This window comes from Polaromonas sp. P4_F9 (assembly GCF_056401235.1).
Genome location: NZ_JBFUJT010000007.1, coordinates 55204 through 170546, shown reverse-complemented (window position 1 = coordinate 170546; position 115343 = coordinate 55204). Strand labels below are relative to the sequence as shown.

Genomic DNA, 115343 nt, shown 5'->3' with positions numbered 1-115343 from the left:
GTGGTTCCCCTGCTGAGTCACTTCCTCGCACCTGGGCAGCGCTCAGCCGTTGCGGAACAGAAAGCTGTAGGCATTGAGCGCAGGCACACCACCCAGGTGGGCATACAGCACCCGGGACCCCTCGGGGAATTCACCGCGGCGCACCATATCGATCATGCCGTGCATGGACTTGCCCTCGTAGACCGGGTCGGTCAACATGCCCTCCTGCCGGGCGCACAGGCGAATCGCTTCCAGCGTGCCTTCGTTCGGCAGGCCGTACTCGGGCCCGCCATAACGGGTGTCGAGCACCACGTCTTTCGCGGTGATGTCACGATTCAGTTCGACCAGCCCGGCGGTGTTCTGCGCGATGCGCAGGATTTGCGCCTTGGTCTGCGCGGGCTTGGCAGAGGCGTCGATGCCGATCACCCGGTCGGCACGGCCGTCGGCGGCAAAACCCACCACCATGCCGGCCTGCGTGCTGCCGGTGACCGAGCAGACCACGATGTAGTCGAACTTGAAGCCGAGTTCAGCTTCCTGCGCCCGCACTTCTTCGGCAAAGCCGACAAAGCCCAGGCCGCCATAAGGATGCTCGGAGCAGCCGGCCGGAATGGGGAAGGGCTTGCCGCCGGCTTTGCGCACGTCGTCCATGGCCTGCTCCCAGCTCGGACGGATGCCGATGTCAAAACCGGCCGCATCCAGTCGCACGTCGGCGCCCAGGATGCGCGACATCTCAATGTTGCCGACGCGGTCGTACACGGCGTCGGAATAGTTCACCCAGTTTTCCTGCACCAGCACGCACTTCATGCCCAGGTGCGCGGCCACGGCCGCCACCTGGCGCGTCTGGTTGGACTGGATGCCGCCGATGGAGACCAGCGTGTCGCAGCCCTGCGCCAGCGCTTCGGGAATCAGGTACTCCAGCTTGCGGGTTTTGTTGCCGCCAAAGGCCAGGCCGCTATTGCAGTCCTCGCGTTTGGCGTAAAGCTCGACCTTGCCGCCCAGGTGGGCGCTCAGGCGCTTGAGCGGCTGGATGGGCGTGGGGCCGAAGGTCAGCGAATGTCTGGGAAACTTTTTGAGGTTGAGCGTGAGTTCCATGGTCGTGGCTCCGGTGAAAGCCCCCATTGCGTGGACTGTGATGGCCGCAAATGGAGGGCATGGTTGGCTGAAATATCTTGCGCAGTCGTGATTAAATCGTAGCCAAGAGCACCAGAAATTAATTGCAAATTCCAAGAATTGCACATTCTTTTAAAATCTATTTTTCCACTCACTAGGAAATTAATTTCGATTTTTATAAAATTAACGCAATATTTAGCCAATACACCCATGGAAATCACCCTCGACCGGATTGACCGCAAATTGCTGAAGCTGTTGCAGCAGGACGCGTCCCTGCCCAACATAGACCTGGCCGAAAAAACCAACCTCAGCCCGCCCGCGTGCTCGCGCCGCATTGCCAAGCTCAAGGAGCTCGGGTTGATCCGAAAAACCGTGGCGCTGGTGAACCCGCGTGCGCTGGGCTACAACGGCCTGGTCATCATTGGCGTGGTGCTGGACCGCTCGACCACCGACTCCTTTGCCGCCTTTGAGAAAGCTGTTGCCGGCCTGACGGGCTGCCTGGAAGTGCAACTGGTGACCGGCGAGTTTGATTACTTCGTCAAGCTGCGCATCCAGAGCATCGACTCTTTCAACGAACTGCATGCGGCGCAGTTGATAGGTCTGCCGGGGGTGAGGCAGATTCGCACGTTTGTGTGTTTGAAAGAGGTGTTCGAGACTACGGCGATTCCTGTTTAGTTTCGAGATTGGGCTGCGACGGCTGACGGCTATTGAGCTGATGGCGACTGTTGGTGTTGGCGCTGAGGGTCTTCTTGAGGCTTGCTGGCCGGGGGTAGCCCGGCGGCTACTCACTTTTCTTTTGCTTCGCCAAAATAAAAGTAAGCAAAAGTTCACGCAGTGGGGATTCGCTCATTTCGCAAGGCGAAGTGACGCGAATACCAAAAGGCGACCCTGCTGTCTGCGTCCCTTCGCTGCGCTACGGGCAGCCTGCGGTGCTCGGGCCAGGCGGGGTCTCGCTCAACTCGCCTGCGGCTCAGACAATCGCGATCCCTGATCCGCCTGGCCCTGTGCTCCTCGGCGCAGACAGAAGGGGGGTGGAGAAAGAAATACCGACAGCCAAATACCGAATACCTAAATCCACAAGGACACGCCAAGGCGTGTCCTTGTTTGTATTCGTTTTCTTTGTTTTGGTATTTTTCTTTGGGTATTCGGTATTGCTATCCGCTCCCCACCCGTGTGGCTGGGCCGAGCAGCGCAGATGGAGGCGGGATCAGGGCCGCAGTTGTTTGAGCCGAAGGCGAGTTCTGCGGACCCCCGCCGGAGTCGAGCAGCACAGGTTGCCCGTAGCGCAGCGCAGGGACCCAGACTTCGGGTCGCCTTTCTTTTCCTTAGGTTTCTTTGGCGAAGCAAAGAAAAGTAAGTCGCCCGCCGGGGCGAGTCCCGGCCAGCCACCCTAAACAAAACCAACAACCGCAAAATCCACAACAAACTACACCGTCCGCGGCAAAGGCAATGCCGTCTTGTAGCGCACCTGTTTGAGCGCAAAACTGGAGCGGATTTTTTCGATGCCGGGAATCGGCGTGAGCTGCTCCAAAATGAATTTCTCCAGCGCCCCGATGTCGGCGACCGCCACGCGGATCAGGTAGTCGCTGTCGCCGGTCATCAAATAGCACTCCATCACTTCGTCATGCTCGGCAATGCGCCGCTCAAACTCGCCCAGCGCCTCCTTGTTTTGCGAACGCAGACTGATGGAGATGAACACACTCAGCCCCAGGCCCAGCGCCTGCGCATTGGCAATGGCCACGTAGCGGTCAATGACCCGGGCGGCTTCCAGTGCCTTGACACGGGCCAGACACGGCGACGGACTTAAATGCACGCGCCGGGCCAGCTCTACATTGGACAGAGAGCCATCGCGCTGAAGCTCGTCAAGAATCTTCAAATCAAGGTTATCAAGCTGCATAGTCTGTAAATTTAATCAATTGCAGAATTTTATGCCGCAAGTTACGCATTTATCCCGATATTTAGGCAACACCTTTTGCGGGAAGATGCGTACAGTGGATTTGCCATGAACGATTCCACACCCCACCATCTCCTGATGCAAACCACCGACGCTTTCACGCCAGACCCTGACCCGCAGGAAACCGCGGAGTGGCGCGAGGCGTTTGAAGCCCTGGCAGCCACGCAGGGCCCGGCCCGCGCGCGGCACATGCTGGACGAGCTGAGCCGCGTTGCCCGCAACCGCCGCATCGGTTGGCAGCCCGAGCTGTCCACGCCCTACATGAACACCGTCGGCGTGAACGAGCAGCCGGTCTTTCCCGGCGATCTGGCGCTGGAGGAGCGGCTGGCCTCACTGATGCGCTGGAACGCGCTGGCCATGGTGGTGCGCGCCAACCAGGCCGAGCTGGGCGGCTCCAGCGAACTGGGTGGCCACATTGCCAGCTATGCCAGCGCCGCCGACCTGTTTGAAACCGGCTTCAACCACTTCTTTCATGCGCGCGAGGGCCTGGGTGAAGGCCAGCACCGCGGCGACCTGGTCTTCTTCCAGCCGCACAGCGCGCCCGGTGTGTATGCGCGCGCCTACCTCGAGGGCCGGCTGACTGAAAAGGACTTGAGCTTTTACCGCCAGGAACTCACCGCGCCCGGTCAGGGTGCGCAAGGCCTGTCCAGCTACCCCCACCCCTACCTGATGCCCGGGTTCTGGCAGTTCCCGACCGGCTCCATGGGCATAGGCCCGATCAGCTCGATCTACCACGCGCGCTTCATGCGCTATCTCACGCACCGGCGGCTGCTCGACTGCAGCGGCCGCAAGGTCTGGGGCGTGTTCGGCGACGGCGAGATGGACGAGCCCGAGTCCATGAGCGCCCTCACCCTGGCGGCGCGCGAAGGGCTGGACAACCTGGTCTGGGTCGTCAACTGCAACCTGCAGCGGCTCGACGGCCCGGTGCGCGGCAACGGCCGCATCATCGACGAGCTGGAAAAGCTCTTTGCCGGCGCCGGCTGGAACGTCATCAAGCTGGTCTGGGGCAGCGACTGGGACGGCCTGTTTGCGCGCGACCTGACCGGCGCGCTGACGCAGGCCTTTGCCCACACGGTCGATGGCCAGATGCAGACCTTTGCCGCCAAGGACGGCCGCTTTAACCGCGACAACTTCTTCGGACAAAACGAGGAACTGGCGCGACTGGCCCAGGGCATGACCGACGAGCAGATCGACCGCCTCAAGCGCGGCGGCCACGACCTGGTGAAAATCCATGCGGCCTATGCTGCGGCGGCCAACCACAAAGGCCAGCCCACGGTGATCCTGGCGCACACCAAAAAAGGCTATGGCATGGGCAGCGCCGGCCAGGGCAAGATGACCACGCATTCGCAAAAGAAATTTGACGAGACCGATCTTCTGGAGTTTCGCAACCGCTTCAATTTGCCCTTGACCGACGAGCAGGCCAAACACATCGCGTTTTACAAGCCCGCCGATGACAGCCCCGAGATGCGCTACATGCACGCGCAGCGTGCGGCCCTGGGTGGCTACCTGCCCAAACGCGACACCACGGCCGAGGTGATTCCGGTACCGGCCTTGCCAAGTTACGCCCAGTTTGCCCTGGGTGCTGCAGCCAAGGAGATGAGCACCACCATGGCCTTTGTGCGCATGCTGGGCAGCCTGCTGAAGGACCCGGCCCTGGGCCCGAAGATCGTGCCCATCGTGGCGGACGAAGCGCGTACCTTCGGCATGGCCAACCTGTTCAAGCAGGTGGGCATTTACTCCAGTGTGGGCCAGCGCTACGCACCCGAAGACATCGGCTCGGTGCTGAGCTACCGCGAAGCGCTCGACGGGCAGATTCTGGAAGAAGGCATCAGCGAAGCCGGCGCCATGGCCAGCTGGACGGCCGCGGCCACCAGCTACAGCGTCCATGGCCTGGCCATGCTGCCGTTTTATATCTATTACTCGATGTTCGGCTTCCAGCGCGTCGGCGACCAAATCTGGGCGGCGGCCGACCAACGGGCGCGCGGCTTCCTGCTGGGCGCCACTTCAGGCCGCACCACGCTGGGTGGTGAGGGGTTGCAGCACCAGGACGGCTCCAGTCACCTGATCGCCGCCACCATTCCCAACTGCAAGGCCTATGACCCGGCCTTTGCCTGCGAGCTGGCCGTCATCATCGACCAGGGCATGCGCGAAATGATGGTGGAACAAAAAGACGTGTTCTATTACGTCACGATGATGAACGAGAACTACGCCCAGCCCGACCTGCGGCCAGGCTCGGAGGCGGACATCATCCGCGGATGCTATCAATTCAATAGCTATCAAGGTCCGGCAAGCGAAGGAAAATCAGCCAGGAAGCCACAACAGGTGACGCTGATGGGTTCAGGGGCCATCCTGACCGAGGTGATCAAGGCGGCGCAACAACTGGCAGACCAGGGCATTCATGCCACCGTTTACAGCGTGACCAGCTGGAGCGAGCTGGCACGCGATGGTGCGGCTTGCCAGCAGCGGATGCTCAACGGCGACACCACGCCCAAAGACGCGCAGAGTGAAGCATTCATTACCCGGCAACTGCACGCCAGCCAGGGGCCCATCATTGCCGCCACCGACTACGTGCGCGCCGTGCCCGAGAGCATTCGCGCTTTCCTGCCCGAAGGCCGCGCCTACCTGACACTGGGCACCGACGGCTTCGGTCGCAGCGACACGCGGGCCGCCTTGCGCGAATTTTTTGGCGTCAATGCGCAAAGCATCGTCAATGCGGCGCGGCATCTGCTGAAGGCTTGAACCCGTACCCAGCGTGAGGGGTTCGGCAAGGCGGCGCTGGCCGCCCGCCGGGTTCAATTGACCTCAACCCAGCATTCACGGCCGGCATTGGCGCCCGTTTGAAGTCATGCAATGTGGACGTGGCGCTAGTGCAGTGTTGCATGCTCGATGGAACAAATAAAAGCGATGGATTTTGGGTCAGGGCAAGGCGCAAACCACAGCGATACCCGCGGGTATCGCGCGGATTTGCAACGCCGCCATGGCACAAAAGACGCGGTTTTATGTTTCAGATAGCGTGCAACACTGCACTAAACCCGTTCGTAGAGCGTGACGACACAGGCGCCGCCAAGTCCGAGGTTGTGCTGCAGCGCCAGGCGGACGCCGGCGACCTGCCGTTTGTCGGCATTGCCGCGCAGCTGCTGGACCAGTTCGGTGCACTGGGCCAGGCCCGTCGCGCCGAGCGGATGCCCCTTGGAGAGCAAACCACCGGAGGGGTTGGTGACAAAGCGTCCGCCATAGGTGTTGTCGCCATCCAGCACAAACTTCTCCGCACCGCCATCGGCGCACAGGTCCAGCGCCTCATACGTCAGCAGTTCGTTGTGGGCAAAGCAGTCATGCAACTCAACCACCTGGATGTCCTGCGGGCCGACACCCGCCTGCGCATAGACCTGGCGCGCCGCATCCCGCGTCATGTCCACGCCGACCAGCTGGCGCATGTCGTGCGCATCAAACGTGGAAGAGCGGTCAGTGGTCATGGCCTGGGCCCTGATACGCACCGACCGGTCCAGGCCATGGCGCTGCGCGAACGCGTCACTGCACACGACAGCCGCGGCGCCGCCACAGGTGGGCGGGCAGGCCATCAGGCGGGTCATCACACCCGGCCACATCACCGGCGCATTGAGCACATCCTCTTCGGTCAGGACCTGCCTGAACAGCGCGAGCGGGTTGTTGGCCGCGTGACGGCTGGCCTTGGCGCGAATTTTGGCGAAGGTGCTCAGCTTCGTGCCGTATTGCTGCATGTGCGCCAGGCCGGCACCGCCAAAATAACGCAGCGCCAGCGGCACGCCCTCGACCTGCAGCAGCGCATCAGCCTCTGCCTCGAAGCGGTCAAAAGGCGTGGGCCGGTCGTCGTACACCGAGCCCAGGGCGCCGGGCTTCATCTGCTCGAAACCGACCGCCAGCGCGCAATCCACGCTGCCCGAGGCCACCGCCTGGCGTGCCAGAAAGAGCGCGGTCGAGCCGGTCGAGCAATTGTTGTTGACGTTGAACACCGGCACGCCCGACATGCCGACCGCATACGCCGCGCGCTGCCCGGAACACGAGTCGCCGTAGACATAACCAGCGTACACCTGCTGCACCTGGTCGTAGTCGAGGTGGGCGTCCTGCAGTGCGGCGCGAATGGCCTGCGCGCCCATCACGTCATAGGAGGGGCTTGCGCCCGGCTTGGCGAAGGGAATCATGCCGACCCCCGCTACAAAAACATCGCGTGTCATTTATTTCTCCTTGAAATTGCCTGGCAGCAATTCAGTGGTTCGGGTCTTCATCAGTTTGCCTTCAACGGTTGAAAAATGCAGGTTGGCTACCTGCTACCTCCTGCTGCCTGCTGCCGGTAGCGGAGTCCCTTTGACTCAAGTCCCTTTGAAAACGGCCGGCCGCTTGGCAAAGAAGGCCTCGAGCCCTTCCTGGAAGTCGCCGGTCTGCGTGCTGGCCTTGAAATTTTCGCGCTCGGCATCGAGCTGCGTCGCCAAGCCGGTCTCGAAGGACTGGCGCATCAGCCGTTTCATGCGGCCATAGGCCAGCGTGGGCCCCACTGCCAGCCGCCGGGCCAAGGCCAGGGTTTCTTCCTGCAGCCTGTCGGCCGGCACCACGCGGTTGACCAGGCCCAGATGGAGCGCTTCGGCCGCGTCAAAGGTGTCGGACAGCAGCGCAATCTGCATGGCGCGGCGCAGCCCCACCAGTCGCGGCAGGCTCCAGGAGCCCGACACATCACAACTGGTGGCGACGTTCGCATAGGCGAGGTTAAAACGCGTCCCCTCGGCGGCAATCACCAGGTCGCAGGCCATGGAAAGGCTCAGCGAGCCACCCGCCACCACGCCGTGCAGGCTGGCAATCACCGGCGCGTTGAGCCCGGCCAGCAGCAGGACCGCCTCGTGCAGAGGACCAATCAGGGCCTGCGCCGTGGCGGCAGAGTCGTGCCGCAGGGCGGCCAGGTCGCCGCCCACGCCAAAGGTACGGCCTTCGCCGCGGATGACGACCACCCGTACCTGCGAGTCGTCTGCCAGCGACTGGCAGGCCGCCAGAAAGGCACTCGCCGTCGGCCCGTCAAGCGCATTCATGGCCGAGGGGCGGTTAAAGGTCAGCGTCGCCATGCCACCTTCGCGTGTCAGGATCACCGGGTTTGAATTTGAAGAACTCATCGGGTACTTTCTGTTGAACTGCTCGCGCGAAAAAGCTTCTCGGGATTCGGGTGTTGCGTTCACCCAGTGCGCCGCCGGGCGCAGCACGTCTTGCGCAAATTCACGAACCTCGGCCCGGATCCAGCGCGTCTCATCGGGCAACCATACGGCGTGAACAGGGTTTCGGCTCTGCGGGCTGGATGGGTCATGACGGTTTCCCGGGTGCGTTCAGATCACCTGGAATCACCGGGCTTTGCACGGGCTGGCGCGCGTCGGGCTGCGGTGGCAGGTGCTGGCTCAAGGGATGCGGGCAATGCCGGAGCCTGTTCTGCGGGGCGCTTGCGCAAAAGGGGTTTGGGTTGGGCTTTGCCGCTGCACAAGCCATTGGTCAGCAAAGCGATGCATTGCCGCGCGATGTCATCGGGGCGCAAGGTCCCGTCGGGCCGATACCAGCGCCCGATCCAGCTCAAGGCACCTGCCAGTGTGAAGGCGGCGATCTTGGGATCACATGGGGCGATGGAGCCTTCCTCGATGCCAAGCCGGATCAGTTCACGGAATTCTTTGTCGATGGCGGCCTTCATACGCCTCAGCTTGCGTCGGCTTTCCGGTGGCAGAGGGTCTTCGCCCACGCGAATCAGGCACATGCCAAAGTCCATGGTGACGATCTCGGTGTATTTGTGCATGGCGGCCACCAGCTTGTCCATCGCGCTGCCGCCGGAGGCACCCACCTCCGTGATGGCGTCCTGCAGCATCGTCAGGCCAATGCGCACGCATTCGTAGAGGATTTCGTCCTTGCTCTTGACGTAGTAGTACAGCGTCGGCTTGGTGACATTCAGCCGCTCGGCGACCTCGTCCAGCGTGCTGGCCTGGTAACCCTTTTCGTTGAACACTTGCGCCGCCATATGCAGCACCGCTTCGCGCTTGTCTGTGCGAACCTTCTCGCGTTCGGTGGTGGGGGCCCAGGGTGAGACGAGCTTTCGAGCAGTCAAGATACTTCAATTCCTGTGAAATGGATGGGTTGCAGTGGTAGTGGTGTGGTTGAGTTTGCGCGGAAGTCCATCGTAAGGCTAGTACTTCGACACAGAGGTATCGGAACACAATGAAAGCGATGGATTCGGGCCCAGGCCTAGGCGCAAACCGCAGACATAGCCGTAGCTATGGCGAGGATTTGCAACGACGGCATGGGTTCGAAGGCGCGCTTTCATGTTTCGATATTTCTGGGTCGGAGTACTAACGGTACAGCGCCTCGATCTCGGCCGCGTAGCTTTTGTAGATGCTGGCCCGGCGCACCTTCATGGTCGCCGTCACTTCGCCGTCGTCGTGGTCCAGTTCCCTGGTCAACAAATGAAACCTCCGGATGCGTGACACCTCGGCCAGCCGGGCGTTGCCTTTGTCCACTTCCGACTGGACCAGCTCGCGCACCTCCGCGGCTTCCACCAGCGAACGGAAGTGCGTGAAGGTCACGTTGCGCGCCTCCGCCCACTGGGCCACCGCGGCGTAGTCGATCTGGATCAGCGCTGCGACGAACCTGCGCGCGTCGGCCACGATCACGCATTCCTTGATGAAGGGGCTGGCCTTCATCGTATTCTCGATCTCCGACGGTGTCAGGTTCTTGCCACCGGCCGTGATCATGATGTCCTTGAGCCGGTCCACGATGCGCAGCACGCCGCCCGTCTCCTCCACCACATCACCGGTGTGCAGCCAGCCGTCCACAATACTGGACGCGGTGGCTTCCGGATTCTTGTAGTAGCCCTTGAACACGACACCGCCGCGAATCTGCAGTTCGCCCTGGCTGGAGAGCCGGTGCTCGACACCCAGCGTGGGGACTCCGACCGTGCCAAAAACCACCTGGTCCGTCCGCTGGCCCAGCACCATGCCGCTGGATTCCGTCATGCCATAAATCTCGACCAGCGGCACGCCCAGCGTGCGAAAAAACTGCACGATGGCCGGCGAGATCGGTGCCGCACCGGTCAGCGCGATGCGGGCCCGGCGCAGGCCGATGAAATTCTGCAGCGCCCGGAAGATCAGGCCGTAGTAAAAAGCAAAGCACAGTGTCTCGCGCAAGGAGCGCTGGTGCGCCGCCTTGTGCGCAAAGGGCGCACAGGCGCGCAGGCCCGACTCGAACAGGCGCTGGCGCAGCCCGCCCGACTCATGCATCTTGATGGAGATGGCCGAGTGCAGCTTTTCCCAGATGCGGGGCACGCCCAGAAACATGGTGGGCGCCACCTCGCGCAGGTCTTCCTGCACCGTGCGTATCGACTCGCCAAAATCCACGCGCGAGCCAAGGTACAGCGGCACAAAGGCCGTGAGCATCTGCTCGGCCACGTGGCACAGCGGCAAATACGACAGGTGCGAGGTCCGGGGCGTCAGGCCCAGCCGTTCAATCACGCCAGGCGCCATGGCGGCGATATTGCCGTAACTGATCATCGCGCCCTTGGGCTTGCCAGTGGACCCCGAGGTGTAGATGACGAGTGCGGTGTCTTCCAGCCGCTGGCGCACCAATACCGCGTCTATGCACGCCGCCTCTTGCGAGGCCGCACCCAGCGCTTCGAGCTCTTCAAAGCCCATGACCAGCTCCGGTGCATGCACCCGCGTATCGGCCAGCCCTTTTCGTTCCATCACGACAATTTTTTTCAGCCGGGGCAATTGCCCGCGCGCTTCAAGCACCTTGTCAGACTGCTCCTGGTCCTCGCAAATCACCACTTCGGCATCGGCATGGGCCAGTACGTAGGCGATTTCATTGGTGGGGCTCGTCGGGTAGACGCCGACGGTGACGCCGCCGACCAGGCCGGCGCCCAGCTGGGTCAGCACCCATTCGACCCGGTTCTCGGACAGCACACCCACATGGCCGCCGTCCGAAAGACCGGCGGCGCGCAAACCCAGGCCCACATGGCGGGCGCGCTGGAAGTACTGGCCCCAGGTCAGCGGCTTCCAGATGCCGTGCTCCTTCTGGCGGATCGCGACCCGGGCGCTGCGGTGCTGCGCCTGCTCGCGCAGCATTTGCGGCAGTGTCAGCGTGTAGCTCATCTCGTTCATGGCGTTGCTCGGTTGCTTGCGGCTTCGGGGGTTTAAGAGAGCCAGCGCTTGCGGCGCTTGTAGTGCTTGAGATCCTTGAAGCTCCGGGCCCCGCCTTCGCTGCCGATGCCGAGGTAGAACTCCCGCACATCGGGGTCGGCCGCCAGTTTCTCTGCGGTGTTGTCAATCACCACCTTGCCGGTTTCCATGATGTAGCCGTAGTGCGCCACCGCCAGCGCAATGGAAGCGTTCTGCTCTACCAACAGCATGGACACGCCGCGCTCGGCATTGATGCGGGCAATGATCTCGAAGATGGTTTCCACCAGCACCGGCGACAGGCCCAGTGAAGGCTCATCCAGCAGCATCAGCTTGGGCTCGGCAATCAACGCCCTGCCGATGGCCAGCATCTGCTGCTCGCCGCCGGACAGGTAGCCGGCCAGGCCGCGCCGCCGCTCATGCAGGCGCGGAAAATACTCGTACACCCGGTCGAAGTCGGCCTTGCCGGCACGCCGGCCTGTCAGGGCATAAGTGGCCGCCACCAGGTTTTCCTCGATGGTGAGGTCTTCGAACACATGCCGGCCTTCCATCACGTGGAAGACACCGGCACGAACCAGCGCATGCGGCGCCAGGCCGCGCGTGTCCTGCCCGTCAAAGCGGACATCGCCACGCGTCATTTCCCCGTCCTGCAAGGCCAGCAGATTGGAAATGGCCTTGAGCGTGGTCGACTTGCCCGCACCATTGCTGCCGAGCAAGGCCACGATCTGGCCTCGTGGAATGGCCAGCGACAGGCCACGCAACACCTGGATCGCCTTGTTGTAGACAACCTCGATGTTGCTGACCTCCAGAATCATTTCAGGTGCCATGGCTCGTCCTGTCTGCTGCCTTCGCGCGGCCGCCACGGAACCGGCTTTGCCGGGCCGCCAGCGGCGCCCCCTTGAGAGGGAGGTGGCCGCAGGCCGCGTCGGGGGTGTTCCATCATTGCTGCAGGCTGATCCACTCGGAGGCCGGCACCATCTTCTGCTGCTTGAAGTCAGCACGGTAGATGCGGCCCACGGGAATGGAGTTGCCCTTGATCGACAGCGGCACACCCATGATGCCGCCGGTGTCGAAGTTGCGTATGGAGCTGAGCGCGGTTTTCATGTTTTTCCCGGTCAGCTCGTTACCCGCCTCCAGCGTGCGCCGGACCGCCTCCGTCAGCAGCATGGCGCTCAGGAATCCCTGCATGTATCCGGTGCTCTGGTACTCCGGGCGCATCTTGCGGATGCGCTCCAGCATGGGCGATTTGCCTTCGGCATCGTAGTAATAGCGGTACGGCATCACGCCAAGAAAGCCATCCACGTTGGCGCCCATGCGCATGACGGTCGTGTTGTCCATGCTCCAGAAGGTGCCCAGGAAGGCCGTCTTGAGGTTCAGGGCCTTGGCCTGGTTGATGAATTCGGGAATCGGCGCCGAGACGTAGCCATGAAAGATGGTGTAGTCCGGATCGGCGCGGCGCAGCTTGACGACCTCGGCCGACACGTCCACGCTGCCCGGCGGTGTGACGATTTCCGTCGCCAGGTTCAGGCCCAGTTTTTTGGCTTCGGCACGCGCCGCGTCGACCGGGTCGCGGCCGAACTCGGTATCGGAATACACCAGCGCAATTTTGGCGCCGGGTTTGGTCTTGGCGATGTACTGCAGCAGGATGCCAACCATCTCGCTGTAATTGGGGCCGACCATGAATTGCAGCGGGTACTTTTGCGCATCACTGATTTCCTTGGCAAACGAGGCGCCCGTCGTCAGGATGTTCTGGTTGCGCTCCAGTTCGGGGTTGACCGTTTTCACGAAGCCGGTGGAGTCGGCGTAATACAGGCTGACCTTGTTCTGGCTGGTGATTTTCTTGAAGGCCGCCATCGATTGGTCAACCTTGTAGCCGGTGTCCTCCGGCACGTAGCGCACCTTGCGGCCCTTGATGCCTCCGCTCTCGTTGAGGATGCTCAGGTAGTCCTTGATCCCCTGGTCAATCGCGATGCCCGCGAAGGCGAACACGCCGGTCAACGGGATCGAACCGCCCAAAACGATGTCTTCTTTTGACTCGGCTTTTGCCGGTGCCTTTTGCGCGAAGACAGCGGGCGCGGCTGTCAGGGCGGCAGCGGCCAGCGTCGCCAGGCAAAGGGTTCTGCGGAAGCTTTTCATGGTTGTCTCCTGGTTGAAAGTTTTCAGGTACGGAAGGGCCACAGGTGAAACAGCCGGCGTATGCGTCGCCACACCTCCGCCAGGCCATGCGGCTCGAAGATCAGGAACAGCACAATCATCGAACCGAACACGATGGTGCGGATGGGCGACAGGATGAGCGCCACATTGCCGCCAAAAACCGACACGGGAAGCCAGCCCACCATCAGCTTGAGCAGCTCCGGCACCAGCGTCATGAACACCGCTCCCAGAATGGAGCCCAGAATGCTGCCCATGCCGCCCACAATGACGGCAGCCAGGAAAAAAATCGACATCAGCAGCGGAAAACTCTCCGGCGTCACCGCGCGGAAAAAGTAGGCAAACAGCCCCCCGGCCACGCCGGCGTAAAACGAGGAGATCGCAAACGACAGCAGTTTGTAGTGCAGCAGCGAAATACCCAGCACCTCGGCCGAGATGTCGCGGTCGCGGATGGCAATGAAGGCGCGGCCGATGCGGGTGCGGAACAGGTTGACCGCGCCCAGCAGCATCAGCACGGTGACCGGCACGATCACCCAGTACAACTTGAAGGAGTCGTCCAGTTCGATGCCAAATAAGCGCGCAGGGGGTACCGTCAACCCGCTGCCGCCGCCGGTCAGGCTGCTGAAATGCGAAAACATGAAATGCGCAATGACGCCGGCGGCAATCGTGGCAATCGCCAGGTACAAACCCTTCACGCGCAGCGACGGCAGGCCCACCAGCACGCCGGCCAGCATGGCCACCGCGCCACCCGCCAGCAGATTGACGACAAAGGGCGAGCCCAGGCGAGTCTGCAGGATCGCCACCGTGTAGGCGCCCAGCCCCATGAAAGCGGCCTGCCCCAGGCTCACCAGGCCGGTGTAGCCCGTCAGGAGATTGAGACCGGTGGTGCTGGCAATGTTGATCGCCACCAGGCAGGCGAGGTAGAGCCAGTATTCGCTGGCCATGAAGGGAAAGGCACACAGCGCCACGGCCAGCAGGCCTATCCAGACACGCTGGGTGGTGCTGTCGAACAGCGCGGTATCAGCCGCGTAGCTTTCCTTGGCAGAACCAATACGCATCAGAGTCTCTCAATCTCGTGGGTGCCGAACAGTCCGTAGGGGCGCAGCATCAGAATCAGCACCAGCAGGCTGAAGGTGGCGAGGATCTTGTATTCGCCGCCAATGTAGAAACCGGTCAGCGCCTCGATGAGCCCGACCAGCAGGCCTCCCACCAGGGCGCCGAGCACACTGTCAAGCCCGCCGAAGATCACCACCACCAGCACCGAGAGGCCAAACACACCCATGGTGGACGAGATGCCGCCAATCGAGCCGACCACGATGCCGGCCACGCCCGCAATCATGGCCGCCGCGACCCAAGCCAGGGAAAACACGCGCGGCACGTTGATGCCCACGGAGTACGCCGCCGCCTGATCCGAGGCGGTGGCACGCAGCGCCACGCCACCGCGCCAGAAACGGAACACCAGCAGCACCACCACGATCAACAGCACGGCAATCCAGAAGCCGTAAAAGATCTTGGGCGATACAAAGGCCTCACCGATCTCGATGGGCCTGGATGGCAAAAACTCCGGCAGGCGCTGCTGGTCGGCGGTCCAGATCAGTTCGACCAGCCCCACCAGAATCGACGACAGGCCGACCGTGACCATGAAGGAGGAAATCGGCGACTCCCCCAGCATCGGCCGGATCATGGTGCGCTCGACCAGCGCGCCAAACGCACCCGACACCAGCAGCGCCCCGGGAATCGCCAGCCAGATCGGCAAACCCATGCCCGCCGAGAACGCAAAGAAAACATAGGCGCTGATCATCAGCATCTCGCCGATGGCGATGTTCACCACGCGGGTGGCCTTGTAGATCATCACGAAGGCCAGCCCGGTTAACGCGTACAGGCCGCCGGTACCGAGGCCGGCGAGGCTGATTTCAAACAGCAGCCACCAGTCGATGGTCATTGGGTAACCTCCGCGCTACGCGCTGCGGTGCTATTCGCCTTGGGAGCGGCCCGGCGGCTCATTGGGTAACCTCCGCGCTGGCCCGCCTGCCCGCCTGTGCCGCCTGCTGGAAGCGGGTGCGCAGCGCTTCGATGTTGCCGGAGCCCAGGTAAGCCTTGATGACCTCCGGATTGGCCTGCACCTGGGCGGGCGTGCCATTGGCAATCACCTGGCCGAAGTTCAGCACCACCACATGGTCCGACAGGTCCATCACCATGCCCATGTCATGCTCCACCATCAGCACCGTCACGCCCCACTCGCGCCGCACTTCCAGGATGAAGCGCGCCATGTCTTCGGTTTCCTCGCGGTTCATGCCGGCCACCGGCTCGTCGAGCAGCAGCAGCCTGGGCTTCATGGCCAGCGCGCGCGCAAGCTCAACGCGCTTTTGCAGGCCGTAAGACAGGGCCGATACCGGGGCGTTGCGGATGTGGTCGATCTCGAGAAAATCAATAATCCGCTCCTCGATTTCACACCGGAGCATCTCCTCCTCACGGCGTGCGGCGGGTGTATAGAACAGCGCCTGCAGCGGCCCCGTCTTGAGATGGCAGTGGCGGCCGAGCTTGATGTTGTCCAGCACCGTCATGCCGCGGAACAGGGCAATGTTCTGGAAGCTGCGCGCCAGGCCCAAGGCGGCGCGTTTTGGCGGCGCCATTCCTTCCAGTGACTGCCCGTCGAAGCGGATGCTGCCGGCAGCCGGACGGTAAAAACCTGAAATCGTGTTGAAGACGGAGGTCTTGCCGGCACCGTTCGGCCCTATCACCGAGGTGATGGAGTCCGCCTCGACGGTGAATCCGACGCCCTGCAAAGCCTTGACGCCCCCGAATGTCAACGTGAGATCAACAACCTCCAGCAAAGGCGGAACTGCGGCAACTTTCACCCGGTCTCCTGGCTGCAACGGCAGCGTGCTTCAGCAGCGTTAAAAAAACCTACTATTAAGTAACATGAAGAATAGTAAGTAGCTTTGCACGCCAGTACAAGCGGGTTTGAACAGTGTTTACCCTGAAGCAAGGGGCCACATGGCGAGATGGGTCGGCAAATTTGGACGGCACACCGCAGGCGGCGATCCGCCGGACAGGACGAGAACGCCACACCGGGTCCATGGCGCGGTGCCGGGTCAGCGGTCAGCGGTCAGCGGTCAGCGATCAGTGGTCAGTGGTCAGCGACCATCAGCCAGCGGCCTGCTCCAGCAACGCGCGGATTGCCCGCGGGTAGATCAGGTGCTCCTGGCTCAGCACACGGGCGGACAGCGTGTTCGCGCTGTCTCCCGCAAGAATGGGCACCACCGCCTGGGCCAGGATGGGGCCGTGGTCAAGATCGGCCGTGACCAGGTGCACCGTGGCACCGGCCACCTTGCAGCCCGCATCGATGGCCCGTTGATGGGTGTTGAGGCCGGTGAAGGCGGGCAGCAGGGACGGATGAATATTGACCAGCCGACCGGCGTAGTGCGCGACAAAAGCGGGCGTCAATATGCGCATGAAGCCGGCCAGCACCACCAGTGCGGGCTGGTAGCTGTCGATGGCGCGCTGCAGCGCCGCATCAAACGCATCGCGTGAGTCAAATTCCTTGTGATCAATCACCTGCGTCGCAATGCCCAGCCCGGCCGCAGTGGCCAGCCCCCCGGCAGCCGGCTTGTTGCTGATGACGCAGGCCACGTGGGCATGCAGTGTTTCCTGCCACCGCTCTTTTTGCGCTGCATTCGCGATGGCCACCATGTTGGAGCCCGTGCCAGAGATCAAAATAACGATGTTCTTTGGACTGCTTCCCATATTGTTTCTTATCACCTTCTGGTGCCTCTTTCAAATATCACCCTAGTTTATGACCATCAGAACCCTGACCCCAATTGAAGCCCGCGTGCTGGGCACACTCATGGAAAAAGCCCGCACCGTGCCCGACAGTTACCCCCTGAGCCTGAACGCACTCGTGTCGGGCTGCAACCAGAAAACCAGCCGCGACCCCTTGATGGAGGTGAATGACGATGAAGCGCGTGCCGCCATTGACAGCCTGAAAGCACAGAGCCTGGTCTTTGAGGGCAGCTCCAGCCGCGTGCCTCGCTTTGAACACAATTTTCAGCGCGCCGCAGGGGTCAACGAGCCCCAGGCCATGGTGATGGGCCTGCTGATGCTGCGCGGCCCGCAAACCGCCGCCGAGCTGCGCACCAATGGCGAGCGCTGGTACCGGTTTGCCGACTCGGCAGCGGTGGAAACGGTGTTGCTTGAGCTACAACAGCGCGGCGAGGACGGTGGCCAGGCCACGGTGCAAAAACTGCCCCGCGCAGCAGGCGCCCGCGAACAACGCTGGGTTCACCTGCTGTGCGGCGAGCCCGACATCCAGGCCCTGATGGCCAGCGCACCCACGACCGCCGAGGCCGAAGGCCTTCTGGCCCGCGTGACCGCCCTTGAAAACACGCTGGCCCGGCTCAAGGCAGACAACGCGCAACTGCGCAGCCATGTCCTGAACATCAGCGAGCAACTGGGCATTGCACTGCCTGAAACACCGGATGACGCCCACGATCATTCGCCAAATTAGGCCGGTTTGTCCCCGTTTTGACAGGTCAAAAAGCACATTCGTGCTAAAACCGTGGAAATCGACGGAGACATGTATGGATTTAGCTTTCACCCCTGAAGAGCAGACATTTCGCGAAGAAATACGCGCCTGGGTTCATGCCAGCCTGCCGGCTGATATTTCGCACAAGGTGCACAACGCCCTGCGCCTGTCACGTGACGACATGCAGCGCTGGGCCAAAATCCTGGGCAAAAAAGGCTGGCTCGGCCATGGCTGGCCCAAGGAATTTGGCGGCCCGGGCTGGAACGCCGTGCAAAAACACCTGTTTGAAGAAGAATGTGCACTGGCCGGCGCGCCACGTGTCGTGCCATTCGGCCCGGTGATGGTCGCTCCCGTCATCATGGCCTTCGGCAGTGCCGAGCAGCAAAAGCGCTTTCTGCCGGGCATCGCCAGCGGCGACGTCTGGTGGAGCCAGGGCTACAGCGAGCCAGGCTCCGGCTCCGACCTTGCATCGGTCAAATGCCGGGCCGAACGACAGGGCGACAAATACGTTGTCAATGGCCAGAAAACCTGGACCACGCTGGGCCAGTACGGCGAGTGGATTTTCTGCCTGGTGCGCACCTCTACCTCCGGCAAACCGCAAACCGGCATCTCTTTTTTGCTGATCGACATGAAGTCGCCCGGCGTCACGGTGCGCCCCATCAAGCTGCTCGATGGCGAAAGCGAAGTCAACGAGGTCTGGTTTGACAACGTGGAAGTGCCCGCGGAAAACCTGATCGGCGAGGAAAACAAGGGCTGGACCTACGCCAAGCACCTGCTCAGCCATGAGCGCACCAACATTGCCGACGTCAACCGCGCCAAGCGCGAACTGGAACGACTCAAGCGCATCGCCAAAGCGGAAAACGTTTATGGCGACATGCGGTTTCGCGACGAGATCGCCAAGCTCGAAGTGGATGTGGTGGCGCTGGAAATGCTGGTGCTGCGCGTGCTGTCCGCTGAAAAATCCGGCAAGAACTCGCTGGACATCGCCGGGCTGCTCAAGATCCGGGGCAGCGAGATCCAGCAGCGCTACAGCGAACTGATGATGCTGGCCGCCGGCCCGTTCAGCCTGCCTCTCATCGAGGAGGCCATGGAAGCCGGCTGGCAGGGCAACTTCCCGGGCGGCGTACTGGCCAATGCGCCGCTGGCGTCCACCTATTTCAACATGCGCAAAACCACGATTTACGGCGGCTCCAACGAGGTCCAGCGAAATATCGTTTCACAAGTCGTTTTGGGTTAATGCTGGTTTAAAGGCTGGCTTAAAGGAAAGCACTATGGATTTCGATTTCACCGATGACCAGGAACAACTGCGCGACGCGGTTCGCAAATGGGTGGACAAGGGCTACGACTTCGAACGCCGGCGCAGCATTGAAAAAGCCGGCGGTTTCTCACGCGAGGCCTATGGCCAACTGGCCGAACTGGGTCTGACAGGCCTGTACATCCCCGAGAACGACGGCGGCATGGGCATGGGGCCGGTGGAGGGCATGGTAGTCATGGAAGAGCTGGGGCGCGGCATGGTGCTGGAGCCCTTGGCCCAGACCCTGGTCACCAGCGCTGTGCTCTCCGGCTACGCACCCGATGCCGTCAAGGCCGCCTGGCTGCCGAACATTGCCTCGGGCGACAGCCTGGTGGTGCTGGCCTATCAGGAGCGGGCTGCCCGCTACCGGTTGGAACAATGCGAAGCAACAGCAGTTGCAAGCGGCGATGCCTGGTCGCTGACAGCCGTCAAAAGCATAGTGCCCGCGGGTGACCAGGCCGACGCCTTCCTCGTGCCGGCCATGGCCAGCGGCAAGCTGGCGCTGTTTCTGGTGGAACGCACCGCAACGGGGGTTGCCACCCGCGGCTACAGTACCCAGGACGGCGCGCGCGCCGCGGAGGTGACGCTCACGAATGCACCGTCCAGCCTGGTCACGCTGGACGGCCTCACCGCGCTCTGCCACGCCGTCGACATCGGCATTGCCGCCACCTGCGCCGAAGCGGTCGGCGTGATGGACAAAACGCTCGCTGTCACGGTCGAGTACATGAACACGCGCAAGCAGTTTGGCGTGGCCATCAGCAGCTTCCAGGCACTGCGCCACCGCGTGGCCGACATGAAGATGCAGCTGGAGCTGGCGCGTTCCATGAGCTACTACGCCTCGCTCAAGCTCAACGCGCCAGCGGATGAGCGCCGCCGGGCATTGGCCCGTGCCAAGTACCAGTTGGGCGTTTCCATGCGTTTTGTCGGCCAGCAGGCCGTGCAGCTGCATGGCGGTATCGGCGTGACCGACGAGTACATCGTCAGCCACTATTTCAAGAAGCTGACCCAGCTGGAGATGACGTTTGGCGACACGTTGCACCACCTGGGCGAGGTGTCAAGCCGGATGCAGGAGACGGCCGGCGTGTTTGCCTGAAGGATGAAAGAACAGGCGTGAACGGCCTGGAGCGTCACGCGTGCAGGTGTGCAGGCGTGAAGGCATCAGATCGTCACGCGTGCAGGCGTGACGTTTTGGGAATGTGCGCCATCAGGAATTCCATCTGGTCCGCCAGGATGCGGCGGTTGCGCAGGATGAAATCTTCCCAGAGGCTGGGCACGTAGGGGGTGTAGATCAGCGGCATATGGGCCTGCTCGGGTGTGCGGCTGCTTTTGCGGTGGTTGCAGGCGCGGCAGGCCGTCACCACATTCATCCAGGTGTCGATGCCGTTCTGGGCGAAAGGAATGATGTGCTCGCGCGTCAGGTCTTCTTCGTGGAAATGCCCGCCGCAGTAGGCGCACACATTGCGGTCCCGCGCGAACAGCTTGCTGTTGGTCAGCCCAGGCTTGAGGTCAAACGGGTTGATGTTGGGCACGCCCTTGGTGCCGATGATGCTGTTGATGGAGATGACCGACTGAATTCCGGTGATGGCGTTGTGGCCGCCATGAAAGGTGGCGACCCGCGCGCCCATCTCCCAGCGCACTTCGTCCGCCGCGTAGTGCAACACGGCTTCCTCAAGGCTGATCCACGACTGTGGCAACCCCTGGGCTGAGAGCTTCAAGACCTTCAAAACGAACCTCCATGAACATGGAAACACGAAATCAGACCGACCGTGTATCAATATACAGTGAAATCATGACAAAGAGGTTCAAATCCCCCATTAACCACGTTCAAGCCACGTCCAACCGGGCTCCGGCGCTATGGAAACGATAATCACCCCATGAAAGTCTTCCGTGGTTACCACCATCCCGAACTGGCGCCCGGCTGCGCCCTGACCATCGGCAATTTCGATGGCGTGCACCGGGGCCACCAGGCCATGCTGGCATTGCTCAAAAATGAGGCCCAGCACCGCGGCGTGCCCAGTTGCGTCATGAGTTTTGAGCCCCATCCCCGCGACTATTTCGCCGCGGTCGCCCGCAAACCCGAGCTGGCGCCCGCGCGCATTGCCACGCTGCGCGACAAGCTCACCGAGCTGGCGCGCTGCGGCATTGACCAGTGCGTAGTGCTGCCTTTCAATGCCCGGCTGTCCTCGCAGGCCCCCGAAGCCTTTATCCAGGACGTGCTGGTGCAGGGCCTGGGGACAAAATACGTACTGGTGGGCGACGATTTCCGCTTTGGCGCCAAACGCGCGGGCGACTACGCCATGCTGGACGCGGCGGGCGAGCGCCTGGGTTTTGACGTGGCCCGCATGAACAGCTATGAGGTGCATGGCACCCGGGTGTCCAGTTCTGCCGTGCGGGAAGCACTCGGAGAAGGCCGGATGGACCGGGTAGCCAGCCTGCTGGGCCGGCCGTACAGCATCTCGGGCCATGTGGTGCACGGCCGAAAACTGGGCCGCGACCTGGGTTTTCGCACGCTCAACCTGCGGTTTTCCCACTGGAAACCGGCCGCCAGCGGGATTTTTGCGGTGCATGTGCATGGGCTGGCCGCCGAGCCATTGCCGGGGGTCGCCAACCTGGGCATACGCCCTTCGCTGGACCCGCGCGACGCCAATGGCGGACGCGTCCTGCTCGAAACCTATTGCCTCGAATGGCCGGCGAACCTGGGCGCGGAGGGGGCATACGGTAAAATCATCCGCGTGGAACTGCTACACAAACTGCACGACGAACTGAAATACGACGGTCTGGTCAGCCTGAAAGCGGGCATTGCCAGGGACTGCGAAGACGCACGGGCGTATTTTTCCCAGGCATCTTTGGCCCAGGCTTTTTCGGCATCCATGCACACGGAAACCAGCCGCCAGACCACGCGAGACCGAATTTAGACGACCTCGTCGCCCCGGTCGCAGCCCTTCGACAGGCTCAGGGCGAGCGGCCTTTTACTCTTTCCCTTCCCCCAACACAGCCGTTCGGGCTGAGCCTGTCGAAGCCTTTTCGAGCGACACCCATGCCTGACAACAAAACCGATTACCGCAGCACCCTGAACCTGCCCGACACCCCGTTTCCGATGCGCGGCGACCTGCCCAAGCGCGAGGCCGGCTGGGTGAAGGAATGGGACGACAAAGGCATTTACAAGAAACTGCGCGATGCACGCTGCGGTGCGCCCAAGTTCGTGCTGCATGACGGCCCGCCGTACGCCAACGGCAAGATCCACATCGGCCACGCTGTCAACAAGGTCCTGAAAGACATGATTGTCAAGGCGCGCCAGCTCAAGGGACTGGACGCCATCTATGTGCCGGGCTGGGACTGCCACGGCCTGCCGATCGAAAACGCGATTGAAAAACTGCACGGCCGAAAACTGGCCCCCACGCTCCCCGCTGCGCGTGGCTCGCTGCCCCCCGAGGGGGCCGCCCAGGGGCTAGGGAGCGGCCCGTCGCCCCTGGATATCCGCGCCGAGTTCCAGGCCAAGTGCCGCGCCTTTGCCACCGAGCAGATCGCCGGCCAGATGGCCGACTTCAAGCGCCTGGGCGTGCTGGGTGAATGGGACAACCCCTACCGCACAATGGACCATGCCAACGAGGCCAACGAGATCCGTGCGCTCAAGCGCATCATGGAGCGCGGCTTTGTCTACCGCGGCCTGAAGCCGGTGTACTGGTGTTTCGACTGCGGCTCCTCGCTGGCTGAATTTGAAATCGAATACGCCGACAAAAAGTCGCAGACGCTGGACGTGGGCTTCAAAAGCGCCGAGCCCGACAAACTCGCCGCCGCCTTCGGCCTGCCAAGCCTGGCCAAGGACGCCTTTGCGGTGATCTGGACCACCACCGCCTGGACCATCCCCGCCAACCAGGCGCTCAACCTCAACCCCGAGCTGGAATACGCGCTGGTCGATACCCCGCGCGGCATCCTGCTGCTGGCCGCGTCGCTGGTCGACAAATGCCTGGAGCGCTACCAGCTCACCGGCACCGTGCTGGCCACCACGCAGGGCAAAAACCTGGCGCTGCTGAAGTTCATGCATCCGCTGTATGACGTGAAAGATGACAACGGGAACCAGGGCTACCAGCGCTTCAGCCCGGTGTTTCTGGCCGACTACGCAACGGCGGACGACGGCACGGGTATCGTGCACTCCTCGCCTGCCTATGGCGTGGAAGACTTTAACTCCTGCGTGGCCAATGGCATTGCCTACGACGACATCCTCAACCCGGTGCAGGGCAACGGCCGCTATGTCGACGAATTACCGCTCTTCGGCGGCCTCAACATCTGGAAGGCCGCGCCACTGATCATCGACAAGCTGCGCGAGCATGGCCGCCTGTTTGACTCGCACAACATCGTTCACAGCTACCCCCACTGCTGGCGCCACAAGACCCCGGTGATCTACCGCGCCGCGGCCCAATGGTTTGTGCGCATGGATGAAGGCGTGGGTGTCTTCACCAAGGACAAGGCCGGAAAAACCCTGCGTGAACTGGCCCTGACCGCCATCGAAGAAACCAGCTTCTACCCGGAAAACGGCAAAACCCGCCTGCACGACATGATTGCCGGCCGGCCCGACTGGTGCATCAGCCGCCAGCGCAACTGGGGCGTGCCGCTGCCCTTCTTCATCCACACCGCCACCGGCGAGTTGCACCCCCGCACCATGGAGATCATGGACCAGGCGGCCCGCATGGTGGAGGCCGGCGGCATCGAGGCCTGGAGCAAGGCGAGCGCCGAATCCATCATCGGCGCCGATGCGCCGGATTACATCAAGAGCACCGACATCCTCGATGTCTGGTTTGACTCGGGCACCACGCACGACCACGTGCTCAGGCACAGCCACGCGGCGCAATCAACCTGGCCGGCCGATTTGTACCTGGAAGGCCATGACCAGCACCGCGGCTGGTTCCATTCATCGCTGCTCACGGCCTGCGCGATGTACGACCACGCGCCCTACAAGGGCCTGCTGACCCACGGCTTCACCGTGGACGGCAAGGGCCGCAAGATGAGCAAGAGCGAAGGCAATGTGGTGGTGCCCCAGGAAGTCAGCGACAAGCTGGGCGCCGAGATCATCCGGCTCTGGTGTGCCTCCACCGATTACTCGGGCGACCTGGGCATCGACGACAAGATCCTGGCCCGCGTGGTCGACGCCTACCGCCGCATCCGCAACACGCTGCGCTTTTTGATGGCCAACGTCAGCGACTTCGACCCGACCAAAGACGCCGTGCCGTTTGACCAGATGCTGGAAATCGACCGCTATGCGCTGAGCCGCGCGGCGCAGCTGCAGGCCGACATCCTGGCGCACTACGAGGTCTATGAATTCCATCCCGTCGTCTCCAAGCTGCAGATCTACTGCAGCGAAGACCTGGGCTCTTTTTACCTCGACATCCTGAAAGACCGGCTGTACACGACCAGTCCCAAATCGCTGGCCCGCCGCAGCGCGCAAACGGCACTGCACCAGATCACCCATGCCATGCTGCGCTGGATGGCGCCCTTCCTGAGTTTCACAGCCGAGGAAGCCTGGAAGGTGTTCGGCCAATCCGAGTCCATCTTCCTGGAGACCTATGCGGAGTTCAAGCCGCAGGACGACGCGCTGCTGGCCAAATGGTCACGCATCCGTGAAATTCGCGATGCTGTGAACAAGGACATTGAGGCTTTGCGCGCCGACGGCAAGGTGGGGTCGTCCTTGCAGGCCAATGTGGCCCTGGAGCTGGCGGCCGACGACCACGCACTGCTGGCCTCTTTGGGCGATGACCTGAAGTTTGTCTTCATCACGTCTACTATTGATTTAGTAGCATCATCCTCAATCAAAACCCTGGTTACCGCCAGTTCCGATACCAAATGCGAGCGCTGCTGGCACTACCGCAAAGACGTCGGCCATGACCCGGCGCACCCGACCATTTGCGGCCGTTGCACGAGCAACCTGTATGGCGCCGGTGAAGACCGGAAGTACGCCTGATGGCCAAGGCGTTCGGAAAAACCTCGGGTTCCATGCTGCCCTGGCTGGGGCTGGCACTGATTCTGTTAATTGCCGACCAGTTCACCAAGGTCCTCATCCTGGGCTATTACCGCCTGGGCGACGCCACCTACGTGACCGGCTTCTTCAATGTCGTGCGGGTTCATAACGCGGGCGCGGCGTTCTCCTTCCTGGCCTCCGCGTCCGGATGGCAGCGCTGGTTTTTCACCGCCATCGGCATTGCGGCTGCGCTGTTGATCGTGTGGCTGCTCAGGTCTCATGCCGGCCAGAAGCTGTTCTCGTTTGCGCTGGCCTGCATTCTGGGCGGGGCGGTCGGCAACGTGATAGACCGCAGCCTGCACGGCTACGTGGTGGATTTCCTGGATTTTCACTATCGCAACTGGCATTTCCCCGCCTTCAACATTGCCGACAGCGCCATCACCATCGGCGCGATCTGCCTGGTGCTGGACGAATTGCGCCGCGTGCGCAGAAGCTGACCCGGCCCCGCGCTCGCGCCTGCCCGGCGTGTGGCTTTGGCGTGCGGCTTCAGAGTGTGGCTTTAACTTCACAGTGCCGGGGTCAGGCCACTGGCGCCTCAACCCGCTGGCGTATAGTGGCTTCTGACCTTATGAAGCATCTGTTGAATTTATTGGCGGCCATTGCGCTGCTTGTCTGGGGCACCCATCTTGTACGAACCGGCATCCTGCGGGTGTTCGGTGCCAGTCTGCGCCAGGTGTTGGCGCGCAGCATCAGCAACCGCTTCACCGCCGCCTTGTCGGGCATCGGCGTGACCGCGCTGGTGCAATCCGGCACCGCCACCGCGCTGATTGTCTCTTCGTTCGTCGGCCAGGGGCTGATCGCGCTTCCGCTGGCGCTGGCCGTGATGCTGGGCGCCGACATCGGCACCAGCCTGATGGCGGTGGTGTTTTCCTTTGATTTGTCCTGGTTGTCGCCCCTCTTCATTTTTCTGGGTGTGGTGCTGTTCATCTCGCGCCAGGACAGCAATGCAGGCCGCCTGGGCCGCGTCCTGATTGGCCTGGGCCTGATGCTGCTGGCCTTGCGGCTGGTCACGGACTCCACCGAGGTGCTGACCCGGGCTCCGGCCGTCAAGGCGCTGCTGGCATCGCTCAGCAGTGACCTGCTGCTGGAAATCACCACCGGTGCAGTGTTGTCCCTGGTGTCTTATTCCAGCCTGGCGATCGTACTGCTCACCGCCGCGCTGGCCAGCACCAACGTCATTCCGCTGGACGTCGCCCTGGGCCTGGTGCTGGGCGCCAACCTGGGCAGCGGCCTGCTGGCCGTACTGACCACGGCAAGGTCCTCCATCGAAACGCGGCAGGTACCGATGGGCAACCTGGTGTTCAAGGTGCTGGGCATTGTCATGGCCGCCCCGCTGATCGGCCTGTGGCTGCGGCATGTGCGCCCGCTGCTGGGTGAGCCGGCCACAGCGGTGGTACTGTTCCACTTCGGCTTCAATGTCATCATCGGTGCGGTCTTCATTGGCCTGACCCATACGGTGGCGCGCTGGATCGGAGTCTGGCTGCCCAAGGCCGGGAAAAAGACCGACGCCAGCACGCGCCACCACCATCTGGACCCTTCCGCACTGGCCACGCCATCGCTGGCGATTTCGTGTGCAGCGCGTGAGGCCATGTACCAGGCCGATGTGGTGGAGACCATGCTGCGCGGCGTGCTTGAAGTCATCAAAAAAGATGACATCAAGCTGGCTGAAGACCTGCGAAAACTCGACGATACGGTGGATACGCTGTATTCAGCGATCAAGTATTACCTGACCAAAATCTCCCGCGAAGCCCTGAGTGATGAAGAAAGTCGCCGCTGGACCGACATCATCAGCTTCACCATCAACATGGAGCAGATCGGCGACATCATCGAGCGGGTGCTGATTGATATTGAAGACAAAAAAATCAAACCCGCCCGCAGCTTCTCGGAAGCCGGCATGGCCGAAATCGCGGAGTTGCATGAGCGGCTGATTGATAACCTGCGCCTGGGCATGAGCGTGTTTTTGAACGGCACGGTGCGTGACGCCCAGAAGCTGCTGGAAGAAAAAGCCCGCTTTCGCGACCTGGAGCGCGCCTATGCCACCACCCACCTGGGCCGGCTGTCGGCCAACACGCTGCAAAGCCTGGAAACCAGCTCCCTACACATCGACCTGATCAGCGAGTTGAAGCGCATCAACTCGCATATCTGCTCCATCGCCTACCCGATTCTTGACTCGGCCGGCGCCCTGGCGCCCAACCGCCTGCGGCCCATGGCGCTGACCGACCAACCCTGAAGCCCGGCCCTGCCCTCTCCTGACCTGCCTGCGGGCTGCAAATCAGGGCAGCTTGAGCACATCGCAGAGAATCAGCGCGGCTTCCGTGGTGAACTCACCTCGCTGCAGGGCGTTCAGCAGTTGCTCCGCGTCCATCAGGCAAAACTGCTCAACCTCGCCGTCCTGGTTGTTCGGGACCAGCCGCTCGGGCACGGTGCAGCAATACCAGTCGATGTTTTCGCTGACATAACCCGCCCCCTTGCCATCGCTGCAGGGGCGGCAGGTGCTCAGGCGTCCGCCGTAACGCATGTCCTGCAGGTCGACGGCATGCAGCCCGGCCTCTTCCCAGGTTTCACGCACCAGCGCGGTCTCCACCGTGTCCGCCGCCGACACCATGCCACCCATCAGGGTGTCCCACTGGCCCGGGTCATTGGCCTTGTCGAAAGCGCGTTGCTGCACCCAGAAGCGGCCGTCCGGCGCCTGCCCCACCAGGTGCACGGCCAGCGTGGTGATGCCCAGCGGCCGGACAGCGGCGCGTTCTACCGTCCCCTTGCGATGGCCCAGCTGGTCAGGCACCGCCAGCTGTTCATTGCGCCAGGCGCCCGCCAGGCCGGCCTCGAGCAAGGCAACGGCCACGTGGTTCAGGCTGGTCGTCACGTCGCCCATCAGGCGCCAGCCGAGTTGCTCGGGGTGTTCTTCCTTGAGCAGCGGATGGTGGCCGTCCGTCATGGTATGCAGGGCCAGCTGGCGCAGGAAACCGGGCTCCACCGAGCCGATGATGGACTCACCCGCCCACAGCGGCACACGCCGGCGCAGGGGCGGCACGGTGGCGCGGGCACGCAGGTCGCGCAACCATTGCGGGTCAAAAGAAGCGGGCGGGTTCATGGCTCGCGCCAGTTTACCTTCGCGGCCGTCGTCCAGCGATGACCGCAAGGCCGCGAAAATCCCGCGGAAAGAACTCAGGCCCTGGTGAACAGGCCGTCCAGACGCTGGTCCCAGCTGGCGCCCGGCAACACCGCGGCCAGCTGCGCATCGCCCAGGGCGAAGGTGCCGCGCAGCACCTGGGCCAGCACCGCGCGGTAGTCGTGGTGAGCCGGCAGGTCGCGGCCTTCGTTGAGGTTGCTTTGCGCCAGCCCCGTCCACTGGCCATGCCAGCGCCCGCCGGCGATGCGGCTGCCCATGAGCCACATGGCATTGCCAAAGCCGTGGTCGGTGCCGCGTGTGCCGTTTTCGGCGCTGGTGCGCCCGAATTCGCTCATCGCCACAACCACGTCGCCGGGCTCGGAAAAGTCCTGGCGCAGCTGCGCGATGCCACGCGCCAGGTTGCCCAGGTTGTTGGTCAGCTGACCAGTGGCAGCGCCCTGGTTGGCATGCGTATCCCAGCCGCCCGCCGACAAAAACCCGAGGCGCAGCTTGCGGTCGTTGCGCATCAGCGTGCCCAGGTGCTGCGCATCAAGCTGCAGGCCCACCGGGTCGGCCGCGCCGTTGCTGGCCGCCAGCATTTGCGCCGCCTGGGCCTGAACGTTGGCGGGCGTGCCGTCGCGGTCCAGACGCTTGTCGGCCATGCGCCTGTCGTCTTGCGCCATTTTTTCGGCCTTCGCGGCCTTTTCGGCTCTTTGCTCCGTGAGCTCCTGCGCGCTCTGCATGCGGCTGCCCACGCCCTGGCGGAAGGCCTCGCTGACCTTGTCGTCGCCCGCGTACAGGTCCATCAGCGCCTGGCGGGTTCTGTCGTTGGCCAGCACGCCGGTGCGCTCGGCCGACTGGCCACGCGGGATCAGCCGGACGGCGGCGGCCTGCCCGCCCAGGATGGCGGGATTGGCCTCCCCCACACCGAGCGCGGCCGCGCCCGGCGCGGCGGCTTTGCCAAGGCCTGCCGTAGCGTTGAGCCATCCCGGCGCGCCGCTGGTTTTGCCGCTTCGCGCAATTTCCATCTGGTACTGCGCATCGAAGTGCGAACGGTTGGGCGCGGGCAGGCCGGCCGCGGGTACGAAGCCCAGAACGCCTTGCTGCCACAAGGGCAACAGCGGAGTCAGCGCGGGGTGCAGGGCGAAGGTTTTGTCGAGCCGGATGGCAGTTTGCGCCGTGCCGTCGGGCGCCGCGATCGCGATGTTGGGGCGAATGGCGTAGTAGTCCTTGTCCGCATAGGGCACGAAGGCCGACAGGCCGTCATACGCGCCGCGCAGGAAGACGACGATCAGGCGCCCGCCGTCCAGACCTGATCGGCCCGCCAGGCCCACAGGCAAGGGTTGTGCCCACACGCCGGGCACGCTCAGCGACAGCGTGGACAGCGCCCCCAGGCCCAGCACCCTGCGGCGCTGCAGCGGATACGCCGATGAAGAAGGGCTGGAATTCATGGGACTCCTCGGTGCCGGTTATTTACGCATGAAGTCGGGGCTGGCCAGCATCAGGCCGGTGCGCATCTGCGCGGGTTCCTGCGCGATGCGCTCACGTGTGGCGCTGCTGAAAAAAGTGTTGAGGTAGGAAGGCTCCGCCATGCGCTGGGCCAGGCTCATGGCGTAGTCGGCGCGACGGGTCAGAGCCTCGGGCGCGAGCCAGGTGCCGGCATCGGTCTTGTAGCCGTCGGGCGTTTGCCAGCCGTGCATGGGCTGGCCGGCCTGCGCAAGAAAGCCCAGGGTCTGCACGATGTCGCGGCGCTCCTTCACGCCGCCGGCCGCTGTGAGCGCGGAGCAGGCAAAGTCCAGCGGTGTCTTGAAGAGCTGGTTGTCCCGCGCCCAGAACTCCGGCGACTCGATCAAGGTGTGCATCACCGCGCGGATGTCGCCTTGCGTGGCGGTGAAGGTGCTTGCCAACCGGTCGACCAACGCGGGTGGGGGCTTGTCGGCCACAAAGAAACTCGCCAGCCGCGTGGAGACCCGCCGCGCCGTCTCGGGCCGCCGTGCCAGGTAGCGGATGGCCTCCTCGCCTTCCGAAAGGCTCTCGTTGCCGAAGGTGCGGCCCAGCAGGACCTTGCCTTCCTTGTCGTGCAGGCGCTCGGCAAAGCGAAAGCCCTCGCCGTCCTTGAGGTTGACCGTCCAGCCGGTGAGGATGCGGGCCAGTTCACGCACGTCTTTTTGCGTGTAGCCGCTGTTCACGCCCAACGTGTGCAGCTCCATCAATTCGCGAGCGTAGTTTTCATTGAGGCCGCGGTTGTTGCTCTGCGCCTGGTCCAGGTAAAACAGCATGGCCGGGTGCTTGGCACTGGCCAGCAGCAGGTCCTCAAAACGGCCCAGGGCGTTGGCACGGATAACATTGACCTCGTAGTGGCCGACAAACGGGCGCACCGCCCCCTTGCCGACGAACACATTGAGGTGGTTGAACCAGAATTCAGTCATGCGCGCCAGCAGCGGGTTTTCCAGTGCCGGATCGCTGCAGGACATCAAGCGCCATGCGGCGGCGCCCTGGGCCATGTCGCGGCTGAATTTTTCCGCGCCTGCGCCCGTCTCCGCTGTGGCGGCCGTGCCGGTCCTGGCCGTTTCACGCAAGGTCCTGCGCGCCTCCCGCTCGGCCTGGAAGCTACGCGCGATCTCGTTGAGCGGCGCATTGATGCCGGCCAGCTCGGCGGGAAGGGCGGGAGGGCGGCGGCTCGCGGCGTAGGCCGCGTCCAGTTGTTGCAGCGCCCAGGCTTTGGGTGACGCCTCCACGGCCTGCGCCGAGGCCGGTGTGGGCGCATAGCCCAGGCGCGAGGCGACGCGCCAAGCGGCGGCGACGTTGGCCGGGGACGGCGCGGCATCGGTCTGCGCATACGCCGCGGGACCGGCAAGGCAAGCCAGGAAGGCCGCCAGCACGCCAGCCTGGGTGATCGCTATGGGCATGTTTTTCTCCTGCTGCCCGTTGTAACGCATTCGCCGCGCCTTGCGTTGAATGCGGCCCGTGGCTTTACACAGGTTTACCGCAGAGCCCCGCCTGCCTTACAGCGTCAGGATGGTGCAGCCCGTGGTCTTGCGTGCCTCGAGCGACCGATGCGCCTCGGCCACATCGGCCAGGGGGAAATGCTGATCAATGGCGATCCTGATCTTGCCGCTGGTCACCATGGCAAACAGGTCGTCGGCCATTTCCTGCGTGGTCTCGCGGGTGGCGATGTGGGTGAACAAGGTCGGGCGTGACACATACAGCGAGCCCTTGGCGGCCAGCACACCAATATCCAGCGGCTCGACCTTGCCCGAGGCATTGCCGAAGTTGGCCAGCAAGCCAAAGGGGCGCAGGCAGTCCAGCGATTTGAGAAAGGTGTCCTTGCCGACCGAGTCGTAGACCGCCTTCACACCCTTGCCGCCGGTGATTTCCTTCACGCAGGCAACGAAATCCTCCTTCGCGTAATTGATGACGAAGGCCGCGCCATTCGCCTTGGCCAGTGCACATTTTTCATCCGAGCCCGCCGTGCCAATCAGCTGCAGACCCATGGCCTTGGCCCACTGGCAGGCAATCAGGCCGACGCCGCCGGCCGCCGCATGAAACAGCACAAAATCACCTGCGTTGAGCCCGCCCTGCGGCTGCGTGCGGCGCAGCAAATACTGCGCTGTCAGGCCCTTGAGCATCATCGCCGCGCCCGTCTCGAACGAAATCGCATCCGGTAGCTTGCATACGCATTTGGCGGGCATCACCCGCAGCTCGCAGTAGCTGCCCGGTGGCTGGCTGGCATAGGCCGCGCGGTCGCCAACCTGAAGGTGCGTCACGCCCTCGCCCACCGCCTCCACCACGCCGGAAGCCTCCATGCCCAACTGCAGCGGCATGGGCAGCTTGTACAGGCCGCTGCGTTGGTACACATCGATGAAGTTCAGGCCCACGGCCTTGTGGCGGATGCGGATTTCGCCAGGGCCGGGCTCCCCGACAGCCACCTCGACCAGTTTCAGTTCTTCGGGCCCGCCGTTCTGTTCAATCCGGACGGCTCTGGACGTGGTTTGTGTGGTTTGGCTCATGTCTTTTCTCCTGCGGAATTTTGAAAAATTTAATGTCAGGCGGCATCGTGCCATGAATCGAAATATGCTGCTCTCCCGAGGGGCTGAAGGACGGTTTGCGGGGCGGACATATGCACGGCTTGGTACAGTTCCCGGCATGAATCAACGCGTGACCCCCGCCACTGCCCTGCTGCTGGTGCTTCCTCCTTTACTCTGGGCCGGCAATGCGGTGGTCGGCCGGCTGGTCACCACGCTGGTGCCGCCCATGACGCTGAACTTTTTGCGCTGGGCGCTGGCCTTTGTGATTCTGTTGCCGCTGGCCCACCACCTGCTCAGGCCAGGCAGCACCCTCTGGCCGCACTGGAAACGCTTTGCGTTGCTGGGTCTGCTGGGTGTGGGCTGCTACAACGCCCTGCAATACCTGGCGCTGAAAACCTCGACACCGCTCAACGTCACGCTGGTCGCGTCCAGCGTGCCGATCTGGATGTTGGCTGTGGGCGCGCTGTGCTTTGGCCAGCGCGTCTCGCACCGGCAAATCACCGGCGCGGTCCTGTCGATTGCCGGCGTGCTGGTGGTGCTGTCACGTGGTGATTGGGCCCTGCTGGCGCAGGTGCACCTCGTGCCCGGCGATCTGTATGTGTTGCTGGCCACTCTGGCCTGGGCGTTTTACAGCTGGCTGTTGTCGCAGCCCAAAGAGCCCGCAGAAATCCGCGATGACTGGGCTGCTTTCCTGATGGCGCAGATTGTCTTCGGCCTGGGCTGGTCCGGTTTTTTTGCGGCCAGTGAATGGACCCTGACCGACGCCCACATCAGTTGGGGCTGGCCCCTGGCAACGGCCCTGCTCTACGTGGCCGTCGGTCCGGCCGTGATCGCCTACCGCTGTTGGGGCGTGGGCGTGCAGCGTGTCGGCCCTGCGATTGCCGGCTTTTTCTCCAACCTCACGCCACTGTTTGCCGCGCTGCTGTCAGCCGCTTTTCTGGGCGAGTTGCCGCAGCTTTATCACGCGCTGGCGTTTGTGCTGATCGTGGGCGGGATTGTGGTGTCGTCGCGGCGATAGGAAAGCAGGAAGCCGAACACTGGAAGCGGGCTGACCCATCACGGCACCAGAAGATTCGCTCGGTACAGGTGATGAAGCGGCAGTTGTGGAAGGCGCCCTACCAGTCACTGGGTGAAGCGATTACGCTGGCCAACGCCGAGATGTTGAGCAGCCTGCGCAGTGAGGATTTCCAGGAGGGCGTGCGTCAAGAGCGGTGTAGATCGTTTATTTATCAACGACTTATGCTCGCCTTCGCTTGCCATCAACCGCGGCAGGCAGCGGGCAAAAACTTGGCAGGAATGTCTGTTCCGTCGGTCGGCGAGCCACAGCGCCAACCGAAGATGGGCTTCCCCACGTCGGTAGCAAATACTGCGACAACGCTGGCGCTTGCCATGGGGGCAAGCGTGACGACGTGACTATCTATCTGACTGTCATTGAATCCTTGCATCGTCACCTTGACCACGCCATCGGCTGATGTGGTCACCGCGGCCACATACCTGGATGATGCACTGGGGTTGGAGGTGCCCGCCCCAGCCTCGCAGCCCCATCCATTTGCCCCCGGAGGACCCGAGGCTCTGCCGAACTGGTACACCTCAGCAATTGATGTGCGGCAGGAAGAAGCCGCCAAAACACCCTCGGACAGTTTGGCCCGCTTGGTGTAGTCCTGATAAGCGGGCAACGCCAATGCAGCCAGGATGCCGATGATCGCCACGACGATCATCAATTCGATGAGCGTGAAGCCCTTCTGCATGGACCTATTCATAAGGAAATCCTTCGTGAATACCGCCTGAAACAGTGAGGAGTCTATGCAAGGCGTACCAGGTTGCAGCTTGCCAACTTCTAAATGCAGTGTGCCGTCCCGGGAGATCTACCGAGCGATGACAGTATCGCGCTCATCCAGAACTGTCAAGTTTTCAACGACTCAATGAGCACGGCCAACAGCCAGCATCACGCCACCTCCGCGTCGGAATCCAGCACACCGCATGCACCGGGTCCGATCTCAAGGCCGAGATAGCCAGGCGACCGCTACGGCGCGAGACGGCGCGACGTCCACCGTCCGCGACAGATCGAGGCAGGGACTACTACGGATCGATCAATGCCCGAGGGAGCCCTGGGGCGCGGCGCCCGTTTCCTCGAACTGCTGCGCAGCGTGCGTCCGCCGCTCACCCCATTGAGTGACGACGTCAGCAGCAGCGTGCTGAGCCAATTGCGCAATGCAGGATTTGAAATGGCCACTTATCCCGCTTATCCGTACGCTGATGCCGGGACATTTCTGACGCGCCTGCGCGGCTAAAGCCGCGTGGCCCGGCCGCTCATCCAACAGCCTGCATGCGCACCCGCCGCGCCGCTTCCTCGGCACGCGCATCGTCAATCTCGCGCATCACGCCGCCCACATCCACCGCTCCGGCCTTGCGCTCAAACCGGCCGGTGAGAACCACCTCAGGGTCCAGCACGCCGCGTTCATACAAGGCCCAGATCTCCAGGCCAAAGTCGGTGTGCAGCAACTCGGGTGCAAAGCGGCCGAAAAAACCGCGCAGGTTGTCCACATCGCGCAGCAGCATGCGTTTGGCGTGGTTGTTGCCGGCGGCGTCCACGGCCTGGGGCAGGTCGATGATCACCGGGCCGTCCACGCCCTGTTCGCTGCCCAGCAGGATGTTGAACTCCGACAGGTCGCCATGCACGACGCCGGCGCACAGCATGCGTACCACCTCGATCAACAGCGTCCCGTGGTGCGTGCGCGCCTGCTCGAGTGTGAACTCCACGTCATTGAGCCGCGGGGCGGCGTCGCCGTGCTCGTCGGTCACCAGCTCCATCAACAGCACGCCGTCGCAGAAGTTGTGGGGCCGGGGCACACGCACGCCAGCGGCGGCCAGGCGATACAGTGCATCGACCTCGGCGCTTTGCCAGGCGGCTTCTTGCGCCTGCCGGCCAAAGCGGGTGCCCTTGGCCATGGCGCGGGCCTGGCGGGTGTTTTTGACCTTGCGGTTTTCGGTGTAGTCAACCGCCTGCCGGAAGCTGCGCTCCGTGGCCTCTTTGTAGACCTTGGCGCAGCGGGTTTCGCCGCCACAGCGCACCACGTAAACCATGGCCTCCTTGCCGCTCATGAGCTGACGCACGACTGTGTCGATCAGGCCTTCCTCGATCAATGACTGCAGTCGCTTGGGTGGTTTCATGGGAGCCATTTTGCACTGTGGGCGCAGCCGCCTCGCCGTTCATCCCGGATCCGCCCGACCGGTCGGCTGCTCACTCGGGCTTGATGCCCTTGTCCCTGATCAGTTTGCTCCAGCGATTCGACTCGGCCGACACAAAATCTCCAAAGGCCTTGGCGTCGCCACCGCCCACCACATTGCCGGGCGCGGTGATGCGCTGCACCAGGTCGGGCTCCTGCAGGGCGCGGTTGATCGCCTGATTGAGTTTGTCCACGATCGGCTTGGGCGTGCCCTTGGGCGCCACGATGCCGAACCAGTTGGAAATTTCCATCTCCTTCACGCCCAGCTCCGCGAAGGTGGGCACGTCGGGCAGGGAGGGCAGGCGCTTGTCATTGGCCACCGCCAGGGGCCGCAACTTGGGCGGCGAGGACTTCAGGTAACCCAGCGCCGCAGGGACCATGTCGAACATGTAGTCCACCTGACCGGCCAGCAGGTCGTTGGTCGCAGGGCCGCCGCCGCGGTAAGGGATGTGAACCGCAGACGCACCGACCGAGGACTTGAACATCTCGCCCGCCAGGTGGAACGAGCCACCCGAGCCCGCCGAGGCATAGCTCATCTTGCCCGGCGCGGCCTTGAGGGCGCTGACCAGGTCCGCGAGGCTCTTGTAAGGTGATTTGTCCGCATTGACGACCAGGACCAGCGGGCCTTTCTCCAGCAGGATGACGGGTACCAGATCGGTGGCTGGATCAAACGGCGTGTTGGGCAGCAAGGTCTTGTTGACCGCCAGTGGCGCCAGATTGCCCAAACCGATGGTGTAACCGTCCGGCACGGCCTTGGCAATCGCATTAGTGCCGATATTGCCGTTCGCCCCCGGCTTGTTGTCCACGATCACGGACTGGCCGAAATAGACAGCCAATTTCTGGGCGATCTGGCGGGCGCGCACATCCGAACTTCCACCGGCGGCATAGGGAACGATCAGGGTGATCGTTTTACTGGGGTAGTCCCTGGCCGCATCCTGCGCGTGGGCCAGGACAGGCAGCAAGAGCAGGCTGGCAGCCACCAGGAAGGAGCGCCTGGGCGCAAAGGGACGGGCAGCGGGGTGTTGATCGGGCATGAATTGTCTCCTGTTGATTGGTGCCATCGGCTGGCGGGTGCGGCGATGTACCACCGCACGCGGCGATACACTATTAATTGTACCAATAAATTTTATAGTACAATTAATTCTACTAAATCAAGCTTAAATCGAATAATGATTGAACTAAAAATATCATTAATACATGGAACATCGCTTGCCCTGCAGCCGGTGGCAGACGCTTTTGATCGCCTCTGGCCGCAGGTGCAGCGCATGAACCTGCTGGATGACCGGCTGTCGCAGGACCTCGCCGGCGCGGGCTCGCTGACGGAGGGCATGGTCGCGCGCATGGTGAGCCTGGCGCACTACGCCAGGAATTGGGGCGCCCACGGCATCCTGTTCACCTGCTCTGCGTTTGGCCCCGCCATTGACGAAGCGGGGCGCGTGGTCGGTCTGCCAACGCTCAAGCCCAATGAAGCGATGTTCGATGAGGCCCTGGCGATCTGCGCCGGGCTCGGCAGGGAGGGCCGCATTGGCCTGTTGACCACGTTTGCACCGGCCGCGCGCGCCCTGCGCGAAGAACTGCTGGCTGTTGCATGCCAGCGCAACCTGCCCGTCCAGGTGGAGAGCGCCTGCGCACCGGACGCCATGGAGGCCCTGAATGCCGGCGATGTCGCGACCCACGACCGGCTGGTTGTGGAGCAGGCCAGGGCACTGGCGACTTGCGACGTGCTGATGATGGGGCAGTTCTCCATGGCCCGGGCCCGGAGCCTGGTGGCCGCCACGACGGACCGGCCCGTTCTCACCAGCCCCGACAGCGCCGTGCGCCGCCTCAAGGCTAGGCTGTCCGGCTCGCATTGAAACTACCGCCCCACTTCCTACTTCCTTCCTTCTTCCTACCCCCACCCCAACCAACTGGAGACTTACATTGAAATTCATCGTATTGCCGTGTGACGGTATTGGCCCCGAAATCGTTGCCGCCTCGGTCGGGGTCCTGGAAGCGGCCGCTGCACGCTTCAAGCTGTCCTTGACCTTTGACCATGAAAGCGTGGGCTTCGACAGCCTGAAGGCCCATGGCACCACGCTGCGCCAGGAGGTCCTGGACAAAGCCAGAACCTGCGACGGCATCATCCTGGGCACGCAATCGCACGCCGACTACCCGGCGCCTGAGCAGGGCGGCCGAAACGTGTCGGCGGGTTTTCGCGTCGGGCTGGACCTCTACGCCAACGTGCGCCCTGCCCGCACCCGCCCCTACCTGCCCTCCAACCTGCGCGAGGGCCGGTCCATGGACCTGGTGATCATGCGCGAGGCGACGGAAGGCTTTTACCCGGACCGCAACATGAGCCGTGGCTGGGGCGAGGTCATGCCCAGCCCCGACATGGCGCTGTCCACCCGCAAGATCACCCGCCATTGCAGCGAACGCATTGCACGCCGCGCCTTCGAGCTGGCCATGACCCGCCGCAAGAAAGTCACGGCCATCCACAAGGCCAACAGCTTTCACATGACCGATGGGCTCTTCCTGGAGGCGGTGCGCCACGTGGCCAGGGACTTCCCCGAAGTGCAGCTCGATGACCTGCTGGTCGATGCCTCGACGGCCCACTTGGTGCGCGAGCCCGAGCGCTTTGACGTGCTGGTGGCCACCAACTTTTATGGCGACATCCTGTCGGATCTGGCCAGTGAACTCTCCGGCAGCCTCGGGCTCGCCGGCTCGGTGATGGCCAGCGACGACCTGTGCTGCGCGCAGGCGCAGCACGGCTCGGCACCCACCATTGCAGGCCAGGACATCGCCAACCCCACCTCCATGATTCTTTCGGTGGCCATGATGGTGCGCTGGACAGGGGACAAGCGTGGCCATGCCGCCCTGCAGCAGGCAGGCGATGCGATGGCCGCCGCGGTGGACCAGGTGCTGGCCAACCCGGCGACGCGAACCCGTGACATCGGCGGCACCATGGGCTGCCAGGCCTTCGGCCGGGCGGTCGCCCAGGCCGTCGCGTCAGATTAAAGGTGGTCTGGCCCGGCTGACGCCCTGCCCTGCGGCACGCAGGGCAGGAATCAGCCAGCCATGTACAGTCTGGCGTGTCACACGACCATTTTTCTTCCGCACATGCTCTCCGAACCCCCCTCCAGCAAAGTCAGTCCGCTCATTCCGGCCCTGGCCACCCACATCGTGGAGATCATTCGGCGCGAACAGCATGCCGTCGGCCATCGGTTGACCGAACAGGCCCTGTGTGACGCGTTGGGCGTGTCCCGGTCGCCGGTACGCAAGGCGCTGCAATACCTGCAGGCCAGCGGCGTCGTTCAGTCGGCGCCCCACCGCGGCTTCCAAGTCGCCAAGATGCCCTCGGAACTGCACGACCTGGCACTGCCGGCCGAGCGGGCATCCGAGGAGGAGATCTACCTCAAAATCGCCAATGACCGCATCAGCGGCCTGCTGAAAGACGAGATCGCCGAGGCCGACCTGATGTCCCGCTACGGGCTGGCGCGCCTGCAGGTGCAGCGCATCCTGAACCGCATGGCGCGCGAAAGCATGATTGACCGCAAGCCTGGGCGCGGCTGGATTTTCCGGCCCTTGCTGAGCAGCGCCGAGTCACACCGCGAGAGCTACCGCTTTCGCATGATCATCGAGCCGGCGGCGCTGCTGGAGCCGGGCTACCAGGTGGACCTGGCCGAGCTGGAGAAATGCCGGCGCGAACAAATCGACCTCCTGCAAGGCGGCATTGAACGCTGCACGCCGACCGAACTCTTTCGCGCGGGCGTGCACTTTCACGAGACCATGATCGCCGGCGCGAACAACCAGTTCCTCACCGATTCGCTGCGCACCGTCAACCAGATGCGCCGGGTGGTCGAGTACGGCACGCGACTGGACCGTTCGCGCCTGCACCGCCAGTGCGAGGAGCATCTGGTGCTGATTGACCTGCTGGTCCGGGGCGAGCGCATGGAGGCCTCGCAGTTTCTGCGCCAGCATCTCAACACCGCACGCATCACCAAGCTCGGTGTGGGCACAAATGAGGCTGACCCAGGTCAACTAAAGCCTACTAAAGCCTACTGAAGCCGACTGAGTCGATGAAGCCACGTTGCAGGCGCCATGCCTCCGTCAACAAGCCCGCCTACTCCAGCTTGATGCCGGCCACCTTCACGAGCGCCGCCCAGCGCTTGTTCTCGGCCGCTATAAACGCCGCAAACTCTTCAGGCGTGCCGCCACCGACCACGTTGCCGGGGCCTGCGATTTTTTCCCGGATATCGGGCAAGGCCAGCGCACTGTTGTAGGCCTCGTTGAGTTTGCGGACCACGGCGGGCGACAGCCCCTTGGGCCCGATCAGGCCGAGCCAGTTTGAAACCGTGGCCTGCGGGTAGCCAAGCTCGGCCATGGTCGGCACATCGGGCAGGCTGGGCAGACGCTTGTCGCTGGTGACAGCGAGCGGGCGCGTCTTGCCGGCCTGGATCGAGGGCAGGGCCGCATAGGTTTGCTCGAACATCAGGTCCACCTCGCCCGCCAGCAGGGCGCTGGCGGCCGGGCCACCCCCCTTGTACGGCACGGACAACATGAAGATGCCCGCCGTCTGCTTGAACAACTCGGCGCTCAGATGGTGCGCGCCGCCCGCGCCGGCGTTGCCGATAGTCAGCAAGCCTGGTTTGGCCTTCGCCGCCATGACGACGTCTTTCACCGACTTGAAGGGCTTGTCGGTGCGGGTGACGAGCACCAGCGGCGCCTTTTCGATCAGGACGATGGGCGTGAAGTCCTTGACCGCGTCGAACGGCACCTTGGGGTAGATAGCCGCATTCACCGCCATCGGGCCCATCGCGCCTATGCCCAGCGTGTAGCCATCCGTGGCGGCGCGCGCGACGAAGTCGTGGCCGATGTTGCCGCTGGCGCCGGGTTTGTTCTCAATGATGATGCTCTTGCCCAAGGTTTTGGCAACCTCCACGCCCAGCATGCGGGCGCGGATGTCGTTGTTGCCGCCAGCGGCATAAGCCACGACCACGGTCACGGGCTTGGCTGGATAGTCTTGCGACAGCGCGGGCAAAGCGGCCAGGCAGCCCAGCAGGAGGCCGGAAATTTTCAGAAAGGTCTTGCGATGCATGAAGGTCTCCTGGTTGAAGGTCATGTGAAGGGGAAAAGAAAAAAGAAGGAAATGAAGGGAAAAGGGCAGGTGCGGCCTATTCCGCCGTGATGTTGGCCGTTCTGACAATGCGTTCGAACTGCACGGCCTCGGTCTTGATGAAGTCACGAAACTCCTGCGCCGTCATGGGAGCAGGCTCTCCGCCCTGCTCCCGGAGTTTTTTTGCCAGCTCCGGATCACGCAAGGCCTGCGTGACCGCCGCATTGAGCTTTTGCTGTACGGCGTCTGGCGTGCCTGCCGGCGCAAACAGGCCAAACCAGTTTTCCAGCTGGTATCTGGCCAGCGGCTTGTACTCGGCGATGGCAGGGATCTCCGGCGCAAAGCTGGCGCGCCTGGCCGAGGTCACGGCGATGGCCTTGACCTTGCCGCTCTGGATGAAGCCCTTGGCCGCGGCGTAGCTGACAAAGGTCATGTCGACCGTGCCCGAGGTGACGTCAATCAATTGACCTGCCGCGCCCCGGTAGGGAATGTGAACCATGTGGATACCGGCAAGCTCCTCCAGCAGTTCGCCATTGAGGTGCTGGGGGTTGCCGACACCGCTGGTCGAATAAGACAGCTTGCCGGGGTTCTTTTTGGCGTGCGCTATCAACTCCTCCATGTTCTTGACCGGAAGCGTCGGGCTGGTGACCAGCACATTGGGAATGCGCGTCACCAGCGTGATCGGCGCCAGGTCTTTCGCCGGCGTGTACTGCATCCGGCCCTTGTAGACAAAGGGATTGATGGCGGTCTCGCCCGCTGAACCCAACAAAAGCGTGTAGCCGTCGGGCGCAGCCCTCACCACGGCTTGCGCGCCAATCATGCCGCTGCCGCCGGCCTTGTTGTCCACCACGATGGACTGCTTCAGCGACACACGAAGCTTTTCGGCAAGCAGGCGCGCGATCGTGTCGACGCCCCCGCCCGCCGAAAAGGGCACCACGAGGGTGATGGGCTTGACGGGATAGTCCTGGGCCAGCACCCCGACCGGGCTGGCCAGGCCTGCAGCCATCAACAGACTGGGGAGGAAGAAATGACGACGCGAAAGTTGCACGGAAAAACTCCTGGAGTGAGGCTGAAACTGGGGTTTAGGGTTTACGCTTAATTGCATTTTATTGCGTTAATATGCAAAATGCGTATTATGGAAAACACCTACAAATTCCCCGATGGACAACTTTGGGGGCAACTTTTCGTCAATGGCCAGAGCCATGCGCTGGTCGACTTGCCCGCGCTGTTTGGTGCGCGTCTGAAGCGCCTGCCCGTGGTGCTGCGCCTGTTGCTGGAAAACGCCGTTCGCAACATGCAGGGCGATGAGCGGCAAGCCGCGGTGGATGCAGTCTTTGGATGGCTGGAGCACGGCACCAGCGAGGCCGAACTGGCCTTTCAGCCCGGCCGTGTCCTGATGCACGACACCACCAGCACGCCTGCGCTGGTCGACATTGCGGCCATGCGCAACGCGCTGGACGAGGCGGGCGTGGACCCGTCGGTACTCAACCCCGGCCTGCCCGTCGATGTCTCCATCGATCATTCGCTGGCGGTGGAGGTGTATGCCCGGCGCGACGCGGTCACGCTGAATCTGCAGCACGAGATCCGCCGCAACGGCGAGCGCTACCGCTTTTTGCGCTGGGCGTCCCGCGTGCTCAGCGGCGTCCGCATCCACCCGCCAGGCACCGGCATCATGCACACCATCAACCTGGAGCAACTCGCGACGGTGGTGACGACCGAAGAGCGCGGTGGCAGGCTGTGGGCCGTGCCCGACATGATGATAGGCACCGACAGCCACACGCCGATGATCAATGGCATTGGCGTGCTGGGCTGGGGCGTGGGCGGGCTGGAGGCCCAGACGGTGATGTTTGGCATGCCAACCATGCTGCGCATTCCGGATGTAGTTGGCGTACGGCTCATCGGCAGGCTGCCACCGGCCGCGCAGTCCACCGACCTGGCGCTGACGGTGACGCAGCGGCTGCGCCAGATCGGTGTCTCGGGCGACTTCGTGGAGTTTTACGGCCCCGGTGTCGCGACGCTGAGCGCGGGCGACCGCTCCGTGGTGGCCAACATGGCGCCCGAGTATGGCGCGACGACAGGCTTTTTTGCCGTGGACCAGCGCACGCTGGACTACCTGCGCAGCACCGGACGCAGCGAAGACGCCATCACGCTGGTGGAGGCCTACACGCGGCGCACCGGACTGTGGTTCGACCCCGAAGCCGAGCCGCGTTACACCCGCACGATCGAGATCGACCTCCAGGCGATTGGCATGCACGTAGCCGGCCCCCGCCGACCGCAGGACCTGCTCGACTATTCAGAAACACCCAAAGCGCTGGCGGCAGTGGGATTTGTGCCGCCGGCGCCCAGTGCAGACATACCGCGGCATCCCGTGGCGATCGCCGCCATCACCAGCTGCACCAACACTTCTGACCCACGCCTGCTGATTGCCGCCGGGCTGCTCGCACGCAAGGCGCGCGCGTTCGGTCTCAAGGCGCCGCCGTGGGTCAAGACTTCCCTCGCGCCCGGGTCACCCGCTGCCGCGTCCTACCTGGAACGGGCCGGACTGGCCGACGACCTGTCTGCGGTCGGTTTCGACATCGTGGGCTACGGCTGCACCACCTGCATCGGCAATCCGGGCCCGCTCACGGAGGCGATCCGCCAGGCGCAGGCGGCAGGCCACAGCAAGGCGGTGGCCGTGCTGTCGGGCAATCGCAACTTTCCGGGGCGCGTGCATCCCGACCTCGAACTGAGCTTCATCATGTCGCCGCCGCTGGTCGTGGCCTTCGGCCTCGCGGGTGACGGCGAACGAAACCTCCGGACCGACCCAGTGCAGACCATGCCGGACGGCCGGCATGTTTTCCTCCAGGACTTGTGGCCCACGCGCGAGGAAATCGATGCGCACCTGGCGCTGGCCGGCGACCCGACCGACTACCGGCGCGACTTCGAGATGGCCAGCCGCCATCCGCTCTGGCACGCCCTGAAGGCGCCCGACACGCCGCTGTTCCCCTGGGATGCGCAGTCCACCACGCTGCGCCGCCCGCCCTTTGCGGCGGTCACGGAGGGCAGCCTACTGGGCCGCTACAGCGCCTATCCCCTGCTGGTGCTGGGCGACGACATCACCACCGATCACATTTCGCCGGCCAGTGCCATTCCACCGGACAGTCTGGTGGCGGACTTTCTGGTCGAACGCGGCGACGACCGCAGGGACCTGAATGTCTTTGCCTCCCGGCGCGGCAACTGGGAAGTGATGGTGCGCGCAGCCTTCCACAACAAGACACTGGTCAACCTGTTGAAGCCGGACGTGCCGCTGGCCCACACCCTGCACGTGCCCAGCGGTGACGTGCAGCCGATATGGGAGGTCGCGCAGCGCTATCGGAACGACGGTGACCCGGTCGTACTCGTCGCCGGTGAGCGTTATGGCACAGGCTCCTCGCGCGACTGGGCGGCCAAGGGCCAGCGCCTGCTGGGGATCCGGGCGGTGCTGGCGGCGAGCTTTGAACGCATCCACCGTTCCAACCTGATCGGCATGGGCATTCTGCCGCTGCGGCTTGCGCCGGGCGTCAATCCGCACACGCTGCAACTCCAGCCCGGCGACCGGCTCGAGATTGATGCCGACCCGCAGAGCCTGGCTCCGCGCTGCAGTGTGGCGGTGCGCGTCCGTCGTCTCAACGGAAGCACCCAGGCCCTGCCGGCCACGGCCGCCGTGGAAACACAGCTTGAGGTGCAGTTGCTGCGCGACGGAGGGGTCATACCTTCGATTTTGGGCAAGACCATTGCGGCGCAAGATGCTCGGGCCAGGCCAGCGGCCGTCAACCCATGAAGGACATGCGCGATCAGGGGCAGAATACCGGCTCTATGAAGGCTGAAAAATCCATCCCTGTCCAGATCATCGAGTTCGTCCAGGCCGAGGGGCTGGCGGTTGGCGGTCATCTGCCGGCGCAACTGCTGGCCGATCGTTTGCGCGTCTCCCGCTCCCCCATCAATGAGGCCTTGTGCCTGCTGCATGAAAAAGGCGTGTTGAGCCGCGAGCGCAACCGGGGCTACTTTCTGGCGAAATCGGTCGCACAGCCCGTGGCCGACCTGGCCGAGCAGTGGGGGCTGGACGAATCGGATGTCGTGACCAGCGTCTACTTCCAGATAGCCGACGACCGGCTCAAGGGCCTGCTGTCCGATGAATTCTCGGAGGTTCTGATCAAGAACCGTTATGGATTGACCTCGGCACAGCTGCAGGCCGTGCTGAGCCGCATTTCGCAGGAGGGCTGGGCGAATAGAAAACCCGGCTACGGCTGGGTTTTCTCGTCAATGCTCACCACGCCGGACAGCCTGCTGCAGTCCTACCGCCTCCGGCTGGCACTGGAGCCGGCAGCCCTGCTGGAACCGGGCTACCGCCTCGATCCACAGGTACTAGCGCGTTGCCGCGCCGCAGAAATGCATTTGCTGCACGGTGGCATCGAGACAGACACGGCGGACCAGCTTCATGAGCGCGGGGTCCGTTTCCATGAATCGCTGGTAGAGGCCTCGGGCAACCCTTTTTTCATCGACACGATACGCCGCGTCAACCGCGTGCGACGTTTGCTATCTTATCGCTCGATGCAGAACCGCAAACGCTATAAAGAACACTGCCTTCAGCATCTGGGCGTGCTTGACCTTCTGGAAAAAGACCGCAACGAAGAAGCCTCCGAAGCTTTGCGCAATCATTTGTCCAGCACCCTGAAAAATCTCGGAGACATCAGTGACCTCCTCAAATCCTGAGGTCGCTTTTCATTGTCTGCAGCTCATTTTCGCGTTACCCCTTTTGACTTTTGAACGTATCAGGAACTCGCCATGAACATTCCATCGCAGGTCATCAAAGCCTTCACGCCCACCGGCAAGCTGCGGGCCTCCATCAACCTGGGCAACCCCATCCTCGCCAACCGTGATGCCGCAACGGGTGAGCCCGTCGGCGTGTCGATCGACCTGGCGCGGGCTTTCGCCGAACGGCTTGGCGTCGGGATCGAATTGGTGGTGTTCGACACCGCGGGAAAATCCGTGGATGCCGTGACCCAGGAGCAGGCTGATATCGGGTTCTTTGCGATTGATCCGCTGCGTGGCGAGGGAATATCCTTCACAGCCCCCTACGTGCTGATTGAAGGCAGCTACATGGTGCCCCAGGACTCACCGATTCAGTCCAATGAAGAGGTCGATCGCCCGGGCCGTCGGGTCACGGTCGGCAAAGGCAGTGCTTACGACCTGTACCTGAGCCGGGAACTTCACGAGGCGCAAATCGTACGGGCACCGACATCTCCGACCGTCGTGGATGTGTTCGTGGCACAGGGCCTGGAGGTGGCGGCAGGCGTCAGGCAGCAACTGGAAGCAGATGCCAAACGCTTTCCCGGCCTGCGTCTCCTGCCCGGCCGCTTCATGGTGATCCAGCAGGCCATGGGCACACCGAAAGGTCGTGGGACTGAAGCGGCGGAGCTCTTGCGCCAATACGTCGAGGAGATGAAAGCCAGCGGCTTTGTGGCCGAGGCATTGGTTCGCCACGGCATCCAGGGTGCCTCGGTCGCCCCATCCTCTGTCGCTGCCGCTGCGCAGTGACCCGTCCCGGGTTCGCAAAGACAACACCATGTACGCCTATGTCGGCTCCCGCACCACGCGCGAGCGCAATGCCCGGGGCGAAGGGATCAGCGTCTTCAAGCTTGCCCCCGGCACCGGGCAACTGGAACGGGTACAAGTGGTCGCAGACCTGGTCAACCCGTCGTTCCTGGCCCGCAATCGCCAGGGTGACGTGCTCTATGTGATTCATGGAGACCAGCAGGAGGTGAGCGCGTTCCGGATCGATGCGAGCGACGGAACACTGCGCTTCCTGAATCGCCAGAGTTGTCGGGGAAAAAACCCTGTTCATCTGGCCCTGGACCCGACCGAACGATTTCTGGTCGTTTCCAATCATTTGAGCGGAAGCCTCGCGGTGCAGCCCGTAGCCCTTGATGGTTCGCTGGGCGAGGTGAGCCAGATCGTCCAGCTGGAAGGCACGCCAGGTCCCCACAAAACCGAGCAGCCCTTTTCCAAGCCTCACTTCAACCCTTTCGACCCGAGCGGCCGTTTTGTTGTCGTACCCGACAAAGGACTGGACCGCATTTTCTGCTTCCGGTTTGCCAACGGCCGGCTTCAGCCGGCCGACCGGGCGTCAGTCGCGACGCGTGAAAACGCCGGCCCCCGCCACCTCGCCTTTCATCCGACGGAGCCCTTCGCCTATGTGGTGAACGAGCTGGACTCCAGCGTGACCGCATACCGTTTCAGCGCTGAAACGGGTGATCTGGAACCCCTGCAGGTTCTGTCGGCCTTGCCCGATCATTTCACCGGCAACAGCCGCGCTTCGGGCATCGTCGTGGACCCTGCGGGGCGCACGCTCTACGCCTCCAACCGGGGCTACGACAGCATCGCGATATTCCAGATTGAGCCGGGCTCGGGGCGCCTGAAGTTCATGGGCGCCGAAACCTCCATGGGCCGCACGCCACGGTTTTTCACCTTAAGCCCCGATGGGCGCATGCTCTTTGTACTCAACGAAGACAGCGACTGCATCGTGCCCTTCACTGTGCATGAGAACTCTGGCCTGCTGTCGCCCACAGGCCTGTCGATCTACTGCGGCAGCCCGGTCTGCATGGTGTTTTCGCCGTCATAGCAAAAAACCCCACGGGCGCCGGCTGGCTCCCATGGGGTTTTCATGTGTGATGGAAGCCGCTCCGTCACTGCGACCAGCGCAGGTGCGACGGCCAGCACGGGGGCCGGGTCGACGCCGAACCCCGCGCAGCGGTCATCACATCGAACCGAGATCCTGGATGGCATCGACCACCATGCTGGTGCCCACGGCGATCAGCAGGATGTCGCTCGCGACCCGAACATACTTGTAGCCGGAAGGAGGAACGCCAAGGCGTATCGTCACGGCTTGAGGCACGGGGTAGAAAACGACGTCTCGCGGCAAAGGCTGGCCCATTGCCCATTTTTTTGCCTGGCCGGGTGGCATGCAGCCGTTGTTTTTCTTGGCCAGCCCTGGTGGGCACCGACCGGTTTTGGCTTGCCCGACGTAGTATTCACGCACCGCCACGCGCTGCTGGTCCGCAAAAAACCCACCGACCCGAATCTCTGCTCGGGTGACCTGGTTTTTCTGCCCTGATCCCTGCACTGTTCCTTCAACTACTCCCGACCCTTTTCCCTCTTTTTGATTTTTTTTCTCGTGCTTTTGGCCTTTACCGCCACCTTCTCCTGCCCATTCCGGCTTTTCGGCCCATGCGCCACCGCACAGCAGGGAAGTTGCAACAAGTAGCGTCAGGGAAAGTTTGAGGGATTTCATGGGATCTCCATTTTTAAGAATTAGACATGCCGTCCGGCGACGCTCCGCCTCCGTTGCGAAACGCCTGTATTGCCTAACGAGCAAGCATAGGCGGCAGTTGACACAGGCCCGCGTAGGACGAGTTCGCCAAGCCCGGCCTCAGGCATGCCAAGGGCCTCAGTTGCACCTTTTTGTAGTACTTTCCAGTGCGTTTTTATTCAGTACGTTCCCGGATAAGCACCGCCGTCGGCCAGCACGTTCTGACCCGTCATGTAGCCCGCGTGCACGCTGCACAGGAATGCGCAAATGGCCCCAAACTCTTCGGATGTTCCAAAACGCTGGGCTGGAATGCTCTTGCGACGCGAGTCCATGATGGCTTCCAGCGGCTGGCCGGTCTTCTGCGCCGCGCCGCTCATGTTTCCCCGCAGCCGGTCCGTATCAAACGAGCCGGGCAGCAGGTTGTTGATGGTCACGCCCTGCCCTGCCAGCTTGCTGCGCGCCACGCCGGCGACAAAGCCAGTCAGGCCGCTGCGGGCGCCGTTGGACAAGCCCAGGATATCAATGGGCGACTTGACAGCGCTGGAGGTGATGTTGACGATGCGGCCAAAACCGCGCGCCGCCATGCCGTCCACCGTGGCCTTGATCAATTCGATCGGGGTCAGCATGTTGGCATCCACCGCCTTGATCCAGGCGTCGCGGTCCCAGTCGCGGAAGTCGCCCGGTGGCGGACCGCCGGCATTGGTGACCACGATATCGAAATCCTTGCGCACCGCAAAAACCGCGGCGCGGCCTTCGGGCGTGGTGATATCCGCGGCAATAAATTGCACATCAGGGCTGTCGTGGCGGGTGTTGTCGGCTATTAATTTGTCAGCAGCAGCTTCCAGCGCCTCGGCGCCGCGCGCCACGATGAGCACGTTCACGCCCTCATGCACCAGCGCTTGCGCACAGCCGAAGCCCAGACCCTTGCTGGCGCCGCACACCAGCGCCCATTTGCCTGCAATACCCAAATCCATAGTCGTTCCTTGCTTAGAAAGTTACTGGCAAAACAGAGTGGCCCATGATACTGAGTTACGTCGAATATCGCGGACGCAGGGAGATCAGGTCCTGGCCGCCCGGGAAAAGACAAAGATGCCGGCAATCACCAGCACCGTGCCCGCCGCCACCCAGGCGGTGAAGGGCTCGCCCAAAATCAGCACGCCCATCAGGATGGTGGACATGGGCCCCACCATGCCGGTCTGCGCCGCCATGCTGGCGCCAATGCGTTCTATCGCCATCATCACCATCAGCACCGGCACGGCCGTGCACAGCGTGGCGTTGAGCAGCGACAGCCAGATCACCTCGGGCGCCACCACGGCAGCGCTCATCGGCCTGAGCACCGCAAACTGCAGCAGGCATAACAGGCAGGCCACCGTGGTCGCCAGCCCGACCAGCCGCAACGCGCCCAGGCGCCTGACCAGCTCGCCGCTGTAAACCAGGTACACCGCGTAGCTGACGGCGCTCAGGAAAACCAGCAGCGCGCCCCAGGCGGCGTCCGCACCCTGCAAGGTGATCTCGTGGCCAAACACCAGCACCACGCCGCTGTAGCTGATGGCCATGCCGATGAGCTGCCCGGCCGCCACGCGGCGCTGGTACATGACCAGGCCCAGCAGCAGGACCAGGGTGGGATTGAGGTAAAGAATCAGCCGCTCCAGCGAAGCGGTAACGTAGGCCAGGCCGGCAAAGTCCAGAAAACTCGCCAGGTAGTAGCCGGTGAATCCCAGCCCGAGCACTCCCAGCCAGTCCTTGCGCGTGAGTGGCGCCTTGCCGCCACCGCCTTGCCGATAGGTGGCCCACCAGGCCATGACGGCAAAGATCGGCAGCGCAAACAGCATGCGGTACATGATCAGCGTGACCGCATCCACGCCGTAGCGGTAGGCGAGCTTGACGATGATGGCCTTGCCGCTGAAGGCAATCGCGCCGAAGATGGCGAGCAGCAGGCCTGACGCTATGCTTTTTGCAGCCTGCTGCGCTCGTTCTTCCTGGGTTACAGGCGTTTTTGACGCTGAAATATCGCTCAAGATGCGCTTTTAAAAACCCACGGCCTGGCCATCGCGCCGGGCGTCGCTCGCCGACACATAGCCTTCCACTTTGGGGTTGCCGGCGCGCCAGATGAACTGGCCGGCGCCGAAGTCCTGGTAGGAGTCGTTGATGACCTCCACCCGGTGGCCGCGCCCGGCCAGCCCCTGGACGGTCGTTGGGTTCATCGCGGCTTCGACGTTGATTTCAAAGCCCGCGTTGTAACGCCAGCGCGGCGCATCGCAGGCCACCTGCGGGCTCTGCCTGTAGTCCAGCATGCGCACCAGTGTCTGCAGGTGGCCCTGCGGCTGCATGTTGGCACCCATCACGCCGAAGCTCATGACGGGCTGGCCGTCCTTGCTGAGGAAGGCCGGGATGATGGTGTGAAAGGGCCGCTTGCCGGGGGCGACCTGGTTGGCGCCGGCCTGCACGCTGAAGCCATGGCCGCGGTTTTGCAGGCTGATGCCAAATTCAGGCTCGACACAGCCCGAGCCAAAGCCCATGTAGTTGCTCTGGATGAAGCTCACCATCATGCCGTCTTCGTCGGCGGCGGTGAGGTAAATCGTGCCGCCCTTGACCGGATTGCCAGCGCCAAAGTCCTGTGCCTTTTTCATGTCGATGAGTTTGGCACGGGATGCCAGGTAGGCGTCATCGAGCATTTGCGCGGCCGTGACCTCCATTGACGACGGCTCGGCCACATACCGGTACACGTCGGCAAATGCCAGCTTCATGGCTTCAATCTGCAGATGCTGCGAATCCACACCATCGACGGGCAGGCCGGCGACGTCGAACTTGTCCAGGATGCCCAGCGCAATCAGGGCCGCAATGCCTTGCCCGTTGGGGGGAATCTCGTGCAGGGTGTAGCCGCGGTAGTCCTTCGCGATGGGCTGCACCCATTCAGGCTGGTAGGCTTCAAAATCTTTTGCCGTGATGCTGCCCCCGTTTTGCGCGGAGAACTTTTCAATGGCGTGGGCAATTTCACCACCGTAATACGCGGCGCCCCGGGTCTGGGCGATGGCCCGCAGGGCTTTGGCGGCCGCCTTGAACTGGAACAGCTCGCCCACCTTGGGCGCCCGGCCCCAGGGCAGGAAGGCACCGGCAAATCCGGGCTGCGACTGCAACTCGGCCGTAGCGGCTGCCCACTTCTGCTGCACCACCGGCGACAGCAGATAGCCGCGCTCGGCGATTTCAATGGCAGGCTCCATCAGGTCGGCGAACGGCAGCCTGCCAAAACGCTCACTCAGGGCAACCCAGCTCCCGACGGCGCCGGGCACGCTGACGGAATCCATCCCGCGCTTGGGTGGCGTGGTGGCGCTGTCACCGTATTTGCGCTTGAAGTACTCGGGCGTCCAGCTCTGCGGCGCGCGGCCCGAGGCGTTCAGGCCATGCATTTCCTTGCCGTCCCACAGGATGCAGAAAGAATCGCTCCCCAGACCATTGCTGACCGGCTCCACGATGGCCATGGCGGCGGCGGCCGCAATGGCTGCATCCACCGCATTGCCACCCTTGAGCAGCATGCGCAGGCCGGCCTGCGCGCCCAGCGGATGGGACGTGGAAACCACATTGCGCGCAAACAGGGGAATACGGGTCGAGGTGTAGGGGTTGCTGAAGTTGAAGTCCATCACGGGATTATCAGGGTTTGAAACAGGATGGCGGCAATGCCTGGTACACCTCGCGTGCCCACGAAAGAGTGCCTTCAGGGATAGGCGTGCGAAGTTGCCGCGACAGTGAATCACCAGTCTGACAAAAAAAACGCCCGGAGGCGCCGTCCATGGCACCTCCGGCCGGGCACAGCACTGGCGAACGGGTACGGTTGGAACTGGTTTGCGCCGCAGCGGGCAAAGGCTTGCGCCAGGCGGCAACCGGCAGAGGCAGAAGGCTTTTAAGCTTCGCCGGGATGCTGTTCCACAATTTTGCGGTGCAGCTTGCGCATGGACCACCACACAGCCGCGGCCACCAGCGGTATGGCCAGTGCGGCCGTGCTTTCGCCGCTCCACGGCCAGCCCAGTACATGCGCTCCCTTGGCCATGTAGGCAATGAGGCCGACGGTGTAATAGGTGATGGCGGCCACGGACAGGCCCTCGACCGCGGTCTGCAGCTTGAGCTGCACACCCTGGCGCTGGTTCATGGTGGCCAGCAGCGCCTGGCTGCTTTGCTGCTGGTCAATTTCGACCCGGGTGCGCAGCAGGTTGCTGATGCGTGAAACCCGCTGCGACAAGGCGTCCTGACGGCGCGCGGCCCACTCGCAGGTGCTGCGTGCCGGAGTGAGGCGGCGGTCCATGAACTCACGGATGGTCTGCAGACCTGGCAGCCGGGCCTCGGCAATGTCGTCAATGCGCTTGTCCACCAGCTCGAAATAGGCCGCGCTGGCCGAAAACCGCGAGTGGGTGGCCGCATGCTGGCTTTCCACCTGGCCGGCCAGTTTGGTCAGGCGGTCCAGCAGCAAGGGTTCGTCGTTGGGCGTGGCGCTGCGAATCGACTGCGCCAGTTCGGCCAGTTCGCGCTCGGCATAGGCCAGCACACTGTAGGCCTCGCGCGCCGCCGGCAGACCCAGCAGCGCGGCCATGCGGTAGGTTTCAATCTCGATGAGGCGCTGCACCAGCCGGCCCAGCCGGCGCGGCGACAAGCTGCCGGCCAGCACCACGATGCGGGAAAAACCATCGGCATGAATGCTCAGATCGGTATAGACCTCGCCGTTGCCGTCGGCCACCGACGAGCCGATCAGGGTGTCTTCCTGCAACACCCGCCGGGACAGGGTCGAAGCGCCCAGGCTGTGCATGGGCAAAGCCCACAGGTGCAAGGCCGCGAGGCATTGGCCGGGCAAGCCGGCGAACCAGTCCTGCGGCACGACGGCGATGGCGGCTGCGGGCTCGCGCTCGTCGAAGTCATCGAGCTCGATCGGGTGCATGAAGGTCCACGAGACAAACTCGGTGTGCAGCTCCCAGCGGATGCGAAACGGCCCCACCTCCATGCGAATGTGGGTGGACCCCAGGTCAGGCTGGGGCAAATGATGGTCGCGCAGCAAGGTGGCCACATGGGCGCGGCTGGCCTCACGCTGTGCAGCATCACACACCATCACCACATGCGAGATGGCCAGGGGGATGCTCATCGCCTCGGGCGGGCGGGCATGGATCTCATTGTGTAGCGCCGCCCTTTGTGGATGCTGCAGCAGGTGATGGTTCAATTGCATGATGACCTTTTCATCCGCATTGTGGCTCAGAGTAGTTACAGCACAGGTACAAGCCCCATAAAAAACGGCGCCCGAAGGCGCCGTTTTTTTAGCCGGGAGCAACGCCCCGAGGTGCTCGTTCTCACTCCTCGACGAAAGCCTCTTCCCGCTTGTGCTTGACAGAAGGCAGCAGCACAATCACCAGCAACAGGACAGCCGCGCCCAACAGGCCCGCCGACAAGGGGCGCGTTACAAACACGCTCCAGTCGCCACGGGACAGCAGCAGCGCGCGGCGCAGGTTCTCTTCCATCATCGGGCCCAGGATAAAACCCAGCAGCAGCGGCGCGGGTTCTGCACCCAGCTTGACGAAGATGTAGCCGATCACGCCAAAAATGCCCACCGTCCAGATATCAAAAGTGTTGTTGTTGGTCGAGTAAACACCAATCGCACAGAACAGCACAATCGCCGGGAACAGGTAGCGGTAAGGCACGCTCAGCAGCTTGATCCACATGCCGATCAGCGGCAGGTTCAGGATGATCAGCATCGCGTTGCCGATCCACATCGAGGCGATCAGGCCCCAGAACAGCTCCGGATTGCTGGTCATGACCTGCGGGCCTGGCTGGATGTTGTGAATCGTCATGGCACCCACCATCAGCGCCATCACGGCGTTTGGTGGAATACCCAGGGTCAGCAGCGGAATAAACGAGGTCTGGGCACCGGCATTGTTGGCGGACTCAGGTGCGGCCACGCCGCGGATGTTGCCTTGGCCAAAAGGAACTTCGCCCGGCTTCATCTTCATTTTCTTTTCCAGCGCGTAGGCTGCAAACGCAGCCAGCAAGGCGCCACCACCGGGCAAAATACCCAATGAAGAACCCAGGAAAGTGCCGCGCAGCACGGCCGGTACCATGTCCTTGAAATCCTGTTTCGTCGGCATCAGGCCCGAGACCTTGGCGGTGAACACTTCGCGCTCATGCTCGGGCTGCGCCAGGTTGCTGATGATTTCGCCGTAGCCAAACACACCCATGGCAATCACGACAAAGCCAATGCCGTCGGTCAACTCGGGAATGTCAAAGCTGAAGCGTGCCACGCCGGAGTTCACGTCGGTACCCACGAGGCCGAGCAACAGGCCCAGCACAATCATGGCCACAGCCTTGAGCAGCGAGCCCGATGCCAGCACCACGGCACCAATCAGGCCCAGCACCATCAAAGAGAAATACTCTGCAGGCCCAAACTTGAAAGCCAGTTCGGTCAGCGGCGGTGCAAAGGCCGCCAGGATCAGCGTGCCCACGCAACCGGCAAAAAACGAACCCAGTCCGGCAGCAGCCAACGCCGGCCCCGCTCGACCTTTTCGGGCCATTTGATACCCGTCAATACAGGTCACAACCGAGGAAGACTCGCCCGGCAGGTTCACCAGAATGGCAGTGGTCGAACCACCGTACTGGGCACCGTAATAAATACCGGCCAGCATGATCAGCGCGGACACCGGCGGCAAGGCGTAGGTGGCCGGCAGCAGCATGGCAATGGTGGCCACCGGGCCGATGCCGGGCAGAACCCCGATCAGCGTACCCAGAATACAACCGGCCAGCGCGTACAACAGATTGATAGGCGTGAAAGCCACGCCAAAACCCAGCGACAAATTTGCAATGAGATCCATTTTTTTTCCTTAGCCGGTGATGAAGGCAGGCCACACCGGGAACTGCAGCTTGAGCGCCACGACGAAAGCAAGGTAGCTACCGACCGCCAGAACAGTCGCCAGGATGAAGGTGGCTTTAAACTTCCAGCCGGCTTCGGCCATGCTGGCAATAAAGGTCAGGGCGTAAATCGCGACAATCATGCCGAAGGCCGGCAGCTTGATGCTGGGCAGGCCCGCCAGCAAAAGGCCGAACACAAGGTTGGCGGCAATGATGTAAAACAGCGGCTTCCAGGCCCATTTGCCTATTTTGGCGCCGCCTTCCGTTTCAACGACCAGCGCCGTAAACGTCACGACGGCGCCGATGATAGCCAGCAAAATACCGAGCATCAGCGGAAAGTAGCCTGGACCCATGCGGGCGCCTGTGCCGACGTTGTAGGTGCTGGCACCCCATGCAAACGCCACCCCAACGCCCATGAACATAAGTCCGCAAAAGAAGTCTTTTTGACTCTTGATATTCACGGTTTGTCTCCTTCGAAAATTAGTTGAACCTGCGGATTGTGCATGCAATCAACCCCGCCGGGCATGTGGCTTTCACCTACAGGCCCAAGCTACGGGCGGCGCACCGCGCCTTGCATCCCATCCCGAGAAGGTGCTTGCGCGGCCCCGTTTGGGTCGTAAACAGGTTCTAAAGGCACCCGGTTGGGGCGCGCGAGACCCGCGCAGGTCCGGCTCAGGACATCGGCGGGGTGGTGGAGAGGATTTCCTCGATGGTGGTCACCCCTTCCGCCACCTTGAGCGCGCCCGCCAGCCGCAGCGGGCGCATGCCGTCTGCCACGGCCTGGCGCCGCAGCGCATCAATATTCGGCTCCCGGGTGACCTTGTCCTTGAAAGTTTCGGTTACCGTCAGCAACTCGTATAGCCCCATCCGGCCCAGAAAGCCGGTCATGCGGCAATCGACACAGCCCGCAGGCTTGTAGGGCTGGTAACCCCCGTTGATTTGCCAGGGCTTGACAACTTCCGCCAGCGCTTCACGCGAGCTGCCTTCGTCCTTTTCACGGCACTGCGCGCACAAGGTGCGCACCAGCCGCTGCGCCAGCACGCCCAGCAGCGTGGCGTTGATCAGGTAGGCAGGCACGCCCAGCTCCATCAGGCGCGAGACCGCCGAGGGCGCGTCGTTGGTGTGCAGCGTGCTGAAGACCAGGTGGCCCGTCAGCGCGGCCTGCACGGCCATTTCCGCGGTCTGCAGGTCGCGGATTTCTCCGACCATGATGATGTCCGGGTCCTGCCGCATCAGGGCGCGCAACCCTTCGGGGAAATCAAAATCCAGATGCGCCTGCACCTGCGTCTGGTTGAACGCCGGCTCGATCATCTCGATCGGGTCTTCAATGGTGCTGACATTGACCTCTTCAGTGGCCAGGCGCTTGAGCGTGGAGTACAGCGTGGTGGTCTTGCCCGAACCGGTCGGCCCGGTCACCAGGACAATGCCGTAGGGCCGTTTGAGCAGTTGCTCCCATCGCTCCGCGTCATGTTGCGAAAAGCCCAGCGCGTCCAGGTCCTTGACCGTGGTGTCCGGGTCAAAAATCCGCATCACCATCTTCTCGCCGAAGGCCGTGGGCAGGGTTGACAGGCGCATTTCAATTTCGTCGCCGCGCGGGTTGCGGGTCTTGATGCGGCCGTCCTGAGGGCGTCGCTTTTCAACCACATCCATACGGCCCAGCAGTTTGATGCGCGCCGTCATGGCGTTGTGCACACCCATGGGCAACTGGTAGACCGGGTGGAGCACCCCGTCAATCCGGAAACGGATCACGCCCTGCTCGCGCCGCGGCTCCAGATGGATGTCACTGGCGCGCTGGTCAAAGGCATATTGCCAGAGCCAGTCCACCACCTGCACCACACCCTGGTCGTTGGCATCGAGCTGCTTGTTGCTCTTGTTCAGCTCCACCAGCTGCTCAAAGCTGGCCGAACCCGAGGTGCCGCCAGACTTGAGCGCCGCACGGACGGATTTGGCCAGCGCAAAAAACTCGGCCGTGTATTTGGCAATTTCCTGCGGATTGGCCACCACCAGGCGCACGCTGCGCTTGGCCTGGCGTTCGACCTCCGACACCCAGTCCGTGACAAAGGGCTCGGATGTGGCGATCACCACCTCCCGGGGAGTCACCTGGACCGGCAACACCTTGTGCCGCTCGGCATACACCGCAGACATGGTGTCGGCCACCTTGCCCACATCCACCTTGAGCGGGTCAATCCTCAGGTACTGGAGGCCGGCACGGGCGGCCAGCCATTGAGCAATGGTTTCGATGTCAAGCGGCTTGCCGTCGGCCACGCGCACCATGCCAACGCTGGCCAGCCGGATCAGGGGCAATTGGGCGCTCTGCACCTGCGAGCAGCGGGCAATGGTGCGTTGCGCCTCGGTGCTGCTGATGACGCCATCTTCGCTGAGCCACTCGACCAGCTTGCGCCAGTCGAGCGGGCCGGCGTGGACTTTTTTACCCTGAGAGTCCCGCGAGGAAGTGGGGCGTGGGGGAGGTATCACGGCGCTCATGGATGGCACTGTACCCGATCCACTCCGGCGATTGCCACCCCCGTCGTCGTCCGGCATCAGGTCACCGGCTTGAAAAGCCGCAGCCACTTTTTGGCGGGCAGGTCCCAGCGTGATTCAATGACGCCCGCCTGCAGCAGGAGTTCGGCCCGGTCCGGGCGCGTGGGCTCGCGCTGGGCCATCACGACCGTGTTGCCCTCCCGCGTCGGCCGGAAGGCCCAGACCGCCTCCGGGCCGAAGGCCTCGGCTATCTTGGTCAGCGAGTGCACATAACTCGAATCCCGGCCGAAGAGGTTTACCGTCATCACCCCCTCATCACTGAGAAGGCGCCGGCAATCAGCGTAAAAATCAGCGCTGTCCAGCACCGGCGCCGCCGCTTCGTGGTCGTACAGGTCGACATGCAGGAGATCAACACTCCCCTGATGCCGCGGGTTCCGGATTTCTTCGGCGGCATCAGCCTCGATGACATGCAGCCTGAGGTCGTCGCGCGGCAATTTGAACCAGAGCCGGCAAGCGGCGATCACCTGCGGGTTGATCTCGATGGCCGTGGTTTTCATGCGCAGCTTTTTGTAGCAGAACTTGGTCAGCGCCGCCGAGCCCAGCCCAAGCTGCATCGCATGCTTTTTTGACACGGCCGTAGCGTCCATGAACAGCAGCCCCGCCATCATGCGCTGCACATACTCCAACTCAATGTCATAAGGCGCATCGCGCAGCATGGAGCCCTGCACCCATTCAGTACCCAAATGCAGAAAACGCACATCGCCATAGTCGGAGAAATTGACCTCTGGCAACTCCAGGGTGGTGTTCTCGGTAATTTTTTTCGCCATCAGATCAATTCGTGTTTTTCAAAGACTTCGCGCCAGGAGCTAAGTTTGCGCTCAAAAGACCAGGACGCATTGGCCGGGCTGGTGGAGGGCAACCGGTGAAACTGAACCCCCACGCTTGCCACTCCGTGTGCTGCGCTGCCCCCAGAGGGGGCCTTCGCGCCTTGGGGCTGCCCGGCGACGCTCAAGGCAACCATCACGTATTTTGAATGCTTGAAGCTTTCGCCTCCGTTATGGGCGACGGCCCGCAATTCCGGGCAGAGCTGCCTGACGGCTGCAAAATCATTCACCACCGCATTGCGGATATTGCTGTCCAGGCTGCCGTCGCGTTCACACGCCGCGTACACGTCCCAGACCCCCAGTCGCTTCGACAGCAGCCATTCGCTACGAATCTGATAGCCATCTGCCCCCGTTCCTATTGGGCCATCAGGCCAAATGGCTTGCAAAATCTTCCAGAAATGGTTTTGCGGATGCCCGTAGTACTGCTGGGCGGCCAAAGACGCAGCGCCCGGGAAACTGCCAAGGATCAAGAGGCGCGTTTGGCCGCAGACGAGCGGCGGCAAGCCGGTCAGCACGGCAGTCCTCCCGTCATTGCTCCCGTCATTGCTCCCGTCATTGTTCACGAGATTACTGACCACATTGCTCACGACACGAGCGCCTTGAGCCGGGGCAGCGCCTCTAGCGCGTTGGCACTGGTGGCGCTGGCCAACGCTTCGGCCGAGATGCCGCGCAGACTCGCCACTTGCTCTGCAATGCGGGGCAACTCGCCCGGCTCATTGCGGCCCTGGCCCTGCCCGGCCGCACGCTGCGCTGCCGTGGTGTAAAGCCAGTGCGGCGGAATGTCGGGTGAATCGGTTTCCATCACCAGCACCTCCAGCGGCAACCAGGCGGCCAGGTGCCTGAGCTGCCGGGCGGGCTCAAACGTGACGGCACCGCCAAAGCCCAGCTTGAAACCCAGCTTGACGAACTCCATCGCCTGCTGTTCGCTGCCGTTAAAGGCATGGGCAATGCCGCGCCAGCCGTCCTCCGGGTGCTCCGAGTGCTCCGGGTGATGGGGCACCAGCTCACGCAAATGTTTGAGCAGCTTGTCGGCCGATCGCCGCACATGCAGGATCACCGGCAGGCCGTGCTTGCGCGCCAGCTTGAGCTGCTCGCGGTAGAAATATTCCTGGCGCTCGCGCATGGGGCTTTGCGTCACTGCGGGCACAAAATAGTCAAGCCCTATCTCACCCACCGCCACCAGGCGCGGGTCGGACTTTCTGAGGGTCAGCTCCGCATCCAGCGCCAGCAGGTCGCCCTCTTGTGCTTCGGGCACACAAAGCGGATGTATGCCCAATGCGTAACTGTCCGAAAACTCATGCGCCAGCAAGCGCACTGCCGCGAAGTTGCTGACCGCCACGGCCGGCAGCACGCAATGCGCGACCTGCCTGGCGGTAGCCCGCGCACGAACTGCGGCCACATCTGGCGAGAACTCCCCGGCATCGAGGTGGCAGTGTGTGTCAATCCAGAAGGTCATTGCGGGGGGTGGCGTGAAAAAAGGAGAAGCGCGCTATCAGTGCAGATGATATTGACACAGAAATGAAACCGGTACAGGCTATGCTTTTTTCGCATGCTCATGCATTTCCGGGCTTTGCTGCGATCCCTTCGCGTCACATCACCATGTCATCAACCAGGAAAATCCCATGAAATTATCTCGCCTGATGCGCCTCATGATAGGGGCCGGTCTGCTTGCTTCTAGCCTGGCCAATACGGCTTGGGCTCAGGATCAGAAACTGCGGCTGATTACCTGGGCGGACTACGTGCCGGCCGATGTTGTGGCGCAGTTCAAAAAGGAAACAGGAATTGACGTCGAGCTCACCCTGTCGAACAACGAGGAGATGATCTCCAAATTGCGCGCCACCGGCGGGGCGGGTTTTGACCTGGCCCAGCCCTCACAGGACCGCATCACCGGCCCGCAGCAGGAGTTTGGCATTTACAAACCCATGGACCTGAGCAAGATCAAGTCCGAGCTGTTCATTCCTGCCATGCTCGACGCCACCAAGAAGAACACGACGCTGGCCGGCAAGGTCTATGGCCTGCCGCACATCTGGGGTACCGACGGCCTGGTGGTCAACACCCAGTTGGCGAAGATGAGCGACTACCCCGATTTGTGCAAAGCCGATGTCAAGGGAAAGACCGCCGTCCGCCTCAAGCGGCCCACCCTGCTGGCATTCGCCTTTGCCTCCGGCAAGGATCCGTTTGCACTGTATAAAGATCCCAAGGCCTATGCTGCGCTGATGGACGAAGTCGGCAAGACCATGATCGCCTGCAAGAGCAACATCAAGTTTTACTGGGACAACAAGGACCAGCTGCTCAACGGCATGCGCACCGGCGAAGTGGTGGGCGCCATGATGTGGGACACCGGCGGCTGGAAGCTCAACAGTGAAAAGCCCGAAATCCAGTACATCGCCCCCAAGTCGGGCGCACTCGGCTGGATAGACACCTTTGCCATCCCCGCCAAAGGCCGCAATGATGCTGCCGCGTATGCATGGATCAACTTCAACATGCGCCCGGAAATCGCCGCCAAGGTGGCGAGCTCCGCCGGCAACTTCACCGCCGCCAAAGGCGCTGACCAGCTGATGGACGCCAAGCTGAAGGCCCAGTTCGCCGCCAGCTTCCCGGAAGCCGCCCTGAAGAACGTCAAATGGTATCCGGCCGTTCCCGCCGGCATCGAAGACATTGAAGGCCGTGTGCTGGACCGCATCAAGGCCGCCCAGTAACCATTGCCCGCCATTCAAGCGGTGCAGGTAGATCTTCAAGCCGATCACGTCGGTAAGCACTACGGCGGCCAGCTCGCCGTCAGGGACTTGTCCCTGACGGTCGAGCGCGGCAGCTTTTTTTCCATCCTCGGCCCATCGGGCTGCGGAAAAACCACCCTGCTGCGCATGATTGCCGGTTTTCTGGCGCCCGACACAGGCCAGATCCACATCGGCGGCAAGCCCATGAATGGCGTGCCACCCAACCAGCGGCCGGTCAACATGGTGTTTCAGCACCTGGCCCTGTTTCCCATGATGTCGGTGGGTGAAAACGTCGGCTACGGCCTGGCGCGGCGCGGCTTGTCCCGTGCCGACATTGCCAAAAAGGTGGGTGCCATGCTGGAGCGCGTGAGCCTGCCGGGCATGCAGGACAAGCGCGTCGACCAGCTCTCCGGCGGGCAACGGCAACGCGTGGCGATTGCCCGCAGCCTGGTGCTGGAACCCACCTTGCTGCTGCTGGATGAACCGCTGGGCGCGCTGGACCTCAAACTGCGCGAGCACATGAAGGTCGAGCTCAAGCAGCTGCAGGCGGACTTCGGCACCACCTTTGTCTATATCACGCACGACCAGTCGGAAGCGCTGGTGTTGTCCGACCATGTCGCGGTGATGAACGCCGGCAGTTTCGAGCAGCTGGGAACACCCCAGCAGCTTTATTACCAGCCCCAAACGCCTTTTGTGGCGGGCTTTGTGGGTACCAACAACAAAATTACGGGCCGAGCCACGCAGGTGGATGCGGGACCGGAGGGCCTTGTGACCTTCATGTCCGGGCAGGGCCTAGCAATGCGCGCCCGCGCCGTGGGCACTATTGGCACCGGCCAGGCGATTGAAGCCTTTGTGCGCCCTGAGGCCGTCAGCCTGGCGCGCGACGCCGGCGAGCTGCCGGCAAGTCACCCAACGCATGCGGGCCAGGTTGAAAGCCTGCTGTTTGACGGCGCCAACTCGGCCGTACTTCTGAGCGAGGCGACCACCCGCACCGGGTTCCGCATTGCGCTGCCGCAAACCGGCCGTTTTGCCGACCTGCACATCGGGGAAACCGTGGCTTTCAGCTTTGACCCGCAGCAGGCCGTCTGTTTTGCGGCGGCGAGCGCCTGAGATTCATGCAAACCGCGGTTGCCGCCCCGGGAATTGGCACAACACCAGCCTCAACGCAGGCCCGGCTTATCCTTTTCCTGTTGCTGGCGCCTGCATTGATCTGGCTGGTGGGCCTGATTGTGCTGCCGCACATCGACCTGGCCGTGCTGTCGCTGCGCGAGCGCATCGCGCCGCGGCAGTACACGCCCAGCATCGCCCAGTACCGCACCTTCATTGAAGAGCCGCTGTATTGGCACACCTTTGTGCGGACAGCCGTCATGTCCATCCTGGCCACACTGATCACGCTGTTGCTGGCCTTTCCGGTGGCCTGGACCATTGCCAAGCTGGTGCGCGGCCGCGCCAAGTCCTTGCTGCTGGTGCTGTGCCTGATCCCCTTCTGGGTCAGCGAAACCGTGCGCACCTTGGGGTGGATGATCCTGCTGCGCGAGTCCGGCGTGCTGCCCGCCCTGCTGGTGCAGCTCGGCCTCACGGCAACCCCTGTGGAAATGCTTTACCGGGACGCCACCATTCTGGTGGGCCTGGTGTACACCTCCATGCTGTTCATGGTGGTGCCGCTGATCAGCGCCCTGGAAAGCCTGGACGACGCCCTGATTGAAGCGGCCTACGATCTGGGAGGCACCGGCCCCTCCATCCTGCGCCAGATCGTGATTCCGCACGCGGCGCCCGGAATTCTGGCCGGCTGCATCGTGGTCTTCATGCTGACCCTGGGCAACTACCTCACGCCCACCTTGCTGGGCGGCAAAAACTCGCTATGGTTTACCGAGCAGATTTACACCCAGTTCATTACCCGTTTCAACTGGGAACAGGGTGCGGCCTTCGGCTTTTTGCTGCTGGGGTTGTCCACCGCCATCGTCTGGCTGGGCCTGAAGCTCACGGGCCAGAAATTCGGTGAAGTGATGAGGAAGACATGACACACCCCCAGGCTTGCTCACTTCGTGTAGCCTCCTCCCCCTTGCAGGGGGCAACAGCTGCGGCCCGGCAAAGCCGGTTCCGCGCTGTGACATGACACACCCCCGTTGCGGACTCACTTCGTGTAGTCGCCTCCCCCCTTGCAGGGGGCGACATCTGCGGCCCGGCAAAGCCGGTTCCGCGATGTCACTGGCATTTCACCGCCTGCGCCAACACTGCGGGTGCGCATCAGGCTGGGGAATCATCGAATGATCGCCTCCCTGCCCCGCCCAGCCTGGCTGCGCGCCGGCACGGTGGTGTATGCCCTGGCCTTTTTCGCCTTCCTGTTCCTGCCGCTGGCGGTGGTGGCGGTGTTCGCCTTCAACGACGCGCCCTACCCCGCTCCGCCTTGGCGCGGCTTCACGCTGGACTGGTTTTTTGGCAGCAAGGCCGGCCGCACCGGGCTGTTTTCGGACGGGCCGCTGCTGGCCAGCCTCTGGACCAGCGTGGTGGTGGCGAGCTGGGTCACGCTGCTGGCGGTTCTGGTGGGTACCACCAACGCCTTTTTGATTGAGCGCAGCCGGTTTCCGGGCAAGCAGGCCCTGTCTTTGCTGATGCTGGCCCCGCTGGTGATTCCGGGCGTGATTCTGGGCATCTCGATACTGGCCTTTGCCAGCCGGATGGCGCAATTTGCAGACGACATGTGGGGCCTTGAGCTTGATTTTCTGCGCCCCGGCCTGCCGCTGGTGGTGTTGGGCCAGTTTTCGTACATCGTGTCCATTGCCACCCTCATCATCACGGCGCGCCTCAAACGCTTCGACATCACCCTGGAAGAAGCTGCCTACAACCTCGGCGCCTCGCGCGCAGCGGTTTTTGCCACCATCACGCTGCCGGCGCTCAAACCGGCCCTGGTGGGCGCTGCGGCCATTTCGTTTTTGATGTCTTTTGAGAACTTCAACACCACGCTGATGCTGGTGGGTTCGGACGCGCCGCTCACCGTCATGATGTATGGGCGCATGCGCGAAGGCGCTACCCCGGTCCTGAACGCCGTCAGCCTGTTTCTGATGCTCGCCTCTGCTGCGCTGGCACTCACGCTGCTGCGCAAGCCAGCCATCGGCGGGGCAGCCTGAGACGCCTGGCGGCCGGCTGCCAACCCTGCCCAATCCTGCCTGATGGGGCGGGAGTCAACACGCCCGGAAAACCGCCTGTTACAGCGGCCTCATGCGAATACCCAAATACGTGCATGAACGCAAAAATCGTGATACGGTGCAGTTCTTGAACCCGCAGTTTTGAGCGTATTAACCGTTTGGACATTTACCTCACAGGTGAACGGATGCGAAGGCCTGCCCTCTACAGTAGCTCCAGCCACGACCGCCGCGGCGACGACACGCCGGAGGCACCCGAGGCCGACCCGCCTGCGCAAACGCAAACGCAGCTGCAACCAAAAGTACAAGCACAACCACAATCAGCGGCAGTTCACCCTTCACTTTTTGCACGGCTGGCCGCGCGCTTTCCGGCCTACCACCTCTACCTGCTGTGGACTGTCATTGCCCTGCTGGCCCTGTTGCTGGCTGTCAGTCTTTCTTTGTCACTGCAGCCGGCGGGCCGAAAGCTGACCCAGCACGACATCAATGCCGCCGTCCTCAAGACACTGGAGACGACTACCCTGCCCTCGGCCGCCGCCCGGGCCTATCAGATCATCAGCCCGTCAGTGGTGCGCGTCGTGGGCCTGGGCGTGGGCAAGGAAAAAGATGCCAAGGACGCCAAAAATGCCAAGGATGGCAAGGAAGGCAAGGACGACGGTGAGCGCAGCGTGGGCACCGGCGTGGTCATCGTGGACAAGGGCATCATTCTGACCAACCTGCACGTGGTGCAGGGGGCAGAGAGCATTAAGGTCACGTTCGCCGACGGCCTGGAGTCCAACGCCTCGATTGTCGGCATACAGCTGGAAAACGACCTGGCGGTATTGCAGGCAGACAAAATTCCCGACGACATGATTGCCGCCACCATGCGCTCCACGGCCGACCTCGCCCCGGGCGATGAGGTGCTGGCGGTGGGCTATCCGTTTGGCATCGGCCCCTCCGCTTCGGCCGGTGTCATTTCGGGGCTCAAGCGCACATTCCGCTCGCCCGAGGGCAAGCAGCAAATGACCAACCTCATCCAGTTCGACGCGGCCGCCAACCCCGGCAATTCGGGCGGGCCGCTGGTCACCATGGACGGCGAGGTCATTGGCATCGTGACCGCCATCTACAACCCCAACCAGCAACGAACGTTTGTCGGCATCGGTTTTGCCGTGCCGATTGAAAACGCCGCCTCGGCTGCCGGCATGCCCCCATTTTGAAAGACCCGCATGGAATCGCACACCCCTGATCATTTGCCCGTGGGTCACCTGCCTGTGAGCCATGAGACCTCGCAGCTGATGGAGAAAATCCTCTACGAAGTCAAGCGCGTGGTGGTCGGGCAGGACCGTTTTCTCGAACGCGTGATGGTCGCCATCCTGGCACAGGGCCATCTACTGGTGGAGGGGGTTCCCGGCCTGGCCAAGACCCTTACTGTGAAAACGCTGGCCAGCACCGTGCGCGGCAACTTCAAGCGCATCCAGTTCACGCCCGACCTGGTGCCGGCCGACCTGGTGGGCACGCGCATCTACAACCAGAAAACCGGCGAATTCAGCACTTCGCTCGGCCCGGTCTTCACCAACCTGCTGCTCGCCGACGAGATCAACCGGGCGCCGGCCAAGGTACAAAGCGCGCTGCTCGAGGTCATGCAGGAGCGGCAAGTCACGATTGCAGGCATCACGCACAAGGTGCCCGAGCCCTTCCTGGTGATGGCGACGCAAAACCCGATTGAAACCGAAGGCACCTACCCGCTGCCCGAAGCGCAGGTAGACCGCTTCATGATGAAGGTGCTGGTCGACTACCCCAGCGACGAGGAAGAATTTGTCATCGTCCAGCGCGTCACCGGCCCTGCGGTTGCCGTCTCGGCCGTGGCCACCACCGAGCAGCTGGCGGCCCTGCAGAACGAATGCCGGCACGTGTATGTCGACCCCTCCCTGGTGCAGTATGCGGTGCGGCTGGTTTCGGCCACGCGCAACCCGACCCGGCACGGGCTCAAGGACCTGGCACGCTTCATCACCTTTGGCGCCAGCCCGCGCGCCACCATCAACCTGACCGAGGGCGCCCGGGCGCTGGCCATGCTGCGTGGCCGCAGCTACGCCTTGCCGGAAGACATGACCGACCTGGTTCCGGATGTGCTCCGCCATCGCCTGGTGCTGTCTTACGAAGCCCTGTCGGAAGGACTTTCGGCCGACACGGTGGTCAGCAAGATCATGCTCAAAATCCCGGCTCCCGCCAGGCCGCTTGCACATGAACAACTCGCCGCTTAGAGTGAGCCCCCACGCTCCGCCGCTACGCGGGTCGCTGCCCCCCGGGGGGGCCGCTGCGCCTGCGGCCCGGCAAAGCCGGTTCCGCGGCCCCACCTTGGATGAAGCGCCCTCGCCCGCTGCRGCCGTCAGGAGCAGGCTCCCCCACGCTCCGCCGCTACGCGGGTCGCTGCCCCCCGGGGGGGCCGCTGCGCCTGCGGCCCGGCAAAGCCGGTTCCGCGGCCCCACCTTGGATGAAGCGCCCTCGCCCGCTGCGGCCGTCAGGAGCAGGCTCCCCCACGCTCCGCCGCTACGCGGGTCGCTGCCCCCCCGGGGGGCCGCTGCGCCTGCGGCCCGGCAAAGCCGGTTCCGCGGCCCCGGCTTGAATAAGGCGCCCTCGGCGCTGCGGCCGTCAGGAGCATGCCCATGAGCAGGCCTTCATCCGACGCAGAGCAGTTGCTCAGACGCCTCGAGTGGACCGTGTTGCGCCGCCTCGACGGGCTGCTGCAGGGCGACTACCGCACCCTGCTGCGCGGCACCGGCATGGACCTGGCGGACCTGCGCGAATACCAGCACCACGACGACGTGCGTCACATTGACTGGAACGTAACGGCCCGCCTGCAGCAGCCCCATGTGCGCGTCTTCACCGAAGACCGCGAAATGAGCGCCTGGTTTTTGCTCGACCTGAGCCCCTCGATGGACTTTGGCTCCGGCGAGTTGCGCAAGCGCCAGGTGTTGACAGAATTCGTGGCGGTGCTGGCACGCATGCTGACGCGCCATGGCAACCGCGTCGGCGCCATGCTCTACGGCTCCGGCGTCGACGCCGTGATTCCGGCGCGCGGCGGCCGCCACCATGTGCTGCGCATGCTGCACACCCTGCATGCGCGCCCTGAAACGGCCAGCGCCGGCCCCACGCGCCTGAACGAATTACTGGAGTCCGCCGGCAACCTGGTGCGCCGGCGCTCCACCCTGTTTGTGGTGTCCGATTTCATCAGCGAGCCGGGCTGGGAAAAGCCCCTGGGCCAGCTCGCCCAGCGTCACGAGGTGGTGGCCGTGCGCCTGCTCGATCCGCTGGAGCTGGAATTACCCGATCTCGGGCTGATCCCGATCCGCGATGCGGAGACCGGCGAACAACTGCTGGTCGACACCCACGATCCGGGTTTTCGCAAGCGCTTTGCCCGCATTGCGGCGCAGCGCGAAGCCGAGTTGCGGCAGGCCCTGGCACGCGCCGGTGTCGACACGCTGGAGCTCGCTACCGATGACGACCTGGTGGATGCCATCATGCGTTTTGCCGACCTGCGCAAACGCCGCAGCCGGCTGTCCGGTGGCCATGCCGCCGGCCTGCATCCGGCAGGAAACAAGCTGCCCTCCCACCTGCGGCAAGCCGCCTGACATACCTATCGGCCCAGGATACCGCCCAAGGATTTTTCATGTTTTTTCTCTGGCCCCAATTTCTCTGGCTGCTGCTGGCCGTACCGCTGCTCGTGCTGCTGTACCTCTGGCTGCTGCGCCGCAAGAAAAAACTGGCGGTGCGCTACGCATCGCTGGCCATCATCAAGGAGGCCATGGGACCAGGGCAAAGCATTCGCCGTCATATTCCGCCCACTCTGTTTCTGCTGGCCATGGCGCTGATGCTGCTCGCCACGGCGCGCCCCATGGCCGTGATCACCCTGCCGTCGAACCAGCAGACCATCATGCTGGCCATAGATGTTTCCGGCAGCATGCGAGCCACCGACGTGCAGCCCAGTCGCCTCGTGGCTGCGCAAACGGCTGCCAAGGCCTTCCTTGCCGACCTGCCGCGCACGGTGAAGGTCGGCATCGTCGCGTTTGCCGGCTCTGCACAGGTCGCGCAGATTCCGACGGTGAACCGCGAAGACCTGGTCTCCGCGATCGACCGCTTCCAGCTGCAGCGCGGCACCGCCATCGGCAACGGCATCGTCATGTCGCTCGCCACGCTCTTTCCGGATGCCGGCATCGACCTGCAGTCCATGCAAACGGGGCGCGAGCGCCAGCGCGGCTTTGCCATTGACCAGGAGAAAAAGGAAACGAAGGAGTTCACGCCGGTGGCACCGGGCTCCTACAACTCGGCCGCGATCATCCTGCTGACAGACGGCCAGCGCACCACCGGCGTCGATTCGCTTGATGCCGCCAAGCTGGCAGCCGACCGCGGTGTGCGCGTGTACACCGTCGGCATCGGTACGGTGGACGGTGAAACGATAGGTTTTGAAGGTTGGTCCATGCGCGTCAGGCTCGATGAGGAAACCCTCAAGGGCATTGCACGCGCCACGCAGGCCGAGTACTTTTATGCGGGCACGGCGGCCGACCTGAAAAAAGTCTATGAGACCCTGAGCTCCCGCCTGACGGTGGAGAAAAAGGAAACTGAAATCTCCGCGCTGCTGGCACTGGGAGCCGCGGCGCTGGCGCTGCTCTCCGCCGGGCTGTCACTGCTGTGGTTTAACCGGATTCTTTAAGGCAGCCTCTTCGCCGGTACGCGGGTACGCGGATTCGCGGATGCACTCACGCCGCGAGGCAGGGAATCAGAGAGACAGCGAGACAGCAAGACAGCCAGAAAGGTCAATCCAAGACCCCTTACCGTTTCACATTGCACTCGCGCCGCAGCAAGGCCAGGGCATCTTCCAGCGCAAACACCGAGTCGCTTTGCAGCAGGTGCTGTGCTTCGTCCACAAAGTCCGCCCACAGCCGGCCATAGTCGTCCTGGTATTGCACGGGCGCGTTATCCAGAATGTATTGATGAGCCAGGTCCGGGTTGAAACCCAGGCCGGGCCCCGCTTTTTGAATTTTGCGAACCAGGGCCGCAGCGGCTTTTTCGGTCAGAAGCGTTTTGGGAGTAGCACCGGCCGCCACGCACAAAAACAGCGTGAGCAGCGAGCCGTCATCGCTGTTCCCCGCCGTGGCCTTGTCCCAGGCTTTGGAGACGGAGCGGTCATGGTGGTCGATTTCGCTCGCCAGGTCTTCCACCCAGAAATACCGTCCAAACAGCGGTGGCGTCTGGTAATCGCTGTCTTTGGCAAACAGCGCCCTGGGCGCAAGGGAGCTGTCCAGTATCCGGGGTAAATCAGCCACGACGGATTGCCGCACGGCCTCCACCACCGCGCTGAATTCCTCGGGCAAGTCCCTGGGAAGGGTGACAGACAAGGCTGAAGGCCCGGCGCCAACCTTGCCGGCAGCGCCGCCGGCCTTCTTCGCGGGTGCTGCAGCGGCGGTTTTGGCAGATCCGTATTTCTTGCGCAGCGCCGCCACCATTTTTTCAAATGCCACCCAATCGGGCAACTCGGCACGCCCGATGGACAGCACCAGGAGTGCCGTGCGAATCACCGCTTCCGCATGGGTATGTGCCTCTTCCAGCTCGGTGACATCCAGGCCCAGCTGGTCGGCCAGCCAGATGGCAGCGTCTTTCTGCAGCTTGATGGGGCCGCGCATGGCGAGTTCCGCCTGGTAATCGTCCAGGCTTTTGAGCGTCCACGCAGCAAATACAGGGGATGGCACCTGGCTGTCAGCGCTGTCGCTGCCCGGATCCGTGTCAAAGCTGCTGCTCTCGGGCAGGGCCAGCATGGCCTTCAGCATGTCCGAGCCGCCCTTGGAGCGGGACAGGAACGAATGATCACGCAGCGACTCGGCGGCTTGCCGCAGGTCGCCGCCACTGGTGCTTTCAAGGTAGAGGCTCACCAGATTGACGATGCGGTCCCTGGCTTTTTCAAGCTCCGGGCGCAAAAACTCGCTGCCAAAATGGCGCGCAATCTGCACCATGCCTTTGGGAGCATCCTCGCAAATGGCGTCGAGTTTTTGCTGGTTGATGATGCCGTGCTGTACACCAAACTGCAGTGCTTTTTCGAAAAACGGTCGCGCATCGTGGAGCGCGACCGACGAGCCGGACAAGGGTGAAGGTGAGGCTGAGGGCTGCACTGGCGTCGTGGAAAGAGGGGCTTTCGGGCTCATGTCTCGTTAAATCGCCGATTCCTCATCAGAATCGCGCGCAGCCGGCGTGGCCTTGCCCCGGTCGGTATCACCCGTCTCGACTTTGCCATCGTCCTCTTCGGCGTCTTCTTCCTCAGCGCTCAGGTCATGGGCCCGCGCCTTGGCGCGCAGCACAGTCAACATCTCGATGAAAAGGTCCGGGCACTCATGGCGCAAAAGCCAGGCGAGTTCCATCCAGTCGTGGTCGGAGATTTCATCCTTTTCAACGCGTGGCTTCGCATAGGCCGAGGCCTGCAAGGCGGCTTTGGACAACAGCTCGCCCGTGTCATCCACGGCATCAAAGGTGCCGGTGCGGGCAAAGGCTTCGACGCGGCTCCACTTCTCGGTGAAGTAGTCGGCCAGCGCTTCGCTACCGCCCTCCAGGTCGCCGATCGCGTTCAAAAACGCCAGCGGGTCCGCGTCTTCCCTGAAAAGCACCGAGTTGACCATGCCGCGCAGATGGGTGCGGGTCAGGTCCTTGTATTGCTTTTCAATCACCACCGCGCGCGCGAACTGCTCGGGCGTGACCAGCAGGTTGATCACCGACTCCTTCGAGTTGTCGTATTCGCGGATGACGGCCAGGATGTCTTTGGGCGGCAGCAAATCCAGCACCACCATCAGCGCAGCATCGCCTTCGGTGTCGGCCAGTTCGACCAATGCGGACTCGGCGCCCACGATGTCGCCGGCGGCAATCAGGGTCTGCGTCTTGGCAATCAGGGCAAGGTGGTTCATAAAGGCTTCACTTCCAATCTCATCTATCGGTCATCCATCAATCTTTGCGGTCAAAGCCCTGCTCGACCAGCCAGTCGGCGCCGGCTTCCTGCCGGGTTTTCTCGTCGTCTGCTCCATCGCCGTATTCATCCGCATCAAAGCCTTGCGGGCGATTGTCGCCATCCTCATCGGCGTCTGCATCATCGTCGTCGGCTTCGTCACCCTCGCCTTGCGCGGCAGTCGCAGCAGTGGGCTGGCCCGCCATGAATTCCAGCCCGGCCGCCACTGCCAAAAACCACTCCCCGCCGGGGTGTTTCAACACCACCTCGGCCAGGTCCTGGGCCCACGGAGTCAACTCCACAGCGTCAGCCAGGCCGCTCCACTCCGGGAAATCCTCCGCCTCAAGGCCGAGCAGGTGATCCATCGCCCCCGGCAACCTGAAGTGAAAACCGCGATGGAATATCACCGCCACCATCTCGGGGCTCAACTCCATCATGTGGACCAGAAAATCGATCTCCTTGCGTTTATCGGCCAGGCGCTGGCCCAGCACATCGCGCCCTTCGGAGTCAAAGGTCAGGTCATCGATTTCGGATTGGTAGGCCGAACGCAACTCAAGAAAAAACGGGGTGATCGTCATGTCACGGGGTCCTTCGTGTCATGCACGTATCAAAGCAAAGGGTTGAAATAATTTCTCCATATCTCGCGCGCCGTCTCGACCGGGCTGTCGAGCAGGTTGCGACGCCGATTGTCGTCATAGGCTTGCCGTTTGTCCGCATCGGACAGCACCTCGTAAGCCTCCTGCACCGCACGAAAGCGCGCCCCCGCATCAGCGGCGGCGTTTTTGTCCGGATGCAGGAAAGACGCTTTCTGGCGAAAGGCTTTCTTGACATCGGCCAGCGTCGCAGCGCTGTTAAGCCCAAGGGTGGTGTAGTGATCGGTCATATGAGCGCAAGCGTTTCGGCGGAACCAAAAGCTGTTGGCTCATACGAAATGCGGAGGATTTTGGTGTACCCGGGATATCGCCAGCAAACGCGCGACCCCTAGATTATGCCCGGCCAGCTTATTCCCGGCTTGGCAACTAGTGGACTGTAACGGAAGAAAGAGAGTGGACATTTCCCTCTGTAGAGCACTTTCGATTCAATCGTTACAGTCCACTAGTACTCACATCCACGCCGGCAGTTGCCCTTCCAGCAGCCGGAGAGGTCGCCCGCAGCACGCCGCCAGGGTCTCATCATGCGTAGCCAGAACGACACCGTGCCGATGGGGTAAAAAAGAGAATAAGCCTGTTTCTTTTCCAGAAACTAGTCTATTTAGAGGAGGCGTCTTCACGGCTTGCTCCCTAAAATTCAACTGCGGGGGTTAGTGCTTTTTATTCAACTGGCGTGAGGTTGCAATGTGCGGAAAATCTTTTCCTGACAAAGGTTAACCCATTTCGAGACCGCCACGTTATACGGCAACGGCTGTTTTATATCGCAAACCCTGCGGTATGCATTACGTTAGGTCCTTCGGATGCCTCTACCTACATCGACGCAAGAAGTCTTCGCAGACGAGGTCTTCGCCCACTACGGACAGGCCTACGTCCAGACGGCGAATGCCGCCTTCTCAGCCAGTCACAGCAAGGGGCAAGTAAACGGGCTCTGCGGGGCGGCGATCCCGGGTCAGCTTTTTCTTGTCTTTGGCACGCATACCGGACATGTTCATCTATCCATTAGCATTTGCTCCGATGAACCACCTCTCTCCGAGGAATGGGAGGAAGTCGTCGAGGTTCCCTTCTCGCCACCAACAGGAGCGGAAATTGGGTTTGTGGACTGGAACCGCGAAGTATGGGCGCCGATACCCCTCCTGCCGGGAACCTATCGAGCGCGGTACTCGGCAAGGAACTTCCGCCTTGCCGAGTTAGGCGACCAGTTTGACCCTTCAGGGGAATGCGTTGAGCGCTATGAGCTTGTCTTCTGGCCGGCGCCAATACGGGCAGACGCGATACTCAAGGTCACCAGTCTCCACGCCAGGTATTGGCATGAGGTTGCCCAAAGAAAGGCCGCGTAGGCGAGCGCCACCATGGACAAGCAGGAACCTAACCCTTTCGTCAAACGTTGGATGTCATGAAGAAGGCGCAGTTTCAGCTCGTGCTCCAATTTCCGTGCAACTCGATGGAGGAGTTTGATGCGGTGGTTGGGCTAGAAGACACGTTGATGGCAGAATTGTCGGGCGAAATTGCAGACGTCGATGGTCATGATTCGGGGTCGGGGGAAGCCAATATCTTCATCCTCACTTCCGAGCCGCACGAGACGTTCGAGCGTGCTCATGCTGTCGTTAGCAAGGTTTCGCATCTCGCGTCGGTATTGCGAGCTGCGTACCGGAGACTGGACGCCGAGGAGTACTCTGTCCTGTGGCCGCCGGGTGACACGAGATTTGTGGCCGCATGAGAGCATGCCATCCAATGCGCCGCAGCCGACGTGCGAAGACGCACGCGGCTGAGCGCGGACGTTAGGCCTCACCGTACCTTCCCATCACGGTCGATTGGACGAGCCCCTTAACTGCAGAAAGGACGACCAACATGCGAGTGCTTTTCTCCGCCATTCTCCTATTCTTTCTCAACGCTTGCGCATCAGTGCCGGCCGATGAGCAGGCAACGAGAGATCAAATCGCTGCGGCAACCAAAGCATGGCAGGCCGCGTATGACAGTCGAGATCCGAAGAACATTGTCAGCATGTATGACACGGAAGCCGTACTCTGGGGAACAGCCGCCAAAACGATTGCTCCGAACCCAACGGCCATCTGGGAATATTTTAAAGGTGCCGCGGCGCGACCGAACGCGCGCGTGGTCATCGGTGAGCAACATATTCGCGTCTTCGGCGAGACGGCATTTAGCTCCGGCTACTACACATTCTCGGATGTTCGAGAAGGCCAAGTGGTACCTCGGCCCGCACGCTTCACCTTGGTATTCCATAAGAATTCGGGCAAGTGGCTGATCGTCGCCCACCATTCCTCGGCCATGCCCTGAGCAAGGCGGCTGCCGGCCCTCGCATCAAGTGCGGCCTAACCCCATCAGTCAACCGGACGTCCAACAGCGGACTTCGCCCACTGTCAGCCGCCGGTTACCTCAAACATTGGACATCAGGAGCATCATTGACGGTGTGCACGCCGAAAGGGGTCAAGTCATGTCGAACGCGATTGCAGAGGTCACCACCGAGGTCTTGCAAGCCTTTGCCGATGCGTGGAACCGTCACGATGTCGATGCCCTCATGTCGTTCATGAGCGATGACTGCGTCTTTGAATCCTCTGCAGGCCCGGATACCTGCGGCGCCCGGTACGCGGGCCATGAGGCAGTGCGGGCCGCCTTCGCTGAAGTCTGGACGACCTTCCCCGATGCCCACTGGGGCAACGCGCGCCATTTTGTCCATGGGGACAGGGGAGTTTCCGAGTGGACGTTCACGGGGACGCGGGCAGACGGCACTCGCGTTGAAGTCCATGGTTGTGATCTGTTCACCTTTCGAGACGGCAAGATCGCGCTGAAGAACTCCTACCGCAAGAACCGTCCGCCTCCCGGTAGCCCGAAGCGCTGAGTCCGCTCGTGCGCCTGAGCCCATGACGCCCGCCCCTCCACCGAGCGGACGTGCTCCGGCAAGCTTCGTTTGCCTCCCGCCAGGGTCTCATCACGCGTAACCAGCACGACACCGTGCCGACGGGGTAAAACGGAATAAGCCTGTTGCTTTTCCAGAAACTAGTCTATTTAGAGGAGGCGTCTTCGCGGCTTGCTCCCTAAAATTCAACTGCGGGGTTTAGTGCTTTTTATTTAACTGGCGTAAGGCTGCAATGTGCTGAAAGTCATTTCCCGACAATCACGTAGCTCATTTCAAGACCGCCACCTTATGCCGCAGCGGCCGTTGCGTACCGCAGACCCCGGGCATACATTACGCATTGTGTTGTGTGCCTTGACGCGTGACACATTGCTCTTATCGTTGTCACCACCTTGTTCGCGATCCTCACCGGGTAGCAAATGACAGACAAGTACGTAGCGGACACCAACTCCAACGCCGTCAACGTGCCGGGCGCCGCCGCCCCTGTCAGCGCTCCCCCCGGGGACCTGTTTACCGGCGGCGGCGAAATGGGTGCAATCATGCGCGCGACGGACTGGTCCAAGACAAAGCTCGGCCCGGTCGAAGCCTGGCCGAACAGTCTCAGAACCATGCTGGGCGTCGTACTGGGCAGCCGGTTTCCCATGCTGCTCTGGTGGGGCCCCGATCTCCTGCACCTCTACAACGACGCCTACCGCCCCATTCTGAGGGACAAGCACCCCGCGTCGCTCGCCGCTCCGGCCGCGGAGGTATGGGCCGAGATCTGGGACGTTGCCGGGCCCATGGCGAGGGGCGTCCTGGAAGGAGGCCCGGCGACATGGACGGAGGACCTCCAGCTGTTCATTCACAGCGGGGCCATGGCCGAAGAGACGTACTTCACGTTTTCGTACAGCCCCGTCCCGGGCGATGACGGGCGCGTCGGCGGCCTGCTCAACACGGTGCAGGAAACGACAGTGAAGGTGCAGGGTGAACGCCAGATCCGGATGCTGCACGAATTGGCCGCGCGGGCGGCCGAAGCAAAATCCGAGAACGAAGCGTACCGAATTGCCGCGGAAGTCCTGTCGGCCAACGAGCTGGATCTCCCGTTCGTGCTGCTCTATGTTCTGAACGAGAGGACTTTCGACGCTCAACTCGTCGCCGTGAGCGGCTGGAAGGCGTATGAAGGCCGCGCCAGGCCCGCGCATGTGCCGGTCAAGGAAGGGGCAAGTACAACTTCCTGGCCCTTTGCGGAAGTCATTCGAACCGCTCAGGAGCTCGTCGTCGACGACCTCGCGTCGCGCTTCGGGCCGCTGCCGGCGGGTCGCTGGAACGCGCGGCCCGAACGAGCGATCGTCCTGCCGCTTTCGCGGACAGGCCAATCCGAGCCTTATGCGTTTCTCGTTGCCGGCATCAGCCCGCACCGCGCGTTCGACGACCGGTATCGAAGGTTCTTTCGGGCTACCGCGGATCAGGTGGCGAACGTCATCGCCAATGCCCGCGCGTACGAGGCAGAAAAAACGCGGGCCGAGGCCCTGACCGAGACCGATCGGGCCAAGACCGCCTTCTTCAGCAACGTCAGCCACGAGTTCAGGACACCCCTCACGCTGCTGCTCGGACCGCTGGAGACGCTGCTTGCCGAGCGCGAGCTCGGTGCCGAGGCGCGGGAGCGGCTGCTCCAGATGCAGCGCAGCGCGTTGCGCCTGCTGCGCCTGGTGAACGCGCTGCTCGATTTTTCGCGCATGGAGGCCGGGCGGCACTCGGCGCGGTTCGCGCCGACCGACCTCGCGCGCTACACCGCGGATCTGGCGAGCGCGTTTCGCTCGGCAATGGAAAGAGCCGGGCTCTCCTTTTCGGTGGACTGCCAGCCGTTGCCGGCGCCGATCTACGTCGACCGCGACATGTGGGAGAAGATCGTCATGAATCTCCTCTCCAATGCGCTCAAGTTCACTTTCGAGGGCGGCGTGAGCCTGCGCCTTGCTGCGGCGGAAGGCGGCGCGCACCTGACGGTGAAGGACACGGGCACGGGCATCCCCAGGAGCGAACTGCCGAAGCTCTTTCAGCGGTTCCACCGGGTAGAGGGCGCGCGCGCTCGCTCGCACGAAGGCACGGGCATCGGGCTCGCGCTGGTCCATGAGCTCGTCAAGCTGCACGGCGGCGAGATCCGCGTCGCGAGCGACGAAGGCAAGGGCGCGGAATTCACGATCGCGCTGCGCGGCGGGCGCAACCACCTGCCGCCGGAGCACGTCGTGGCAGAGTCCCCGGACGCATCGGTGGCGAGAAGCGCGTCGGCCTATCTCGACGAGGCGCTGCAATGGCTGCCTTACGAGTCACAGCCGATTGCCGCCGCTCCGGCAAAGAGCGGTGCTCGCGTGCTCGTCGCCGACGACAACCGTGACCTGCGGACCTTCCTCTCGGGCCTGCTTGCGCCGCATTACGACGTACAGGTGGTGGCCGACGGCCGCGAAGCGCTCGCCGCCATTCAGCAGAGAAAACCGGACCTCGTTCTGAGCGACGTGATGATGCCGAACCTCGACGGCCTGGGCCTGGTGCGGGCGCTGCGCGAGGATCCCGAAACGCGCACGCTGCCGGTGATCCTGCTTTCGGCGCGCGCGGGTCAGGAAGCCTCGCTCGAAGGCCTTTCCGCCGGCGCGGATGACTACCTCGCCAAACCGTTCACATCCCAGGAACTGCTCGCGCGCGTGCGCACGCACCTCACCATGGCGCGAGCGCGCGACGAGCTGAACACGGAGCTCATGCGCGCCAACGAGGAACTGGAAGCGTTCAGCTACTCCGTGTCGCATGACTTGCGGGTGCCGCTGCGTGCAATCAACGGATACACGCACCTGCTTGATGAGGGCTACGCGACGCAGCTCGACGACAAAGGACGGCGGTTTCTTCGCGTGGTGCGCGAGGAAGCCGACCGGATGGGGCAGCTGATCGACGACCTGCTCAATCTCTCGCGGATCACGAGCGCACAGCTCAGCCGGGACCCGGTCGATCTCTCCGCGCTTGCCCGGGCCGCCAGCGAAGAGCTGCAGCGCAAGGAACCCGAGCGACGGGTCAGCCTGCTGATCCAGGAAGGCCTCGTCACAGAGGTGGATCGCCAGCTATTGCACATTGTGTTCGACAACCTTCTCGGCAACGCGTGGAAATTCACGGTCAAGACCAATGAACCGAAGATCACATTCGGAACGGAACAGCGCGACGGCAGCGAGGTATTTGTCGTGCGCGACAACGGAGCCGGCTTTGACATGGCCTACGCCAGCAAGCTGTTTCGGCCCTTTCAGCGACTCCACACCGAGAGCGAATTCCCTGGAACGGGGATCGGGCTCGCGACCGTTCGCCGGATCGTCGAGCGCCACGGCGGCCGCGTGTGGGCAGAGGGCGCGCCAGGGCACGGCGCAGCGGTTTTCTTCACCCTCCCGCCCGCGGCAATGGAAGGCCGGCGATGATTCGCTCGACTGGTGCCGTTGCTTCCGTTATTCGTTGACAGGTTTGGCGGCGAAGATGGGGGGCTAGCCCCTCGCTGCACCTCAAGTGCCCGTGAAAATCCTGTTCATGAACTTGCCTTGGGCAATACCGCAGGCCAAGTCAATACCTTGGCTTGCGCAGGAGTGGCCGATACCAGCTGGTGCAGCCGAACCGGGTTGCCATTAAGCGGGGAGGAAATAAACCTGCGGCAACTCCAGAAAATAGTCTATTTAGAGGAGGCTTCTTCACGGCTTGCTCCCTAGAATCCAACTGCGGGGTTTAGTGCTTTTTTATTTAACTGGCATGAGATTGCAATGTGCGGTAAATATTTTCCTGGCAGAGACTTAACTCATTTTGAGACCGCCACGTTATACCGCAGCGGCCGTTTTATACCGCGGACCTGCGGTACACATTCGTTAGGTGGCAGTCCTGTCAAACTCGGGGCCCGGAATTGACCAGAAAAATCAAGACGTCGAGGTGCTGGGCAAGTTCATTAGGTGGTTGCGATAGCATGTCTGGCGAGCATGTCATTAGCAGTTCCGTTTTTAAAGCGGGCTGTTCCTGTCCAATCGTAATTGAGGGTGTGCAGCGCATTAGAGAAGGAGCTCCAACACGTGGAGCTGAGAAGTCCAATATTCTTTGTAGACGTCACAATTCCCTCCTCAGCCCCTTGGATGAGACAGTTGGCCGGATGGCCCAGTTTCAAGCAGAAGCCAATGACAAGAACTTTCGGGGCTCAATCAACATAGAGGGGGAGCTCCTCGAGAGATGGCTTTTAAAGACGGTCATTAACACCGCTGCTGCAGGTTGGGCTGCACCTGTGAAATGGCTTCCATCCTCGAGCATAGTTAGAGCAATATTTGGACTCGAACCAGTTCCCGACAGATTTGGTCTTTACAGCGTCGATGGAATAGACCCATTTCATCGCCCATCTGGCGGCGCCACCTTCACCCCGATTTATATGAATATGGGACGCGGAAAGATCATCGCTGGGGCTTACGTAACGGTTCACGGCATGCCCCTCCTTGCCTCATTCCACGCTGAACTCCCCGACATGCTTGAGGCGGGCCATGAGCCGCAGCTCACCACGCGCTTCTCACCGGATGGGCTGAGACACTTGTATCATCCAGGCGCGATTGTCATGTCACGTAAAGAGGGTGACCCAGTCTTTATCGGCCTTAGTTGGGGAGGATTATTGCGTTATGCAGATGGCACAACAGCGCCCTTCCCGCGCTCAGCATGATCAACCGCTTGCCACCTACCAATTCATTCAAGCCGAACCCGCTTCGCGGGTCGGCTTACTTCGGGCGTTATACGTCATGAACCCTCGCGCAGCACGTCTCAATCCTCTACTTGCCTTCCTGAGCACGGTCGTCCTTGTCGCGCTCTATCTTCTTGTTTTCATGGCAATTAGTCGTGCGGGGGTGCCAAGATCGGCTGGCACGTTTCCGACCGCTATGGTGATCGCCTCCACATGGCTCCCCATCTTCATCTCGGGGGCCTTTTTTTATTGGGCATACGCAAGTTCAATCGTGTCCAGATGGAGGTGCTATTTGGCAATCGTTGTCGTGATCTACGTAGCGCCATTCCTTGCTACAAGCCTCATGGCATATGTGTGGACCAGTGCGATGGGGCGGTCATTGTGATTACCATCTTCCCTGTGACGCATAACTGGTTGCTCCATCGGACCGTCCACCTGCGGAGGCCGTCTGCTGAGCGCCGACGTTAGGTCTCCGGGTGATCATCTACCTCGATCAAAACAAGTGGATCGAACTCTCGAGGATGATCCATGGAAAAGACAACTCTCAAAGGGCAACGAGAATTGTTCGTGCCATGGACGCTGTATGCACTGCAGGGCATGCGACTCTACCGCTCTCAGCAATCCACTATATAGAGACCTCACGCATCTCCAATGATGGCCGCAAAGTCAGGCTTGGCTCTACGATGTGGCGCTTCTCTCGGGGTCGGACCATTGCGGGCTATCCGGCGGTCGTGCGGCACGAGCTTGAGGTGGCTCTGTCGGCGCACTTCACGCACATCGTCCCAGAGGAATTGCAGATACTTGGCTTCGGACATGCGCATGCGTTTGGAGAAGCAGCGGCCAGCACCGTACCTAGCAGCTTTGCGGAGGAGTTTGAGCGAACGATGCTGGTTGGGAACGAAGTCTTACGCATTCCGCCGCCGGCTTCATACGCATCACAGCACCGGGAAAATTTCCGAAGTCACTTGGCATCCCTCCACGTGCGCGCTGCCGAGTTGAAGCCCGAACTTCGCGAGAACTTCTTGTACGCAATCAGCACAGTGGACATATTGGAGCCCTTGAATCGGGCAATGGTGAAGCATCGGCTGCCTGCGAATACATTGGAGATTTTTGGGGAGACTGGTCTGAAGAAGCTCATTAACGACATGCCGACGCGGCGAGTTGATCTGCACCTGCACAAACAGGTACTCCGCAATCCCAAGTACGCTCCGAAGCCGACGGACTTGGAGGATTGGGCAGCTTTAGCTGTCGCGAGTTGCTACTGTGACGTCGTTGTTTGCGAGAAGCACATGGCTGATATGCTCTCCCGTGATGGCTTCAGAGCCAAGGCGCGAATTGAGGTGGATCTTGATCAGACGTTTGCCTCACTCGCGCCGACCTAACAGCTCCTATATGGACACCCCCACAAGTTCAGGAAGCCGCTTCGCGGCAAGTGTTGCGGCCCGGTCAGTTCCAAAGTTAGACGCCATGAGTTCGTCTCCTTGCTGGATCTGCGGCGCCCTGGCTGACAGCAGCGAGCACATGGTGAAGGCCTCTGATTTTCGCGCGATATTCCCTGGCATCACGCACAAGAATCCTGTTTTCCGCCATTCCCGAGAAAGCGTGAACCAGCGGATCAAAGGCGTCAACTCTGACGACCTGAAGTTCAGTCCCTCTATATGCCAGCGCTGCAACAACAGCAGGACCCAACCTCACGATCTAGCGTGGCAAGAGCTTTCAGCAACTCTACAGGCGACTTCTCCGCTTGTTGCTGGACGCCCAATGCCTATCAAAAGAGCCTTCGGCGTTCATGCACACTCGAAGATGCTTGGTGTTCATTTGTACTTTTTGAAGCTTCTAGGCTGCATGGCAGTTGAGTACGAGATACCTCTTCCAACACGAAGCTTCGCTATCGCAATACTCTCAGGAGTACCCCACCCTCATGTGCGCCTTGGCTTCTCTGCCGTACCGCTGGTCACGGGGCCAAGTGCTGACATCTATGTAGGTCATGTCGATGCGATCAACCGTGGCTCCCTGACCGTCGGCGCGGCATGGTTCTACGTAATCGGAGGCGCCGGGGTTCATGTCGTATATCACGAGCCCACTACACCGCGTCTTGCGAGCTACCGCGGCTGGCATCCGGACGATGTTGGTTTGAGCATCAGGCTGCACTGAGAGAATGTCGTCTAACCCCTCCATCGAGCGGACAGCTTCCGGCAGGCTTCGCCCCACCTCCGGCTGCCCCTCATGTCAAACGTTGAGGCTGTATTTTTAGTCCAGAAACTTGAAATGAATTCTTCAGCGATCAACTCAGGATTGAACTCGCTGCGACTTCGCAACGCGGCCACGAAGTCGCGCATGTCGTAGGCTTTGTCTACCCCCAGCGTCTTGGGATGCCGGCCCTCCCCGGCAAGGATGCCGCCGACGCGCTGGGCCTGGCCATCACCCACGCCCATGCGGGGCGTTCAACGGCCATTTTGGCGGCAGCCACGGCGTTGAAGCCCAATGCCAGCGCTTCCTACAAGGCGGGTCGTCACTATTGAGTGTGCTGTCAATGTGCTGTTGCCTTGGGGAAAGAGGCTGGCCACGGGTGGCTGCGCAACATTCATCGCAATCGATACTTGGCTACGTGAGAAGTCCCCGTAACAAGCTAGAGCACTGGTTCATTCCGGAGTTCTGAGCAGGAGCTGGATCTCTTCAGCCGAGTCCAATAGTTCGCGCAGGCGTTTGAGCTTGAACTCGCTCCACTCCTGCAGCCACGCCCGGTCGGCCAGTCCGTGTTCGATGAGCAGCTTCATGGCAACGAGGTCGGTGCCGTAGAACCCGGAGCCCGTTGCGAGACTTTGCAGTTCGGTTTGTACGCCGGCAACAGCCTCCTTTGGCCAGCACGCAACAACGTGAGTGGTGACTGCGTACTTGAGGAAGTCATGTCGTGATTGAAGGGCCTCCCGTACTACGGGTACTCCGTGTACACCCAATGAGACGAAGAACTCTCGCATCACCAGGTCGACCGGCGACCCGTTTGTCTTGAGCCACTCCAGCATGTGTCGCAAAACCGGCTTGACCGTTGGGTAACCAAGAGTGACCAAAGCGCTCGCGCTGGAAGCGTCTTCCTTGTTTCGCGGCAGCTGGCGCGTCAGATCGGCCTGTTTCACGGCGCGCTACGCCTAGCTTAAGCCGCGCCGCGCAGCAGCGTCGGCTTGAAGCACTTGTTGGGCCTGCGTCACGTATTGCTCGAAGCTGGTCAAGATGCGCTCTTGTGCCTCTGGGTGGTCTTGCATACGAATGACGTCTTCATGGTCTTTTTCGAACGAGACATGCAATGTGTAGCCGGCATCGTATGGCAGGAAATCGTAACCTACAAAAGCCCATTCTTCGCCAGGACTATGAAGCTTGCAGTCGTAGTCTTGGAACTCTCTGGCCACGCGATAGCGACCGTCGGGATTCAGCGTGAGGCGCCCGAACTCAAGAGGCTTCTTGTTCTGTGGCTTCATAAGGCCCAACGAATGAAAGGAACTTCTCCGTCCCAAGCGAGCCGCGAGTCGTGCGACTTGCGGTTCACGGCAACTGAGTGCCACGATGGAGAGGCCAATCTTTTCATCAACTCACCTGGATGGGGAAGTCATGGCCATTATCACCATAGGAATCGACCTCACCAAGAACGTTTCTGCAGTGCATGGCGCGACTGGCAGGCGCCCCCAATCTGATGGTCCTCAACTGCAATTCGCCGTTGAGACCTGATCACCCGCTACGCCACCCGCTCCAGAATCAGCACCGCAAAGAATCCAAAGGCGGCAATCAGCGTCCACTTGAGGATGATCAGGCCGAATCGCCTGAAGCGCGGCTGCCCCGTTCCCGCGTAAAACATGAAGGACATGGCGGAGACCAGCAGCAACAGCAGGACGAGCCAGCGAAAGAGCAGCATGGCGTGTGGACTGTCTGTTGCGGGCTACCAGGCGCGCGCCAGGGTGGCAAAGCCCTGAGGAGCCCGTTTTTCGTCCGCAAAGGTGACAACTTCGTAAGCGTCCTGGTGGGCCAGCAGCTCACGCAGCAGCTTGTTGTTCATCGCATGGCCGGAGCGGAAGGCGCTGTAGGCTGCCAGCAGCGGTTTGCCCAGCAGGTACAGGTCGCCCATGGCGTCGAGGATCTTGTGCTTCACGAACTCGTCGTTGTAGCGCAGGCCCTCGGTGTTGAGCACCTTGTAGTCGTCCATGACGATGGCGTTGTCCAGCCCACCACCGAGTGCCAGCCCGTTGGCGCGCATCATTTCGACGTCTTTGGTAAAGCCGAAGGTGCGGGCGCGGGCGATGTCGCGGGTGTAGGAGCCCGAACTCAGGTCGAACTCCACGCGCTGGCCGGTGGAGTCGACGGCCGGGTGGTCGAAGTCAATTTCAAAACTCAGCTTGTAGCCCTCGTAGGGGCTCAGGCGTGCCCACTTGGCTGTGGCGCCTTCGCCTTCGCGCACCTCGACCGGCTTGAGCACCCGAATGAAGCGCTTGGGCGCGGACTGCAGCTCGATGCCGGCCGACTGCAGCAAAAAGACGAATGAAGAGGCAGAGCCATCCAGAATGGGCACCTCTTCCGCCGTGATGTCGATATACAGGTTGTCGATGCCCAGGCCCGCGCAGGCCGACATCAGGTGCTCGACAGTGTGCACCTTGGCACCACCGGCCGAGATGGTTGACGCCAGCCGGGTGTCGGTCACGGCCTGCGCCGAGATGACGATGTCCACCGGCTGCGGTAAATCCACCCGCCGAAACACAATGCCGGTATCCGGCGGCGCCGGCCGCAAGGTCAGCTCCACCCGCTGGCCGCTGTGCAGGCCCACGCCCACGGCCTTGGTCAGGGATTTGAGTGTTCTTTGGGCAAGCATCTGCTTATTTTAATTTGTACGCGGCCATTTCACGGGTAGGGGATAGCAATGCCACGCATAGCCAGGCCCTAAAGAGAATCGCGACGAACGTCCGATGAGCGTCCTGAGGGACTACAGAGGGAACTACAGAGGACTACAGAATGATCGAATGGAAAGCGTAGCGAGCGGTCCGAGGTTGAGCCGAGGAGCACAGCCGCACTACCGTACGGCGCGCACCACAGGCTCAAGATCGGGCCGCGCAGTGGCTTTACATCGATCAGTCGGCCTGTTTCCTGAGAAACGCCGGGATCTCGAAGTCATCCATGCCGCCGGAAGCCAGCGCATCGACCTTGGCTGCCGCTTGGGTGCGGTTGGTGCGCCACACGCTGGGCACGGTCATGTTGCCGTAATCAGGCTGCATGCTGCCCATGGCCGTCTGCGGCACGCCTGCGCCGCCCGCCACCGTGTTGAGCGTGGGCACGTTGAAGGGCACGTTGTCGGTGCCCGTGCGCAGCACCTGCAGCGGCGGCGCGTGGCGGCGCACACCCTGACGGCTCAGGCCCGTGGCGACCACCGTGACACGGATATCGTCCCCCAGTTCGTCGTCGTAAGCCGTGCCGTAGATCACGTGCGCGTCCGGCGAGGCGTAGGCGCGGATGGTGTTCATCGCCAGCTTGGACTCGCTCAGTTTGAGTGAGCCCTTGGCCGCGGTGATCAGCACCAGCACGCCCTTGGCGCCCGACAGGTCAATGCCTTCCAGCAGGGGGCAAGCCACCGCCTGTTCGGCCGCGATGCGGGCGCGATCCGGGCCATTGGCCTTGGCCGTGCCCATCATGGCCTTGCCGGGCTCGCCCATCACGGTGCGCACGTCTTCAAAGTCAACGTTGACATGGCCGGGCACATTGATGATCTCGGCAATGCCGCCGACGGCGTTTTTCAGCACGTCGTTGGCATGGGCGAAGGCTTCATCCTGGGTCACGTCATCGCCCAGCACTTCGAGCAGCTTTTCGTTGAGCACCACGATCAGCGAGTCGACATTGGCTTCCAGCTCGGACAGGCCGAGGTCGGCGTTGGTCATGCGGCGGCCGCCTTCGAATTCGAAAGGCTTGGTCACCACCCCCACCGTCAAAATGCCCATCTCCTTGGCCACGCGGGCAATCACCGGCGCGGCGCCGGTGCCGGTGCCGCCTCCCATGCCGGCCGTGATGAACAGCATGTGCGCGCCGGCAATGGCACTGCGGATGTCGTCCACCGCCAGCTCGGCCGCGTCCCGGCCCTTGTCGGGCTTGCTGCCCGCACCCAGCCCGCTGCTGCCCAGCTGGATGGTCTTGTGCGCGCTGCCGCGGCTAAGCGCCTGCGCGTCGGTGTTGGCGCAGATGAACTCGACGCCCTGCACATTGCAATCGATCATGTGACCGACGGCATTGCCGCCACCACCACCGACACCGATCACCTTGATTTGTGTGCCCTGGTTGAATTCTTCGATTTCAATCATTTCGATGCTCATTGGGAGCCTCCTGTCAATAAACTGCAGTTGCCAAAATTTTTCTAAACGGTCTTGATGCCTGAACCTCCCTGTCACGCAGGGGGGTCTGCTCCTCCGCAATGGGTACAACGTGAAGGACGACGAATGAAACTGAAATAGTTGTTCATCAGAAATTCCCCACAAACCAGTCTTTGACACGACCAAAAGCGTTGTGCATGCTGCCCGCCTTCTGCGCCACCTTGTAGCCCCGCATGCGTGCGAGCCGCGCTTCCTCGAGCAAACCCATCACCGTTGCGGCCCGGGCCTGCGCCACCATGTCGGACAGCGCGCTGGAGTAACGCGGTATGCCGCGGCGCACCGGCTTGAGGAAGATGTCCTCGCCAAGCTCCACCATGCCTGGCATCACCGCGCTGCCGCCGGTGATCACGATGCCCGACGACAGCACCTCCTCGTAGCCCGACTCGCGAATGACCTGCTGGACCAGCGAATAAATCTCTTCAATGCGCGGCTCGATCACGCCGGCCAGGGCCTGCTTGCTGAGCATGCGCGGGCCGCGATCGCCCAGCCCCGGAACCTCGACCTGCGTGTCGGGGTCGGCCAGCAACTGCTTGGCATAGCCGCTTTCGACCTTGATGTCCTCGGCGTCCTTGGTCGGCGTGCGCAGGGCCATGGCGATATCGCTGGTGATCAGGTCGCCGGCAATCGGAATCACGGCGGTGTGCCGGATGGCGCCGCCGGTGAAGATGGCGACATCGGTGGTGCCCGCGCCAATGTCTACCAGCGCCACGCCCAGCTCCTGCTCGTCCTGCGTCAGCACGGCCAGGCTGGAGGCCAGCGGGTTGAGCATCAGCTGGTCGACCTCCAGCCCGCAGCGCCTGACGCACTTGATGATGTTCTCGGCAGCGCTTTGCGCGCCGGTCACGATATGCACCTTGGCCTCGAGCCGGATGCCGCTCATGCCGATCGGCTCGCGCACATCCTGGCCGTCGATGACAAACTCCTGCGGCTCCACCAGCAGCAGCCGCTGGTCGGTCGAGATGTTGATGGCCTTGGCTGTTTCGATCACGCGGGCCACATCGGCCTGCGTCACTTCCTTGTCTTTCACCGCGACCATGCCGCTGGAATTGATGCCGCGGATATGGCTGCCGGTGATGCCGGTGTAGACCCGGGCAATCTTGCAGTCGGCCATCAGCTCGGCCTCCTTAAGCGCCTGCTGGATGCTTTGCACCGTGGCGTCAATATTGACCACCACGCCGCGCTTGAGGCCATTGCTGGCCGCAATGCCCAGGCCTGCAAGCTTGAGTTCACCGCCCGGCATGACCTCTGCAACCACGGCCATGACCTTGCTGGTTCCGATGTCCAGTCCGACCACCAGGTCCTTGTATTCTTTGGCCATATATATTTACCTTTTCACTTTCCTGTCTTCTTTGTCACCAGCGTTCACCGTGGTAACACCCCTCAGCCTGATCGCATAACCGTTGCCATAGCGCAGGTCGGCGGACTCCAGGTCCCGTCCATACCTTGACGAGACCTGTGTCAGCGTTGCGATAAACCGCCGTACACGCACCTGTAACTCCTCCAGCGAGCCGCTTCCCAGCTCGATCACGGCGCCACTGTCGAGCCGCGCGCGCCAGCTGCCCTGCCCGGTCAACTCCAGTTTCTCCAGCACCGCGTCCAGTCCTTCGAACATCGGGGACAGCAGCTGGTAAGCCTGGAGTACGAGCGGCGCCCGTCCCTGTGGGCCATTGAGCAGCGGCAGGTCTTCGGCCTCCACATCGCCCTGGTTGGCTTCGAACACCTCGCCAAAACTGTTGACCAGGCGGGCCTCGCCTTCCGGGCCCCAGTAGGCAATGGCCTTGTGCTCCTGCAGCACCACCTTGAGCCGGTTGGGAAACTCGCGCTGCACCAGCGCCCGGCGAACCCAGGGCACGGCTTCGAAGGCCGCCCGCGTATGGGCCAGGTCCACCGTGAAAAAATTGCCGCGCAGCTTGGGCGCCACATTGGCGCGCAGGGTGACCGCGTTGTTGTGGGCCAGATCACCCTGCACGCGGATGCCGCTCAGGTTGAAAAGAGGCTGGCGCATCAGCCACGCCACGGCCAGCGCCAGCACCATGGACGCAAACACCAGGCCAAAAAGCACCGAAAAGGTGTTCATCAGCTTGATGTCCGCCGGCAGGGAGCTTGGCAGTGGCATGGTGCGGCTCAAGGGGTGCCTCCCCCTTGCGTTTGATGATCGAGTGCCGTGGTCTTCAGCACCTCGAGGCACAGGTCTTCATAGGAGATGCCGGCCGCGCGTGCCGACATGGGCACCAGCGAGTGGCCGGTCATGCCGGGCGAGGTATTGATTTCAAGCAGGTAGGGCTTGCGCGTTGCCTTGTCAATCATCACGTCGGCGCGCGCCCAGCCGCGGCAGTTGAGCGTGCGGTAAGCCTGCAGGACCAGCTGCTGGATGACGGCCTCTTCGCCTTCAGGCAGGCCGCAGGGCACCAGGTACTGCGTGGTGTCGGTGAAGTATTTGTTCTGGTAATCGTAATTGCCGTCGGGCGCAACGATGCGGATGACAGGCAGGGCGCGTGCGTCGCTGCCGGTTCCCAGTACCGGGCAGGTCACTTCGTCACCACTGATGAACTGCTCGCACAGGATGTCGGCATCCAGCTTTTCAGCCTGCGCCACCGCATCTGCCATGCCGGCCCGCTCGGTCACCTTGGTCAGCCCGATCGATGAGCCTTCCCGTGCGGGCTTGACAATCAGCGGCAAGCCCAGCTTGTCAGGGACGGCGCTCACGTCGGCGCTGCCATAGCTGCCCCGGCGCAACAGCACATAGGTGGGGGTCGGCAGGCCTTCGGCGAGCATGACCCGCTTGGTCATCACCTTGTCAATGGCCATGCTGGACGCCATGACGCCGGAGCCGGTGTAGGGGATGCCCAGCAGCTCCAGTGCGCCCTGCACCGTGCCATCTTCGCCAAACCGGCCATGCAGCGCGATGAAACAGCGCGCAAACCCGTCCTTTTTCAGCTCACTGATATCGCGCTCGGCCGGGTCAAACGCATGGGCGTCCACACCGCGGGAACGAAGCGCCTGCAACACGCCCCGGCCCGACATCAGGGAGATCTCGCGCTCGGCCGACATGCCCCCCATGAGGACGGCGACCTTGCCAAACGCGGCCCCCGCGCTTGTCCCGGCGCTCACGGCCGGGGATGTGTCTGCGTTGCTACTCACCGTGCACCTTCCAGTTCCAACAATTTGCCGGGCACGAGCCCAATCGATCCGGCACCCATGCACATCACGACATCGCCTCCCAGTGCGTTATCCAGGATGGCTTGCGGCATCGCGTCGATCTCGCTCACAAATACCGGCTCCACCTTGCCCGCCACGCGCAGCGCGCGCGCCAGTGAGCGGCCGTCAGCCGCCACGATGGGCGTCTCACCGGCGGCATAGACTTCGGCCAGCAGCACGGCATCGGCCTGGCCGATGACCCTGACGAAGTCCTCAAAACAGTCGCGGGTACGGGTATAGCGGTGCGGCTGGAATGCCAGCACCAGGCGCCTGCCCGGGAAAGCGCCGCGCGCAGCGGCCAACGTGGCCGCCACCTCGACCGGATGGTGGCCGTAGTCCTCGATGACCGTGAAATGGCCGCCATCTTTGGCGGACACATCGCCGTAACTCTGGAAGCGCCGGCCCACGCCCCGGAATTCAGCCAGCGCCTTCTGCACCGCCGCGTCGGGCACGTTGAGCTCCACCGCCACCGCAATGGCCGACAGGGCATTGAGCACGTTGTGCTCGCCAGCGAGGTTGAGCACAACCTCCAGGTCGGGCAGCGTGACGCCGTTGCGGCGCTGCGCCGTGAAATGCATTTGCGCGCCCACGGGCCGCACATTGACGGCCCGCACCTGCGCGTCTTCACCGAAGCCATAGCTGGTGATCGGGCAGGAGACATGCGGGACGATGTCGCGCACGGCGGGGTCGTCGGTACACAAAATCGCCGTGCCGTAAAAGGGCATGCGGTGCAGGAAGTCGACAAAGGCCTTCTTCAGGTTGCCGAAATCGTGGCCGTAGGTCTCCATGTGGTCGGCGTCAATGTTGGTGACGACCGCCATCACGGGCAGCAGGTTCAGGAAGGAGGCATCCGATTCGTCGGCCTCGACCACGATGTAGTCGCCCGATCCGAGCTTGGCATTGGCGCCGGCGCTGTTGAGCCGGCCGCCGATGACAAACGTCGGATCCAGCCCGCCTTCGGCCAGCACACTGGCCACCAGGCTGGTGGTGGTGGTTTTGCCATGCGTGCCGGCAATCGCAATGCCCTGCTTCAGGCGCATCAGCTCGGCCAGCATCAGGGCACGGGGCACCACGGGAATGCGCTTTTCGCGCGCCGCCAGCACCTCGGGATTGTCGGGCTGCACGGCGGTGGAGGTCACCACCGCATCCACCATGGCCAGGTTGTCGGCGGCATGCCCGACAAAGGTCTTGATGCCGAGCCTGGCCAGCCGCTGCAGCGTGGCGCTGTCCGACAGGTCAGACCCCGAAATGACGTAGCCCAGGTTGTGCAGCACTTCGGCAATGCCTGACATGCCGGAGCCGCCCAACCCGATGAAGTGAATGTTTTTAATGGCGTGTTTCATCTTGCAAGCTCCTCGCAAGCGGCCACAACGCGCGTTGTGGCATCAGTTTTTTGCATGGTTTTGGCTTTTAGCGCGCATTGAAGCAGCGCGGATCGCTCAATTTTTTGTAGCATGTCGGCCAGCGCGGCGGCGCTCATGTCGCGCTGCTGCAGCAACCAGCCGCCCCCCTGGTCGACCAGGAACCGGGCATTCGTCGTCTGGTGGTCATCGACCGCGGAAGGAAAGGGCACAAACAGCGCTGCAGCCCCCACGGCGGCAATTTCGGTGACCGTGCTGGCGCCGGCGCGGCAAATGATGAGGTCGGCATCGGCAAATGCCTGTGCCGTGTCTTCAATGAAGGGCGTCAGTTCTGCCTGCACGCCGACGGCTGCATAGTTGGCGCGCAATTCGTCGATCTGGCGGATCCCGCTTTGATGCGTGACGTCAGGGCGCTGGGCTGGCGGCATCAGGGACAGGGCTTTGGGCACCAGCTCATTCAGGGCCCTGGCCCCGAGGCTGCCACCGACCACCAGCAGCTTCAAGGGCCCTGCCCGGCCGGAAAATCGGGTTGCGGGATCCGGCTGGCGGGTGAAGGCGGGGCGCAGGGGGTTGCCGATCCATTCGGCTTTTTTGAACACACCGGGGAAGGCCGTGAAGACGCGATCGGCCACGCCGGCCAGCACCTTGTTGACCATGCCCGCCACGGAGTTCTGTTCATGCAGCACCAGCGGCTTGCCCAGCAGCACGCTCATCATGCCGGCCGGAAAGGCGATGTAGCCGCCCAGCCCGACGACCACATCAGGCTTGACGCGCCGCACAACCTGGATGCTCTGCCAAAAGGCCTTGAGCAGGCGCAGCGGCAGGAACACCAGGGTGACCGGGCCCTTGCCGCGCACGCCGGAGAAATCGATCGACTCGAAAGCGAAGCCGCGTGGTGGCACCAGCTGGCTTTCCATGCTGGGGTGGCCCGCATTGCCCCGGCCGCCCAGCCAGTGCACCCGCCAGCCGCGCTCGCGCAAGGCCTCGGCCACGGCGAGGCCCGGAAAAATATGGCCCCCGGTTCCGCCGGCCATCACCAAGGCTACGCGAGCCCCCACGCTTGTCACTTCGTGTACTGCGCTGCCCCCCGAGGGGGCCGTGCTTGCTTGGGGCGGCCCGGCGCTGCGCACATGCTCGCTCATGGCCGCCCCCCGCGCATCAGGGTGCGATTCTCGTAATCAATCCGCAGCACCACGGCCAGCGCGATCAGGTTCATCAAAATGGCCGAACCGCCATAACTCATCAGCGGCAGGGTCAGGCCCTTGGTGGGCAAGGCACCGAGATTCACGCCGATGTTGATGAAGGTCTGGAAGCCCATCCAGATACCGACACCTTGTGCCACCAGCCCAGCAAACAGACGGTCCAGTGCGATCGACTGGCGGCCGATGTGCATGATGCGGCGGGTCATCCACATGAACAGGCCAATCACCACGAGCACACCCAGCAGGCCGAACTCTTCGCCGATCACGGCCATCAGGAAGTCGGTGTGCGCCTCGGGCAGCCAGTGCAGCTTCTCGATGCTGCCGCCCAGGCCCACGCCAAAAATCTCGCCGCGCCCGAAAGCAATCAGCGAATGCGACAACTGGTAACCCTTGCCCATGGAGTACTTGTCGCTCCAGGGATCCAGGTAGGCAAAAATCCGCTCGCGGCGCCATTCGCTGAGCATCACCATCAGGCCAAACGCGACCACCACCACGGCCGCAATCACGAAGAACATGCGCGCATTGACGCCGCCGAGAAAGAGGATTCCCATCGCGATGACCGAAATCACCATGAAAGCGCCCATGTCAGGCTCGGCCAGCAGCAGCAGGCCCACGATGCCAATCGCCACCGCCATGGGCAACACAGCGCGAAAGAAGCGCTCCTTCACTTCCATCTTGCGAACCATGTAATCCGCGGCGTAGAGCAGCACCGCAAATTTCGCCAGCTCCGAGGGCTGGAAATTCATGAAGCCCATTGAAATCCAGCGCCGCGCGCCATTGACGCCCTTGCCGATAAAGGGCAGCAGCACCAGCATCAACAGCAACAGGGACAGCACAAACAGCCAGGGTGCCAGCTTTTCCCAGGTCGCCATGGGAACCTGAAACGCCAGATACGCCACGATGAAAGCCACCACCAGCGACAGCACATGACGCAGCAGGAAATGCGTGTGCGCATAGCGGGAAAACTTGGGGTTGTCGGGCATCGCCACCGACGCCGAATACACCATGACCAAACCCCACATCAGCAAGGCCACCGTCACCCAGACCAGCGCCTGGTCAAACCCCGCCATGCGAACAGGCGCAGCCGGGCTTCGGGACAGGCTCTGCCGCCCGAGGCGAACGGGCAGCACATCCGCGGCGACCGCGCCGACGCCGCCGACACCGGAAAGCCAACCCCAAAGGCGTGCAGCCACGGTCACAGCACCACCCCCTGTTCCTGGGCCAGCGCCTGCACCGCATCACAAAAGACCTGGGCGCGGTGTTCGTAGTTGTCAAACATGTCAAAACTGGCGCAGGCGGGCGACATCAGGACGGCGTCGCCGGTATGGGCCTGCGCGGCCGCCAGGCTCACCGCCTCCCGCATCGACGCGGCGTCCAGCAGCGCCACCTGGCTGGCCTGCAGCGCAGACCGGATGAGGGGCGCGTCCTTGCCGATCAGCACCACGGCGCGGGCGTGGCGCGACACGGGCTCGGCCAGCGGCGAAAAATCCTGCCCCTTGCCTTCGCCGCCGAGAATCACCACCAGCTTGCGTTCGGCCCCCAGACCCGCCAGGGCCGCTGCGGTGGCGCCGACATTGGTGCCCTTGCTGTCGTCGAAATATTCGACATCGTTCACCACCGCGATGGATTCCACGCGGTGCGGCTCGCCCCGGTACTCGCGCAGGCCATGCAGCATGGGCGCAAGGCTGCAACCGGCCGCGACGGCCAGCCCGAGCGCAGCCAGCGCATTGGTGGCGTTGTGGCGGCCGCGAATGCGCAGGGCATCCAGCGGCATCAGGCGCTGGATGTGCAGCTCCACTTCTTCACCCTTGCGGCGCTTGATGGTTTCATCGGCTTCCGCGGCGCGCACCAGCCACGCCATGCCATTGACGGTTTCGATGCCGTAGTCGCCGGGTCGCTGGGGCTCCCCGGCGCCAAAAGTCGAATGCGGGCGAACCTGCGGAGGCCGCAGGCGTACCTTGACGGGCGGCGGAAGCATCGCCATCACCCGGGAATCATCACGGTTAAGCAGCATGAACGTGCTGCGTCCAAATATCCGGGCCTTGGCCGCGACGTAAGCATCCATGTCGCCGTGCCAGTCCAGATGATCCTGGGTCACATTCAACACCACGGCAGCCGTCGGCTCAAAGTCCTGCGCATCCGCGAGCTGGAAGCTGGACAGTTCCAGCACCCACACCTGCGGCAGGGTGTCCGCATCAAGGTGCGCAGACAGCGTATCGAGCAGCGTCGGGCCGATATTGCCCGCAACAGCAACGGTTTTTCYGGCCCGTTGCACCAATTGGCCGACCAGGGAAGTCACCGTGGTTTTGCCGTTGGTTCCCGTGATGGCCAGCACCACCGGCCTGTAGCCAGCGGGCTGTTCGGCCGGCGCGGGGGCCAGCAGAGCGGGCAACGCCGCGTCTTCGCCGGCATCTTCCGAGGCAGGCGCGCTTTCCGCAGCATCTGGCGCGGGCATCTCTTCCACGTCGCCGGAGGAATCAGCCACCACAGCGGCTTCGCCCTCAAGCGAGCCGGCGGCATCCGTTACATCGGATACATCGGATACATCGGATACATCGGATACATCGGGCAATGGCGATTCAATCACCGCTTCAGGCGATTCAAGAGGCTGGGGATTTTCTTCCACCGCCTCCGTTGCCGGCACCTCGCGGAGATCGGCCAGGGCCCGGGAGAACAGATCAAGTTCACCCCCGACAGGCAAGCCCATGGCACGCGCGGCATCGACCACAGGAGCGATCACGGCAGGCGCCAGTCCCGGCGAACGATAGACTGCGCGCACGGCGCTACCCTGCACGAGGTCCGGCGTGAAAGCGCCGCTCACAAACTTCACCCCGGGAAGTTCCTGCCGAAGCGTCGCAAGCAATGCAGGCGCTTCGCGTGTGTCAGCGACCGTCACCAATGCCCCATGCCGGACGCACCAGCGCGCCATGGCCAGGCCGGACGCGCCCAGACCCAGGATCAACACGGTTTGGTCTTGTAAATGCCTCATGCCTTACCTGAGCTTCAAGGTTGACAGGCCGACCAGGCACAGCAGCATGGTGATGATCCAGAAGCGGACGACCACCTGCGTTTCCTTCCAGCCGCTTTTCTCGAAGTGGTGGTGCAGAGGCGCCATCTTGAAGAGGCGCCGGCCTTCGCCGTAGCGCTTCTTGGTGTACTTGAACCAGGTCACCTGCATCATCACGGACAGGGCCTCGACGACAAAAATACCGCCCATGATGGCCAGCACAATTTCCTGGCGCACGATGACGGCGATGGTGCCCAGCGCCGCCCCCAGCGCCAGTGCGCCGACGTCCCCCATGAACACCTGGGCCGGGTGCGTGTTGAACCACAGGAACGCCAGCCCGGCCCCGGCCATGGCCGAGCAAAAGATCAGCAGCTCGCCGGAGCCGGGGATGTGCGGAAAGAAAAGGTATTTGGAGTAGACCGCGCTACCGGTCACATAGGCGAACACGCCTAGCGCAGACCCCACCATGACCACCGGCATGATGGCCAGCCCGTCCAGGCCGTCGGTCAGGTTGACGGCATTGCTCGAACCAACGATTACCAGGTAGGTCAGGATCACAAAACCAAACACACCCAGCGGGTAGCTGATTTCCTTCACGAAGGGCACCAGCAGGCCGGCCTTGGGTGGCAGGTTGACGTCAAATCCCGACTGCACCCAGCTGAAAAACAGTTCCAGCACACGCAGGTTGGAACTCTCCGAGATGCTGAACACCAGGTACAGCGCCGCCACCAGGCCAATCAGCGATTGCCACAGGTATTTTTCCCGCGATCGCATGCCTTCCGGATCTTTCAGCACCACTTTGCGCCAGTCGTCAGCCCAGCCGATGGCCCCGAATCCCAGGGTGACGAGCAGCACAATCCACACGAAGCGGTTGGACAGGTCAAACCACAGCAGGGTCGAAATGCCGATGGACATCAGGATCAGCACGCCCCCCATGGTGGGCGTTCCGCTCTTGCTCAGGTGTGTCTGCATCGCGTATTCGCGAATGGGCTGGCCGATCTTCAGCGAAATCAGCCGGCGAATGACAAACGGCCCGGCAAGCAGGCCGATCAGCAGCGCCGTGAGCGCGGCCATGACGGCACGGAATGTCAGGTACTGAAACACCCTGAACGACCCGAATTCAGGGGAAATCGACTGGAGCCACTGGGCCAGGCTAAGCAGCATGAAATGCCTCCTGCCGAGCCGCCGGCAGCGAACGCATGTAAGCGTGGGGGCTCATGTTTCTTCCTTGTAGTTTTGTGTGTGATCTGCAATGGCCTGGACCACCTGCTCCATCTTCATGAAGCGGGAGCCTTTCACCAGCACGCTGCCGGCCTGCGGCAATTCAGCCAACACGGCGGCGGCCAGATCAGCCATCTGGTTGAAATGGCGTCCCGCGCCGAAAGCGGTGCCCGCCCCTTGGGACTGGGCGCCCAGCGTGAAAAGCTGCTCGATGCCCCGCGCGCGAGCATACCGGCCGGCTTCTTCGTGGAACTGGGGGCCCTGGTCGCCCACCTCACCCATGTCGCCCATGACCAGCAGGCGCGGCGCCGGCAACTCGGCCAACACCTCGATGGCCGCGCGCATGGAGTCGGGATTGGCGTTGTAGGTGTCGTCGATCAATGTCACCACACGATTCGCCAGGCGCACGGTCAGGGCGCGGGAACGCCCCTTGACCGGGGCGAATTCCGACAAACCCGCCGCGATGGCTGGCAGGGGAACGCCGGCGGCCAGCGCACAGGCGATGGCGGCCAGCGCATTCTTGACGTTGTGCCGGCCCGCAATATGCAGGGAAAAATCAAGCGGCCCTGAGGGTGTCCGTGCCGCAACCTGCCAGCAGTCGCCGTTCCACTGCGCTTGGGCCGTCACATCGGCCGGGCCCGTTTGTGCAAAAGTCAGCGCGCGGCGCGCCCCCGCGAGGCCGCGCCAGATGGCGGTGTAGTCATCATCGGCAGGAAAAACGGCGATGCCGTCCGTGCCCAGGGCCTGCAGGACGGAGCCGTTCTCCCGGGCGACGGCTTCCACCGTGGCCATGAATTCAAGGTGCTCGCGCTGGGCGTTATTGACCAGCGCCACGCCGGGCTTGGCCAGTGCGGCGAGATAGGCGATTTCGCCGGGATGGTTCATGCCCAGCTCCACCACGCCCACCTCATGGGAGGCACGAAGGCGCAACAGCGTCAGGGGCACACCGATATCGTTGTTGAGATTGCCTTCCGTGGCAAAAGCCTGCGTGGATTTCCAGGCGCGCAGGATAGCCGCGATCATCTGCGTCACCGTCGTTTTGCCGTTGCTTCCCGTCACCGCAATGAGGGGCAAGCTGAATTGCGAACGCCAGCCGGCCGCCAGTTGGCCGAGCGCCAGTTTCGAGTCAGCCACCTCCAGACCCGGCAGACCTGCCGCGGCCAGGCCATGGTGGGCAATCGCCGCCACGGCGCCCTGTGCCTTGGCCTGCGCCAGAAAATCATGGGCGTCAAAGCGCTCGCCCTTGAGCGCCACGAACAAGTCGCCGGCCTGCAGGCTGCGGGTATCGGTGTGCACGCGCAGAGGCTTCACGCTGCCATCACCCACCAGCCGGGCCGACGGCAACCAGCCCAGGGTCTGTTGCAAGGTCATCATGCGGAGCCTCCCCCGGCCTGGCGTGCCACGCGCGCCGCATTCAGGGCGAGGGCGGCTTGCGCCTGCGTCCTGTCGGAAAAAGGAAGCTTCACGCCCTGGATCTCCTGATAACTTTCATGCCCCTTGCCCGCCAGCAGCACCACATCATGGGCTTGCGCCAAACTCAGCGCATGCGTAATCGCCATGGCCCGGTCTGCCTGCACGTGCACGGCATCGCGGTGTTTCAACCCCCTCAGCACCTGGTCGATGATGGCCAGCGGATTCTCACTGCGCGGGTTGTCGCTGGTGACCACCACCCGGTCGGCATTTTTTTCCGCCACCGCTGCCATCAGCGGGCGTTTGCCGGCATCGCGGTCTCCGCCACAGCCAAAGACGCACCAGAGCTGGCCACCGCGGCTGCGCGCGACCGGCTGGAGCGCTGTGAGTACTTTTTCCAGGGCGTCAGGCGTGTGCGCGTAATCGATGACGACCAGGGGCAGGCCTTCTTCCGCCAGCGTGTCCATGCGCCCCGGCACCGGCAGCAGGTCGGCACACGCGCCCACCGCGTCGGCCAGCGGTATGCGCATGGCACGCAGGGCCGCGATGACGCCCAGCAGGTTGTACACGTTGTACTGGCCGACCAGCTTGCTGGAAACCCTGTGCTGCTCCGCACCTTCGACAACATCAAAACTCACGCCATTCACGCCGTGGTGAATTTTTTGTGCATGAATCCGGGCTGGCCCTGTGCAGGACAATGTCCAGACATCCAGGTCCGAGCCGGCCAGCGAGGTGCTCAGCTCAAGGCCTTTGCCATCGTCCACGTTGATGACTGCCGCCTTCAGGCCTGGCCAGCTGAACAGCATTTTCTTGGCCTCCCAATAGTCCTGCATGGACGGGTGGTAGTCGAGATGGTCCTGCGTGAAATTGGTGAAGATCGCGACCTGTATGGTGGTGGCATCCAGACGCCGCTCCACCAGCCCTATCGAGGAAGCCTCCAGGGCACAGGCGGCGAAGCCCTCGTCCACAAAACGGCGCAGTTGCTGCTGGAGCAGCACAGGATCAGGTGTGGTCAACCCCGTGAAAACCACCGCACCGGGCTCCCCGATGCCCAGGGTTCCCACGACACCGCATTTGCGCCCCAGCCTGCCCAGCGCCTGGGCCAGCCACCATGTTGTCGATGTCTTGCCATTGGTGCCGGTGACGGCTGCGACCTGCAGATGCCGGCTCGGCTCATCAAAATAGGCAGCGGCGATGGGGCCGGTTGCCGCCTTGAGTCCTGCGTAAGCGGCCACCCTTTCGTCTTCCGGGCCGCGAGGCTCAAAACCCTGCAGCTCCACCAGGCAGGCGCGGGCGCCCGAAGCCAGTGCATCACCGAGATACTTCCGGCCATCCGTCGCTGCACCGGGCCATGCAATGAATCCGTCACCGCCGCCCACCATGCGGCTGTCCGTCCGCAGGCTGCCAGTCACGCGCTCACGCAACCAGCGGGCCGCCTGCTCGGGGGTATGGAGCTGGGTTGTCAAAACGACTCCTCGACAGCCTGCGTCACGATCTGCGGCTTGACGCTCACGTCCGGCTGAACGCCCATCATGCGCAGCGTCTGCTGCACCACTTCACTGAAGACCGGCGCCGCCGCAACGCCGCCAAAATACTGGCCATCACTCGGCTCGTCGATCATCACCGCGACAATGATGCGCGGTGCCTCGATAGGCGCCATGCCGGTGAACCAAGCACGGTATTTATTGCTCGCATAGCCCTTGCCGACCTGCTTGTGCGCCGTGCCCGACTTGCCGCCAACCGAATAGCCGACCGTCTGTGCCAGTTGACCGGTGCCACCCGGTGCCGCGGCCATCTGGAGCATTCTTCGCACCGCATGCGCGTTCTCGGCAGAAAACACCCTGACGCCGACGGCGGGCTCAGTGCTCTTGAGCATCGTAACCGGAATGATCTGCCCATCGTGCGCAAACGAGGTATAGGAATGCGCCATCTGGAACAGCGAGGCCGAGAGCCCGTAGCCATAAGCCATGGTCGCCTGCTCAACCGGCCGCCAGCTTTTCCAGGGTCGCAGCCGGCCTGTCACGGCGCCGGGAAACTGGATCTGGGGCTTCTGGCCGTAACCGAGCGCGGTGTAGGTATCCCACATCTCGTGCGGACTCATCTTCTGCGCGATTTTCAACGCGCCGACGTTGCTCGACTTCTGGATCACGCCCTCGACGGTCAGCGTGCCGTAGTTGTGGGTATCGCTGATGGTAAAGCCGCCGATGCTGAAGCGGCCAGGCCCGGTTTCGACGAGGGTCTGCGGTTTGACCCGGCCGGCTTCCAGCGCCATGGCGACCGTGATCGGCTTCATCGTGGAGCCGGGCTCGAAGGTGTCCGTCAGCGCGCGGTTGCGCAGTTRCTCGCCCGTGAGGTTCTGCCGCTTGTCAGGCACGTAGCTCGGGTAGTTGGCGAGTGCCAGCACCTCGCCAGTGATCGCATCAAGCACCACCACGCTGCCGGCCTTGGCCTTGCGTGCGGTCACGGCGTCGCGCAGCTTCTGGTAAGCGAAGAACTGCACCTTGCTGTCGACGCTTAACTGGATGTCTTTGCCCTCGATCGGCGGCACCTGCTCACCAACGCCTTCGACCACGCGACCGAGCCGGTCCTTGATGACACGCCGTGAGCCCGCCTTTCCGGCGAGCTCCTTGTTGAAGGTGAGTTCGATGCCTTCCTGGCCGTTGTCTTCGACGTTGGTGAACCCGACCACATGGGCAGCCGCCTCGCCTTCAGGGTACTTGCGCTTGTATTCCCGGCGCGCATAGATCCCCTTGATGCCCATCGCATGGATTTGCTGGGCTATCGGCTCGTCGACCTGGCGCTTGAGCCAGACAAAAGTCTTGTCCTCGTTACCCAGTTTTTTCTTCAGATCAGCCTGCGGCATTTCCAGCAACCTGGCGAGTTCTGCGAGCTGGGCCTTGCTCGCTTCAACATCTTCCGGGATGGCCCAGATACTGGGAGCAGGCACGCTGGAAGCCAAAATCAGGCCATTGCGATCGAGAATACGGCCGCGATTGGCCGGCAACTCCAGCGTTCGGGCAAAACGGACTTCACCCTGGCGCTGGAAAAATTCATTACCGAAAACCTGGATGTACGCGGCCCGCCCCGCCAGCCCCACAAAAGCCAGGGCAATGGCCGCCACAATAAATTTGCTGCGCCAGACCGGCGTCTTGCTGGCCAGCAAGGGGCTGGAGCTGTAGAGAACGCTCCTACTCATGCGGCACCCCGGCAACCGCAGCATCCCGATAGGTCACATACTGCGTGATGGCCGGCGTTGCCGTGCGCATCTGCAGGCGATCCCTGGCGAGTTTCTCAACCCGAAGAGGCGTGGCCTGAGCACGCTTTTCAAGCTGCAGGCGTTCACTATCCGTTTCGATTTGCCGGCTGTGGGCGGTGGCCTTTTCAAGTTCCACATACAGGCGACGCGACTCGTACTGAGTGCTGACCAGATAAAGCGCACTGGCCAGCACGGCCAGCAGCAGGACGAGGTTCAGGCGGAGCATCTGGTGGCCCCCACGCTTGTCACTGCGTGTACTGCGCTGCCCCCCGAGGGGGCCGCTGCGCCTGCGGTCTGGCAAAGCCAGTCCCGCAGCCCCCGCTGGGATGAAGAGTCCCCACGCTTGCCCACTCCGTATAGCTCCCGAGGCCCTGCAGGCCGCGGCTCGCGGGACGCTTCACCTCTGTCGTTCAACCCCCGAGGGGCTAGGAGCAGTTTTGCGGTATTCATGTGCTCACCCCGGTGCGCTCGGCCACCCGCATCACGGCGCTGCGGGAACGGGGGTTGGCGGCAATCTCCTCTTCGCTGGGCTTGATGCGGCCCAGGGCCTTGAGCCTCATGGCCTTGGGCGCGGCAAACGGGGCGCGGCGGTCAAACACTTCGCGCGACTGCCCGGCAATGAATTGCTTGACGATGCGGTCTTCGAGCGAATGAAAACTGATCACCACCAGACGGCCTCCCGGTTGGAGTACTTTCAGCGAAGCTTCTAACGCCTGTTGCAGCTCTTCAAGCTCGGCGTTGATGAAAATCCGAAGAGCCTGAAATGTGCGCGTTGCAGGGTCCTTGCCCGGCTCGCGGGTTTTGACCGCGCCAGCCACGACTTCGGCCAGCTCAGCGGTGGTTCGAAGAGGGCCCCGTTCCTGTCGGCGACGATCAATCGCCTTTGCAATCTGTTGAGCAAACCGTTCTTCGCCATATTCACGAATCACCTCCGCCATTGTTTCTATGGATGCGTCTGTCAGCCACTCGGCCACACTCTGGCCACGCGTCGTATCCATGCGCATGTCCAGAGGCCCCTCCGAACGAAAGGAAAAGCCGCGCTGCGGGTTGTCGATCTGGGGTGAGCTCACGCCAAGGTCCATCAGCACGCCCGCTGCGCTGGCAGCGGGCAGTTGACCCAGGTGCATGAAGCCTTCGTGGCGAATTGAAAAGCGCGGGTCGGCGATGGTTTGCGCTTCCGCGATGGCGTCGAGGTCCTTGTCGAAGGCCGTGAGGCGCCCTTGCGGCGAAAGCCGAGACAGCAAGAGGCGCGAATGCCCGCCGCGACCGAAAGTCGCGTCGATGTAGTGGCCGTCCGGGTTGATGTGAAGCGCCGCTATGGCTTCGTTCAACAAGACGGTGCGATGTGTCCATGTGTCTTGCACCGTCTTCTTTCAGAATGAAAAGTCTCTGAAGACATCGGGCATTTCACCCTTCATTTGTTCGGCCTCCTGGGCGGCATACGTCGCAGCGTCCCAGAGCTCGAAGTAGCTGCCCATGCCGAGCAGCACCGTATCCTTGCTGATGCCGGCAGCTTGCCGGAGTTCAGGCGAAACCAATACACGGCCAGTCGCATCCATGTCCACATCCATCGCATTACCCAGGAAAATCCGTTTCCACCATTGGGCCTGCATGGGCAGCGAGGCGATGCGGTCGCGGAATTTCTCCCATTCGTTGCGTGGGAAAATCATAAGGCAGCCGTGCGGATGTTTGGTGATGGTGAGCTGGCTGGAGGCAGTGGCGCTCAGCACGTCGCGATGCCGGGTCGGCACAGAGAGCCGCCCCTTGGTATCGAGAACTAGAGATGACGCGCCTTGAAACACCGTTACAAACCTTTAGAGAACACTTTTCACCACTAAATTGCACTTTTTCCCACTTTATCAGGAAACATTCCGCAAGCAAGAGGTTTGACACAAATTTTTTCAATGAAATCAAGGACTTAGAAGCATCTTCAGAAGTCATACGGAACTTAAAAAGTGTTCTAAATTAAGCACTTAGCAAAGCCAATGAAAGTGTTGCATTAAGCGACGCGCAGGACGGCATGCCAATGGATGGACCAGAATGACATCCTAGGCCATGCCTTGATGACGCCCCGGCGATGCCAAGACAGTGCGAGAAGTAAGTATCAGCAACGTTCCTGTTTTTTTGAAAACAGTCGGCAGGTCACTCACTCATGACGCCCGGTCATAGCGAACGACATAAGCCGCAAGCAGGCCGCAAGCAGGATGGTTTCCGGCCCGGGGCACGGGTGTGGACCCGGTCAAAGACAGAGGTAGCAAGGGGGCAGACAGGTTACGCGGGCTGCGGACAATCGTTTCGCAAGCGCCCCGGATGCAGTAGCATCCCTCGCAGGGCGGGACACGATGAGTGGACCTCAGTCAACTCGAGCAAGCACCCTGGCATGTTCCGTGATTCCGATCACATTGAAAAAAGCAACCACCAGGCGATTGACGTCCGAGAACTGTACGGAACGGTTTTCAGCCTCACGGGCTGACACCCAGTTAAGCAGCGTCCCCGCGGCAGAAAAATCGACGCGTATGAGCTTGGCGCAGGAGATCAGCATCACGTCTGCCCCCATCAGTTTGGCCCCCAGCTTGTCCAGCACTTCAATGGCATCGCCCTGGATTTGCCCGGACAGTTCCACTGACGCCAACTGGTTCATCACCGAGCTTTGTCCATCGATCTGGGTATCCCCCTCCAAACCACTGATGCCGGAGTGTGTGGAGTCGCGGAACACCTCCCCAATGATGGCCTGCCCGCCCATCGAGCCGCCTTTTGCATCCAGCGGCTTGTACTTGCAGCGCGCGACAGCCCAAGCGGGCGGCGAAACCTCATAAGTCACGCAAAAATCAAGGGCTGCGAGTTCAAAGTCGTCGGGCCGGTGCATGACACGCAGCGCTTCCAGGCGAAGGTGCCACCAGCTCTGAGCAGTATCCCGACTGCCCGAAGGTGTGGCGTTTTGCAGTACGTTTAGCAATTTCGCATCGCCAATAAAACCCAGCTGAACAGGCTGTGCCGCCCAACTACTGAATACCCCGGTCAAAGGCCCGAGAGCAGCCAGTTCAATGGTTTTGAGGTTGCTCCAGTCCAGGCGCCACGGCATCGGCGCCTTGGCCGTGGCCGCCTTGAGGGCCGCAACGGTCTGGATGCCCAGCACCGAAGGACATACCCAGTCGGCAGCAGGCGCGTTGCTTGCCTTGCCAGCCGGGGCGCTGAGCATTTTCACCATGTCCGGCATGGAGAACCACTGCGGTGCCGAACGGTCAAACCGCTCCACAAACTGGATCGCGGCCGTCTCGAATTTTTCCTGCTGACCCGTGGCACGGTACAAATCAAACAGCGCCAGCCATGTTTCAGTGTGCTCCGCGCGAACACCACCCGGCCCCAATATCTCAAGCAGGCCCGCTTCGGCGCCGGCATCATCGCCATTGGCAAAGCGGATGGCGGCCTCTTCCAGTTCTGCGTCATGCACCCCGTGCCGGGCCCCGTCCTCCTCCACATCCACCGCCGTGAGTTTGGAGGGCGAAAAGCCGGATGTACTGCCTTCGTAATTAGCCCCAACGCCCGCAAGACCGCCAATGACATGGGGCTTCGCAGGAAGGCTGGCTGGCTGGGTCGGTGCGGAGGAGGCTGCAGGCACCGTGAGCAAGGCATCGGGCTGGGTCGGCATCAACTCCTGCGCTGACGCCGAAGTTGCCGCTTTTTGGGCGGCAGACTCCAGCCCGTTGGGTTCCGTGGCCTTGTAGGCGGTAGGCAGGGCGTTGTCCAGCAGCGAGGTCTGCGTCGCGGCAGGCGCGCCGCGGGCTCCAAGGGGTCCTTGAGCCGAATTGCCCTGGATGGTGCCATTCTTGGTTTTCCACCACTGCATGGACATCTGCGCCTCGATCTCATCGATCTTTTTCAGCGTGGATGCACGGTCATCTGGCCTGGAAGGCATGCTGCTCTGGAAAAACGACGGTCGGCCGCCAGGATCGTGACCCACACCCCCCATGGCTTCGCGCTTGCGCATTTTGCGCAGCATGTCGAATTCGCGCTTGCGCACAAAGTCGTTGCGCCGCTTGCGCTCAATCATCTCCTTGAGCAATTGCTTGCTCATGGCTTCGTTCCGGTCTGCTTGCGCGGAGTCCAGATCCGACCAGTTCGTCGCAGGATTGCGGACGAACTTCACCATCTTGGAGAGCAAGCCGGATTCGGTATCTTCTTTGGACATGAGGGGACGGTTAAAAACGTTCAACCAGCAAACCGGCCGTTAGTCACCAAACATCTTTTGCTTGAGCTCACGGCGCTGCTGCGCTTCCAGCGACAAATTGGCGGTGGGACGCGCGATCAGCCGGCCCACACCGATCGGTTCACCGGTTTCGTCACAGTAGCCGTAGTCACCGGAATCGATGCGGGCGATCGACTGCTCGATCTTCTTCAGCAGCTTGCGTTCGCGGTCGCGGGTACGCAATTCAAGGGCATGCTCTTCTTCAATGGTGGCGCGGTCTGCCGGATCGGGCACGACAACGGTGTCTTCGCGCAGGTGTTCTGTGGTTTCACCGGCACTGTTGTGGATTTCCTGCTTGAGCACTGACAGCTTGTGGCGGAAAAATGCCATCTGCTTTTCGTTCATGTACTCGGAATCCGGCATAGCCTTGACTTCCTCGTCGGTCAACTGCTCTGCGGACTTGGTCTTCCAGTTGTTGGCAAGCTTGGGGTCTTTTTTGGCAGCCGCCTGAATGGGCGGCGCGATCACACGTTCGGTCATTATGGAGTAGCTGGCTTTGGCTGCGTCGGGCGCATGGGTTGGCACCATAGGTGCGGGCGGGGGTGATTGGGTCGCCGTCCGGGGGGAACTTCTTCGCCCCGGTTTCAGGGGCGGCGGGGCCCTCAGCACCGATTGCGGGGCAGGTGCCGGAGCAGGGGGAACAGGCATGGCCACAGGCGGTGCTTTCAGGGTGCCAGATACCTTGACGACGGTGTCGTCTTTGGCAACTGGCTTGGTGGGCGCTTTGGCAGCGGGCTTGGTAATCGATTTGGCCACGGGTTTGGAGGATTTGGCAGGCTTGGCTGCCACCTTGGTTTTGGCTAGCGGTTGGGCCACTGCCTTTTTGCTGGCGACAGGGGCCGACTTTTTCGGGGGCGACACCTTGGCGGACTTTTTGGCAACGGGCGAGGAAGCCGGCTTGGCTTTGGCAGCAGGTTTGACGGCTTTTTTCACGGCCCCGCCTACCGCCGTCGCTGCGGCCTTGGGCGCCGATTTGGCTTTCACCGCTGCTTTGGCAACTGCCTTGGCTGGCGCTTTGGACTTCTTCGCTGGGGCTTTCACAATATGTCTCCTCTCGGAAGCAGCCTTGGGAGAATCCCCGGACTGTCTCCTGGTCAAACTGCTGTCGGACAGTCCGGCCTTACCTTGTGCCGAACGACCCGTTGCCAGATCGCCCGGTTTGTCTGCCGCCTTGCCAGTTTGCACAGGAGCTACTTTAACGCTGCTTGTGGCCTGTTTTCTGCCTGGCTGGCCTCCCGATTCAGCTTTCCGGGTATTTTGGTCGGCGCGCGATTGTAGCGGCTCGCCGGCATGCTGTGACACCCTGAAACCAAATCGTTGGAGAATCGAGACAATCATGAATCCCTCCTGCTTGTTATAAGTTGCAGGAAAACAGCCTACCTCAAACCAGGCACTGCTCCAGGCCCTGCACGAAAATATCTTTGGGCAGATCGATTCCAATGAAGACCATCTTGCTGTTTTTCTGCTCGCCCTCAGCCCAGGCGGGCCCCAGGTCGCTGCCCATGAGTTGATGCACCCCCTGGAAAATCACCTTGCGGTCGGTCCCCTGCATATTGAGCACGCCCTTGTATCGCAACATCCGCGGGCCGTAGATATTCACGACGGCGCCCAGGAAGTCCTCCAGCTTGGCCGGGCTGAAGGCCTTGTCCGAACGGAACACAAAGCTTTTGACGTCGTCGTCATGGTGATGGTGGTGACCCTCGCCCCCTTCGTGTGCATGCGAGGGATGGTCGCAATGCTCGCCGTGCTCATGGTCGTGATGATCATGCGCCGCGTGCTCTTCGGCTGTGAGGAAGTCGGGATCGATATCGAGCTTGGCATTGAGATTGAAACCGCGCAGGTCAAACACATCCGCAATCGCCACCTCTCCGAAATGCACGGTCTTCTGGGGCGCGCGGGGATTCATGTGCGTCAGGCGGTGCATCAGCGCCTTCACCTCGCCTTCGGCCACGAGGTCGGACTTGCTGATGAATATCTGGTCGGCAAAACCGACCTGGCGGCGCGCTTCCTGGCGGTCATCGAGCTGCGCCTGGGCGTGCTTGGCATCGACCAGGGTCAGGATGGAATCCAGCAGGTACTGCTCGGCAATTTCTTCGTCCATGAAAAAGGTCTGGGCCACCGGCCCCGGGTCGGCCAGGCCGGTGGTCTCAATCACCACGCGCTCAAAGTCGAGCAGCCCTTTGCGCTTCTTGGCGGCAAGCAACTGCAGCGTTTCGCGCAAATCCTCGCGAATCGAGCAGCAAATGCAGCCGTTGTTCATCTGGATGATGTTTTCCCTGGTGTCATTGACCAGGATTTCGTTGTCGATGTTTTCCTCGCCGAACTCGTTCTCGATGACGGCGATTTTCTGCCCGTGCGCTTCGGTCAGCACGCGCTTGAGCAGCGTGGTTTTGCCCGAGCCCAGGAAGCCGGTGAGGATGGTGACGGGGATCAAGCTCATGGTGTCTGCCTAAAAAACGGAGAAATGCAAAAAATGCGCAAAGCGGGAATAGAAACCAAGCTGGGGAGTTTAGCGGTCTGTTCAAGCCCCTGAAACGCTTTGGCCAATCCCACTTTGCCAGCAGTTACTTTACAGGCGGTGTCAAGCCTCCCCCGGGGCATTCGCGCGAGCCGGAATGCGGCTCCCTGCATTGCCAATTGCTACTATATTAGTAGCAAACTACGCTCCTGTCACATGGGAACATGGGAACAAAGGCAGGAGGGCATGAGGGCAGCAAAACCGAATGATCCATTGCCGGACCGGTCAAACGGCCAGGCCCGGCTTTTTGACCAGCACCAGCCCCTTGAGGTATTCACCCTCCGGAAACGCCACCGTCATGGGGTGGTCGGGCGCGCCGCCCATGCGCTCGGAAATAAAGGCGTCCACACCCGCATCGGTGCCGGCCGAGGCGACGATCTTGTGAAACAGGTCTGCACTGATGCCACCGGAGCAGGAATAGGTGAACAGCACGCCGCCAGGCTCCAGGATGGCCAGCGCCAGCCGGTTGATGTCTTTGTAAGCCCGCGCCGCGCGCTCGGCATGGGTCACCGTGGGCGCAAACTTGGGCGGGTCGAGCACGATGGCGTCAAAGGTTCGGCCTTCTTTCTGGTACTGGCGCAGCGAAGCGTTCACATCGGCATCCAGCATGGTGGTCCGGCTGGCCTCAAAACCGTTCAGGGCCACATTGGCTTTGGCACGGTCCAGGGCTGGCCCGGACGAGTCGATGGATGTCACATGCTTCGCGCCGCCCGCCAGCGCGGCCACGGTAAAACCGCCGGTGTAGCAGTAGCAGTTGAGTACCCGCTCAAACTGCCGGCGCCGCGTGTAGGCGGCAAACTTGTGCCGGCTGTCGCGCTGGTCGAGGTAAAAGCCGGTTTTGTGGCCCTGCGCCACATCCAGGCTCAGTTTCCAGTCGTGTTCGGTGATGATGATTTCGGTGTCGCTGCTATTTCCCGCGGTGTCGCCCCCGGGAACATCAGCCCCCTCGCCCGGCAACGCAGTCCGCGAAGCGATCGGCGGGGACGATGATGGAGTCAGCCAACCCGTCGCCTCCGGCAAGCCTTCAAGCGAGCGCACGCTTGCATCTGATCGCTCATACAGGCGCGTCAGGCCGGTTTGTGCCAGCAGGGCATCCACAATCACGCTTTTCCAGCGCTCGGTACCGCAACTGGAGAACTGCGCCACCAGCGTGTCGGCATAACGGTCCACGACCAGGCCGGGCAAGCCATCGGACTCCCCATGGACCAGGCGCCGGCCGTCACTTTGAATGTCGAATAAGTCTCTGGCCTTGATGGCTTCGGCAATGCGCGCTGCAAAAAAAGAAGCGTCTATGCGCTGGTTTTCGTCAAAACTCCAGACCCGCGCCCGGATTTTGGAGCTCGGACTGAAAGCAGCCCAGCCCAGGAACTGCCCGCCATGACTTTCCACCCTGACTGTTTCACCAGCATCCCCGCCGCCTTTGGCGATGGCTCCGTCAAAAATCCACGGGTGGCGGCGCAGCAAAGACCGCTCTTTGCCTTCCTTCAGTCGAATTATTTTCATGACGCTATTGTCGCGGCTTGAAGGAGGAGCCCTGCGGTCCACCACGGTAGGCCGCAGGTCCGAAAACCACGCTGCACGCACTTTCTGCACTTTCCCCTCAATTCAGGGGATGTCGTTTTCGGGAAAATTTGCGACAATCGACGGTTAATGATTTTTAATTACTTTTCAGAACAATTAAGGAATTGCAAGCCACTCCCGGGCTTCGCAAGCCGTCTTTTCACCCCGGCTGTTCGGGCCCGGCTGGCGGCTCTGGCATTGAGCCTGCTGGCGGGATCGCTGCTGGCGCTGACCTCCGTGGACGCGCACCCGCGCACCGTACTCGACCTGGACACGCAGACCCAGCCGGTTCCCCTGGCCGACTGGGGTGACTACTGGATAGACACCAGCGGCCGGTTCACGCCGGAACAAGTCTTCAATACCCCCGAGATTCCCTGGCAGCCGACAAACGGGGAGGCCATCTACCCAGTAACGAGTGACTATCCCCTGTGGATCCGCTTCAACGTGCCGCCCGCACCGGACGCCGAGCGCTGGTACCTTGAAGTGCCCTACCCGTCCGTCAACCGCGCCTCGCTCTACACACTGGACAGCGCCGGCAAGTGGAACGAACAGCGGGCGGGCGATCTCGTGGCTGTGAACAAATGGCCGGTGCCGCACCGCCATCCGCTGCTGCCGATCGCCCTGTCTGCGGAAATGCCCACCAAGTACCTGCTGCGCCTGGAAAACGGACACGCCCTGAGCGCCCCCCTGCGATTCATCAGCGAAGGACGCCTGAGCTACTCCGAGCAGCGCATCTCGCTGATCCTCGGCATCTTCTTCGGACTGACGGGTCTGGCGGCACTTGTCTCCCTGCTGAGCGCCATCTCGCTGCGCGACACGGCCTACGGCTTGTATGCGCTGTGCGTCACGCTGATGGGCCTCACGCAAGCGACGCTGACCGGCATAGGCGGCCTGCACCTGTGGCCCCACTGGCCCTGGTGGAACGATGTGTCCACGTCGGTCCTGCCCATGCTGACGGCCTCGACCACGCTACTTTTCATCTCGGCAACCGTGGCGCTGCCCGAGCGCCTGCCCCGGCTGCACTGGCTGATGGTCGGCCAGGCGGCGCTGGGCATGGCGGTCGCGGTGGTGCTGTCGCTGGTGCCAGCCGCATCGCGCATGGACCTGTTCATCCCCACTCTTTTGCTGCTGGAGTTCAGTGGCATGCTGGTCATGGCCTGGGCCTGGCGGCGCGGTGACCGGTTTGCGCCCTGGCTGATGCTCGCTTACCTGCCCGTGATCACTGCCGCCGGCTGGACCGTGGCGCGCAATGCCGATCTGGTGCCCATAGGCTTTTTCACGCAGCACGGCATGCAGCTGGGCGTGGCCCTGCACCTGCCGATCGTCATGGTGCTGCTGATGTTGCGCAGCCAGCACCGACGCGAAAATACCCGCCGCATCCAGGGCCTGGACCGGGTCGACCCGGCGACCGGCCTGATCAACAACCATGTGTTTGGCGAAAGACTGATCCGCATGATTGCGCGCTCCGAGCGGCTGCAGCACCAGAGCGCCGTGATGCTGATTGACGTGATCAACGGCGCGCAGATTCAGGAAGATTTCGGACGCACGGCGGCCGATGAGCTGCCACTGCGCGTTGCCGAGCGGCTGCTGTCCGCCTCCCGCGAAATTGACAGCGCGGCGCGGCTTTCGGAGCAGCGCTTCGGCATGCTGGTGGAAGGCCCCATCAGCCCGGAAGACGCCGCCATTCTTGCCCAGCGCATCGTTGCGCGTTGCCTTATGCCCTACAAGGGGCTGCATGTGAACTGCGTGGCCCAGGTTCACGTGGCTTACGCCATCGTGCCTTCCCAGGGCTCGTACGCGCAGGGCCTGCTGACCCAGTTGCAGGAGCGGCTGGCCGCGGCGCCCGCGCAAAGCAAGCGTGCGGTTTTCCTGCTGGGTGAAACGCCGCCAGCGACGCCTGTGCGGCAAGCCTACAGCCGCAAAGTCGCCAAAGTCGCCTGACCTCGCAAGGCGGGCAAATCAAGGCAGGGGCGCGGGCGGTTCAGGGAGCTCATTGCTTGTCGGACCCTCCCCTCCCCTGGTTCACGGTTTGGACTTGACCTTCACCACCGGCGGGGCGGGAGCTGTTGCGGGCAGCGGGGCGGCCCGCGAAGCCACGCCAGCAGATGTGGCGCGCGGATGGGCGGCGTCATACACCTTGGCCAGATGCTGGAAATCAAGCCGCGTGTAGACCTGGGTCGTCGTGATGTTGGCGTGGCCCAGCAACTCCTGCACCGCACGCAAATCACCGCTGGACTGCAGCACATGGCTGGCAAACGAGTGGCGCAGCATGTGCGGATGCACCGGGGTTGCCAGCCCGGCCTTGAGCGACCGCCGCTTCAGGCGCAGGCGGATGTGCTGTGGTGTCAGCCGCGCGCCACGCCGGTTGATGAAAAGCGCCTGGTCGCCTGACCCCTCGCCGGCGACGCCCTCGCCGGCCCAGTCGCTGCGCAAGGCAAGCCAGGTGTGCAGCGCCTGCAGGGCCTGACGGCCGACCGGCACGCTGCGCCGCTTCGATCCCTTGCCCAATACATGGGCTTCAGCTGCCTCCATGTCGATCCAGCCCCGTGCCTGGCCGCTGGCCCGCACGTCCAGGCCCACCAGCTCGCCAATACGCAACCCGCAGCCGTACAGCAGCTCCGTGATGCACTGGTCTCGCGCTTCCAGGTGCGGATCGTCCTCATCATGGGACTGGTAACTGGCCAGCTGCACCGCCTCATCCACGCTCAAGGCCTTCGGCAAGGGCTTGGCGACTTTGGGCGAGCGCACGTCCTGCACCGGGTTGGCCGCCACCAGGCCTTCACGGCCCAGCCAGGTATAAAACCCGCGCCAGCCCGACAAAATCAGCGCAATCCCGCGACCGCTGCGCCCCGCGCCGTGCATCTGCGCGACCCAGCGCCGCATGTGGGTGTTGTGCACATCGGTCAGCGCAACACCGGCCTGGCGGGCGTTGGCCTCCAGTTTTTGCAAGTCCAGTGCGTACAGTTCCACGGTGCGCATCGCCAGGCGTTTTTCAACACGCACATGCTCCAGGTAACGCTCCACCAGCGGATGCGCCACCGGCACGGCCTCAGGCCTGGATTCAGGAACTCCGGACGCAAGTGGCGGGGTCTGCGTCATGGCGCCCGCTCAGGGAGCGGCTGTCTGCTGCGCCCGCAAACGCGAGAGCGCGGCACCGGCCAGTTCGCCCAAGCGCTCCAGGAAGTCGGTGCCCATGCCGCTGTGAAAGCGCTCGGGGTCGGGCGAGGCCAGCACCAGCAGGCCCGACGCCTGGGCGCCGGTGGCCGCGCGCAGCGGAATCAGGGCAATCGACAGCGCCATCGCAGGCTCGGGCAGCCAGTTGACGGATTCAAAACCGGAATTGACACCGCAGTAAGGCGTGGTCAATGAGGAGGCGAAGGTCTGGGCATCCTCGCTCACGCCGGTCGCAAAGCTTTCGTCGGAGAAAATGCCGTTCACGCCCCAGACCTTGATGGCGGCCTGCGGAATCTGGAACTCGGTGGTGATGCCTTCCACCATGGTGCCGGGCAGCTCGCGCGCCTGCGCCGTCTGCAGCAGCTTGCGGGTCCAGCGCTGCATCTTGTCGGCGATCAGCACATTGTCCTGGCCGTGGCGAATCATCTCGACCACCTTGGTCTCCAGGCCCTTGATCTTGTCGCGCAACATGCCAGCCTGGCGCTCCTGCAGGCTGACGGCGCGGTTGCCATGGCCACTGGAGAGCTGCACCGATGCCAGCAGTTCCGCGTGACGCTCGAAAAAGTCGGGCGTGTTGGCCAGGAAATTGGCGATGTCGTCTTCGGTGATGGGATGTTCAGTTGGATTCATGTCGGCATTGTAGGGAAATAGGCGAGAAATAGGCCCCCACGGTCGTTCACTTCGTGTAACTCCCTGCCCCCCGAGGGGGCCGCCCGCCTGTGGCCCGGCAAAGCCGGTTCCACGGCTCATGCTGGGTGAAGAGTTCGAGCGAACACAGCCAGCGGGGGCCGCGGGACTGGCTTGCCAGACCGCAGGCGCCGCCCCCTAGAGGGGGGAACAGGCTACACGCAGTGAGCCTGGACGGGGGTGGCTTTATAACTCGGGAACTTCAATCTCGGACTCGAACACCGTGGTGGCCGGGCCGGTCATCATGACCGGGGCATCCAGGCCGCCCGCCCATTCAATCGTCAGTTGGCCGCCGCGCGTCTGCACATCCACGCGCGCATCGAGCAGCCCCCAGCGTATGCCGGCCACCACCGCCGCACAGGCACCGGTGCCGCAGGCCAGGGTCTCGCCGGCGCCGCGCTCGTACACCCGAAGGCGGATGCGGCTGCGCGAGACGACCTGCATGAAGCCCGCATTGACGCGTTTGGGAAAGCGCACATGGTGCTCGATCAAGGGGCCGGTCTCCAGCACCGGCGCCGTATCCACGTCATCGACGAGCTGCACCGCGTGGGGATTGCCCATCGACAGCACTGCTATGGAAACAGTCGCTGAAAGTGCCTTATCTTCAAGAGCAAGAGGCCATTTTTCCCACGAACCAGAGGACTGCACCATCAACCCCGCGGCATCGAAAGGAATGCGCGCCAGTTCAAACACCGGTGCGCCCATGTCCACCGTCACGCGGCCATCGGCCTGCATGCGCGGCTCGATCACGCCGCTCAGGGTTTTGACTTTCACCGCGTCCTTGGTGGTCAGTCCCCGCTCGCGCACAAAACGCACAAAGCAGCGCGCGCCATTGCCGCATTGCTCAACTTCGCCGCCATCGGCGTTGTGGATCACATATTCAAAATCAATGCCCTCCGCCGGGGAAGGCCGCACCGACAGGATCTGGTCGGCGCCGACGCCAAAGTGCCGGTCGGCAAGAAAACGGTACTGTGCAGTCGACAGGTTCAGGCGCCCGCGGGTCTCGTCAAGCATCACGAAATCGTTGCCCGCACCCTGCATTTTTGTGAAACGGATTAGCATTGCGCCATTATCCGCCGACCTTGTTCGCCAACCTTATTTGCCGACGCTGCACCGTGCCGCTGTGCGGCGCTGCCCACCGCCCCTCAACCACGAAAGACAAGCATGCGCATTCCCGAATGGACTCCCAGCCTCAAGGCCCAGCCACAGGACCTGGTGGACGCCATCCTGGCCCGCCGGGGCGGCACCATGATCAACCTCGACAAGGCGCTGCTGTGGAGCGAGCCGCTGGCGCGGGCCTGGAATATCTATCTGGGCGCAGTGCGCACCGGGCTGCCAACCAGCCGCAAGCTCCGCGAACTGGGCATTTGCACCGTGGCACTGCTGACCGGCGCCGACTACGAGTACCGTCACCATGCACCAGACTTCCTGGCCGCCGGCGGCAGCCAGTCCGAGCTGGATGCACTCCAGGCCCTGGTCAAAAACGATGCGCGCAAAACCACGGCGCACCCGGCGCTGGGGGCGGTGGAGCAACTGGTGATCCAGTACGCCGCGCAGATGACGCTGGACGTCAAGGTCAGCGACCAGGTGTTCGCGGCACTGCGCGAGCACTTTGACAACACGGAACTGGTCGAACTGACCAGCGCGATTGCCACTTACAACATGGTGGCGCGTTTTCTGGTGGCGCTGGGTGTGTCGCCGGAGGAGTGAACCGGGTCACGGCGAGGCTAGGCCCGCGCGCACTGAAAAACGAAGGGTCCCCGGAGGGCAGGGAGCTACACGCAGCGACCGGGGGAAGTTCCCCACCCAGCAGGGGCCGCGGAACCGGCTTCGCCGGGCCGCAGGCGCAGCGGCCCCCTCGGGGGGCAGGGAGCTACACGCAGTGAGCGACCGTGGGGGCCAACTTAATCAGCTTTGATCCCATTCTCCTTGACAACCTTGGCCCAGATGTCGATCTGCTTGTCAATGAAGACACGGGCCGACTCCGGTGAGCCGCCGACGATGTCAATGCCTTGTGCACTGAGTTTTTTTGCAATCTCGGGGTTCTTCAAGGCCTTGTTCACTTCTTCATTCATGCGCTTGAGTACTTCGGGCGGCGTTTTGGCCGGCGCCACGATGGCCCACCAGGCCGGCGCATCAAAACCGGCAAAACCGCTTTCGGCCACGGTCGGTACATTGGGGAGATCAGGCGAGCGTTTGCTGGTCGTCACGACCAGCGGGCGCAGGCGGCCGCTGTCGATGTGCGGCTTGGTCACAAACACCGAGCCAATGGACAAGGGCACATGGCCGGCCACCGCATCGGACATCAGCGGGCCACCGCCCTTGTAGGGCACATGCTGCCAGTCGATGTTGCCGCTTTTGCTCAGCAGCGCCATCGCCAGGTGGCCGAGACTGCCCGAGCCGATGCTGCCGTAGTTCACATTCTTTTTGGCCTTGGCTGCTGCCACCACATCGGCAAAGGTCTTGTATTCGGACGCTGAGAAAGTCGCCAGCACCATGGCCGAGGTGCCGATCAGCGAGACCGGCGCGAAATCCTTGCGCGTGTCAAACGGCAGGCCGGGAATCAGGCTGGGATTGACGCCATGGGTATCGAACACCACCGCAAAGGTGTAGCCGTCCGCAGGGGCTGCGGCAACGGCCGCGGTACCGATGGAGCCCGACGCGCCGCCCTTGTTTTCGACAATGATGCTCTGGCCCAGTTGCTGCGACAGCGGCTGCGCCAAAATGCGCGCCACCTGATCGACCGAGCCGCCGGGCGGAAACACCGCCACGAATTTGATCGGCTGCCGGGACGGCCAGGCTTGCCCTGCGCCAGCCGGGGTGGTCTGCGCAAAGGCGC

Annotated in this window: 100 protein-coding genes (1 of these 100 running past the window's edge); 36 read left to right on the top strand and 64 right to left on the bottom strand. The window is 62.6% G+C overall.

Translation table 11 applies throughout. The annotated features are described in order from the left end of the window. Positions 1–42 precede the first annotated feature (42 nt). Positions 43–1071 (bottom strand): 1-aminocyclopropane-1-carboxylate deaminase, encoded by a 1029-nt coding sequence (locus tag AC1DUB_RS08700; RefSeq protein ID WP_477729216.1) that lies wholly within the window; start codon positions 1069–1071, stop codon positions 43–45. Positions 1072–1299: 228 nt separating this feature from the next. On the opposite strand from AC1DUB_RS08700, the gene AC1DUB_RS08695 reads away from it, so the two are divergent. Continuing rightward, a complete protein-coding gene (locus AC1DUB_RS08695) occupies positions 1300–1764 on the top strand; it encodes an Lrp/AsnC family transcriptional regulator (protein WP_011484717.1) in 465 nt (154 codons plus the stop codon). Between the two features lie 751 nt (positions 1765–2515). Here the strand turns inward: AC1DUB_RS08695 and AC1DUB_RS08690 are convergent. Then, positions 2516–2986, bottom strand: coding sequence for an Lrp/AsnC family transcriptional regulator (locus AC1DUB_RS08690; RefSeq protein WP_477729215.1), 471 nt, complete (start codon positions 2984–2986; stop codon positions 2516–2518). A 105-nt stretch (positions 2987–3091) separates the two neighbouring features. Here AC1DUB_RS08690 and mdeB point away from each other — a divergent pair, with 105 nt between their 5' ends. Further along, complete coding sequence (mdeB, locus tag AC1DUB_RS08685; RefSeq protein ID WP_477729214.1) at positions 3092–5782, top strand: alpha-ketoglutarate dehydrogenase; 2691 nt, start codon at positions 3092–3094, stop codon at positions 5780–5782. Positions 5783–6069: 287 nt separating this feature from the next. Here the strand turns inward: mdeB and AC1DUB_RS08680 are convergent, their stop codons facing one another. The 10 genes from AC1DUB_RS08680 to purN all read right to left on the bottom strand — a co-directional run bounded on the left by AC1DUB_RS08680 (position 6070) and on the right by purN (position 17106). Then, a complete protein-coding gene (locus tag AC1DUB_RS08680; protein ID WP_477729213.1) occupies positions 6070–7254 on the bottom strand; it encodes a lipid-transfer protein in 1185 nt (394 codons plus the stop codon). A 135-nt stretch (positions 7255–7389) separates the two neighbouring features. Beyond that, positions 7390–8178 carry an enoyl-CoA hydratase/isomerase family protein gene (locus tag AC1DUB_RS08675; RefSeq protein WP_477729212.1) on the bottom strand — a complete coding sequence of 263 codons (789 nt, stop codon included), beginning with the start codon at positions 8176–8178 and terminating at the stop codon, positions 7390–7392. Positions 8179–8390: 212 nt separating this feature from the next. Further along, positions 8391–9146 carry a TetR-type transcription factor C-terminal domain-containing protein gene (locus tag AC1DUB_RS08670; protein WP_477729211.1) on the bottom strand — a complete coding sequence of 252 codons (756 nt, stop codon included), beginning with the start codon at positions 9144–9146 and terminating at the stop codon, positions 8391–8393. 241 nt (positions 9147–9387) lie between these two features. Further along, complete coding sequence (locus AC1DUB_RS08665; protein WP_477729210.1) at positions 9388–11193, bottom strand: AMP-dependent synthetase/ligase; 1806 nt, start codon at positions 11191–11193, stop codon at positions 9388–9390. Between the two features lie 32 nt (positions 11194–11225). After that, the gene (locus AC1DUB_RS08660) at positions 11226–12035 is read right to left on the bottom strand and encodes an ABC transporter ATP-binding protein (protein ID WP_477729209.1); all 810 of its coding nucleotides are present in this window, start codon (positions 12033–12035) and stop codon (positions 11226–11228) included. Positions 12036–12147: 112 nt separating this feature from the next. Next, positions 12148–13344 carry an ABC transporter substrate-binding protein gene (locus AC1DUB_RS08655; protein ID WP_477729208.1) on the bottom strand — a complete coding sequence of 399 codons (1197 nt, stop codon included), beginning with the start codon at positions 13342–13344 and terminating at the stop codon, positions 12148–12150. Between the two features lie 23 nt (positions 13345–13367). Next, positions 13368–14417: a branched-chain amino acid ABC transporter permease gene (locus AC1DUB_RS08650; protein WP_477729207.1), complete on the bottom strand. Its 1050-nt coding sequence runs from the start codon at positions 14415–14417 to the stop codon at positions 13368–13370. Next, complete coding sequence (locus tag AC1DUB_RS08645) at positions 14417–15301, bottom strand: branched-chain amino acid ABC transporter permease (protein ID WP_477729206.1); 885 nt, start codon at positions 15299–15301, stop codon at positions 14417–14419. The genes AC1DUB_RS08650 and AC1DUB_RS08645 overlap by 1 nt, the downstream gene beginning before the upstream one ends. A 58-nt stretch (positions 15302–15359) precedes the next feature. Further along, positions 15360–16217 carry an ABC transporter ATP-binding protein gene (locus AC1DUB_RS08640; protein WP_477729205.1) on the bottom strand — a complete coding sequence of 286 codons (858 nt, stop codon included), beginning with the start codon at positions 16215–16217 and terminating at the stop codon, positions 15360–15362. A gap of 289 nt (positions 16218–16506) precedes the next feature. Continuing rightward, positions 16507–17106, bottom strand: coding sequence for a phosphoribosylglycinamide formyltransferase (gene purN, locus AC1DUB_RS08635; protein WP_477729204.1), 600 nt, complete (start codon positions 17104–17106; stop codon positions 16507–16509). A 49-nt stretch (positions 17107–17155) separates the two neighbouring features. Between purN and AC1DUB_RS08630 the strand changes: the two genes are divergently transcribed. The 3 genes from AC1DUB_RS08630 (at position 17156) to AC1DUB_RS08620 (ending at position 20271) form a co-directional block, all read left to right on the top strand. Continuing rightward, complete coding sequence (locus tag AC1DUB_RS08630) at positions 17156–17866, top strand: YceH family protein (RefSeq protein ID WP_477729203.1); 711 nt, start codon at positions 17156–17158, stop codon at positions 17864–17866. Positions 17867–17939: 73 nt separating this feature from the next. Beyond that, complete coding sequence (locus AC1DUB_RS08625; protein WP_477729202.1) at positions 17940–19121, top strand: acyl-CoA dehydrogenase family protein; 1182 nt, start codon at positions 17940–17942, stop codon at positions 19119–19121. Between the two features lie 34 nt (positions 19122–19155). After that, entirely contained in the window at positions 19156–20271 is a 1116-nt protein-coding gene (locus AC1DUB_RS08620; protein ID WP_477729201.1) for an acyl-CoA dehydrogenase family protein, read from the top strand. A gap of 73 nt (positions 20272–20344) precedes the next feature. On the opposite strand, the gene AC1DUB_RS08615 is transcribed toward AC1DUB_RS08620, so the two are convergent. Then, complete coding sequence (locus tag AC1DUB_RS08615) at positions 20345–20902, bottom strand: HNH endonuclease (protein WP_477718238.1); 558 nt, start codon at positions 20900–20902, stop codon at positions 20345–20347. A gap of 150 nt (positions 20903–21052) precedes the next feature. Here AC1DUB_RS08615 and AC1DUB_RS08610 point away from each other — a divergent pair, with 150 nt between their 5' ends. From AC1DUB_RS08610 to AC1DUB_RS08595, 4 genes are all read left to right on the top strand, one after another. Next, positions 21053–22093, top strand: a complete 1041-nt coding sequence (locus tag AC1DUB_RS08610; RefSeq protein WP_477729200.1) for a bifunctional riboflavin kinase/FAD synthetase — start codon at positions 21053–21055, stop codon at positions 22091–22093. Between the two features lie 122 nt (positions 22094–22215). Then, positions 22216–25134, top strand: a complete 2919-nt coding sequence (gene ileS / locus AC1DUB_RS08605; RefSeq protein ID WP_477729199.1) for an isoleucine--tRNA ligase — start codon at positions 22216–22218, stop codon at positions 25132–25134. Beyond that, entirely contained in the window at positions 25134–25628 is a 495-nt protein-coding gene (lspA, locus tag AC1DUB_RS08600; protein ID WP_477729198.1) for a signal peptidase II, read from the top strand. The genes ileS and lspA overlap by 1 nt, the downstream gene beginning before the upstream one ends. A gap of 131 nt (positions 25629–25759) precedes the next feature. Then, positions 25760–27421, top strand: a complete 1662-nt coding sequence (locus AC1DUB_RS08595; RefSeq protein WP_477729197.1) for a Na/Pi cotransporter family protein — start codon at positions 25760–25762, stop codon at positions 27419–27421. Positions 27422–27463: 42 nt separating this feature from the next. Here AC1DUB_RS08595 and AC1DUB_RS08590 read toward each other — a convergent pair whose 3' ends face one another. From AC1DUB_RS08590 to AC1DUB_RS08575, 4 genes are all read right to left on the bottom strand, one after another. Next, entirely contained in the window at positions 27464–28285 is an 822-nt protein-coding gene (locus tag AC1DUB_RS08590; protein ID WP_477729196.1) for an NUDIX hydrolase, read from the bottom strand. Between the two features lie 74 nt (positions 28286–28359). Further along, the gene (locus AC1DUB_RS08585) at positions 28360–29754 is read right to left on the bottom strand and encodes a DUF1501 domain-containing protein (protein WP_477729195.1); all 1395 of its coding nucleotides are present in this window, start codon (positions 29752–29754) and stop codon (positions 28360–28362) included. Positions 29755–29772: 18 nt separating this feature from the next. Further along, positions 29773–31212: a DUF1800 domain-containing protein gene (locus tag AC1DUB_RS08580; RefSeq protein WP_477729194.1), complete on the bottom strand. Its 1440-nt coding sequence runs from the start codon at positions 31210–31212 to the stop codon at positions 29773–29775. Positions 31213–31308: 96 nt separating this feature from the next. Further along, positions 31309–32313, bottom strand: a complete 1005-nt coding sequence (locus AC1DUB_RS08575) for a quinone oxidoreductase family protein (protein ID WP_477729193.1) — start codon at positions 32311–32313, stop codon at positions 31309–31311. A gap of 136 nt (positions 32314–32449) precedes the next feature. Between AC1DUB_RS08575 and AC1DUB_RS08570 the strand changes: the two genes are divergently transcribed. Then, positions 32450–33349, top strand: a complete 900-nt coding sequence (locus tag AC1DUB_RS08570; protein WP_477729192.1) for a DMT family transporter — start codon at positions 32450–32452, stop codon at positions 33347–33349. Positions 33350–33590: 241 nt separating this feature from the next. On the opposite strand, the gene AC1DUB_RS08565 is transcribed toward AC1DUB_RS08570, so the two are convergent. Beyond that, complete coding sequence (locus AC1DUB_RS08565; RefSeq protein ID WP_477729191.1) at positions 33591–34079, bottom strand: pilin; 489 nt, start codon at positions 34077–34079, stop codon at positions 33591–33593. Positions 34080–34424: 345 nt separating this feature from the next. Here AC1DUB_RS08565 and AC1DUB_RS08560 point away from each other — a divergent pair, with 345 nt between their 5' ends. Next, positions 34425–34622: a hypothetical protein gene (locus AC1DUB_RS08560; RefSeq protein WP_477729190.1), complete on the top strand. Its 198-nt coding sequence runs from the start codon at positions 34425–34427 to the stop codon at positions 34620–34622. Between the two features lie 19 nt (positions 34623–34641). Here AC1DUB_RS08560 and AC1DUB_RS08555 read toward each other — a convergent pair whose 3' ends face one another. Continuing rightward, positions 34642–35502, bottom strand: coding sequence for a PA4780 family RIO1-like protein kinase (locus AC1DUB_RS08555; protein WP_477729189.1), 861 nt, complete (start codon positions 35500–35502; stop codon positions 34642–34644). A gap of 70 nt (positions 35503–35572) precedes the next feature. After that, positions 35573–36592, bottom strand: a complete 1020-nt coding sequence (locus tag AC1DUB_RS08550; protein WP_477729188.1) for a Bug family tripartite tricarboxylate transporter substrate binding protein — start codon at positions 36590–36592, stop codon at positions 35573–35575. A gap of 231 nt (positions 36593–36823) precedes the next feature. On the opposite strand from AC1DUB_RS08550, the gene AC1DUB_RS08545 reads away from it, so the two are divergent. From AC1DUB_RS08545 to AC1DUB_RS08535, 3 genes are all read left to right on the top strand, one after another. Further along, a complete protein-coding gene (locus tag AC1DUB_RS08545) occupies positions 36824–37411 on the top strand; it encodes an aspartate/glutamate racemase family protein (protein WP_477729187.1) in 588 nt (195 codons plus the stop codon). A 67-nt stretch (positions 37412–37478) separates the two neighbouring features. Then, positions 37479–38552: an isocitrate/isopropylmalate dehydrogenase family protein gene (locus AC1DUB_RS08540; protein WP_477729186.1), complete on the top strand. Its 1074-nt coding sequence runs from the start codon at positions 37479–37481 to the stop codon at positions 38550–38552. Positions 38553–38612: 60 nt separating this feature from the next. Next, entirely contained in the window at positions 38613–39599 is a 987-nt protein-coding gene (locus AC1DUB_RS08535; protein WP_477729185.1) for a GntR family transcriptional regulator, read from the top strand. 58 nt (positions 39600–39657) lie between these two features. Here the strand turns inward: AC1DUB_RS08535 and AC1DUB_RS08530 are convergent, their stop codons facing one another. Next, positions 39658–40632, bottom strand: coding sequence for a Bug family tripartite tricarboxylate transporter substrate binding protein (locus AC1DUB_RS08530; RefSeq protein ID WP_477729184.1), 975 nt, complete (start codon positions 40630–40632; stop codon positions 39658–39660). Between the two features lie 76 nt (positions 40633–40708). Beyond that, on the bottom strand, positions 40709–41656 hold the full coding sequence (locus tag AC1DUB_RS08525) for a Bug family tripartite tricarboxylate transporter substrate binding protein (protein ID WP_477729238.1): 948 nt from the start codon (positions 41654–41656) through the stop codon (positions 40709–40711). A 129-nt stretch (positions 41657–41785) separates the two neighbouring features. On the opposite strand from AC1DUB_RS08525, the gene acnA reads away from it, so the two are divergent. From acnA to AC1DUB_RS08505, 4 genes are all read left to right on the top strand, one after another. Next, positions 41786–44449: an aconitate hydratase AcnA gene (gene acnA, locus AC1DUB_RS08520; RefSeq protein WP_477729183.1), complete on the top strand. Its 2664-nt coding sequence runs from the start codon at positions 41786–41788 to the stop codon at positions 44447–44449. 35 nt (positions 44450–44484) lie between these two features. Further along, positions 44485–45381, top strand: coding sequence for a GntR family transcriptional regulator (locus AC1DUB_RS08515; RefSeq protein WP_477729182.1), 897 nt, complete (start codon positions 44485–44487; stop codon positions 45379–45381). A gap of 72 nt (positions 45382–45453) precedes the next feature. Next, complete coding sequence (locus AC1DUB_RS08510) at positions 45454–46206, top strand: ABC transporter substrate-binding protein (protein WP_477729181.1); 753 nt, start codon at positions 45454–45456, stop codon at positions 46204–46206. A 28-nt stretch (positions 46207–46234) separates the two neighbouring features. Further along, positions 46235–47290: a lactonase family protein gene (locus AC1DUB_RS08505; protein WP_477729180.1), complete on the top strand. Its 1056-nt coding sequence runs from the start codon at positions 46235–46237 to the stop codon at positions 47288–47290. A gap of 135 nt (positions 47291–47425) precedes the next feature. On the opposite strand, the gene AC1DUB_RS08500 is transcribed toward AC1DUB_RS08505, so the two are convergent. The 11 genes from AC1DUB_RS08500 to AC1DUB_RS08450 form a co-directional block, all read right to left on the bottom strand. Further along, a complete protein-coding gene (locus AC1DUB_RS08500) occupies positions 47426–47959 on the bottom strand; it encodes a hypothetical protein (protein WP_477729179.1) in 534 nt (177 codons plus the stop codon). Between the two features lie 197 nt (positions 47960–48156). Then, positions 48157–48951: an SDR family oxidoreductase gene (locus tag AC1DUB_RS08495; RefSeq protein WP_477729178.1), complete on the bottom strand. Its 795-nt coding sequence runs from the start codon at positions 48949–48951 to the stop codon at positions 48157–48159. A gap of 84 nt (positions 48952–49035) precedes the next feature. Next, positions 49036–49995 (bottom strand): DMT family transporter, encoded by a 960-nt coding sequence (locus AC1DUB_RS08490; protein WP_477729177.1) that lies wholly within the window; start codon positions 49993–49995, stop codon positions 49036–49038. Positions 49996–50004: 9 nt separating this feature from the next. Continuing rightward, positions 50005–51615 (bottom strand): gamma-glutamyltransferase family protein, encoded by a 1611-nt coding sequence (locus AC1DUB_RS08485; protein WP_477729237.1) that lies wholly within the window; start codon positions 51613–51615, stop codon positions 50005–50007. A 260-nt stretch (positions 51616–51875) separates the two neighbouring features. Further along, positions 51876–53183, bottom strand: a complete 1308-nt coding sequence (locus AC1DUB_RS08480; protein WP_477729176.1) for a DUF3422 family protein — start codon at positions 53181–53183, stop codon at positions 51876–51878. A 121-nt stretch (positions 53184–53304) separates the two neighbouring features. After that, the gene (locus tag AC1DUB_RS08475) at positions 53305–54816 is read right to left on the bottom strand and encodes a tripartite tricarboxylate transporter permease (RefSeq protein WP_477729175.1); all 1512 of its coding nucleotides are present in this window, start codon (positions 54814–54816) and stop codon (positions 53305–53307) included. 9 nt (positions 54817–54825) lie between these two features. After that, positions 54826–55314, bottom strand: coding sequence for a tripartite tricarboxylate transporter TctB family protein (locus AC1DUB_RS08470; RefSeq protein WP_477729174.1), 489 nt, complete (start codon positions 55312–55314; stop codon positions 54826–54828). A 211-nt stretch (positions 55315–55525) separates the two neighbouring features. Further along, entirely contained in the window at positions 55526–57337 is a 1812-nt protein-coding gene (gene tfpB / locus AC1DUB_RS08465; RefSeq protein WP_477729173.1) for a type IV pilus assembly ATPase TfpB, read from the bottom strand. A gap of 56 nt (positions 57338–57393) precedes the next feature. After that, positions 57394–58161 (bottom strand): class I SAM-dependent methyltransferase, encoded by a 768-nt coding sequence (locus tag AC1DUB_RS08460; RefSeq protein WP_477729172.1) that lies wholly within the window; start codon positions 58159–58161, stop codon positions 57394–57396. Further along, on the bottom strand, positions 58161–58733 hold the full coding sequence (locus AC1DUB_RS08455; RefSeq protein WP_477729236.1) for a DNA-deoxyinosine glycosylase: 573 nt from the start codon (positions 58731–58733) through the stop codon (positions 58161–58163). Before AC1DUB_RS08455 ends, AC1DUB_RS08460 begins: the two co-directional genes overlap by 1 nt. Positions 58734–58801: 68 nt before the next feature. Beyond that, the gene (locus AC1DUB_RS08450) at positions 58802–59674 is read right to left on the bottom strand and encodes a TatD family hydrolase (RefSeq protein ID WP_477729171.1); all 873 of its coding nucleotides are present in this window, start codon (positions 59672–59674) and stop codon (positions 58802–58804) included. 166 nt (positions 59675–59840) lie between these two features. Between AC1DUB_RS08450 and AC1DUB_RS08445 the strand changes: the two genes are divergently transcribed. The 8 genes from AC1DUB_RS08445 to AC1DUB_RS08410 all read left to right on the top strand — a co-directional run bounded on the left by AC1DUB_RS08445 (position 59841) and on the right by AC1DUB_RS08410 (position 68765). After that, positions 59841–60917 (top strand): extracellular solute-binding protein, encoded by a 1077-nt coding sequence (locus tag AC1DUB_RS08445; RefSeq protein ID WP_477729170.1) that lies wholly within the window; start codon positions 59841–59843, stop codon positions 60915–60917. Positions 60918–60920: 3 nt separating this feature from the next. Next, positions 60921–62045 carry an ABC transporter ATP-binding protein gene (locus AC1DUB_RS08440; protein WP_477729169.1) on the top strand — a complete coding sequence of 375 codons (1125 nt, stop codon included), beginning with the start codon at positions 60921–60923 and terminating at the stop codon, positions 62043–62045. A 5-nt stretch (positions 62046–62050) separates the two neighbouring features. After that, positions 62051–62956 (top strand): ABC transporter permease, encoded by a 906-nt coding sequence (locus AC1DUB_RS08435; RefSeq protein WP_011484774.1) that lies wholly within the window; start codon positions 62051–62053, stop codon positions 62954–62956. Between the two features lie 246 nt (positions 62957–63202). Beyond that, positions 63203–64063 carry an ABC transporter permease gene (locus AC1DUB_RS08430; protein WP_477729168.1) on the top strand — a complete coding sequence of 287 codons (861 nt, stop codon included), beginning with the start codon at positions 63203–63205 and terminating at the stop codon, positions 64061–64063. Positions 64064–64266: 203 nt separating this feature from the next. After that, the gene (locus AC1DUB_RS08425; protein ID WP_477729167.1) at positions 64267–65274 is read left to right on the top strand and encodes a S1C family serine protease; all 1008 of its coding nucleotides are present in this window, start codon (positions 64267–64269) and stop codon (positions 65272–65274) included. A gap of 9 nt (positions 65275–65283) precedes the next feature. Beyond that, the gene (locus AC1DUB_RS08420) at positions 65284–66318 is read left to right on the top strand and encodes an AAA family ATPase (RefSeq protein WP_477729166.1); all 1035 of its coding nucleotides are present in this window, start codon (positions 65284–65286) and stop codon (positions 66316–66318) included. Positions 66319–66720: 402 nt separating this feature from the next. Beyond that, positions 66721–67686, top strand: coding sequence for a DUF58 domain-containing protein (locus tag AC1DUB_RS08415; RefSeq protein WP_477718280.1), 966 nt, complete (start codon positions 66721–66723; stop codon positions 67684–67686). 38 nt (positions 67687–67724) lie between these two features. Then, complete coding sequence (locus tag AC1DUB_RS08410; protein WP_477729165.1) at positions 67725–68765, top strand: VWA domain-containing protein; 1041 nt, start codon at positions 67725–67727, stop codon at positions 68763–68765. A 118-nt stretch (positions 68766–68883) separates the two neighbouring features. Here AC1DUB_RS08410 and AC1DUB_RS08405 read toward each other — a convergent pair whose 3' ends face one another. Genes AC1DUB_RS08405 through AC1DUB_RS08390 form a run of 4 tightly spaced genes read right to left on the bottom strand, consistent with a single transcriptional unit; the run spans position 68884 to position 71922 of the window. Next, on the bottom strand, positions 68884–70251 hold the full coding sequence (locus AC1DUB_RS08405; RefSeq protein ID WP_477729164.1) for a hypothetical protein: 1368 nt from the start codon (positions 70249–70251) through the stop codon (positions 68884–68886). Between the two features lie 6 nt (positions 70252–70257). Beyond that, positions 70258–71001 carry a hypothetical protein gene (locus tag AC1DUB_RS08400; protein WP_477729163.1) on the bottom strand — a complete coding sequence of 248 codons (744 nt, stop codon included), beginning with the start codon at positions 70999–71001 and terminating at the stop codon, positions 70258–70260. A gap of 37 nt (positions 71002–71038) precedes the next feature. Beyond that, a complete protein-coding gene (locus AC1DUB_RS08395) occupies positions 71039–71617 on the bottom strand; it encodes a hypothetical protein (RefSeq protein WP_477729162.1) in 579 nt (192 codons plus the stop codon). Between the two features lie 29 nt (positions 71618–71646). Then, the gene (locus tag AC1DUB_RS08390) at positions 71647–71922 is read right to left on the bottom strand and encodes a DnaJ domain-containing protein (RefSeq protein WP_477729161.1); all 276 of its coding nucleotides are present in this window, start codon (positions 71920–71922) and stop codon (positions 71647–71649) included. 1160 nt (positions 71923–73082) lie between these two features. Between AC1DUB_RS08390 and AC1DUB_RS08385 the strand changes: the two genes are divergently transcribed. From AC1DUB_RS08385 to AC1DUB_RS08350, 8 genes are all read left to right on the top strand, one after another. Next, positions 73083–73406, top strand: coding sequence for a hypothetical protein (locus AC1DUB_RS08385; RefSeq protein ID WP_477729160.1), 324 nt, complete (start codon positions 73083–73085; stop codon positions 73404–73406). Between the two features lie 131 nt (positions 73407–73537). Then, positions 73538–73984 carry a DUF4440 domain-containing protein gene (locus AC1DUB_RS08380; RefSeq protein ID WP_477729159.1) on the top strand — a complete coding sequence of 149 codons (447 nt, stop codon included), beginning with the start codon at positions 73538–73540 and terminating at the stop codon, positions 73982–73984. A gap of 157 nt (positions 73985–74141) precedes the next feature. After that, complete coding sequence (locus AC1DUB_RS08375) at positions 74142–74546, top strand: nuclear transport factor 2 family protein (protein ID WP_477729158.1); 405 nt, start codon at positions 74142–74144, stop codon at positions 74544–74546. A gap of 434 nt (positions 74547–74980) precedes the next feature. Further along, complete coding sequence (locus AC1DUB_RS08370; RefSeq protein ID WP_477729157.1) at positions 74981–77989, top strand: ATP-binding protein; 3009 nt, start codon at positions 74981–74983, stop codon at positions 77987–77989. Positions 77990–78699: 710 nt separating this feature from the next. Beyond that, a complete protein-coding gene (locus tag AC1DUB_RS08365) occupies positions 78700–79251 on the top strand; it encodes a hypothetical protein (protein ID WP_477729156.1) in 552 nt (183 codons plus the stop codon). 494 nt (positions 79252–79745) lie between these two features. Beyond that, positions 79746–80651 (top strand): hypothetical protein, encoded by a 906-nt coding sequence (locus AC1DUB_RS08360; RefSeq protein WP_477729155.1) that lies wholly within the window; start codon positions 79746–79748, stop codon positions 80649–80651. Positions 80652–80661: 10 nt separating this feature from the next. Then, the gene (locus AC1DUB_RS08355; RefSeq protein ID WP_477729154.1) at positions 80662–81423 is read left to right on the top strand and encodes a hypothetical protein; all 762 of its coding nucleotides are present in this window, start codon (positions 80662–80664) and stop codon (positions 81421–81423) included. 218 nt (positions 81424–81641) lie between these two features. Next, positions 81642–81791, top strand: coding sequence for a hypothetical protein (locus AC1DUB_RS08350; RefSeq protein WP_477729153.1), 150 nt, complete (start codon positions 81642–81644; stop codon positions 81789–81791). A 120-nt stretch (positions 81792–81911) separates the two neighbouring features. Here the strand turns inward: AC1DUB_RS08350 and AC1DUB_RS08345 are convergent, their stop codons facing one another. From AC1DUB_RS08345 to AC1DUB_RS08235, 23 genes are all read right to left on the bottom strand, one after another. Further along, positions 81912–82403 (bottom strand): DUF5071 domain-containing protein, encoded by a 492-nt coding sequence (locus tag AC1DUB_RS08345; protein WP_477729152.1) that lies wholly within the window; start codon positions 82401–82403, stop codon positions 81912–81914. A 12-nt stretch (positions 82404–82415) separates the two neighbouring features. Next, entirely contained in the window at positions 82416–82742 is a 327-nt protein-coding gene (locus AC1DUB_RS08340; RefSeq protein ID WP_477729151.1) for a DUF3601 domain-containing protein, read from the bottom strand. Between the two features lie 254 nt (positions 82743–82996). Beyond that, complete coding sequence (locus AC1DUB_RS08335; protein WP_477729150.1) at positions 82997–83173, bottom strand: hypothetical protein; 177 nt, start codon at positions 83171–83173, stop codon at positions 82997–82999. A gap of 24 nt (positions 83174–83197) precedes the next feature. Further along, the gene (gene lpxC / locus AC1DUB_RS08330; protein ID WP_477729149.1) at positions 83198–84121 is read right to left on the bottom strand and encodes a UDP-3-O-acyl-N-acetylglucosamine deacetylase; all 924 of its coding nucleotides are present in this window, start codon (positions 84119–84121) and stop codon (positions 83198–83200) included. A gap of 256 nt (positions 84122–84377) precedes the next feature. Further along, positions 84378–85607: a cell division protein FtsZ gene (gene ftsZ / locus AC1DUB_RS08325; RefSeq protein ID WP_477720572.1), complete on the bottom strand. Its 1230-nt coding sequence runs from the start codon at positions 85605–85607 to the stop codon at positions 84378–84380. A 145-nt stretch (positions 85608–85752) separates the two neighbouring features. Next, positions 85753–86982 (bottom strand): cell division protein FtsA, encoded by a 1230-nt coding sequence (ftsA, locus tag AC1DUB_RS08320; RefSeq protein WP_477720571.1) that lies wholly within the window; start codon positions 86980–86982, stop codon positions 85753–85755. Between the two features lie 6 nt (positions 86983–86988). Beyond that, positions 86989–87780, bottom strand: coding sequence for a cell division protein FtsQ/DivIB (locus AC1DUB_RS08315; RefSeq protein ID WP_477729148.1), 792 nt, complete (start codon positions 87778–87780; stop codon positions 86989–86991). 8 nt (positions 87781–87788) lie between these two features. Further along, positions 87789–88805, bottom strand: a complete 1017-nt coding sequence (locus AC1DUB_RS08310; RefSeq protein WP_477729147.1) for a D-alanine--D-alanine ligase — start codon at positions 88803–88805, stop codon at positions 87789–87791. Then, a complete protein-coding gene (murC, locus tag AC1DUB_RS08305) occupies positions 88802–90205 on the bottom strand; it encodes a UDP-N-acetylmuramate--L-alanine ligase (protein WP_477729146.1) in 1404 nt (467 codons plus the stop codon). Before murC ends, AC1DUB_RS08310 begins: the two co-directional genes overlap by 4 nt. Further along, a complete protein-coding gene (murG, locus tag AC1DUB_RS08300; protein WP_477729235.1) occupies positions 90202–91281 on the bottom strand; it encodes an undecaprenyldiphospho-muramoylpentapeptide beta-N-acetylglucosaminyltransferase in 1080 nt (359 codons plus the stop codon). Before murG ends, murC begins: the two co-directional genes overlap by 4 nt. An 80-nt stretch (positions 91282–91361) precedes the next feature. Continuing rightward, complete coding sequence (gene ftsW, locus AC1DUB_RS08295; protein ID WP_477729145.1) at positions 91362–92624, bottom strand: putative lipid II flippase FtsW; 1263 nt, start codon at positions 92622–92624, stop codon at positions 91362–91364. Beyond that, the gene (gene murD, locus AC1DUB_RS08290) at positions 92621–94414 is read right to left on the bottom strand and encodes a UDP-N-acetylmuramoyl-L-alanine--D-glutamate ligase (protein ID WP_477729144.1); all 1794 of its coding nucleotides are present in this window, start codon (positions 94412–94414) and stop codon (positions 92621–92623) included. Before murD ends, ftsW begins: the two co-directional genes overlap by 4 nt. A 3-nt stretch (positions 94415–94417) precedes the next feature. Beyond that, on the bottom strand, positions 94418–95596 hold the full coding sequence (gene mraY, locus AC1DUB_RS08285; protein WP_477720564.1) for a phospho-N-acetylmuramoyl-pentapeptide-transferase: 1179 nt from the start codon (positions 95594–95596) through the stop codon (positions 94418–94420). Positions 95597–95647: 51 nt separating this feature from the next. Continuing rightward, positions 95648–97027: a UDP-N-acetylmuramoyl-tripeptide--D-alanyl-D-alanine ligase gene (locus tag AC1DUB_RS08280; protein WP_477729143.1), complete on the bottom strand. Its 1380-nt coding sequence runs from the start codon at positions 97025–97027 to the stop codon at positions 95648–95650. Continuing rightward, positions 97024–98529 carry a UDP-N-acetylmuramoyl-L-alanyl-D-glutamate--2,6-diaminopimelate ligase gene (locus AC1DUB_RS08275; protein ID WP_477729142.1) on the bottom strand — a complete coding sequence of 502 codons (1506 nt, stop codon included), beginning with the start codon at positions 98527–98529 and terminating at the stop codon, positions 97024–97026. The genes AC1DUB_RS08280 and AC1DUB_RS08275 overlap by 4 nt, the downstream gene beginning before the upstream one ends. Then, positions 98526–100259, bottom strand: coding sequence for a peptidoglycan D,D-transpeptidase FtsI family protein (locus tag AC1DUB_RS08270; protein WP_477729141.1), 1734 nt, complete (start codon positions 100257–100259; stop codon positions 98526–98528). The genes AC1DUB_RS08275 and AC1DUB_RS08270 overlap by 4 nt, the downstream gene beginning before the upstream one ends. After that, positions 100252–100545: a cell division protein FtsL gene (gene ftsL / locus AC1DUB_RS08265; protein WP_477729140.1), complete on the bottom strand. Its 294-nt coding sequence runs from the start codon at positions 100543–100545 to the stop codon at positions 100252–100254. Before ftsL ends, AC1DUB_RS08270 begins: the two co-directional genes overlap by 8 nt. Before the next feature lie 220 nt (positions 100546–100765). Next, entirely contained in the window at positions 100766–101683 is a 918-nt protein-coding gene (rsmH, locus tag AC1DUB_RS08260; protein WP_477729139.1) for a 16S rRNA (cytosine(1402)-N(4))-methyltransferase RsmH, read from the bottom strand. A 9-nt stretch (positions 101684–101692) separates the two neighbouring features. Next, positions 101693–102121 carry a division/cell wall cluster transcriptional repressor MraZ gene (mraZ, locus tag AC1DUB_RS08255; protein WP_477720558.1) on the bottom strand — a complete coding sequence of 143 codons (429 nt, stop codon included), beginning with the start codon at positions 102119–102121 and terminating at the stop codon, positions 101693–101695. A gap of 551 nt (positions 102122–102672) precedes the next feature. After that, positions 102673–104508 (bottom strand): STAS domain-containing protein, encoded by a 1836-nt coding sequence (locus AC1DUB_RS08250; protein WP_477729138.1) that lies wholly within the window; start codon positions 104506–104508, stop codon positions 102673–102675. Between the two features lie 39 nt (positions 104509–104547). After that, positions 104548–105606: an RNA polymerase-binding protein DksA gene (gene dksA, locus AC1DUB_RS08245; protein WP_477729137.1), complete on the bottom strand. Its 1059-nt coding sequence runs from the start codon at positions 105604–105606 to the stop codon at positions 104548–104550. 340 nt (positions 105607–105946) lie between these two features. Then, positions 105947–107005: a CobW family GTP-binding protein gene (locus tag AC1DUB_RS08240; RefSeq protein ID WP_477729136.1), complete on the bottom strand. Its 1059-nt coding sequence runs from the start codon at positions 107003–107005 to the stop codon at positions 105947–105949. Between the two features lie 303 nt (positions 107006–107308). After that, positions 107309–108586 (bottom strand): class I SAM-dependent rRNA methyltransferase, encoded by a 1278-nt coding sequence (locus AC1DUB_RS08235; protein ID WP_477729135.1) that lies wholly within the window; start codon positions 108584–108586, stop codon positions 107309–107311. Between the two features lie 255 nt (positions 108587–108841). On the opposite strand from AC1DUB_RS08235, the gene AC1DUB_RS08230 reads away from it, so the two are divergent. Continuing rightward, the gene (locus AC1DUB_RS08230) at positions 108842–110584 is read left to right on the top strand and encodes a sensor domain-containing diguanylate cyclase (RefSeq protein WP_477729134.1); all 1743 of its coding nucleotides are present in this window, start codon (positions 108842–108844) and stop codon (positions 110582–110584) included. A gap of 81 nt (positions 110585–110665) precedes the next feature. Here the strand turns inward: AC1DUB_RS08230 and AC1DUB_RS08225 are convergent, their stop codons facing one another. The 3 genes from AC1DUB_RS08225 to dapF all read right to left on the bottom strand — a co-directional run bounded on the left by AC1DUB_RS08225 (position 110666) and on the right by dapF (position 113566). Continuing rightward, the gene (locus AC1DUB_RS08225) at positions 110666–111742 is read right to left on the bottom strand and encodes a tyrosine recombinase XerC (RefSeq protein ID WP_477729133.1); all 1077 of its coding nucleotides are present in this window, start codon (positions 111740–111742) and stop codon (positions 110666–110668) included. Between the two features lie 9 nt (positions 111743–111751). Next, complete coding sequence (locus tag AC1DUB_RS08220) at positions 111752–112447, bottom strand: DUF484 family protein (RefSeq protein WP_477729132.1); 696 nt, start codon at positions 112445–112447, stop codon at positions 111752–111754. 243 nt (positions 112448–112690) lie between these two features. Continuing rightward, positions 112691–113566 carry a diaminopimelate epimerase gene (gene dapF, locus AC1DUB_RS08215; protein WP_477729131.1) on the bottom strand — a complete coding sequence of 292 codons (876 nt, stop codon included), beginning with the start codon at positions 113564–113566 and terminating at the stop codon, positions 112691–112693. 102 nt (positions 113567–113668) lie between these two features. On the opposite strand from dapF, the gene AC1DUB_RS08210 reads away from it, so the two are divergent. Further along, positions 113669–114214, top strand: a complete 546-nt coding sequence (locus AC1DUB_RS08210; RefSeq protein ID WP_477729130.1) for a carboxymuconolactone decarboxylase family protein — start codon at positions 113669–113671, stop codon at positions 114212–114214. 194 nt (positions 114215–114408) lie between these two features. Here the strand turns inward: AC1DUB_RS08210 and AC1DUB_RS08205 are convergent, their stop codons facing one another. Continuing rightward, positions 114409–115343, bottom strand: partial view of a tripartite tricarboxylate transporter substrate binding protein gene (locus AC1DUB_RS08205; protein ID WP_477729129.1) — the 3' portion only. Its footprint extends 67 nt past the window's final position; only the last 935 of its 1002 coding nucleotides appear in the window; the start codon falls outside the window, past its right edge — the gene reads right to left on this strand; it ends in the stop codon at positions 114409–114411.

Bases quoted from the DNA above. Each gene is read 5' to 3' on its own strand.
- AC1DUB_RS08700 (WP_477729216.1), bottom strand. From the start codon at position 1,071: ATGGAACTCACGCTCAACCTCAAAAAGTTTCCCAGACATTCGCTGACC.
- AC1DUB_RS08695 (WP_011484717.1), top strand. From the start codon at position 1,300: ATGGAAATCACCCTCGACCGGATTGACCGCAAATTGCTGAAGCTGTTG.
- AC1DUB_RS08690 (WP_477729215.1), bottom strand. From the start codon at position 2,986: ATGCAGCTTGATAACCTTGATTTGAAGATTCTTGACGAGCTTCAGCGC.
- mdeB (WP_477729214.1), top strand. From the start codon at position 3,092: ATGAACGATTCCACACCCCACCATCTCCTGATGCAAACCACCGACGCT.
- AC1DUB_RS08680 (WP_477729213.1), bottom strand. From the start codon at position 7,254: ATGACACGCGATGTTTTTGTAGCGGGGGTCGGCATGATTCCCTTCGCC.
- AC1DUB_RS08675 (WP_477729212.1), bottom strand. From the start codon at position 8,178: ATGAGTTCTTCAAATTCAAACCCGGTGATCCTGACACGCGAAGGTGGC.
- AC1DUB_RS08665 (WP_477729210.1), bottom strand. From the start codon at position 11,193: ATGAACGAGATGAGCTACACGCTGACACTGCCGCAAATGCTGCGCGAG.
- AC1DUB_RS08660 (WP_477729209.1), bottom strand. From the start codon at position 12,035: ATGGCACCTGAAATGATTCTGGAGGTCAGCAACATCGAGGTTGTCTAC.
- AC1DUB_RS08655 (WP_477729208.1), bottom strand. From the start codon at position 13,344: ATGAAAAGCTTCCGCAGAACCCTTTGCCTGGCGACGCTGGCCGCTGCC.
- AC1DUB_RS08650 (WP_477729207.1), bottom strand. From the start codon at position 14,417: ATGCGTATTGGTTCTGCCAAGGAAAGCTACGCGGCTGATACCGCGCTG.
- AC1DUB_RS08645 (WP_477729206.1), bottom strand. From the start codon at position 15,301: ATGACCATCGACTGGTGGCTGCTGTTTGAAATCAGCCTCGCCGGCCTC.
- purN (WP_477729204.1), bottom strand. From the start codon at position 17,106: ATGGGAAGCAGTCCAAAGAACATCGTTATTTTGATCTCTGGCACGGGC.
- AC1DUB_RS08630 (WP_477729203.1), top strand. From the start codon at position 17,156: ATGACCATCAGAACCCTGACCCCAATTGAAGCCCGCGTGCTGGGCACA.
- AC1DUB_RS08625 (WP_477729202.1), top strand. From the start codon at position 17,940: ATGGATTTAGCTTTCACCCCTGAAGAGCAGACATTTCGCGAAGAAATA.
- AC1DUB_RS08620 (WP_477729201.1), top strand. From the start codon at position 19,156: ATGGATTTCGATTTCACCGATGACCAGGAACAACTGCGCGACGCGGTT.
- AC1DUB_RS08610 (WP_477729200.1), top strand. From the start codon at position 21,053: ATGAAAGTCTTCCGTGGTTACCACCATCCCGAACTGGCGCCCGGCTGC.
- ileS (WP_477729199.1), top strand. From the start codon at position 22,216: ATGCCTGACAACAAAACCGATTACCGCAGCACCCTGAACCTGCCCGAC.
- lspA (WP_477729198.1), top strand. From the start codon at position 25,134: ATGGCCAAGGCGTTCGGAAAAACCTCGGGTTCCATGCTGCCCTGGCTG.
- AC1DUB_RS08595 (WP_477729197.1), top strand. From the start codon at position 25,760: ATGAAGCATCTGTTGAATTTATTGGCGGCCATTGCGCTGCTTGTCTGG.
- AC1DUB_RS08590 (WP_477729196.1), bottom strand. From the start codon at position 28,285: ATGAACCCGCCCGCTTCTTTTGACCCGCAATGGTTGCGCGACCTGCGT.
- AC1DUB_RS08585 (WP_477729195.1), bottom strand. From the start codon at position 29,754: ATGAATTCCAGCCCTTCTTCATCGGCGTATCCGCTGCAGCGCCGCAGG.
- AC1DUB_RS08580 (WP_477729194.1), bottom strand. From the start codon at position 31,212: ATGCCCATAGCGATCACCCAGGCTGGCGTGCTGGCGGCCTTCCTGGCT.
- AC1DUB_RS08575 (WP_477729193.1), bottom strand. From the start codon at position 32,313: ATGAGCCAAACCACACAAACCACGTCCAGAGCCGTCCGGATTGAACAG.
- AC1DUB_RS08570 (WP_477729192.1), top strand. From the start codon at position 32,450: ATGAATCAACGCGTGACCCCCGCCACTGCCCTGCTGCTGGTGCTTCCT.
- AC1DUB_RS08565 (WP_477729191.1), bottom strand. From the start codon at position 34,079: ATGCAGAAGGGCTTCACGCTCATCGAATTGATGATCGTCGTGGCGATC.
- AC1DUB_RS08560 (WP_477729190.1), top strand. From the start codon at position 34,425: ATGCCCGAGGGAGCCCTGGGGCGCGGCGCCCGTTTCCTCGAACTGCTG.
- AC1DUB_RS08555 (WP_477729189.1), bottom strand. From the start codon at position 35,502: ATGAAACCACCCAAGCGACTGCAGTCATTGATCGAGGAAGGCCTGATC.
- AC1DUB_RS08550 (WP_477729188.1), bottom strand. From the start codon at position 36,592: ATGCCCGATCAACACCCCGCTGCCCGTCCCTTTGCGCCCAGGCGCTCC.
- AC1DUB_RS08545 (WP_477729187.1), top strand. From the start codon at position 36,824: ATGAACCTGCTGGATGACCGGCTGTCGCAGGACCTCGCCGGCGCGGGC.
- AC1DUB_RS08535 (WP_477729185.1), top strand. From the start codon at position 38,613: ATGTACAGTCTGGCGTGTCACACGACCATTTTTCTTCCGCACATGCTC.
- AC1DUB_RS08530 (WP_477729184.1), bottom strand. From the start codon at position 40,632: ATGCATCGCAAGACCTTTCTGAAAATTTCCGGCCTCCTGCTGGGCTGC.
- AC1DUB_RS08525 (WP_477729238.1), bottom strand. From the start codon at position 41,656: ATGGCTGCAGGCCTGGCCAGCCCGGTCGGGGTGCTGGCCCAGGACTAT.
- acnA (WP_477729183.1), top strand. From the start codon at position 41,786: ATGGAAAACACCTACAAATTCCCCGATGGACAACTTTGGGGGCAACTT.
- AC1DUB_RS08515 (WP_477729182.1), top strand. From the start codon at position 44,485: ATGAAGGCTGAAAAATCCATCCCTGTCCAGATCATCGAGTTCGTCCAG.
- AC1DUB_RS08510 (WP_477729181.1), top strand. From the start codon at position 45,454: ATGAACATTCCATCGCAGGTCATCAAAGCCTTCACGCCCACCGGCAAG.
- AC1DUB_RS08505 (WP_477729180.1), top strand. From the start codon at position 46,235: ATGTACGCCTATGTCGGCTCCCGCACCACGCGCGAGCGCAATGCCCGG.
- AC1DUB_RS08500 (WP_477729179.1), bottom strand. From the start codon at position 47,959: ATGAAATCCCTCAAACTTTCCCTGACGCTACTTGTTGCAACTTCCCTG.
- AC1DUB_RS08495 (WP_477729178.1), bottom strand. From the start codon at position 48,951: ATGGATTTGGGTATTGCAGGCAAATGGGCGCTGGTGTGCGGCGCCAGC.
- AC1DUB_RS08485 (WP_477729237.1), bottom strand. From the start codon at position 51,615: ATGGACTTCAACTTCAGCAACCCCTACACCTCGACCCGTATTCCCCTG.
- AC1DUB_RS08480 (WP_477729176.1), bottom strand. From the start codon at position 53,183: ATGCAATTGAACCATCACCTGCTGCAGCATCCACAAAGGGCGGCGCTA.
- AC1DUB_RS08475 (WP_477729175.1), bottom strand. From the start codon at position 54,816: ATGGATCTCATTGCAAATTTGTCGCTGGGTTTTGGCGTGGCTTTCACG.
- tfpB (WP_477729173.1), bottom strand. From the start codon at position 57,337: ATGAGCGCCGTGATACCTCCCCCACGCCCCACTTCCTCGCGGGACTCT.
- AC1DUB_RS08460 (WP_477729172.1), bottom strand. From the start codon at position 58,161: ATGGCGAAAAAAATTACCGAGAACACCACCCTGGAGTTGCCAGAGGTC.
- AC1DUB_RS08450 (WP_477729171.1), bottom strand. From the start codon at position 59,674: ATGACCTTCTGGATTGACACACACTGCCACCTCGATGCCGGGGAGTTC.
- AC1DUB_RS08445 (WP_477729170.1), top strand. From the start codon at position 59,841: ATGAAATTATCTCGCCTGATGCGCCTCATGATAGGGGCCGGTCTGCTT.
- AC1DUB_RS08435 (WP_011484774.1), top strand. From the start codon at position 62,051: ATGCAAACCGCGGTTGCCGCCCCGGGAATTGGCACAACACCAGCCTCA.
- AC1DUB_RS08430 (WP_477729168.1), top strand. From the start codon at position 63,203: ATGATCGCCTCCCTGCCCCGCCCAGCCTGGCTGCGCGCCGGCACGGTG.
- AC1DUB_RS08425 (WP_477729167.1), top strand. From the start codon at position 64,267: ATGCGAAGGCCTGCCCTCTACAGTAGCTCCAGCCACGACCGCCGCGGC.
- AC1DUB_RS08420 (WP_477729166.1), top strand. From the start codon at position 65,284: ATGGAATCGCACACCCCTGATCATTTGCCCGTGGGTCACCTGCCTGTG.
- AC1DUB_RS08415 (WP_477718280.1), top strand. From the start codon at position 66,721: ATGAGCAGGCCTTCATCCGACGCAGAGCAGTTGCTCAGACGCCTCGAG.
- AC1DUB_RS08410 (WP_477729165.1), top strand. From the start codon at position 67,725: ATGTTTTTTCTCTGGCCCCAATTTCTCTGGCTGCTGCTGGCCGTACCG.
- AC1DUB_RS08405 (WP_477729164.1), bottom strand. From the start codon at position 70,251: ATGAGCCCGAAAGCCCCTCTTTCCACGACGCCAGTGCAGCCCTCAGCC.
- AC1DUB_RS08400 (WP_477729163.1), bottom strand. From the start codon at position 71,001: ATGAACCACCTTGCCCTGATTGCCAAGACGCAGACCCTGATTGCCGCC.
- AC1DUB_RS08395 (WP_477729162.1), bottom strand. From the start codon at position 71,617: ATGACGATCACCCCGTTTTTTCTTGAGTTGCGTTCGGCCTACCAATCC.
- AC1DUB_RS08390 (WP_477729161.1), bottom strand. From the start codon at position 71,922: ATGACCGATCACTACACCACCCTTGGGCTTAACAGCGCTGCGACGCTG.
- AC1DUB_RS08385 (WP_477729160.1), top strand. From the start codon at position 73,083: ATGAAGAAGGCGCAGTTTCAGCTCGTGCTCCAATTTCCGTGCAACTCG.
- AC1DUB_RS08380 (WP_477729159.1), top strand. From the start codon at position 73,538: ATGCGAGTGCTTTTCTCCGCCATTCTCCTATTCTTTCTCAACGCTTGC.
- AC1DUB_RS08375 (WP_477729158.1), top strand. From the start codon at position 74,142: ATGTCGAACGCGATTGCAGAGGTCACCACCGAGGTCTTGCAAGCCTTT.
- AC1DUB_RS08370 (WP_477729157.1), top strand. From the start codon at position 74,981: ATGACAGACAAGTACGTAGCGGACACCAACTCCAACGCCGTCAACGTG.
- AC1DUB_RS08365 (WP_477729156.1), top strand. From the start codon at position 78,700: ATGGCCCAGTTTCAAGCAGAAGCCAATGACAAGAACTTTCGGGGCTCA.
- AC1DUB_RS08355 (WP_477729154.1), top strand. From the start codon at position 80,662: ATGGACACCCCCACAAGTTCAGGAAGCCGCTTCGCGGCAAGTGTTGCG.
- AC1DUB_RS08350 (WP_477729153.1), top strand. From the start codon at position 81,642: ATGCCGGCCCTCCCCGGCAAGGATGCCGCCGACGCGCTGGGCCTGGCC.
- AC1DUB_RS08340 (WP_477729151.1), bottom strand. From the start codon at position 82,742: ATGAAGCCACAGAACAAGAAGCCTCTTGAGTTCGGGCGCCTCACGCTG.
- AC1DUB_RS08335 (WP_477729150.1), bottom strand. From the start codon at position 83,173: ATGCTGCTCTTTCGCTGGCTCGTCCTGCTGTTGCTGCTGGTCTCCGCC.
- lpxC (WP_477729149.1), bottom strand. From the start codon at position 84,121: ATGCTTGCCCAAAGAACACTCAAATCCCTGACCAAGGCCGTGGGCGTG.
- ftsZ (WP_477720572.1), bottom strand. From the start codon at position 85,607: ATGAGCATCGAAATGATTGAAATCGAAGAATTCAACCAGGGCACACAA.
- ftsA (WP_477720571.1), bottom strand. From the start codon at position 86,982: ATGGCCAAAGAATACAAGGACCTGGTGGTCGGACTGGACATCGGAACC.
- AC1DUB_RS08315 (WP_477729148.1), bottom strand. From the start codon at position 87,780: ATGCCACTGCCAAGCTCCCTGCCGGCGGACATCAAGCTGATGAACACC.
- murC (WP_477729146.1), bottom strand. From the start codon at position 90,205: ATGAAACACGCCATTAAAAACATTCACTTCATCGGGTTGGGCGGCTCC.
- mraY (WP_477720564.1), bottom strand. From the start codon at position 95,596: ATGCTGCTTAGCCTGGCCCAGTGGCTCCAGTCGATTTCCCCTGAATTC.
- AC1DUB_RS08280 (WP_477729143.1), bottom strand. From the start codon at position 97,027: ATGATGACCTTGCAACAGACCCTGGGCTGGTTGCCGTCGGCCCGGCTG.
- ftsL (WP_477729140.1), bottom strand. From the start codon at position 100,545: ATGCTCCGCCTGAACCTCGTCCTGCTGCTGGCCGTGCTGGCCAGTGCG.
- AC1DUB_RS08250 (WP_477729138.1), bottom strand. From the start codon at position 104,508: ATGTCCAAAGAAGATACCGAATCCGGCTTGCTCTCCAAGATGGTGAAG.
- AC1DUB_RS08240 (WP_477729136.1), bottom strand. From the start codon at position 107,005: ATGAGCTTGATCCCCGTCACCATCCTCACCGGCTTCCTGGGCTCGGGC.
- AC1DUB_RS08235 (WP_477729135.1), bottom strand. From the start codon at position 108,586: ATGAAAATAATTCGACTGAAGGAAGGCAAAGAGCGGTCTTTGCTGCGC.
- AC1DUB_RS08225 (WP_477729133.1), bottom strand. From the start codon at position 111,742: ATGACGCAGACCCCGCCACTTGCGTCCGGAGTTCCTGAATCCAGGCCT.
- AC1DUB_RS08220 (WP_477729132.1), bottom strand. From the start codon at position 112,447: ATGAATCCAACTGAACATCCCATCACCGAAGACGACATCGCCAATTTC.
- dapF (WP_477729131.1), bottom strand. From the start codon at position 113,566: ATGCTAATCCGTTTCACAAAAATGCAGGGTGCGGGCAACGATTTCGTG.
- AC1DUB_RS08210 (WP_477729130.1), top strand. From the start codon at position 113,669: ATGCGCATTCCCGAATGGACTCCCAGCCTCAAGGCCCAGCCACAGGAC.